This is a genomic window from Pseudonocardia parietis, assembly GCF_017876315.1.
Classification (GTDB): Bacteria; Actinomycetota; Actinomycetes; order Mycobacteriales; family Pseudonocardiaceae; genus Pseudonocardia; species Pseudonocardia parietis.
On the sequence record NZ_JAGINU010000001.1, the window covers coordinates 1,075,566 to 1,188,671 of the forward strand.

Annotated in this window: 107 protein-coding genes, 1 tRNA gene and 1 riboswitch (2 of these 109 running past the window's edge); of the genes, 53 read left to right on the top strand and 55 right to left on the bottom strand. The window is 73.2% G+C overall.

Annotation, left to right across the window (positions count from 1 at the left end):
* Positions 1-328 carry the end of a 23S rRNA (guanosine(2251)-2'-O)-methyltransferase RlmB gene (gene rlmB, locus JOF36_RS05215; protein WP_210025278.1) on the top strand. It extends 650 nt beyond the left edge of the window, so only the last 328 of its 978 coding nucleotides appear in the window; its start codon lies off the left edge, out of view; it ends in the stop codon at positions 326-328.
* 182 nt (positions 329-510) lie between these two features.
* On the opposite strand, the gene JOF36_RS05220 is transcribed toward rlmB, so the two are convergent.
* The 3 genes from JOF36_RS05220 to JOF36_RS05230 are packed head-to-tail and all read right to left on the bottom strand — an operon-like array spanning position 511 to position 3,240.
* Positions 511-1,356, bottom strand: a complete 846-nt coding sequence (locus JOF36_RS05220; protein ID WP_210025279.1) for a metal ABC transporter permease — start codon at positions 1,354-1,356, stop codon at positions 511-513.
* Positions 1,356-2,189 carry a metal ABC transporter ATP-binding protein gene (locus JOF36_RS05225; protein WP_210025280.1) on the bottom strand — a complete coding sequence of 278 codons (834 nt, stop codon included), beginning with the start codon at positions 2,187-2,189 and terminating at the stop codon, positions 1,356-1,358. Before JOF36_RS05225 ends, JOF36_RS05220 begins: the two co-directional genes overlap by 1 nt.
* Positions 2,190-2,217: 28 nt before the next feature.
* Entirely contained in the window at positions 2,218-3,240 is a 1,023-nt protein-coding gene (locus tag JOF36_RS05230) for a metal ABC transporter solute-binding protein, Zn/Mn family (protein ID WP_210025281.1), read from the bottom strand.
* A gap of 152 nt (positions 3,241-3,392) precedes the next feature.
* Between JOF36_RS05230 and JOF36_RS05235 the strand changes: the two genes are divergently transcribed.
* Positions 3,393-4,496 carry a LacI family DNA-binding transcriptional regulator gene (locus JOF36_RS05235; protein WP_210025282.1) on the top strand — a complete coding sequence of 368 codons (1,104 nt, stop codon included), beginning with the start codon at positions 3,393-3,395 and terminating at the stop codon, positions 4,494-4,496.
* Between the two features lie 13 nt (positions 4,497-4,509).
* Here the strand turns inward: JOF36_RS05235 and otsB are convergent, their stop codons facing one another.
* Genes otsB through JOF36_RS05250 form a run of 3 tightly spaced genes read right to left on the bottom strand, consistent with a single transcriptional unit; the run spans position 4,510 to position 8,230 of the window.
* On the bottom strand, positions 4,510-5,268 hold the full coding sequence (gene otsB, locus JOF36_RS05240; RefSeq protein ID WP_210025283.1) for a trehalose-phosphatase: 759 nt from the start codon (positions 5,266-5,268) through the stop codon (positions 4,510-4,512).
* The gene (locus JOF36_RS05245) at positions 5,265-6,683 is read right to left on the bottom strand and encodes an alpha,alpha-trehalose-phosphate synthase (UDP-forming) (protein ID WP_210025284.1); all 1,419 of its coding nucleotides are present in this window, start codon (positions 6,681-6,683) and stop codon (positions 5,265-5,267) included. Before JOF36_RS05245 ends, otsB begins: the two co-directional genes overlap by 4 nt.
* A 50-nt stretch (positions 6,684-6,733) precedes the next feature.
* Positions 6,734-8,230 (bottom strand): threonine/serine exporter family protein, encoded by a 1,497-nt coding sequence (locus JOF36_RS05250; RefSeq protein ID WP_210025285.1) that lies wholly within the window; start codon positions 8,228-8,230, stop codon positions 6,734-6,736.
* A 159-nt stretch (positions 8,231-8,389) separates the two neighbouring features.
* Here JOF36_RS05250 and JOF36_RS05255 point away from each other — a divergent pair.
* Positions 8,390-8,464 (top strand) — tRNA-Thr (locus JOF36_RS05255).
* Positions 8,465-8,534: 70 nt separating this feature from the next.
* Here the strand turns inward: JOF36_RS05255 and JOF36_RS05260 are convergent.
* Positions 8,535-9,647, bottom strand: coding sequence for a DNA cytosine methyltransferase (locus JOF36_RS05260; protein ID WP_307862221.1), 1,113 nt, complete (start codon positions 9,645-9,647; stop codon positions 8,535-8,537).
* 89 nt (positions 9,648-9,736) lie between these two features.
* Between JOF36_RS05260 and JOF36_RS05265 the strand changes: the two genes are divergently transcribed.
* Positions 9,737-10,156 (top strand): very short patch repair endonuclease, encoded by a 420-nt coding sequence (locus JOF36_RS05265; protein WP_307862222.1) that lies wholly within the window; start codon positions 9,737-9,739, stop codon positions 10,154-10,156.
* Here the strand turns inward: JOF36_RS05265 and JOF36_RS05270 are convergent.
* The 6 genes from JOF36_RS05270 to JOF36_RS05295 form a co-directional block, all read right to left on the bottom strand.
* Positions 10,150-10,920: a DUF6339 family protein gene (locus JOF36_RS05270; RefSeq protein WP_210025286.1), complete on the bottom strand. Its 771-nt coding sequence runs from the start codon at positions 10,918-10,920 to the stop codon at positions 10,150-10,152. The two genes, JOF36_RS05265 and JOF36_RS05270, sit on opposite strands and share 7 nt — an antisense overlap.
* Entirely contained in the window at positions 10,917-11,810 is an 894-nt protein-coding gene (locus JOF36_RS05275) for a hypothetical protein (RefSeq protein WP_210025287.1), read from the bottom strand. Before JOF36_RS05275 ends, JOF36_RS05270 begins: the two co-directional genes overlap by 4 nt.
* Complete coding sequence (locus JOF36_RS05280) at positions 11,807-13,687, bottom strand: hypothetical protein (RefSeq protein WP_210025288.1); 1,881 nt, start codon at positions 13,685-13,687, stop codon at positions 11,807-11,809. The genes JOF36_RS05275 and JOF36_RS05280 overlap by 4 nt, the downstream gene beginning before the upstream one ends.
* Positions 13,684-14,673 (bottom strand): PD-(D/E)XK motif protein, encoded by a 990-nt coding sequence (locus JOF36_RS05285; protein WP_210025289.1) that lies wholly within the window; start codon positions 14,671-14,673, stop codon positions 13,684-13,686. Before JOF36_RS05285 ends, JOF36_RS05280 begins: the two co-directional genes overlap by 4 nt.
* A complete protein-coding gene (locus JOF36_RS40715) occupies positions 14,670-17,261 on the bottom strand; it encodes a Z1 domain-containing protein (protein ID WP_210025290.1) in 2,592 nt (863 codons plus the stop codon). The genes JOF36_RS05285 and JOF36_RS40715 overlap by 4 nt, the downstream gene beginning before the upstream one ends.
* 469 nt (positions 17,262-17,730) lie before the next feature.
* Positions 17,731-18,474: an IclR family transcriptional regulator gene (locus tag JOF36_RS05295; protein ID WP_210025291.1), complete on the bottom strand. Its 744-nt coding sequence runs from the start codon at positions 18,472-18,474 to the stop codon at positions 17,731-17,733.
* A 78-nt stretch (positions 18,475-18,552) separates the two neighbouring features.
* On the opposite strand from JOF36_RS05295, the gene JOF36_RS05300 reads away from it, so the two are divergent.
* From JOF36_RS05300 to dmpG, 3 genes are read left to right on the top strand one after another with little or no spacing between them, the layout of a single operon-like run.
* Positions 18,553-19,359, top strand: a complete 807-nt coding sequence (locus JOF36_RS05300) for a 2-keto-4-pentenoate hydratase (RefSeq protein ID WP_210025292.1) — start codon at positions 18,553-18,555, stop codon at positions 19,357-19,359.
* Positions 19,356-20,315 carry an acetaldehyde dehydrogenase (acetylating) gene (locus JOF36_RS05305; protein ID WP_210025293.1) on the top strand — a complete coding sequence of 320 codons (960 nt, stop codon included), beginning with the start codon at positions 19,356-19,358 and terminating at the stop codon, positions 20,313-20,315. Before JOF36_RS05300 ends, JOF36_RS05305 begins: the two co-directional genes overlap by 4 nt.
* Positions 20,312-21,334: a 4-hydroxy-2-oxovalerate aldolase gene (gene dmpG, locus JOF36_RS05310; RefSeq protein WP_210025294.1), complete on the top strand. Its 1,023-nt coding sequence runs from the start codon at positions 20,312-20,314 to the stop codon at positions 21,332-21,334. The genes JOF36_RS05305 and dmpG overlap by 4 nt, the downstream gene beginning before the upstream one ends.
* A 19-nt stretch (positions 21,335-21,353) precedes the next feature.
* Here dmpG and JOF36_RS05315 read toward each other — a convergent pair whose 3' ends face one another.
* From JOF36_RS05315 to JOF36_RS05335, 5 genes are all read right to left on the bottom strand, one after another.
* Positions 21,354-22,088, bottom strand: a complete 735-nt coding sequence (locus JOF36_RS05315; protein ID WP_210025295.1) for a maleate cis-trans isomerase family protein — start codon at positions 22,086-22,088, stop codon at positions 21,354-21,356.
* Positions 22,085-22,909 (bottom strand): alpha/beta fold hydrolase, encoded by an 825-nt coding sequence (locus JOF36_RS05320; RefSeq protein WP_210025296.1) that lies wholly within the window; start codon positions 22,907-22,909, stop codon positions 22,085-22,087. Before JOF36_RS05320 ends, JOF36_RS05315 begins: the two co-directional genes overlap by 4 nt.
* Before the next feature lie 16 nt (positions 22,910-22,925).
* The gene (locus JOF36_RS05325) at positions 22,926-23,723 is read right to left on the bottom strand and encodes an alpha/beta fold hydrolase (protein WP_210025297.1); all 798 of its coding nucleotides are present in this window, start codon (positions 23,721-23,723) and stop codon (positions 22,926-22,928) included.
* A gap of 11 nt (positions 23,724-23,734) precedes the next feature.
* On the bottom strand, positions 23,735-25,048 hold the full coding sequence (locus tag JOF36_RS05330) for an MFS transporter (protein ID WP_210025298.1): 1,314 nt from the start codon (positions 25,046-25,048) through the stop codon (positions 23,735-23,737).
* 241 nt (positions 25,049-25,289) lie between these two features.
* Positions 25,290-25,991 carry a TetR/AcrR family transcriptional regulator gene (locus tag JOF36_RS05335; RefSeq protein WP_210025299.1) on the bottom strand — a complete coding sequence of 234 codons (702 nt, stop codon included), beginning with the start codon at positions 25,989-25,991 and terminating at the stop codon, positions 25,290-25,292.
* A 153-nt stretch (positions 25,992-26,144) separates the two neighbouring features.
* Between JOF36_RS05335 and JOF36_RS05340 the strand changes: the two genes are divergently transcribed.
* The 9 genes from JOF36_RS05340 (at position 26,145) to JOF36_RS05380 (ending at position 34,851) form a co-directional block, all read left to right on the top strand.
* Positions 26,145-27,089 (top strand): PDR/VanB family oxidoreductase, encoded by a 945-nt coding sequence (locus tag JOF36_RS05340; protein ID WP_210025300.1) that lies wholly within the window; start codon positions 26,145-26,147, stop codon positions 27,087-27,089.
* 72 nt (positions 27,090-27,161) lie between these two features.
* Positions 27,162-28,397 carry a Rieske 2Fe-2S domain-containing protein gene (locus JOF36_RS05345; RefSeq protein WP_210025301.1) on the top strand — a complete coding sequence of 412 codons (1,236 nt, stop codon included), beginning with the start codon at positions 27,162-27,164 and terminating at the stop codon, positions 28,395-28,397.
* Positions 28,384-29,265: an alpha/beta fold hydrolase gene (locus JOF36_RS05350; protein WP_210025302.1), complete on the top strand. Its 882-nt coding sequence runs from the start codon at positions 28,384-28,386 to the stop codon at positions 29,263-29,265. The genes JOF36_RS05345 and JOF36_RS05350 overlap by 14 nt, the downstream gene beginning before the upstream one ends.
* A 5-nt stretch (positions 29,266-29,270) precedes the next feature.
* Positions 29,271-29,411, top strand: coding sequence for a hypothetical protein (locus JOF36_RS05355; protein WP_210025303.1), 141 nt, complete (start codon positions 29,271-29,273; stop codon positions 29,409-29,411).
* Entirely contained in the window at positions 29,408-30,724 is a 1,317-nt protein-coding gene (locus tag JOF36_RS05360) for a zinc-binding metallopeptidase family protein (RefSeq protein WP_210025304.1), read from the top strand. The genes JOF36_RS05355 and JOF36_RS05360 overlap by 4 nt, the downstream gene beginning before the upstream one ends.
* Positions 30,721-31,683, top strand: a complete 963-nt coding sequence (locus JOF36_RS05365) for a DODA-type extradiol aromatic ring-opening family dioxygenase (protein WP_210025305.1) — start codon at positions 30,721-30,723, stop codon at positions 31,681-31,683. Before JOF36_RS05360 ends, JOF36_RS05365 begins: the two co-directional genes overlap by 4 nt.
* A complete protein-coding gene (locus JOF36_RS05370; RefSeq protein WP_210025306.1) occupies positions 31,680-32,519 on the top strand; it encodes an alpha/beta fold hydrolase in 840 nt (279 codons plus the stop codon). The genes JOF36_RS05365 and JOF36_RS05370 overlap by 4 nt, the downstream gene beginning before the upstream one ends.
* The gene (locus tag JOF36_RS05375; RefSeq protein ID WP_210025307.1) at positions 32,516-33,523 is read left to right on the top strand and encodes an LLM class flavin-dependent oxidoreductase; all 1,008 of its coding nucleotides are present in this window, start codon (positions 32,516-32,518) and stop codon (positions 33,521-33,523) included. Before JOF36_RS05370 ends, JOF36_RS05375 begins: the two co-directional genes overlap by 4 nt.
* Positions 33,520-34,851: an MmgE/PrpD family protein gene (locus tag JOF36_RS05380; RefSeq protein WP_210025308.1), complete on the top strand. Its 1,332-nt coding sequence runs from the start codon at positions 33,520-33,522 to the stop codon at positions 34,849-34,851. The genes JOF36_RS05375 and JOF36_RS05380 overlap by 4 nt, the downstream gene beginning before the upstream one ends.
* A gap of 27 nt (positions 34,852-34,878) precedes the next feature.
* On the opposite strand, the gene JOF36_RS05385 is transcribed toward JOF36_RS05380, so the two are convergent.
* Entirely contained in the window at positions 34,879-35,538 is a 660-nt protein-coding gene (locus JOF36_RS05385) for an HAD family hydrolase (protein ID WP_210025309.1), read from the bottom strand.
* A gap of 28 nt (positions 35,539-35,566) precedes the next feature.
* The gene (locus JOF36_RS05390; protein ID WP_210025310.1) at positions 35,567-36,715 is read right to left on the bottom strand and encodes a hypothetical protein; all 1,149 of its coding nucleotides are present in this window, start codon (positions 36,713-36,715) and stop codon (positions 35,567-35,569) included.
* A gap of 150 nt (positions 36,716-36,865) precedes the next feature.
* On the opposite strand from JOF36_RS05390, the gene JOF36_RS05395 reads away from it, so the two are divergent.
* Positions 36,866-38,137, top strand: coding sequence for a M20 family metallo-hydrolase (locus JOF36_RS05395; protein WP_210025311.1), 1,272 nt, complete (start codon positions 36,866-36,868; stop codon positions 38,135-38,137).
* On the opposite strand, the gene JOF36_RS05400 is transcribed toward JOF36_RS05395, so the two are convergent.
* Positions 38,088-38,651 carry a TetR/AcrR family transcriptional regulator gene (locus JOF36_RS05400; protein ID WP_210025312.1) on the bottom strand — a complete coding sequence of 188 codons (564 nt, stop codon included), beginning with the start codon at positions 38,649-38,651 and terminating at the stop codon, positions 38,088-38,090. The genes JOF36_RS05395 and JOF36_RS05400 overlap by 50 nt on opposite strands.
* A gap of 102 nt (positions 38,652-38,753) precedes the next feature.
* Between JOF36_RS05400 and JOF36_RS05405 the strand changes: the two genes are divergently transcribed.
* Both JOF36_RS05405 and JOF36_RS05410 read left to right on the top strand, forming a co-directional pair.
* Positions 38,754-39,935 carry an acyl-CoA dehydrogenase family protein gene (locus JOF36_RS05405; RefSeq protein WP_210025313.1) on the top strand — a complete coding sequence of 394 codons (1,182 nt, stop codon included), beginning with the start codon at positions 38,754-38,756 and terminating at the stop codon, positions 39,933-39,935.
* Positions 39,932-40,939 carry a phosphotransferase family protein gene (locus JOF36_RS05410; RefSeq protein WP_210025314.1) on the top strand — a complete coding sequence of 336 codons (1,008 nt, stop codon included), beginning with the start codon at positions 39,932-39,934 and terminating at the stop codon, positions 40,937-40,939. The genes JOF36_RS05405 and JOF36_RS05410 overlap by 4 nt, the downstream gene beginning before the upstream one ends.
* Positions 40,940-40,968: 29 nt before the next feature.
* Here the strand turns inward: JOF36_RS05410 and JOF36_RS05415 are convergent, their stop codons facing one another.
* From JOF36_RS05415 to JOF36_RS40720, 4 genes are all read right to left on the bottom strand, one after another.
* Positions 40,969-41,766 carry an aldo/keto reductase gene (locus JOF36_RS05415; protein WP_210035161.1) on the bottom strand — a complete coding sequence of 266 codons (798 nt, stop codon included), beginning with the start codon at positions 41,764-41,766 and terminating at the stop codon, positions 40,969-40,971.
* A gap of 203 nt (positions 41,767-41,969) precedes the next feature.
* Positions 41,970-42,788 (bottom strand): mycofactocin-coupled SDR family oxidoreductase, encoded by an 819-nt coding sequence (locus tag JOF36_RS05420; protein ID WP_210025315.1) that lies wholly within the window; start codon positions 42,786-42,788, stop codon positions 41,970-41,972.
* Positions 42,789-42,864: 76 nt separating this feature from the next.
* A complete protein-coding gene (locus tag JOF36_RS05425) occupies positions 42,865-43,287 on the bottom strand; it encodes a CBS domain-containing protein (protein ID WP_210025316.1) in 423 nt (140 codons plus the stop codon).
* A 115-nt stretch (positions 43,288-43,402) separates the two neighbouring features.
* Positions 43,403-44,050 carry a carboxymuconolactone decarboxylase family protein gene (locus JOF36_RS40720; protein ID WP_210025317.1) on the bottom strand — a complete coding sequence of 216 codons (648 nt, stop codon included), beginning with the start codon at positions 44,048-44,050 and terminating at the stop codon, positions 43,403-43,405.
* Positions 44,051-44,075: 25 nt separating this feature from the next.
* Between JOF36_RS40720 and JOF36_RS05435 the strand changes: the two genes are divergently transcribed.
* The 5 genes from JOF36_RS05435 (at position 44,076) to hppD (ending at position 49,639) form a co-directional block, all read left to right on the top strand.
* Positions 44,076-44,612 (top strand): MarR family winged helix-turn-helix transcriptional regulator, encoded by a 537-nt coding sequence (locus JOF36_RS05435; RefSeq protein ID WP_307862223.1) that lies wholly within the window; start codon positions 44,076-44,078, stop codon positions 44,610-44,612.
* An 85-nt stretch (positions 44,613-44,697) separates the two neighbouring features.
* Positions 44,698-45,660: an MBL fold metallo-hydrolase gene (locus JOF36_RS05440; protein ID WP_210025318.1), complete on the top strand. Its 963-nt coding sequence runs from the start codon at positions 44,698-44,700 to the stop codon at positions 45,658-45,660.
* 2 nt (positions 45,661-45,662) lie between these two features.
* Entirely contained in the window at positions 45,663-47,267 is a 1,605-nt protein-coding gene (locus JOF36_RS05445) for an FAD-dependent monooxygenase (RefSeq protein WP_210025319.1), read from the top strand.
* A gap of 126 nt (positions 47,268-47,393) precedes the next feature.
* Positions 47,394-48,446, top strand: a complete 1,053-nt coding sequence (locus JOF36_RS05450) for a Glu/Leu/Phe/Val family dehydrogenase (protein ID WP_210025320.1) — start codon at positions 47,394-47,396, stop codon at positions 48,444-48,446.
* Positions 48,443-49,639 carry a 4-hydroxyphenylpyruvate dioxygenase gene (gene hppD / locus JOF36_RS05455; protein WP_210025321.1) on the top strand — a complete coding sequence of 399 codons (1,197 nt, stop codon included), beginning with the start codon at positions 48,443-48,445 and terminating at the stop codon, positions 49,637-49,639. The genes JOF36_RS05450 and hppD overlap by 4 nt, the downstream gene beginning before the upstream one ends.
* Before the next feature lie 6 nt (positions 49,640-49,645).
* Here hppD and JOF36_RS05460 read toward each other — a convergent pair whose 3' ends face one another.
* Entirely contained in the window at positions 49,646-51,046 is a 1,401-nt protein-coding gene (locus JOF36_RS05460) for an amidase (protein WP_210025322.1), read from the bottom strand.
* Between the two features lie 144 nt (positions 51,047-51,190).
* Between JOF36_RS05460 and JOF36_RS05465 the strand changes: the two genes are divergently transcribed.
* Positions 51,191-53,323, top strand: a complete 2,133-nt coding sequence (locus JOF36_RS05465) for an HNH endonuclease signature motif containing protein (protein ID WP_210025323.1) — start codon at positions 51,191-51,193, stop codon at positions 53,321-53,323.
* Between the two features lie 16 nt (positions 53,324-53,339).
* Here JOF36_RS05465 and JOF36_RS40725 read toward each other — a convergent pair whose 3' ends face one another.
* Complete coding sequence (locus tag JOF36_RS40725; protein ID WP_210025324.1) at positions 53,340-54,203, bottom strand: LuxR C-terminal-related transcriptional regulator; 864 nt, start codon at positions 54,201-54,203, stop codon at positions 53,340-53,342.
* 229 nt (positions 54,204-54,432) lie between these two features.
* Here JOF36_RS40725 and JOF36_RS05475 point away from each other — a divergent pair, with 229 nt between their 5' ends.
* The 5 genes from JOF36_RS05475 (at position 54,433) to JOF36_RS05495 (ending at position 60,498) form a co-directional block, all read left to right on the top strand.
* On the top strand, positions 54,433-55,791 hold the full coding sequence (locus JOF36_RS05475) for an MFS transporter (RefSeq protein ID WP_210025325.1): 1,359 nt from the start codon (positions 54,433-54,435) through the stop codon (positions 55,789-55,791).
* Positions 55,788-57,485, top strand: coding sequence for an AMP-binding protein (locus JOF36_RS05480; RefSeq protein ID WP_210025326.1), 1,698 nt, complete (start codon positions 55,788-55,790; stop codon positions 57,483-57,485). The genes JOF36_RS05475 and JOF36_RS05480 overlap by 4 nt, the downstream gene beginning before the upstream one ends.
* A 59-nt stretch (positions 57,486-57,544) precedes the next feature.
* A complete protein-coding gene (locus tag JOF36_RS05485) occupies positions 57,545-58,477 on the top strand; it encodes an AAA family ATPase (RefSeq protein ID WP_210025327.1) in 933 nt (310 codons plus the stop codon).
* Between the two features lie 65 nt (positions 58,478-58,542).
* The gene (locus JOF36_RS05490) at positions 58,543-59,415 is read left to right on the top strand and encodes a VWA domain-containing protein (RefSeq protein ID WP_307862224.1); all 873 of its coding nucleotides are present in this window, start codon (positions 58,543-58,545) and stop codon (positions 59,413-59,415) included.
* 3 nt (positions 59,416-59,418) lie between these two features.
* Entirely contained in the window at positions 59,419-60,498 is a 1,080-nt protein-coding gene (locus tag JOF36_RS05495) for an alpha/beta hydrolase (protein WP_210025329.1), read from the top strand.
* Between the two features lie 27 nt (positions 60,499-60,525).
* Here JOF36_RS05495 and JOF36_RS05500 read toward each other — a convergent pair whose 3' ends face one another.
* Positions 60,526-61,146: a DedA family protein gene (locus tag JOF36_RS05500; RefSeq protein WP_210025330.1), complete on the bottom strand. Its 621-nt coding sequence runs from the start codon at positions 61,144-61,146 to the stop codon at positions 60,526-60,528.
* 159 nt (positions 61,147-61,305) lie between these two features.
* On the opposite strand from JOF36_RS05500, the gene JOF36_RS05505 reads away from it, so the two are divergent.
* Positions 61,306-61,446, top strand: a complete 141-nt coding sequence (locus JOF36_RS05505; protein ID WP_210025331.1) for a hypothetical protein — start codon at positions 61,306-61,308, stop codon at positions 61,444-61,446.
* 21 nt (positions 61,447-61,467) lie between these two features.
* On the opposite strand, the gene JOF36_RS05510 is transcribed toward JOF36_RS05505, so the two are convergent.
* Positions 61,468-61,920 (bottom strand): MarR family winged helix-turn-helix transcriptional regulator, encoded by a 453-nt coding sequence (locus tag JOF36_RS05510; RefSeq protein ID WP_210025332.1) that lies wholly within the window; start codon positions 61,918-61,920, stop codon positions 61,468-61,470.
* A gap of 100 nt (positions 61,921-62,020) precedes the next feature.
* Here JOF36_RS05510 and JOF36_RS05515 point away from each other — a divergent pair, with 100 nt between their 5' ends.
* From JOF36_RS05515 to JOF36_RS05525, 3 genes are read left to right on the top strand one after another with little or no spacing between them, the layout of a single operon-like run.
* On the top strand, positions 62,021-63,115 hold the full coding sequence (locus JOF36_RS05515) for an LLM class flavin-dependent oxidoreductase (protein WP_210025333.1): 1,095 nt from the start codon (positions 62,021-62,023) through the stop codon (positions 63,113-63,115).
* Positions 63,115-63,723 (top strand): CE1759 family FMN reductase, encoded by a 609-nt coding sequence (locus tag JOF36_RS05520; protein WP_210025334.1) that lies wholly within the window; start codon positions 63,115-63,117, stop codon positions 63,721-63,723. Before JOF36_RS05515 ends, JOF36_RS05520 begins: the two co-directional genes overlap by 1 nt.
* A gap of 6 nt (positions 63,724-63,729) precedes the next feature.
* Positions 63,730-64,236, top strand: a complete 507-nt coding sequence (locus JOF36_RS05525) for a VOC family protein (protein ID WP_210025335.1) — start codon at positions 63,730-63,732, stop codon at positions 64,234-64,236.
* A gap of 66 nt (positions 64,237-64,302) precedes the next feature.
* Here JOF36_RS05525 and JOF36_RS05530 read toward each other — a convergent pair whose 3' ends face one another.
* From JOF36_RS05530 to JOF36_RS05550, 5 genes are all read right to left on the bottom strand, one after another.
* Positions 64,303-64,896, bottom strand: coding sequence for a VldE C-terminal domain-containing protein (locus tag JOF36_RS05530; protein ID WP_210025336.1), 594 nt, complete (start codon positions 64,894-64,896; stop codon positions 64,303-64,305).
* Positions 64,897-64,977: 81 nt separating this feature from the next.
* On the bottom strand, positions 64,978-65,634 hold the full coding sequence (locus JOF36_RS05535; protein WP_210025337.1) for a maleylpyruvate isomerase family mycothiol-dependent enzyme: 657 nt from the start codon (positions 65,632-65,634) through the stop codon (positions 64,978-64,980).
* 53 nt (positions 65,635-65,687) lie between these two features.
* Positions 65,688-66,809: a hypothetical protein gene (locus JOF36_RS05540; RefSeq protein ID WP_210025338.1), complete on the bottom strand. Its 1,122-nt coding sequence runs from the start codon at positions 66,807-66,809 to the stop codon at positions 65,688-65,690.
* A gap of 135 nt (positions 66,810-66,944) precedes the next feature.
* Positions 66,945-67,937: an NAD-dependent epimerase/dehydratase family protein gene (locus tag JOF36_RS05545; RefSeq protein ID WP_307862225.1), complete on the bottom strand. Its 993-nt coding sequence runs from the start codon at positions 67,935-67,937 to the stop codon at positions 66,945-66,947.
* A gap of 30 nt (positions 67,938-67,967) precedes the next feature.
* On the bottom strand, positions 67,968-68,285 hold the full coding sequence (locus JOF36_RS05550) for a hypothetical protein (RefSeq protein WP_210025339.1): 318 nt from the start codon (positions 68,283-68,285) through the stop codon (positions 67,968-67,970).
* 326 nt (positions 68,286-68,611) lie between these two features.
* On the opposite strand from JOF36_RS05550, the gene ectA reads away from it, so the two are divergent.
* The 4 genes from ectA to thpD all read left to right on the top strand — a co-directional run bounded on the left by ectA (position 68,612) and on the right by thpD (position 71,967).
* Positions 68,612-69,259 carry a diaminobutyrate acetyltransferase gene (ectA, locus tag JOF36_RS05555; RefSeq protein ID WP_210025340.1) on the top strand — a complete coding sequence of 216 codons (648 nt, stop codon included), beginning with the start codon at positions 68,612-68,614 and terminating at the stop codon, positions 69,257-69,259.
* Positions 69,256-70,509 carry a diaminobutyrate--2-oxoglutarate transaminase gene (gene ectB, locus JOF36_RS05560; protein ID WP_210025341.1) on the top strand — a complete coding sequence of 418 codons (1,254 nt, stop codon included), beginning with the start codon at positions 69,256-69,258 and terminating at the stop codon, positions 70,507-70,509. Before ectA ends, ectB begins: the two co-directional genes overlap by 4 nt.
* Before the next feature lie 7 nt (positions 70,510-70,516).
* Entirely contained in the window at positions 70,517-70,912 is a 396-nt protein-coding gene (locus JOF36_RS05565; RefSeq protein ID WP_210025342.1) for an ectoine synthase, read from the top strand.
* Positions 70,913-71,040: 128 nt separating this feature from the next.
* Positions 71,041-71,967 (top strand): ectoine hydroxylase, encoded by a 927-nt coding sequence (gene thpD, locus JOF36_RS05570; RefSeq protein ID WP_210025343.1) that lies wholly within the window; start codon positions 71,041-71,043, stop codon positions 71,965-71,967.
* A 42-nt stretch (positions 71,968-72,009) separates the two neighbouring features.
* Here thpD and JOF36_RS05575 read toward each other — a convergent pair whose 3' ends face one another.
* Positions 72,010-72,915 carry an SGNH/GDSL hydrolase family protein gene (locus tag JOF36_RS05575; RefSeq protein WP_307862226.1) on the bottom strand — a complete coding sequence of 302 codons (906 nt, stop codon included), beginning with the start codon at positions 72,913-72,915 and terminating at the stop codon, positions 72,010-72,012.
* A 67-nt stretch (positions 72,916-72,982) separates the two neighbouring features.
* Between JOF36_RS05575 and JOF36_RS05580 the strand changes: the two genes are divergently transcribed.
* The gene (locus JOF36_RS05580; RefSeq protein WP_210025344.1) at positions 72,983-73,651 is read left to right on the top strand and encodes a DUF3159 domain-containing protein; all 669 of its coding nucleotides are present in this window, start codon (positions 72,983-72,985) and stop codon (positions 73,649-73,651) included.
* Positions 73,652-73,806: 155 nt separating this feature from the next.
* Positions 73,807-75,132 carry a hypothetical protein gene (locus JOF36_RS05585; RefSeq protein WP_210025345.1) on the top strand — a complete coding sequence of 442 codons (1,326 nt, stop codon included), beginning with the start codon at positions 73,807-73,809 and terminating at the stop codon, positions 75,130-75,132.
* Between the two features lie 71 nt (positions 75,133-75,203).
* On the opposite strand, the gene thiE is transcribed toward JOF36_RS05585, so the two are convergent.
* Complete coding sequence (thiE, locus tag JOF36_RS05590) at positions 75,204-75,899, bottom strand: thiamine phosphate synthase (protein WP_210025346.1); 696 nt, start codon at positions 75,897-75,899, stop codon at positions 75,204-75,206.
* A 24-nt stretch (positions 75,900-75,923) separates the two neighbouring features.
* Positions 75,924-76,034: riboswitch (TPP riboswitch) on the top strand.
* Between thiE and thiO the strand changes: the two genes are divergently transcribed.
* From thiO to JOF36_RS05605, 3 genes are all read left to right on the top strand, one after another.
* Complete coding sequence (thiO, locus tag JOF36_RS05595; protein WP_210025347.1) at positions 76,033-77,190, top strand: glycine oxidase ThiO; 1,158 nt, start codon at positions 76,033-76,035, stop codon at positions 77,188-77,190. Its footprint overlaps the riboswitch before it by 2 nt.
* Entirely contained in the window at positions 77,184-77,384 is a 201-nt protein-coding gene (gene thiS, locus JOF36_RS05600; protein ID WP_210025348.1) for a sulfur carrier protein ThiS, read from the top strand. The genes thiO and thiS overlap by 7 nt, the downstream gene beginning before the upstream one ends.
* 2 nt (positions 77,385-77,386) lie before the next feature.
* On the top strand, positions 77,387-78,145 hold the full coding sequence (locus JOF36_RS05605) for a thiazole synthase (RefSeq protein WP_210025349.1): 759 nt from the start codon (positions 77,387-77,389) through the stop codon (positions 78,143-78,145).
* Positions 78,146-78,159: 14 nt separating this feature from the next.
* Here the strand turns inward: JOF36_RS05605 and JOF36_RS05610 are convergent, their stop codons facing one another.
* Positions 78,160-78,684, bottom strand: coding sequence for a gamma carbonic anhydrase family protein (locus JOF36_RS05610; protein WP_210025350.1), 525 nt, complete (start codon positions 78,682-78,684; stop codon positions 78,160-78,162).
* A 42-nt stretch (positions 78,685-78,726) separates the two neighbouring features.
* Positions 78,727-79,329: a hypothetical protein gene (locus JOF36_RS05615; protein WP_210036439.1), complete on the bottom strand. Its 603-nt coding sequence runs from the start codon at positions 79,327-79,329 to the stop codon at positions 78,727-78,729.
* An 85-nt stretch (positions 79,330-79,414) separates the two neighbouring features.
* Between JOF36_RS05615 and JOF36_RS05620 the strand changes: the two genes are divergently transcribed.
* A complete protein-coding gene (locus tag JOF36_RS05620; protein ID WP_307862227.1) occupies positions 79,415-80,248 on the top strand; it encodes an alpha/beta fold hydrolase in 834 nt (277 codons plus the stop codon).
* A 141-nt stretch (positions 80,249-80,389) separates the two neighbouring features.
* On the opposite strand, the gene JOF36_RS05625 is transcribed toward JOF36_RS05620, so the two are convergent.
* From JOF36_RS05625 to JOF36_RS05655, 7 genes are all read right to left on the bottom strand, one after another.
* Entirely contained in the window at positions 80,390-82,138 is a 1,749-nt protein-coding gene (locus tag JOF36_RS05625) for an HNH endonuclease signature motif containing protein (RefSeq protein ID WP_210025352.1), read from the bottom strand.
* Between the two features lie 305 nt (positions 82,139-82,443).
* Positions 82,444-83,145, bottom strand: a complete 702-nt coding sequence (locus tag JOF36_RS05630) for a MadR family response regulator transcription factor (protein WP_210025353.1) — start codon at positions 83,143-83,145, stop codon at positions 82,444-82,446.
* 37 nt (positions 83,146-83,182) lie between these two features.
* Positions 83,183-84,565, bottom strand: a complete 1,383-nt coding sequence (locus tag JOF36_RS05635) for a MadS family sensor histidine kinase (RefSeq protein WP_307862228.1) — start codon at positions 84,563-84,565, stop codon at positions 83,183-83,185.
* A gap of 10 nt (positions 84,566-84,575) precedes the next feature.
* A complete protein-coding gene (locus tag JOF36_RS05640; RefSeq protein ID WP_372447364.1) occupies positions 84,576-85,859 on the bottom strand; it encodes an iron-containing alcohol dehydrogenase in 1,284 nt (427 codons plus the stop codon).
* A gap of 143 nt (positions 85,860-86,002) precedes the next feature.
* Positions 86,003-87,118, bottom strand: coding sequence for an XdhC family protein (locus tag JOF36_RS05645; RefSeq protein WP_210025355.1), 1,116 nt, complete (start codon positions 87,116-87,118; stop codon positions 86,003-86,005).
* Complete coding sequence (locus JOF36_RS05650) at positions 87,111-88,247, bottom strand: vWA domain-containing protein (protein WP_210025356.1); 1,137 nt, start codon at positions 88,245-88,247, stop codon at positions 87,111-87,113. Before JOF36_RS05650 ends, JOF36_RS05645 begins: the two co-directional genes overlap by 8 nt.
* A gap of 6 nt (positions 88,248-88,253) precedes the next feature.
* Positions 88,254-89,171, bottom strand: a complete 918-nt coding sequence (locus JOF36_RS05655; RefSeq protein WP_210025357.1) for an AAA family ATPase — start codon at positions 89,169-89,171, stop codon at positions 88,254-88,256.
* 528 nt (positions 89,172-89,699) lie between these two features.
* Here JOF36_RS05655 and JOF36_RS05660 point away from each other — a divergent pair.
* Complete coding sequence (locus JOF36_RS05660) at positions 89,700-90,263, top strand: LysM peptidoglycan-binding domain-containing protein (protein WP_210025358.1); 564 nt, start codon at positions 89,700-89,702, stop codon at positions 90,261-90,263.
* Positions 90,264-90,397: 134 nt separating this feature from the next.
* On the opposite strand, the gene JOF36_RS40730 is transcribed toward JOF36_RS05660, so the two are convergent.
* Genes JOF36_RS40730 through moaC form a run of 3 tightly spaced genes read right to left on the bottom strand, consistent with a single transcriptional unit; the run spans position 90,398 to position 91,811 of the window.
* A complete protein-coding gene (locus tag JOF36_RS40730) occupies positions 90,398-90,838 on the bottom strand; it encodes a molybdenum cofactor biosynthesis protein MoaE (RefSeq protein ID WP_210025359.1) in 441 nt (146 codons plus the stop codon).
* Entirely contained in the window at positions 90,835-91,317 is a 483-nt protein-coding gene (locus JOF36_RS40735) for a MogA/MoaB family molybdenum cofactor biosynthesis protein (RefSeq protein ID WP_210025360.1), read from the bottom strand. Before JOF36_RS40735 ends, JOF36_RS40730 begins: the two co-directional genes overlap by 4 nt.
* Entirely contained in the window at positions 91,314-91,811 is a 498-nt protein-coding gene (moaC, locus tag JOF36_RS05675) for a cyclic pyranopterin monophosphate synthase MoaC (RefSeq protein ID WP_210025361.1), read from the bottom strand. The genes JOF36_RS40735 and moaC overlap by 4 nt, the downstream gene beginning before the upstream one ends.
* A gap of 452 nt (positions 91,812-92,263) precedes the next feature.
* On the opposite strand from moaC, the gene JOF36_RS05680 reads away from it, so the two are divergent.
* Positions 92,264-92,869 (top strand): LysM peptidoglycan-binding domain-containing protein, encoded by a 606-nt coding sequence (locus JOF36_RS05680; protein ID WP_210025362.1) that lies wholly within the window; start codon positions 92,264-92,266, stop codon positions 92,867-92,869.
* Between the two features lie 92 nt (positions 92,870-92,961).
* Here the strand turns inward: JOF36_RS05680 and JOF36_RS05685 are convergent, their stop codons facing one another.
* Together JOF36_RS05685 and JOF36_RS05690 are read right to left on the bottom strand one after the other, a co-directional pair.
* The gene (locus JOF36_RS05685; protein ID WP_210025363.1) at positions 92,962-93,564 is read right to left on the bottom strand and encodes a nucleotidyltransferase family protein; all 603 of its coding nucleotides are present in this window, start codon (positions 93,562-93,564) and stop codon (positions 92,962-92,964) included.
* A 2-nt stretch (positions 93,565-93,566) separates the two neighbouring features.
* The gene (locus JOF36_RS05690; protein ID WP_210025364.1) at positions 93,567-93,749 is read right to left on the bottom strand and encodes a hypothetical protein; all 183 of its coding nucleotides are present in this window, start codon (positions 93,747-93,749) and stop codon (positions 93,567-93,569) included.
* A 124-nt stretch (positions 93,750-93,873) separates the two neighbouring features.
* Between JOF36_RS05690 and JOF36_RS05695 the strand changes: the two genes are divergently transcribed.
* Positions 93,874-96,159, top strand: a complete 2,286-nt coding sequence (locus JOF36_RS05695; RefSeq protein WP_210025365.1) for a helicase-associated domain-containing protein — start codon at positions 93,874-93,876, stop codon at positions 96,157-96,159.
* A 16-nt stretch (positions 96,160-96,175) separates the two neighbouring features.
* Here the strand turns inward: JOF36_RS05695 and JOF36_RS05700 are convergent, their stop codons facing one another.
* The 4 genes from JOF36_RS05700 to JOF36_RS39995 form a co-directional block, all read right to left on the bottom strand.
* Positions 96,176-96,727 (bottom strand): GTP-binding protein, encoded by a 552-nt coding sequence (locus JOF36_RS05700; protein ID WP_210025366.1) that lies wholly within the window; start codon positions 96,725-96,727, stop codon positions 96,176-96,178.
* A 46-nt stretch (positions 96,728-96,773) separates the two neighbouring features.
* Positions 96,774-97,439 (bottom strand): DUF742 domain-containing protein, encoded by a 666-nt coding sequence (locus tag JOF36_RS39990; protein WP_210025367.1) that lies wholly within the window; start codon positions 97,437-97,439, stop codon positions 96,774-96,776.
* A gap of 67 nt (positions 97,440-97,506) precedes the next feature.
* Positions 97,507-97,935 carry a roadblock/LC7 domain-containing protein gene (locus JOF36_RS05710; protein WP_210025368.1) on the bottom strand — a complete coding sequence of 143 codons (429 nt, stop codon included), beginning with the start codon at positions 97,933-97,935 and terminating at the stop codon, positions 97,507-97,509.
* Positions 97,932-102,887 carry a nitrate- and nitrite sensing domain-containing protein gene (locus JOF36_RS39995; protein ID WP_210025369.1) on the bottom strand — a complete coding sequence of 1,652 codons (4,956 nt, stop codon included), beginning with the start codon at positions 102,885-102,887 and terminating at the stop codon, positions 97,932-97,934. Before JOF36_RS39995 ends, JOF36_RS05710 begins: the two co-directional genes overlap by 4 nt.
* Before the next feature lie 444 nt (positions 102,888-103,331).
* Here JOF36_RS39995 and JOF36_RS05720 point away from each other — a divergent pair, with 444 nt between their 5' ends.
* Together JOF36_RS05720 and JOF36_RS05725 are read left to right on the top strand one after the other, a co-directional pair.
* Entirely contained in the window at positions 103,332-104,993 is a 1,662-nt protein-coding gene (locus tag JOF36_RS05720) for a DNA repair helicase XPB (RefSeq protein ID WP_210025370.1), read from the top strand.
* A gap of 116 nt (positions 104,994-105,109) precedes the next feature.
* On the top strand, positions 105,110-105,460 hold the full coding sequence (locus JOF36_RS05725; RefSeq protein ID WP_210025371.1) for a PspC domain-containing protein: 351 nt from the start codon (positions 105,110-105,112) through the stop codon (positions 105,458-105,460).
* 159 nt (positions 105,461-105,619) lie between these two features.
* Here the strand turns inward: JOF36_RS05725 and groL are convergent, their stop codons facing one another.
* On the bottom strand, positions 105,620-107,248 hold the full coding sequence (gene groL / locus JOF36_RS05730) for a chaperonin GroEL (RefSeq protein WP_210025372.1): 1,629 nt from the start codon (positions 107,246-107,248) through the stop codon (positions 105,620-105,622).
* A 227-nt stretch (positions 107,249-107,475) separates the two neighbouring features.
* On the opposite strand from groL, the gene moeA reads away from it, so the two are divergent.
* From moeA to JOF36_RS05750, 4 genes are all read left to right on the top strand, one after another.
* A complete protein-coding gene (moeA, locus tag JOF36_RS05735; RefSeq protein ID WP_210025373.1) occupies positions 107,476-108,714 on the top strand; it encodes a molybdopterin molybdotransferase MoeA in 1,239 nt (412 codons plus the stop codon).
* Positions 108,715-109,235: 521 nt separating this feature from the next.
* Entirely contained in the window at positions 109,236-109,964 is a 729-nt protein-coding gene (locus JOF36_RS05740; protein ID WP_210025374.1) for a phosphatidylserine decarboxylase, read from the top strand.
* 5 nt (positions 109,965-109,969) lie between these two features.
* Positions 109,970-110,977: a CDP-diacylglycerol--serine O-phosphatidyltransferase gene (gene pssA, locus JOF36_RS05745; RefSeq protein ID WP_210025375.1), complete on the top strand. Its 1,008-nt coding sequence runs from the start codon at positions 109,970-109,972 to the stop codon at positions 110,975-110,977.
* Positions 110,978-111,219: 242 nt separating this feature from the next.
* Positions 111,220-113,106 carry the 5' portion of an AAA family ATPase gene (locus JOF36_RS05750; protein WP_210025376.1) on the top strand. 348 nt of this gene lie beyond the right edge of the window, so 1,887 of the gene's 2,235 nt are visible here — the first part of the coding sequence; the start codon lies at positions 111,220-111,222; the stop codon falls past the right edge of the window.

Sequence of the window (113,106 nt, forward strand, 5' to 3'; positions counted from 1 at the left end):
GCGGACCTCCGCCGGCACCGCGGCGCGGGTCCCCGTCGCCCGGGCCACGAACCTGACCCGGACCCTGCGCGAGTACGCCTCGGCCGGGCTGATGGTCGCCGGCCTGGCCGCCGACGGTGACGTCACGCTCGACGAGCTCGACGTGGCCACCGGGCCGCTGGTCCTCGTCACCGGGTCGGAGGGCAAGGGCCTGTCCCGGCTGGTGCGCGAGACCTGCGACGTGACCGTCTCGATCCCGCTCGCCGGGGACATCGAGTCGCTGAACGCGTCCGTCGCGACCGGCGTCGTGCTGGCCGAGGTGGCGCGGCGGCGCCGGCTGGAGTTCTGACCCCGCCACACCCCTCATGTACATCCTCATGTGCAAATGGCGAGCTGACCGCGCTGGTTTGTACAGGAGGATGTACAGGACGTTCCTGCCCGGAACCTGATAGCTGAGGGCAGCGACTCGCCGAGCTCGAGGTGAAGCGTGCGGCAGGCGGATCCCTCGTCGGACAGCAGCCGGCGCGTCCCTCAAGCCCGCACCGGCACCCGCCCCCGCAGCCGCGCGACCAGCCGGCACAGCAGGTAGGCGACGAACCCGATCGTCGCCACGTAGGCCGACACGGGCAGGCCCGGTGCCAGCGACAGGATCGTCCCGCCGACCAGGGCGACCTCGGCGATCGCGATCGCGATCATCGTCGCGAGCACCGGGTTGGCGGTGACCCGGTTCGCGGCGGCGCCCGGCACGATCATCACCGCGAGCACCAGGATCGCGCCGACGATCGGCACTGCCAGCGCCGTGACCAGGCCGACCAGTACCGCGAACACCAGTGACAGCGCGCGTACCGGGACCCCGCGGGCGAGCGCGACGTCCGGGTCGGTGCTGGCGAACAGCAGCGGCCGGTACACGACCACCAGCGTCGCCAGCACCAGCACCGCGACACCGCCGAGCACCCAGAGGTTCGTGCCGTCGACGGACACGATCGACCCGGTGAGCAGGCCGAACCGGTTGGCGGAGCGGCCGTCGTACAGGGACAGGAACAGCACGCCCAGGCCGAGCCCGAACGCCATCACGACCCCGATCACCGAGTCCTGCTCGCCCCGGCGCAGCCCGAGGACTCCGAAGATCGTCGCCGCGACCACGGCGCCGAGCACCGAGCCGAGCCCGACCTCGAGGCCGACCAGGAGTGCGGCGGCGCCACCGGTGAACGCGAGCTCCGCGGTGCCGTGCACGGCGAACGCCATCCCCCGGCTGACGACCAGCGGGGCGAGCAGTCCGGCGACCACACCGAGCACCGCGCACGCGATCAACGCGTTCTGCACGAACGGTTCGCCGAGGAGCTCGAGGGTGCCCTCGAAGGAGATCAGCTGCTCCATCAGGCGCCACCTCCCACCGCGAGCACGTCCCGCGGCTCGTGGTGGTCGTGGTCCTCGGCGCCGACCACGACCAGCCGGTCACGCACCCGCAGCACGTCCACCTCGGTGCGGTAGAGCTCCGAGAGGACCTGCGAGGTCATGACCTCCTCGGTCGGGCCGATCCGGAACCGGCCGTCGACCAGGTAGAGCACCCGGTCCACCAGCGGGAGCACCGGGTTGATCTCGTGGGTCACGAACAGGACCGCGGTGCCGGCGGCGCGGCGGCGCTCGTCGATCAGGCGGGTCACGGTGCGCTGGTGGGCCAGGTCGAGCGACAGCAGCGGCTCGTCGCAGAGCAGCACACCCGGGTCCCCGACCAGCGCCTGCGCGATCCGCAACCGCTGCTGCTCCCCGCCGGAGAGCCGCCCGACGGGCGCATCGGCGTAGCCGGTGCCGCCGACCTGCTCGAGGGCCCGCTCGACACGCGCACGGCGCGCACGGCGCCCGCGCGGCAGGGTGGGGCCGAACCGGTGGCCGTCCGCCCCGAGCCCGACGAGGTCCCGGCCGCGCAGCGGCAGATCCGGGGCGAGCGGTTGCTGCTGGGGGACGTAGCCGATCTCCGGGCTGCCCCGCCGTGGCGCACGTCCGGAGACGACGACCTCACCCTCGGACAGCGGCAGCAGGCCGAGCAGCACGCGGATGAGCGTCGTCTTCCCGGAGCCGTTGGGGCCGAGCACGGCGACGAACTCGCCGGGCGCGACGTCGAGATCGAGGCCGGACCACAGGGTCCGGTCACCGAAGCTCAGGCCGGCCCCGCGCAACGAGAGTGCGGGGCGGGTGGTGGGGTCGCTCATGCGGGCGTCTCCTCCCTCCGTCGGCGGGTCAGCGGTTGAGGGCGCCGGCGAGCTGGTCGAGGTTGGCGTTCATCCACAGCATGTAGTCGTCCACCCCGTCGGGCATCGTCTCGGACATCTCGATCACCGGGACGCCGGCCTGCTCGGCGGCCGCCCGGATCTGGTCGGTGCTCGCGGAGCCGGTCTGGCTGTTGAGGACGAGCGCGTCGACCGGCGGCTGGGTGCGGAACAGGTCGAGCATCTGCGCGACGACGGCGGCCGGCGGGTCGGTGCCCTCCTCGACCGCGGACGAGAACGCGGGCGGTGTGACGTTCTGCACCCCCGCCGTCTCGAGCAGATGGTCCGGTACCGGCTCGGTGACGGCGACCCGGGCACCCGGGTGCGCGCGGCCGATGTCGGTGGCCTTGGAGGTGAGCTGCGCGAGCCCGCTGCCGACCGCCTGCGCGTTGGTCGTGTAGTACTCGGCGTGGGCCGGGTCGATCGTCGACAGCTGCTGCGCGACGGCGTCGGCGACCTGCTGCACGGCGGGCAGGCTGTACCAGACGTGCTCGTTGGCCGTGCCGTGGTCGTGGCCCGTGGCCTCCTCGCCCCCGTGCGCGGCGTGCTCGTCGGCGCCGTGGTCGTGCGCACCCCCGGCACCCTCGGCGCCCCCGGAACCCTCGGCGTCCGCCGTCCCCGAGACCTCGACGGCGTCGATCACCGGCGCCGGGTTCCCGGAGGCCTCGACCAGGCCGGTCATGAACGCGTCGTACCCACCGCCGTTCATGACGATCAGCTGTCCGTCACCGATCGTCGCCGCGTCCTGCGGGGTGGCCTCGTAGCCGTGCGGGTCCACGCCGGGCGAGTCGATGAGCGGTTCGACCTGGACGAAGTTGCCGCCCACGGCGCGCGTGACCGCACCCCAGGCGTCGGTCGAGGTGACCACGGAGACCTGCGGTGTGTCCGGGCTGGGCGGGCTGTCGATCTGGCCCGAGCCGCAGGCGGACAGGCCCAGGGTCAATGCGGCCAGCCCGGCCACGAATGCGGCCGGACGGCGCGGGGATGGGGACACGGAAGGAACTCCTATCAACGTATCGGCATGTCTTTATCAAAAATGGTTCTCAATTCACTCTACAGTCGGGTGCGTCCCTCGCCGATGTGATCCGTGTGGGTGGGCCCGGGGCGGACTTTCACCGGGGTGACCACGCGGCTACCGTTCGGAGAATGACCGGCCACCCGCACACGCGGCGTCCGGCGACGCTGGCGTCGCTGGCCGCCGAGCTCGGCGTGTCCCGGACGACCGTGTCGAACGCCTACAACCGGCCCGACCAGCTGTCGGCGCCGTTGCGCGAGCGCGTCCTCGAGGCGGCCCGCCGGCTCGGCTACCCCGGCCCGGACCCGGTCGCCCGGTCGCTGCGCACCCGCCGGGCCGGCGCGGTCGGGCTGCTGCTCACCGAGGCACTGAGCTACGCGTTCCGCGACCCGGGCGCGACCGGGTTCCTGGAGGGGCTCGCGCTGGCCTGCGAGAAGGCCGAGACCGGCCTGCTGCTGGTGCCCGCCAGCCCCGAGCACTCCGATGTGGACGCGGTGTACCGGGCCGGTGTCGACGGCTTCGTCGTCTACTCGGTCAGCGAGGACGACCCGCACTTCCGCGCCGTGCTGCAGCGGCCGGTGCCGACCGTGGTGTGCGACCAGCCCGCCGATGTCGAAGGCGTCGACCGGGTCGGGGTGGACGACCGTGCGGGCACCCTGACCCTGGGCAGGCACCTGGTGGAGCTCGGGCACCGGCGGATCGGCGTGCTCTGCATGCGGCTCGGCTCCCGGCGGCACGACGGTCCGGCCGATCTCGCCCGTCAGCAGCTCGGCTCCTACAGCGTACAGCGCGAGCGGCTCGCCGGGCTGCGCGAGGCGTTCACCGAGGCCGGTGTCGACTGGGCGTCGGTGCCGGTCATCGAGCGCTTCGAGCACACCCTGGGGGCCGGTGCCGACGGCGCGGCCGCGCTGCTCGAGGCGCACCCGCGGATCACCGCGCTGGTCTGCACCTCCGACATCCTCGCCCTCGGTGCGCTCGGCGAGGCGCGCGAGCGTGGGCTGCGGGTCCCCGAGGACCTGTCCGTCGCCGGGTTCGACGGCGTCCCCGAAGCGGAACGGGCCGGGCTGACCACCGTCCGCCAGCCGTTCGGGGAGAAAGGCCGGGAGGCCGGGCGGCTGCTGCTCGAACGCGGCGACCGGAACGCCTCCGAGCACGTGACCCTGCCCACCGAGCTGATCCTCGGTTCGACGACGCGGGCACTGCGGCGGTCCGGGGAGTTCTTCTCGGGGTGGTAGCCGCGACGGCCACTCACGAGCGCGCGAGCGCCACCCGGGTGAGCAGACCGGTCAGCTCCTGCGGGTCGGCCACCCGGTAAGCCGCGGCGGTGGCACCGTCGCCGACCTTGATCCCGACGTCGCCGTCGTGCAGGGACCGGAAGACGGTCTCGTCGGTGACGTCGTCACCCGCGAACAGCACGGCGTCCGCACCGAGCACCTCACGCAGTGCCGCCACCGCGGACCCCTTGGTCGTGCGCAGTACCGCCAGGTCCAGGACGTCCTTGCCCGCGACGGCGTCGACGCCGTCGCGCACCCACTCGGCCTCGACCCGTTCCAGCAGGGCCGCCCCGGCCGCCGGATCCATCCCGCGCACGTGCACCGCCGCGCCGGCGGGCTTGGTCTCCAGCCGGGCCCCCGGCGCTGCGTCGACCAGCTCCCGGAGGCCGGCCACGAGCGCGGTCCGGCGCTCGGCCTGGGCATCGGTCAGGAACCCCTCCTTGCCGAGCAGCGCGGCGAGCTCCGCGTCGAACTCGGCCCCGTGGCTGCCGACCAGCGCGACCGGCGGCCCGAATCCGGACACGGACGCCAGGTCGTCGCGACCGCGCCCGGAGACCATGACGACGGTCGTCGCGTCGTGCGCGGCGAGCCGGCGTACGGCGTCCGCCGACTCCGGCAGCGGACGGGACGTCGACGGGTCGTCCACCAGCGGCGCGAGCACCCCGTCGAAGTCGAGGGCCACCAGCAGCCGGTCCACCCGCGCGATCCGGTCGAGCGCGTCGCTCGGGTTCACGCGTCCACCGCGACGCCGAGGGCCCTGAGGAAGGAGCGTGCCCAGCGGTCGACGTTGTGGTCGAGGACCTGGCGGCGCAGCATCCGCATCCGCTTGCGCCCCTCATCCGGTTCCATGGTCAGCGCCGCGTGGAGCGCCTCCTTGACCCCGTCGGTGTCGTGCGGGTTCACCAGCAGGGCGCTGGTCAGCTCGATCGCCGCGCCGGTGAACTCGGAAAGGACCAGGACGCCGCCGTCGTCGTGCCGGCAGGCCACGTACTCCTTGGCGACCAGGTTCATCCCGTCGCGCAACGGCGTCACGAGCATGACGTCGGCGGCCAGGAAGAACGCGGTCAGCTCCTCGCGCGGCAGCGACCGGTGCAGGTAGTGCACGGCGGGATGGCCGACCCGGGCGTACTCGCCGTTGAGCCGCCCGACCGACAGCTCGATCTCGTCGCGCATCTGCTGGTAGTGCTCGACGCGTTCCCGGGACGGTGTGGCCAGCTGGATCATCACGGCGTCGTCGACGGTGATCCGGTCCTCCTCGAGCAGCTCGTGGAAGGCGCGCAGCCGGACGTCGATGCCCTTGGTGTAGTCCAGCCGGTCGACCCCGAGGATGATCTTCGTCGGGTTGCCGAGCTCCTCGCGGATCTGTGCGGCGCGCTCGACGACCTCCTCGGAGCGGGACAGCTCGTCGAGGTGCTGCGAGTCGATCGAGATCGGGAAGGCGCCGAGCCGGACGCGCCGGCCGCCGTACCAGAGGACCTCCGGATCGCGGTCCGGGGTGGCGCCGGCGAGCTCCTGGGCGAGCCAGTGGAAGTTGCGGACCCCGCCGTCGGTGTGGAATCCGACCAGGTCCGCGCCCAGCAGCCCCTCCATGATCCGCGTCCGCCACGGGAGCTGGCGGAACAGCTCGACCGGCGGGAACGGGATGTGCAGGAAGAAGCCGATCCGCAGGTCCGGGCGCAGCTCGCGCAGCCGGCCGGGCACGAGCTGGAGCTGGTAGTCCTGCACCCAGACCGTCGCGCCGTGCGCGGCGACCCGTGCGACCTCCTCGGCGAACCGCTGGTTGACGTCGGTGTAGGTGCGCCACCAGTGCCGGTGGAACTGCGGCTGCGCGACGACGTCGTGGTACAGCGGCCAGAGCGTGGCGTTGGAGAAGCCCTCGTAGTACTGCTCCACCTCGTGCGCGGACAGCCGCACCGGGTACAGCGACAGGCCGTCCTCGACCAGCGGGTCCACGTCGACGTCCGGCACGCCGGGCCAGCCGACCCAGGCGCCCTCCCGGGCCCGCAGCGTCGGTTCGAGCGCGGTGACCAGGCCCCCGGGGCTGCGCTTCCAACCGGTGCTGCCGTCCGGATGCCGTACATAGTCCACCGGCAGCCGGTTGGCCACCACCACCAGATCCGCCGCGGTCACCGGTTCGCCGCTGGTCACATACCCTCCTCGACGTGCGGACCGGGGCTACCCCCGGCCCGCCGTCGAGCCTACTTCGAGTCGGAGGTCGCGGCTGTGGTCTCGATCGCGTCGGTGGTCTGCGGGGCCTGCATGAACCCGGTGCTCGTCGACGACGACGAGGACGACGCGTCGTTCGACGTGTGCATCTCCTCCGGCTTGCGCTGCGGGCGGGTGATGAACTGGCCCAGCGCCACGCCGGCGGCCAGCGCGAGACCGATGCCCAGCGCGATCGTGACGGTCACCAGGCCTTCGGAGACGCCCTCGACGGCGAGCTGGTAGAAGCCGCGGTAGGCGGCCAGTCCGGGCAGCAACGGGGTGACGCCGGCCAGCGTGATGACCATCGGCGGGGTGTCCGTGCCGCGGCGCAGCAGCCCGGCGACCAGACCGACGACGAGTGCCGCGACGCCCGTCGACGGGATCGCCCCGACCCCGATCACCTGGGTCATCACCCCGTAGACGGCCCAGCTGCTCGCCCCGACGGCGCCCGCGATCGGCAGGGACTTCAGCGGTGCGTACCCGGCGAGCGCGTAGAACGCCGCCGCCGTCGCGCCGGACACCATCGACAACCCGAACTGCCCGACGCTGGTGGGCAGGTCGCCGGACACCTCGAGCGTCACGTCGAACTGGAACCCGAGTTGCAGGCCGAGGACGACGCCGGTCAGCAACCCGGCCGAGAGCAGCGCGATCTCCACGATCCGGGCCGCGGACGTCAGGTAGTAGCTGGTCAGGGCATCCTGCACGGTGCTGACCACGCTCAGCCCGGACAGCAGCACGGTGATGCCCGCCGCGACGATGAACGACGGTCGGGTCCCGGCCGGGAACAGACCCACCGCGATCAACAGGATCGTCGAGGCGGTGACCAGGAACCCGCCGAGCACCTGCTGGAAGAACGATGCGACGCCCAGCCGGGACAGCATCCGCCCGATCCGGTCGATGGCCGCCGTCGTGACGAACGCGGCGGTCGCCGTGATCGGCCCGCCGCCGAGCAGCAGTGCGATGGACGCGGCCAGGCCGGCCCAGCCGAACGTCGCGACCCAGCGCGGGTACGGGTGCGGGCTGCGCACGACCTCCGACACCCGGGACGACGCCGCGCGGACGTCCAGCTTCCCGGCCTCCAGGTCGCGGACGATCTGCTCGGTCTCCGCGAGCCGGGAGAGGTCGAGGGTGCGGTAGCGGACCAGGCGCATGGTGGTCACGGGCTGGGCCGCGTTACCGCGGTGGCAGCACATCGTGATCGAGGTGAACGTGATGTCGACGTCGACGGCAGGCAGACCGGCCGCGTTCGCCAGCCGCAGCATCGTCGCGGTCACCTCGTCGACCGACTCGCCGGAGGCCAGCTCGATCTCGCCGATCCGCATGCAGAGGTCGAGGACCTGCTGAACCTGGGCGTCGTCGGGAACCTGGGGGCCGAGCATGAGCATCGGCACCGTCGACGGGCCGGGGGTCAGCAGCCGCTTGGCATCGCGGCGCAGTGCGCCACGCAGCCGCCGCGCGAACCGGTCGGCGGTCGGCCTGTCCTCGGCCACGATTCCCGTCACCTCCGTCTGGATGTTCGTCGACTGCCCCCCACCAGGCTAGAGCCGGGCGACGGACCGGTGACGGGGGCACGGCCGGACGCACATCGTGTGACGGATGGGCAGGCCAGAGGGTTGCGACGGCGGCGGGGCGTTAGGCTGGGGCCGCCCGCCGGTGTAGCTCAGTGGTAGAGCAACTGTCTTGTAAACAGTAGGTCGTCGGTTCGATCCCGACCTCCGGCTCCACGTTCCCGCACGTAGATCGTCTGCGCAGCTCAGGGCGGACCATTCGTCCATAGCGTCGGGGGACGAGAGTTCAGCGATAGGCGTCGGCGAGGAGTGTCGCGAGCTCGGTGGCGAGGGCGACCGGGACCGCGTTGCCGATCTGACGCGTTATGGCCACTTTTGCGCCACACCATTGGTAGTCGAGCGGGAAGGTCTGCAGGAGTGCGCCTTCCGCTTGAGTGAGTGGGCGGTTCTCGGTGGGATGCAGGTAGCGGCCCTTCTCGGGCTTCACGAACTCCGTGCGGATCGTGACGGACGGCTTGTCCCAGCGGAGTCGGCCCATGACGTCCATCGTGCCGGTCCGGTGCTTCCGCCAGCCCGGGGTCTGGAGTTCCCACGGCAGGTTGGTTCGGTTCCCACCCTCGGGGATGGCAGCGAAACGATCGAGGGACAGCTGTTGGAAACTGCGGGTGACGTGGAGCTCGGCGGTTTTGAAAGCACCCGGGAGGTCGCCGTCGAAGTCGAATGTGCCGCTCGGAAGCTCGGTGTGGTCCGGGGCCACACGCGGGATGAGTCCGGCCAGGGCCCCCCGGACGGTGCGGAACAGGTCCGGCCTACCGGCGAATCTGCCTGCCGGCGTCGGGAGTGGCGGCAGGTCGCTCCGACGGCCCAGGACCACGGCGCGCTTTCGAACCTGTGGCACGCCGAACTCCGCTGCGTTGAGGGTGTGGGCCTGGAGCTCGTAGTTGTGGAGCGGGCCACCGTCGCTGGTGGCGATCTGCAGCAATGTCCACTGCGGCGACCGATAGAACGCCGCGACGTTCTCGATCACGAAATAGTCGGGCTGGATCTTCTCGACGGTGCGGGCGTACTGGCGCCACAGGCGGTTGCGGTAGTCGTCGGGATCGCGCTTACCCAGGTTCGAGAAGCCTTGACAGGGCGGCCCGCCCACGACGATGTCCGCCGGCGGGATGTCCTCGGTCCGCCAATCCTCGATCTTCCCGTGGAAGAGGTGGTCGCGGCCGTAGTTCGCAGCGTAGGTGGCGGCTGCTGCTCGATCCATCTCGACCGCCGCCACGACTTCGAACGTCGCCGGCGCGTCGGGCCTCCGGTTGGTGTCGAGGAATCCCCTGCTCAGCCCTCCGCACCCGGCGAAGAGATCGACAAGGCGGAGGACGGGCACAACGACAATGTAGCCGGCCACACCGACAAGCTGGGGCAAGTGGTCGTGCGTGTCGATGTCCTCCGTATGGTACCGAGGCGAACCGGCAGCAACGGTGCGTAGGAGGACGCGTGTCGGCCGATCGTCCCGTCCCGTCGAGTGCCGGGGTTTCCGCGCGGATGAGCCGCGCCCGCCGACGTGATACCGGGCCGGAGATGCTCATCCGCAAGGAGGCGCATCGACGGGGGCTCCGCTACCGGGTCGACAAAGCCATCCCGGGGATGCCCCGTCGGCGGGCGGACATGACCTTCACCGGCGCGAAGGTGGCAGTGTTCGTCGACGGCTGCTTCTGGCACTCCTGCCCCGAGCACACCAGTATCCCGCGGGCGAACCGGGAGTGGTGGGTCGCCAAGCTGGAGGTGAACCAGCGTCGCGATCGGGCCACCGACGCCCATCTGGAGGGGCTGGGCTGGACAGTGCTGCGCTTCTGGGAGCACGAGGACTCCCACACCGCGGTGGATGTCGTGGAGAAGGCGGTCCGCGGTCACTGAGCCCGCTGGTCCGCCTCGCGTATCGCGGCGACGGAGCCGGCCGCCTCGCGGCGGATCTCCTCGCAGAGATCGGCGTAGCCGAGGGCGTCGAACTCGATGACCGGGGCGGTCCGCAGAAGGCGTTTGAGCACGTCGCGAAGCACGCGACGATCGCTGAAGCCGCCTTTGTCGAGGCTCGGCCAGACGTCCGAGAGGGCCCGGATCAGGGCGCGGCTGCCGCCGAGCCCGGCTCGTCGGGCGAAGATCTGGTCGAAGTCGGACTCGTTGAAGGCGCCGATGAGGCGGTACGGGTCGGTCTCGTTCGGGACCGCGGTGAGATGAGCACGCCACCACAGCCGCCCCCAGACGTGGCGAGTGATGTCCGTGGCGAGGAAGCGGTCGCCGGTGGGCTCGCGGTAGCGCCAGAACGACACGTCGGGCAGCACGACGAGGGCGAGGAACGCCCAGATCGGCCGGACGGACGCCTCGGCTGCGACGAGGCCCATCCGCTCGTGGAGCAGGCGGGCGATGTCGAGGTCGAATTCGTTGTGCGCACGGCGTCGTCCGCCACCGGGGAAGCCGGCCTCCTCGGCGGCCTTCAGGACCCGTTCGCGGAGGTCCTCGAGGTGCTCGCGGGGGACGCGGTGGCCGCCGGTCGCGGCGAAGACCGCGGACGGATGGGCGAAGGCGTGCTTCGTGCTCAGCTCGTCGACCGTGAGCCGCTGGTAGCGCTCGTAGAGGTCGGTGGCGGCGGAGTCGAGCAGCCGCGGGTAAAGAATGCTCATGTAGCCGCCAGCAGGCCGGTGGCGTTCTGGAGCCGGGTCGTGAACAGGATGGGTTCGTGCTTCCGCTCACGCCGGAGGGCGTCGAGGTCCCGGTCGGGGAAGGTCGCGCGCAGCACGGAGGTGAGCAGCGCGCCGACGGTGCCGACGGTGTAGTCGTTCTCGAGGTCGAACTCGTCGTCGACGACGGCGCGTTCCACCAGGGACCGGATGACCTCGCTCTGCACGGTGGAAAGCACCAGCCGGTCCGCGTCCGTCGGGTCGGCGGCGTTCTCCAGCGCGGAGGTGACGACGGGGCGGCGCTTGTTCGCGAGCAGCAGGATCGACCCCAGGGCCTGGGAGTCGAGGTCCTCGCTGAGTTCGAGGTGCCACGCCGCGCCGGAGGGGTAGCGCACCTGTTCGAAGTCGACGATCGCCAGCGGGAACAGGACGGCGTCGCCCTGGAGCATCACCGAGTGCACCTCCCGCCAGAGGACGCTGCCGGGTCGGCTGGGTGCGGTCGCGGGCGATCCGGAGCCGGCCACCCGCAGGATCAAGCTGGTCTCCAGGTCGAGCCTGCCGCCGAGCTCGTCGCCGGGCAGCTCGAAGTCGATCTCCAGCTCGGCGCCGTCGACCGCCGGCACGGGACCTTGCCAGGCCTGGCCACGTAGTGACGAGTTCGCTGCGGCCCACACGACGGTGAGGGTGACGGCGGAGTCGGGAACGAGTCCGCAGGCCTCGCGGGCGCGGAGCCCGTCGACGCGCATGGGCCGTTTCAGGTGCAGGACCGTCCCGTAGTCCCAGTCGGGCAGGTCGAGCGGGAGCTCGTCGAGCGAGTCCCCGTTGACGCGCAGCCACGGACCGATCGTCACGACGTCGCCGGGCGGCCGTCGGTAGGGGTAGGCGCGGCTCACGAGGTGGCCACCTCCTCGGCGCGAGTGCCGGTGACGGCGATGTCGGTGATGGTGTCCGACACCGGCAGGACGACGAGTTCGACCTCGGAAGGGCTGTCGACCACACAGGTCTCGGTCTCGGTCCTGCGGAGCCCCGTGGCGCTCGTCCAGAAGAGGACTTCGGGGCGTGCCGCGCCGACCGGGGCGTCGTCTTCCCGTCCGCGCTCGCCGAGCCCGACGGACAGCCGGGCCCGGAGGAGAACGGGGCCGGGGCCGGTCACCGAGAACCGTTGGGTGAGAACGATCCGGTCCTCGCGTTCGTCGACGGTCGGTTCGGTCAGCTCGGTGACGCGCACCTTGTCACGGGGGGTCGGGGACGGTCGCCCGCTGCCGCTGCCGCTGCCTCCGCCGCTCTCAGCCCCGCGTCCGCCGCCGCCCCCGGGAAAGGTGGCGTCGGGACGGGCGAAGGCTGCGGCGACGATGCCGCCGAGGAAGTTGCTCGCGGCGCCGAGTGCGACTCCGCTCTCGGGGCGTACCGCGGCGGCGACCGACGTGCGGTAGCTCGCGAGCTGCTCCTTGATCCGTCGGAAGGTGACTCGGACGAACGTCTTGTCGTGCCCGGTCAGCTGCTCGTGTACCCAGTGGTCGTGGGTCGGCGGCTCGCTGGCGGCGAATATTTCGTCGAGGTCGTCGGCCGCACGGAAGACACCGGCGTAGGCGCGGTTCACCGACCCGGTCTCCGTCTGCTCGAGGTAGCGGACGACGAGCTCGGGGGAGCGCATCAGGCATATGTGGTGCGGGTCGCCCGGGACTCCTGCGCACTCGGCGGCGAGGCTTGCCGAGCCGGGGGCCATGGGCACCACGAAGTCGTCCTTCACGGCGAAGGAACCGAGCTTCCGCTTGGGGCTCTTGCACTCCAGCACCTCGCCCGCGCCGTCGCGCTGTGCGCGATAGGCCTCGACGAACAGCTCGAGCGGGTAGGTGTCGGCCGGGTCCGGCACCGGGAACGTGACGCCGGACGCGCGGACCTCGGGAACGAGCCGATTGTCGCCCCGCTCCGGGAGCATGATCGGCCAGAGCTGCCAGGCGATGGTGGTGGCGAGGTGCTGGGCGGCCTCCTCGACGGTCTCGAAGTCGTCGAGATCCGGGTCGAGGACGGTCAGCGTGGTGCCGGACTCGTCGTCGGCGAAGGGCTGTAGTCCGAGGCTACGCGCCACCGTGTCGGCCTCCGGCCCGCGGAGCGGTTCGACGTGGTCCGGTTCCTGCCGGACATCACCCCACCAGTGTCGACCGGTGAACGGGCGAGCCTCGTCGGAAGCGGTCTCGCGGCCGTGGAACGACTCCCGGAGGGCGATGCCGATCAGCCGCGACTCGAGCCCCGCGCCCGGTTCGAGAGTGCGCGTGTAGACGAGGACGGTGCCGACCTTGGACAGTCGGTAGAGCACGGCCTTGCCGTAGCCGTAGGTGCCGCCGCCCTGGTGGGTGTCGCGCTTCTCTCCGACGTTGAGTACGAACGACACCCAGTCGCGACGGTCGTCGGCGAGCTCGTCCGCCCGGGTCGGACCGCCGAGGCCCTTGGTTCCGCGGTCCACCACGGACAGCAGCCGCAGGTTCGGGGTCCTGACCAACTTGCCGATCCCGAGGTCTGGCTCCCGGTTCGCGGGCGGGCTGAGCAGCCGCTCCCAGTTCGGCCGGTGCGTGGGGGCGACCGTGGTCAGTTCGAGCCGGAAGGACGTGGGTCGATCGCCGAGACGGGCGTCCCACGAGTTCTGTGCCGTCTCCCGCACGAACACCGTCAGTGGGTCGACGGGTGGGCGGCCGAGTTGGTTGCGGATGCCCTCCGAGGCGATCGCACCCGTCGGCGGGAAGGGCTGGGACCACCAGCGAGGTGTGATCACGTCTGCTCCAGGAAGGTCTCGACGGGATCGGCGTCGGTGCGCGCCGCGGCCGCGGGCGCGCTGTCGAGGTCCACGTCGTAGTCGACGTGGTCGAGTCCGGCCAGCGTCGCGTCCCCGGTGAGCCCGGCGGGGACCATGCGCGGGAAACCCGGCCCGACTTCGTAGGTGCGCTGCTCGACGACCTCGAAGACCCGCCGCGAATAGACCTCGCGCTCCATCTGGACGTAGCCGGCCTGGAGCAGGGTGCCGAGGAAGGCGGCCTCGTCGTCGATGATGTCCAGGATCTCGTCGACGAGCTCGGGAACGGATCGCCCGCGATCCGTGCGCAAGCGGAACCAGATCAACAGGAGCCGGCCGTCACCGCCGTCGAGCTGGCCGAGTCCGTGGATCCGGGCGGTTCGTGACTCGGTCGAGGTGGTGCTCTTGACCTCCAAGGCGGTCGAGCCGCGGTGGAAATCCTGCTTGCTCCTCAGCGGTCCTGTCCAGAAGGCCACTGCCCCGGGGTCGCGGTCGATCATCGCCCGCAGCACGGCGAGCTCGCCGAACAGACCTGCGAGCTCGCCGGGCCCCAGCGTGTGTCGGGAGCCGGACAGCAGGGCCCGCCAGTCGGCCAGCGTCCGACGCAGCGCGGCGACGGCTTTGGTCGGAGTGGCGACGATTCGTTCGACGATCTCGGCGCAGAGCGCGGTGAACAGGTCCCGCAGCCGGTCGTCCGCCAGAGCCAGCGAGGCGTAGACGCGGTAGCTGGACTCGTCCTCCAGCACCTGCCGGCGGAGCGTGACCGCCCGACCGTCGACGTCCTCCTGAAGGGTGTGCTTCCCGTCGATCGGAACGAGCAGGTGCCGCGTACCGCTGTCACGGACACCGATCAGCACGGGGCCGTGCGGGGTGTCGATGCCGGAGTCCGCCGTACGGAAGAGGCTGACCGCGGGTTTCGCCGCGGCCGTCGACCAGAGCTCCTCCAGCCGGCTGCCGTCGGGGTTCACTCGTCGTCCTGGTCGAGGATCGAGAGGTCCTCCTCCTCGACGACGATTTGGGAGAGGTCCGCGCTCATGTACTCGACGTCGGAGTCCTTGTCCTTCGGTTCCGGGAACACCAGGGCAACGCCCATCACGACGTCGTCGGTGGGGGCGTCGAGCGCAACACGCCGCTTGGCCTTCGGGGTGGACCGCGGCTCGATGGGATAGAGCAGGAGAAGCCCTTCGGTGGGGCGCTTGGCCTTCCGTAGGTCCAGGAGCTCGTTGCGGCTCAGGCCGCTGGCGGTCGCCACATCGAGATCGAGGGCCTCGTCCCGGCGGCTGGAGAGGGTCTTGATGTCCGCGACGCCGTCGAACTCGCCGTCCCCTTCGTGGGGCATGCGCGAGCGACGGACCATGCGCACCTCGACCTCGTCGCCGAGCTTGCAGGTCTTGGTGTCGGCGGCGGCCTGCGAGTTGCCGATCACCCCGACGCTCCACCGTCCGAGTGCACCCGCGCGGACCCGTCGCCGGATGTACTCGGAGATCCGCGCGGTGTCGGCGTCGGACGAACGCTCGTGGAAGGAGTAGGAGCTCAGGAACTCCAGCACGTTCTCGTGGGGAACTTCGGTGAAGAGGGCGGTCTCCCCCCGCGACTTCGTGGGGATCCCGTGCTTCGCCGCCCGGGTGACCAGCTCACGGGCCGCCTCCGCGTTGCGCTCCAGCGAGGGCGCGCCGTCCTCCGAGACGTCGAAGAAATGGGACTCCACGAGCAAGCCGCCGTAGGCCGCGGTTGCCGGGACGGCGCTCGTCATCTTCGCCTTGGCGGTGATGCTCAGCTTCGGGTGCGTGCGCAGCCGCACGGCGAAGTTGAGCGGTGTCACGCCCGGGTTCATGTAGCGGTTGATGTCCTGGCGCATCTCGGCCTCGACGGTCGCCAGGTGACTGAACCAGTCCTTGAGCTCGTCGGTCATCCAGATACGGGGTAGATCCGCGTAGTGGTTGCGGTAGCCGAACCAGCGGCCCATCTGCAGCAATGTGTCGTAGGCGGAGACGGCGCGGACGAAGAGGCTGGACACGAGACCCTCGAGCGTGAGGCCGCGGGAGAGGGTGTTGCCGCCGACGGCGATCGCGGTCACCGGACCGGACTCGTAGTCGAGCCGGTCGGTGCTCCGGTAGTTGTCGATCACGACCTTCGTGGAGTGCACGACCTCGGGCAGCTTCCCCAGTAGTTTCTCGAACGACACCGGCGTCTCGCCCAGCTCCTCGGCCGGCACGTGAGTCGTCTCCCGGGCCCAGGTGTCCTGCAGCCGATCGAGCAGATCGGGGTCCCTGGTGTCCAGCCCGCGCAGCATCCGCGCACGTAGGTCCAGCAGCGGGTCCTTGAACCGCTCGTGGACGGTCGTGTCGGTCGTGGTGTGGATGAGCATCGTCGAGTGCGGATTGCCCCCGCCCCGGACCTTGCGGGCGGCAGTGGCCAGCCAGAACCACTCGACAGCACGACGCAGTGAGTGGGTCATGCCCGGGTGGAAGTCGGCGGCCTCCTTCTTCGTCCGCGGCTTGAGGTCGTCGACCTCGTCGTCGGGGACCGTACGGATCATGTCGAAGCCCCCCTCGAGGTCCTCCGGGTCCTCACCCGGGAGGAGCTCGCGGCCGAAGAGGACCTCGGTGCCGTGGTAGCCGGTGGGCTGCGGCAGGTTGACGACGAAGTCGCGCGGGTAGAAGTCCTTCTCGTCGCCCGGGTTGATCAGCAGGTTCGCGAAGGGTGTGGCGGTGTAGCCGATGTAGCCGACCTTCGGGAACTTGCTCATCACCTCGTGGAGCAGCGGATTGATCTTCGCGGTCGCGACGGTCGACTGGTCGGCCTCGTCGTCGATGATCAGGGTCGGGATCTTCGTCAGGTACTCGTCCGCGGAATCGAGCCAGTCCCGGAGCTTGCGCAGCACGGCGGCGTTCTTCTTGACGACCAACAGCATCGTCTGACCCCTGGATGCGAAGTAGGCCTTCGCGTTCCCGCCGGGTGGTGTGAAGTCCTTCTGTGGGGTGGTGATCTCGTACCACTGGGCCTGGTTCGGCACGATGAGGTCGCCGCCGAGGCGGAGCTGGGTCTGCCGGCGGAGGGTGTTGTGGATGCCCGACAGCACGATGAAGAGCTTGTAGCCGCGGTCGGCGGCCTTGGCCATGACGGCGGTGAAGTTCGTGGTCTTGCCGGACTGCACGAAGCCGACGACGAGCCCGAGGGTGCGGAACTCGTTCTGCTTCGGATGGTCGAGCAGCGAGAGGATCTTCGTCGACGCCTCGTCCACCGAGGCGATGTTGGCGTCGCCGAAGTTCTTCTGCTGCATCGACCTCACGATGGCCGGCCAGTTCCGGTCGGTGTCCTTCGGGCCCGTGTACCAGGTGTCGCGCCCGTCCCGCCAGACCGACGGGGGTTGCTCGAGGTTGCGGATCCGGATGGTCTCCGCCTCGTGCTTCTCGCGGACCGCTGCGACCACGACGGGGTCCATGCCCATGGCCTCGAGGTCGTCCGCGGCCTCCTTGGGTGAGCTGACGTCCGCGTACTTCAGGAAGACCTTGTAGGCCTTCGCCACCTGTCCGTTCGAAACCTCAGCAGCCACCCGAGAACCCTCCGTGCCCGTTCGATCATCTGGAAGGCTAATCAGCGGAAGAGAGCGGTGCGTTACGGAGGCACTCGTTCGAGTGACCTCGGAACGGATGGGATCACCTCCCTGAGTACGCCGGAGGTGATCCTCGGCTACCGCGTCGCCGATGGAGTCCAGCTGCTGGGCGTCGGGGGCGAATCGGCCCGTAGTTCGCCCGGTTCGGGCGGCACCATCGGGTGCGTGATCCGACCCTGATGGCCGAGCCAGGACTCGGAGTGGGCGCCGAGTTCGGCGATGCCGGGGCGGCCGAAAGACTCCGGCGTCGCACGTTCCTTCGTGGCCTCCTCCGCGGCGGCCTTCGCGCCGTTCTCGCAGAGCTCGGCTACCGCGCGGTGCGCCAGGGCCGGAGCCGGCGACGACACAGCGGACGTACACATCGGCCTGACGCCCATCACCCCCGCAGTGCCCGGTGCGCCGTTTCGATCTACGAGGTCCCGGGGCCGACGCGAGACCCTCCGATCGCCCGGCACAGCCCGAGCGCGGCCGTGCGCACGGCGGGTAGCACCCGCGCCGTGTTCAGCCGGTTGCTCCAACCGGTGATCGAGATCGCGGCCACCGCCACCCCGTCCGGGCCCAGGACCGGTGCCGCGGCGCAGGTGACGCCGGGCGCTGACTCCTCGTGCTCCTCGGCGTAGCCGCGCGTGCGGATGTCGGCCAGCTGGGCGCGCAGCAGGCCGGGACTGGAGACGGAGCGGGGCGCGCTGCGGGTCAGGCCACGGTCGAGGACGGCGGTGAGGAGCTCCGCGGGCCCGAAGGCGAGCAGGACCTTGCCGACGCCGGTGCAGTGCGCCGGCATCCGTCCGCCGAGGCGTGACGGGATCCGCGGACCGCCCAGGGTGGTGAGTTTGTGCAGGTAGACGACGTCGGCACCGTCCGCGACGGCGAGATGGACCGTCTCGTGGGTGGCCTCGTGCAGGTCGGCGAGGAACGGCGTCGCGGTCTCCAGCAGGTCCCGCTGGCGCGGGACGACCTGGCCGAGCTCGAACAGCCGCAACCCCAGCCGGTATCCGCCGGGCGTCCGCTCCACCAGCGACCGGTCCGCGAGCTCGCCGAGCAGGCGGTGCGCCGTCGGCTTGGCGACACCGCTGCGCCGGGACAGCTCGGCCAGTGAGACCTCGGGCTCGCCCGGTCGGAACTGGTCGAGCAACGACAACGCCCGCCCGAGCATCGACCTCGGCGTGGAATCGTTTCGTACAGTGGAACGCACGATGCCATCGTCGCGCGCCGGATGGGTCATCGTCGAGCCATGACACTCACGACCGATGCCGCCCGCGTCGCGGCGCAGCGGCTCCAGGAGGCCTCCCGGACGCGGACACCGTGCGAGCCGGTGCGCGGGCTGCTGCCCGACGCCGCGGTGGCCACGGGCTACGCCGTCCAGTCCGTGCTCACCCGGGACGCGATCGACGCCGGGCGCGTCGTCACCGGGCGCAAGATCGGGCTGACGTCGCCCGCGGTACAGGCCCAGCTCGGCGTCGACCAGCCGGACTTCGGCGTCCTGTTCGAGGACATGGCCTGCCCCCAGGACACCCCGATCGACATCGAGCGCCTGCTCCAGCCGCGGATCGAGGCCGAGATCGCCTTCGTGCTCGGCGCCGATCTCGACCGCTCGGACGTCGACGTCGACATCGCACGGGCCGCCGTCGCCGCCGTCATCCCCTCGCTGGAGATCGTCGACAGCCGCATCGCCGGCTGGGACATCACCTTCGTCGACACGGTCGCGGACAACGCCTCCAGCGGCCTCTACGTGCTCGGCGACGAACGCCACGAGCTCGGCGACACCGATCTGCGCGAGGTCGAGATGACGCTCACCGGATCCGACGGCGAGGTGCTCAGCTCCGGCACCGGAGCCGCCTGCCTCGGTGACCCGGTGGCCGCACTGGTGTGGCTGGCCCGCACCGCCCACGAGTTCGGCGACCCGCTGCGCGCCGGTCAGGTCGTCCTCTCCGGCGCGCTGGGCCCGATGGTCCCGGTGACGCCGGGCGGCCGGTACACCGCCACGCTCTCCGGCCTCGGCGAGGTCCGCGCGAGCTTCACCACGGGAGGCCCGGCATGAGCGGGCGCACGAAGGTCGCGATCATCGGCTCGGGCAACATCGGCTCGGACCTGATGATGAAGGTCATCCGGCTCTCGGAGACGCTCGAGATGGGCGCGATGGTCGGTATCGACCCGGGGTCCGACGGCCTGGCCCGGGCTCAGCGCCTGAGCATCCCGACCACCGCCGAGGGCGTCGACGGGCTGATCGCGCTGCCGAACTTCGACGAGATCGGCGTGGTCTTCGACGCCACGTCGGCCCGCGCGCACGTCGCGAACGCGGCGAAGCTCGAGCCGCACGGCAAGGTCCTGGTCGACCTGACGCCGGCCGCGATCGGCCCGTTCGTCGTCCCCGCGGTGAACCTCGACCAGCACGCCGGGGCACGCAACGTCAACATGGTGACCTGCGGCGGGCAGGCCACGATCCCCATGGTCGCGGCCGTCGCCCGGGTCGCGCCGGTGCGCTACGCGGAGATCGTCGCCTCGATCGCGTCGAAGTCCGCCGGTCCGGGCACCCGGGCCAACATCGACGAGTTCACCGAGACCACGTCGAAGGCGATCGAGGTCGTCGGTGGCGCGACCCGCGGCAAGGCGATCATCGTGCTCAATCCGGCCGAGCCGCCGATGATCATGCGCGACACCGTGCTGTGCCTGGCCGACGACGGCGACCCCGAGGCGATCAGGGCGAGCGTGACCGCGATGGCCGAGCAGGTCGCCCGCTACGTGCCCGGATACCGGCTCAAGCAGCAGGTCCAGGTCACCCCGATCGCCGACGACGAGCCGCTCGACACCCTGATCGGCGCCGGTGCCCCGCGACCGCGATGGAAGGTGTCGGTGTTCCTCGAGGTCGAGGGTGCCGCCCACTACCTGCCCGCTTACGCCGGGAACCTCGACATCATGACCTCGGCAGCACTGCGCACCGCCGAGCTCCTCGCCGCACACACCGGCGCCACCCAGCCCGCGGAGGCCCTCCGATGACCGGTCCCGACACCGCGCTCTACATCCAGGACGTGACCCTGCGGGACGGCATGCACGCCATCCGGCACCGCCTGGACCCCGCCGACCTGCGGCGGATCGCCGCAGCCCTGGACGCGGCCGGGGTGGACGCGATCGAGGTCTCGCACGGTGACGGGCTGGCCGGCGCGAGCCTGACCTACGGGCCCGGCAGCAACACCGACTGGGAGTGGATCTCCGCCGCGGCCGAGGTCGTCCAGGACGCGGTGCTCACCACGCTGTTGCTGCCCGGCATCGGCACCCTGGAGGACCTGCAGAAGGCCTACGACCTCGGCGTGCGCTCGGTGCGGGTGGCGACCCACTCCACCGAGGCCGACATCGCCATCCAGCACATCGGCCGGGCACGCGAGCTCGGCATGGACGTCTCCGGCTTCCTGATGATGTCGCACATGGCCCCGGCCGCGACCCTGGCCGGGCAGGCGAAGATCATGCAGGACGCCGGCGCGCACTGCGTCTACGTCACCGACTCCGGCGGCCGGCTCACCATGGGCGACGTCCGCGACCGGATGCGCGCCTACCGGGACGTCCTCGACCCGGGCACCCAGATCGGGATCCACGCCCACGAGAACCTCTCGCTGTCGGTGGCCAACTCCGTGGTCGCGGTCGAGGAGGGGGTCACCCGGGTCGACGCCTCCCTCGCCGGCCAGGGCGCCGGGGCCGGGAACTGCCCCATCGAGGCGTTCGTCGCGGTGGCGGACCTGCAGGGCTGGAAGCACGGCTGCGACCTGTTCGCCCTGCAGGACGCCGCGGAGGACCTCGTGCGCCCGCTGCAGGACCGGCCGGTCCGGGTGGACCGCGAGACCCTCACCCTGGGCTTCGCCGGGGTGTACTCGAGCTTCCTGCGCCACGCCGAGCACGCCGCCGCCGAGCACGGCCTGGACACCCGCGAGATCCTGGTCGAGGTCGGACGCCGCCGGCTCGTCGGCGGCCAGGAGGACATGATCGTCGACATCGCGCTCGACATGAAGGCCGCCGCCGGCTGACCCCTCGGCGCGGCGGCTCCTACCCGGTGGGAGCCGCCGCGTCGAACCGGCCCGCGAGCAACTCCCCGTAGCCGACCGGCCGGTCCGGCAGCTCCAGCGCCCGCAACACGTGCCACAGCAGCGCCTGGTTGCTGGCGACGACCGGCACACCGAGCGACTGCTCGATCCGGTCCAGCTCCGGTGCGATCCGGATCCCGGCGCAGCTGAGCAGCACCCCGTCGATCGTCGCCGGATCCAGCCCGGCGGCCAGGTCCCGCCAGTGCGCGGGTTCGACGAGGGCCTGCTCGACCGGGGTCGCGCACGGCGGGCCCCGGTGCGTGGCGACCTCGACGCCGTGGTCGCGCAGGTAGGTGACCTCCGCGGCGACGACCTCGGCGGGGTACGGGGTCAGCAGCGCGGGGCGGGTGATCCCGGCGGCGACGAGCGCGGCGAGGACCGCCTCGATGGTGGTGACGGCGGCGATACCGGTCGCCTGCTCCACCCGTTCGCGCACGCGCGCGGGGCCGGCGAGCATCGTCGCCGCGGTGCAGTTGACGGCGACGAGCCCGACCCCGGCGTCGGCCAGCAGCTCGGCGTGCCCCTCGAGGTCCTCGACCAGGCGCAGGTCGTCGGCGATGCCGGTGCGGCGGAACGGGAGTCGCGTGGTGATGAACTGGAGCCCGTCCGGGGCCATCTGCTGCAGCTCGTAGTCGCACAGGCCGCCGGAGGGATAGAGGTGTCCGACCCGCGCGAGGTGGCCGAAGCCGAGGCTCACCGTGCTCCCGCGGGGGCCCGGTCACCGAGGTGGGCCGCGACGAGCTCGGCGAACTCGGCCGGGTGGTCGACCATCGGCGAGTGGCCCGCGCCGGGCATCTCGACCGAACGGGCGTCGGGGATGCCGGACGCGAGCACGGCCGAGTGCTCCGCACCGCGCGCTTGGTCCTCGGTACCCCGCACGACCAGCGTGGGCGCCGTGATGTCGGCCAGCCGCGGCACGAGATCCAGCTCGCGGGCCGCGCCGAGGACGGCGGCCAGGTAGGCCGGGTCGGTCCGCAGCACGGCCTGGACGTAGGTCTCCCAGGTCGCGGCGTCGGGGCGGCCGGTGAACAGCAGGCCGACGGTGTCCTCCACCGCGGCGCGGGACGCGGTGTCGCCGTTCTGCACGGCCGCGATCCAGCGGTCGACGGCCGCGGCGAAGCCGGGCAGCGCGCCCCGGGTGTTCGCCCCGGTGCCGACCAGGACGAGCCGGCGCACGCGGTCGGGAACCGACGAGGCGAGCACCTGCGAGACGATCCCGCCGACCGAGTTGCCCACGACGTCGACCCGCTCGAGCCCCTCGGCGTCCAGCATCGCCCGGACGGCGCCGGCCAGGCCGGTCGGTCCGGCGACCGCGGTCCAGTCGCCGCCGGCGGGGGAGTAGAGGTCGACGGCGTAGCAGGGCCGGTCGGCGAGGTGCTCCATGGTGGAGGTCCAGAACTGCCGGCACCCGAACCACGGGTGGAGCAGCACCACCGGCGTGCCCGGCGCCGAGGGCCGGGACACGTGGTAGGACAGCGACGTCCCCGGGAGTGCGAGCGTGCGGTCGTCGATCTCCACGACGGTGCCTTTCGGGTCAGGCCGCGCAGGGCGCGGTGTGCAGGAAGCCGGCAACGGCCGCGGCGAACTGCTCCGGCCGGTGGTCGACCGCGGGGACTCCGGTGCCGGGCAGGGTCACCTGCTGCGCCCCGGGCACCGCGGCCACGATCCTGGGCACGTCCGGCAGCGAGAAGGTGTCCAGCTCCCCGCACAGCACGAGGGTCGGCGCGCGGACCAGCCCGAGCCGTTCCTCCATGCGGTAGCGGTTCACCGCGAGGTGCCCCTCCTCCACCCGGTCCAGGACGACCAGGGCGTCGCGGACCAGGCGGTCCAGCAGGTCCGGCCGGTCGGCCGGGTAGAAGCCCGCGCGGTTGCTCCACAGCCGGGCCAGGTGCGAGCCGTCGGCGGCCGGTTCCACGTGGTCGATGGGCGCCCGGCGGGCGACGCGGTCGCGCCGTTCGGCGTCGACGTAGGGCATGCCCGAGAGGGCCAGCGCGCGGACCCGCTCCGGCGCGGCGGCCGCCGCCTCGACGGCGACCACCGCACCGGTGTGGTGCCCGACCAGGGCGACCCGGTCGAGGCCGAGGTCGTCGCACAGGTCGAGCACGCCGGCGGCGAACATCTCGACGCTCCACGGTTCCGCCGGTCTCGCCGACGCCCCGAAGCCCAGGGTGTCCATCGCGATCGCTCGGAAACCGGCGCCCAGCAGCGGCAGGACGTCGCGGTACTCGTCCCAGGACCGCGGGGTCTGGTGCAACAGGAGCACCGGGTCGCCCGCTCCGTGCTCGACGTAGTGGACCTGGCCGTAGCGGGTGTCGGCGAAACCGTGACGCATGTCCACCGTGCTCAGGCCGCCGCGACGGTCTGCGGGTCCTCGGACGGCTTCTTGTCGTCCTCGGGCAGCTTCAGGAAGATCCCGGCGATCAGCGAGACCAGGGCCGTGGCCGACATGTAGAACGCGATGGCGGTCCAGCCGCCCGTCGCACTCAGCAGGTAGGCCGAGATCGACGGCGCGAAGGCGTTGGCGCCGATGAGGCCCACGGTGAACCCGATCGCCATGCCGCTGAAGCGCACCGCGGGCGGGAACACCTGGGAGAAGTAGGCGGGGACCACGGCGTAGTTCGCCGAGTAGCCGATGAACAGCAGCATGAACCCGAGCAGCATCAGGCCGTAGTGGCGGGTGTCGAGCAGTGCGAACCACGCGAACGGCAGCACCATGAGCGACGCCGAGCTGGCCAGGAACACCGGACGGACGCCGACCTTGTCGGACAGCTGCCCGAACAGCGGGATGCAGATGATGATCACCACTGTCGCCGGGAGGAGCACCGCGAGCATGTCCTGGTTGTCCAGGCCGAGGCCGGTCGGGCCGTAGGTCAGCGAGTAGACCGAGCCCATGGTGAACGACACGCCCGCGGCGAAGATGCCGAAGGCGACCAGCACGATGGTGCGGCCGGAGGTACGCAGCGCGTCCAGGACCGGCAGCTTGTGCACGGCGCCGCGCTCCTTGACGTCGGCGAAGTCCGGGCTCTCGTCGACCGAGCGGCGGATGAAGTAGCCGACCACCACGAGGACGGCGCTGAGCAGGAACGGGATGCGCCATGCCCAGTCGAGCATCTGCTCCCTCGGCAGCGCGAAGATCGGCAGGAACACCAGGTTGGCCAGCAGGAGCCCGGCGGTCGCGCCGGTGTTGACCAGGGACCCGAAGAACCCGCGACGGTTGCCCTCGCTGTGTTCCACGGTCATCAGCACGGCACCGCTGTACTCGCCGCCGACGCTGACGCCCTGCAGGATCCGGCAGAGGATCAGCAGGACCGGCGCCACGATGCCGATCTGTTCGTAGGTGGGCAGCACGCCGATCGCGAAGGTCGCGACCCCCATCATGATCATCGTGACCATCAGGCAGGTCTTGCGCCCGATGCGGTCCCCGAAGTGGCCGAAGATCACCGCGCCGACCGGCCGCGCGATGAAGCCGACGGCGAAGCTGGCCAGCGACAGCAGCGTTCCGACCAGGGGATCCGAGGACGGGAAGAACAGCGGGGCGAAGATCAGCGACGCGGCGACCCCGTAGGCGGCGTTGTCGTAGTACTCGATGGTCGTCCCGATCCAGCTGGCGAAGACGGCCTTGGTTCTCTGGTTCGTGGACGTGCTGGTGGCGGTCATGGGCGTCCTTCGTTGGTGCCGTGCCGTGGTGGTGCCAGACGGGGCGCGAGCAGGGCTGACCGTGGGACGACGGCCGGCGGGCGCGAGGTTCGGGCCCGTGCCGGGGGTCGCCCGTGCGGGAGAGCGGACGGCGATCGCCGCCTTCTGTGCGCCGCCGAGGGTCTGGCGGGTGGCCGTACTTTGTACGGTTCGCTGCACGGGTGTCAAGAGCCTTCGCTGAGCGGGAAGGCCCGGTGGGGGTTCAGGCGTCGGTCGGGGTGTGTCCCAGCGTGCGTAGCGTGCTCGCGATGTAGGCCTCGAGACCGGCTTCGAACTGATCGTCGGCGGGAAGCGTGGCCACGTCGTCGGCGAGGCGCACGACCTGCGGGAACTGCTCGATCGGGAGCGCGGCGTAGAAGTGGCTGCGCCTGCGGCGCTCCTCGTCGCCCGCCGGGCTGGCGTCCCGCCCCCACTGGCGCGGGGTCTGGTAGCTGACGAACCCGATGGCGTAGGTGATGAGGAAGCCGTAGCTCTGCACGGCGAGCGGTCCCGGGATTCCCGCGTCGACCAGTCGCTGCAGCACGGTCTCCATTGCCCCGCGCAGTGCCGTGGGGCTGTCGGTGACCCGGGTGGAGAACAGCCGCACGACCGTCGGGTGCTCGCGCATCATCGCCAGGAACGCGTGCCCGACCGTGCGCAGTGCCTCGGCGGGGCCCGCGTCCGGCTCGGCGGGCAGGCACATCCGGCCGAGCACGTGGTCGGCCATCCCGTCGAAGATCTCTTCCTTGCTGCGGAAGTAGCTGTAGAGCGTCATCGTGCCGACGCCCAGCTCGGTCGCGAGCCGGCGCACGGTGAGCCGGTCCAGGTCGGCCTCGGCGTCGGAGATGCGCAGCGCGGTCTCCACGATCCGTTCGGGCGTGAGCGAGGTGTCCCGCCGCCCCGACCGCTCCTGCTGGCGCGCCATCGACCCTCCGCTCGCTCCGCGACTCCACGCGGGTGCTCGTGGAGTGACTCACCGTATCGGACAGCGTCCGGTACGCCGTTCCCCGTGGTCGGAGGGGGCTTCCGCTTCCGATTCGTATGTCGTACCGTACTAAGTACGAACGAGGAGGTGACCATGACCGACCACGAGGACGGGGTTCTCGAGCTCGAGGTGATCGGGCTGCGTCGGGAGTCGGACTGCGTGCTGTCCGTCGAGCTCGCCGATCCCGAGGGGCGAGCGCTGCCCGCGTGGGAGCCCGGCGCCCACATCGACCTGGAGCTGCCGGAGCACGTCCGGCAGTACTCCCTGATCGGTGATCCCGCCGACCGGTACCGCTACCGGATCGCCGTGCTCCGCGAGCCCGCCTCGACCGGCGGCTCGGAGTACGTGCACGAGGTCCTGCGCCCGGGTCAGCCGGTCGAGGTCGGCGGGCCGCGCAACCACTTCTCGCTCGTCGAGGCCGACCGGTACGTGCTGATCGCGGGCGGGATCGGCGTCACCCCGCTGCTGCCGATGATCGAGAGCCTGTGCGCGCGGGGCCGGGACTGGCGGCTGGTCTACGGCGGCCGGACCCGCCGGTCGATGGCGTTCCTGTCGGAGCTGGCCGGCTACGGCGACCGGGTCCAGGTCCGGCCGTTCGACGAGTTCGGGCATCTCGACCTGGACGAGCTGCTCGGGGCGCCCGAGGAGCGGGTCGCCGTCTACTGCTGTGGCCCGGAAGGCCTCATCGACGCGGTCGAGCAGCGGTGCGCGGCATGGCCCGCCGGAACGCTGCACGTGGAGCGGTTCGCGGCACCGGTCCGCGACGACGAGGACGACCTGCGCGCCTTCGAGCTGGTGCTGGGCCGGTCCGGCCGCCGGTTCCCGGTGCCCGCCGACTCCTCGCCGCTGGATGTCCTGGAGGCGGCCGGCATCTCGCTGCCCAACGCCTGCCGCGACGGCATCTGCGGCAGCTGCGAGACCCGGGTGCTGTCCGGGCTCCCCCTGCACCGGGACTCGCTGACCGAGCCGGGCCGGACCGACGTGCTGTTGCCGTGCGTCTCCCGGGCCCAGGGCACCGAGCTCGTCCTCGACCTGTGAACCACGCCACGATGCGGCGGTCGAACCGCCGTACGGTACAACGTACGAGACACCGTTCTTCCTGGAGGAAGCATGAGCGCACCCGTTCGTGACGCCCCCGACAGTGCTCCGCGCAGGCCCCGCCGCCCGCGCGGTGCCGCGGCGGCTCCCGCGAAGTCCCACGAGCCCGGACCGCCCGTGCAGGAGGGCGCCGACTGGAAGAACTGGCCCCGGTACGACTCGGCCGAGCTGGGATTCCGCGGCTACTGGTACCCGACGATCTGGGCGCACCAGGTGGGCGACAAGCCGGAGCCGATCACGCTGTGCGGGGAGCGGATCGTGCTGGTCCGCGACGGTGACGTCGTGCGTGGCCTGCACGACCGCTGCCCGCACCGCGGGGTGCCGCTGTCGCTGGGCCGCAGGCAGTTCGAGGGGACGCTCAGCTGCGTCTACCACGGCTGGACGTTCGATCTCGAGACCGGAACGCTCAAGGCCGTCCTCACCGACGGGCCCGACAGCCCGATCTGCGGCAAGGTCGGCGTCGCGACCTACCCGGTCGAGGAGCGCCTCGGCATGCTGTGGGTCTACATCGGCGAGGTCGCACCGGGCGAGGAGCCGCCGCCGGTCGAGCGGGACATCCCGGCCGAGCTGGTCGACAACGAGCTCGTGCTCGGCGGGCGGAACGAGGTCCGTACCGGCAACTGGCGCTTCGGCGCCGAGAACGGTTTCGACGAGGGCCACGCCAAGTACCTGCACAACACCGCGCTCTGGCGGCTGTTCAAGGTCATGCCGGCCTGGAACGAGACCCGCATCGTGGAGAAGGACGGCTGGCTGGTCCGGGTGCAGGACGAGGTGCACTGGGACGCCGAGTTCCCCGGTCTGGGCACCTGGACCAACAAGCGGTGGTGGAAGCGGATCCCGCTGCCCGACCGCCCGGGGAAGAACGGCGACGCCAACCCGGTGATCGAGTCCCTGGACATCCCCGGGTTCGTCTCGATCCGGATGCCGGGTCTGCTGCGCGTGGCCTACCCGAAGTTCATCCACTACGAGTGGTACGTCCCGGTCGACGCTGACCACGTGCGGTACGTGCAGATGATGGTCCGCTTCGAGAAGGGCTTCACCGCGCGGGCGTTCAAGCTGAAGTACCTGGCTGCCTTCCGCTGGTTGTTCCACGGCCAGTTCACCCGCCAGGACGCCTGGATGGTCAACGTCACCGACGCGCCGCCGGAGCGGCTCTACCGCCCCGACCTGTCGATCACCGCGTGGCGCCGGCACGTCGAGCAGGTCGCGCCGGTGGTCCAGCCGACGGAACCCCGTGTCGGGCACTGAGGCGGAGCTCGCGGAGCCGACCATCGGTACTGAGGTAGGTATCGCCCACGACTGGGCCGGCTCGGCGGCCGGCCCGGTCACCGTCGTCCTGCACGGCGGCGGACCGGGCTGCCACGCCGCCTCCGACTTCGCCGCGGTCGTGGCGCGCCGGCCCGGACGCCGCTGGCTCCGGGTGGACCTGCCCGGCTACGGCGGGTCGCCGGTCACCGCGGACCCGGGCCTGCCCCGGATCGCCGCGGCGGCGCACGCGCTCGCCGGGCTGCTCGAGGAGCTCGGGCCGGGTCCTGTCGACATGCTGGCCCAGTCGCTGGGCGGCACGGTGGCGCTGCGGCTGGCCGCGGAGCGCCCCGAGCTCGTCGGCCGGATCGTGCTCGTCGGCAGCCAGCCCACACCGGCGCCCGGCGGGCGGACGGATCTGCGCACCGATCCCGCGCTGGGTGCGCGGGCCCGTGCGGAGTACTACGGCGGAGACGGCCCCGACCCGGCCAAGATGCGCGCGCTGCTGTCCGGACTGGAGTGGTTCGACCCGAGCCTGCTCCCGAAGGCGACGGTGCAGGCCCGGTACCGCGCCAGCACCACGGCGACCGCACTCGCGGCCGCCACCACCCCGGCGCCGGCCGAGGACCTCGCCCCGGTCCTCGGTGCCGTCGCCGCCCCCGCCCTGGTCGTGTGGGGCCGCCACGACCCGTTCGCCGGCCCCGACTACGCGGCCGCGCTCGCCGACACCCTGCCGCGCGGCGACCTCGCGGTCGTCGGCCGGACCGCCCACCACCCTCAGGCAGAGCGCCCGGAGATCGTCGCGGCGCTCGCCGACGCGTTCCTCGCCGACGCGTCCCTCGCCGAAGCGTTCCGCACAGACAGGAGCTGACAGTCATGTCCTCTCGCCCGACCCTCCCGGTCGCGCTCGCTGCCGTCGTCGCCGTCGTGGCGACCCTCGCCGTGCAGCGCACGAACCTGCTCGTCCGGCTCGGGCGCGGGACGACCGTCCGGACGGTCCGTCCGGGGGCACGATGAACGCGCCGGACCCACAGCTGCGGGACCGGATCGAGGCCGCCTGGAAGCTCGTCGAGCCGGACCGGCTGACCGAGCTCGTCGTCGGGATGGTCGACATCCCGAGCCCGACGGGGGAGGAGGCCGAGCTCGCCGGCTGGGCCACCGCGACCATGGCCGGCGCCGGGCTGGAGGCCCACTACCAGCCGATCGACGACCGTCAGGCCAACGCGGTCGGCCGGTTGCGCGGCGCCGGCACCGGCGAGGACCTGCTGCTCTACGCCCCGATCGACACCCTGACCGTGGGCGACGAGACCGAGGACGTGCCCTGGGTCGGGCCCGAGCTGCGGGCCGACATGCGCCCGCGCGCCGAGGTGCACGGGCAGCACGTGCTCGGCCTGGGCGCCAGCAACCCCAAGGGCCACGCCGCGGCCGTGATCGCCGCGGCCGAGGTCATCGCCCGCGCGGGGATCCCGCTGCGCGGTGACCTGCTGGTCGGTCTCGGAGCGGGTGGGATGCCCACCAACGGCCGGCTCACCCGTGGGCTCACCCGCCGCAACGCGGGCCAGGGCGCCGGCTGCTCGTTCCTGCTGGAACAGGGCTTCTGGGCCGACCACGCGCTGATCGCCAAGCCCGGCTGGGCGGTCGCGTGGGAGGAGGTCGGCCTGTGCTGGTTCGAGGTGCGGGTGCGCGGCACCTACACCTACGTCGGCAGCAGGCACCGTATGCCGTACCGCAACGCGAACGCCCACGCGGCGACGGTGATCGACGCGCTGGAACGCTGGTTCCCCGAGTACGCCGCCCGGCACACCGACGGCCTCGTCGCGCCGCAGGGCATCGTCGCCGCCGTCGAGGGCGGCTGGCCGCGGATGGCGGCCGTGGCACCGGCGGTCTGCCGGCTCACGATCGACCTGCGGACGAGCCCGCGCTCGACGCCGGCCGACGTGCGCCGCGAGTTCGGCGCCGCCGTCGACGCGATCCGGGTCGCGCACCCGGAGCTCGACCTCGACTGGGACATGGTGCTCGCCATCCCCGGCACGCACACCCCGCAGGACGCGCCCGTCGTCGCCGCGGCCACGGCCGCGTGGGAGGAGTTCGAGGGCCGCCCGCACGAGCCGATCGTGGCCAACAGCGGCGCCACCGACGCCAACATCCTGCGCTCGCGCGGGCTGCCGACCGCACGGATCGGGATGGACCGCATCGGCCCGGACGCGCCGCTGCCGCTGGACTTCCCCGCGGGGATGAACGTCGTCGACATCCGGGAGGCCGTCCGGCTGACCCGCGCCATCGTGCACACCGCGGTCACGCTGTGCACCCGGGAGAGGGGAACCTCGTGAGCGAGCTCGTACTCGGTGTGGGTGCCTCGCACAGCACCCTGATGAACACCCACTGGGCCGAGGTGGACCACCTGCCCGGGGCGCACCGGTTCCGCGACGGGCTGGGCGAGGCGCGCGACGCGCTGGCCGCCGCCCGTCCCGACGCGGTGGTGGTGATCGGGTCCAACCACTTCCGCGGCATGTTCCTCGACCTGATGCCTGCCTTCACCGTCGGCGTCGGCGAGGTGCTCGGCGCGGGTGAGGCGGAGACGCCCTCCGGGCCGCTGCCGGTCGACGCCGCACTGGCCCGCGGGCTCGTCGACGGCCTCGTCGAGGACGGGTTCGACCCGGCGTTCTCGCTGCGCCTGACCGTGGACCACGGCATCACGCACTCGCTGCAGCACCTGCTGCCCGCCCTCGACGTGCCGATCGTGCCGGTCGTGGTCAACATGTTCGCGCCGCCGCTGCCGTCGCTGCGGCGCTGTGCGGACCTCGGGCGCGCGATCGGTGCCGCCGTCCGTGGTGACGGCGAGGCCAAGCGGGTCGCCGTCATCGCCTCCGGCGGGCTGTCGCACCGGCTGCCCTGGCCCAAGTGGTTCGCCGCGCTGTCCGACGACGACCGGTTCCTCGTCGAGGCCTGGCTCAACGGGCGTACCTCCTGGAGCGAGTACGAGGTGCGCCGCCGGCAGATCATCCGGGCCGCCGAGCCCGATATCAACGAGGACTTCGACCGCTGGTTCCTGCAGCTGCTGGAGACCGGCGACGTGTCGGCGCTGCTCGACCGGACCGACGAGCAGATCGAGAAGGAGGCCGGCAACGGCGCCCACGAGCTGCGCGCCTGGGTCGCGATGACCACCGCGCTCACCACCACCGCCGGGCCGCCGAGCGGCCGCACCCTCGCCTACGCCGCCGTCCCCGACTGGCTGACCGGAATGGGCGTCAGCCTGCTCACCCCGACCTCCGAGGAGACATCCGCATGACCATCTGGACCGACCTGGCCGGCACCGCGTTCGAGGTGTCCTACGCGCCCGTGAACGGCGCCCGTACCCGCGTGCTGCGCGCCGGATCCGGCGAGCCCGTCGTGATGCTGCACGGCACCAGCGGCCACCTCGAGGCGTTCGTGCGCAACGTGCCCGCGTTCGCCGAGCACTTCGAGGTGCACGCGCTGGACATGCTGGGCCACGGCTACACCGACAACCCCGGCGGCGATCTCCGCATCCCCCGGTACGTGCAGCACGTGCTCGACTACCTCGACAGCCGCGGCATCGAGAAGGCGCACTTCGTCGGCGAGTCCCTCGGCGGCTGGGTGGCCGGACGGCTGGCGGCCGACCGGCCCGAGCGGGTCGGGCGTCTGGTGCTCGTGGCCCCCGGCGGCACCGTCGCCAACCCCGAGGTGATGGACCGCATCCGCACCAGCACGAAGGCCGCGGTGACCAGCGACGACCGCGCCCTCACCCGGCAGCGTCTCGAGCTGCTCATGCACGACACGGCCAACGTCTCCGACGAGCTGGTCGACGTCCGGCACGCGATCTACCACCGGCCGGAGTTCGTCGCCGGCATTGACGAGCTGCTGTGCCTGCAGAAGATGGAGAACCGCGTCGAGGACCTGCTCACGCCCGAGCAGATGGGGCGCATCACCGCGCCCACCCAGATCGTCTGGGGCGCGCAGAACCCGTTCGGCGACGTGCCGGAGGCGCACCGGATGCAGGAGTCGATCCCCGGCTCGGCGCTGGAGATCTTCCCGGGCTGCGGGCACTGGCCGCAGCACGAGCACGCGGACCGGTTCAACGACCTGGCGCTGAAGTTCCTGGCATGAGGGTCGGGCTGCGGATCCCGCCGTGCGCGCCGGTGGACCGGATCGCGGACCTCGCGGCCGACGCCGAGCGCGCCGGCTTCGACGAGGTGTGGTTCCCGGACTCGCAGCTGCTGTGGCGTGACGTGTTCGCGGTGGCCGCCGCGGCGGCCACCGCCACGTCGCGGATCACCCTCGGCACGGCGGTGACCAACGTCGTGACCCGGCATCCCGCCGTCGTCGCCTCGGCCGCGCGCACCGTCGCCGAGCTCGCCCCGGACCGCTTCCTGCTCGGGGTCGGGGTGGGTGACAGCGCCGTCGGCCCGGTCGGGCTGCGGCCCTCGACGGGGGCCGAGCTGCGCGCCCGGCTCGCCGTCGTGCGCGACCTGCTGGCCGGGCGCACGGTCGACTTCGACGGCGTCACGTCACGGCTGCGCGATCCCGTTCCGGTGCCGATCCACCTCGCCGCGAGCGGCCCGCGCAACCTGCGCCTGGCCGGCGAGCTCGCCGACGGCGCGATCCTGCTCTCCGGGGTGTCGCCCGCCCCGCTCGCCGCCGCCGTCGGGAAGGTGCGCGCGGGCGCGGCAGGCCGGACCGGGGTGCGGGTGACCGTGTCCGCGTTCTGCCGGGTCACCGACGACGTGCCGGGCACCGCCCGCGAGCTCAAGCCGATCTGCGCCCGGATCGCGCAGAACGGCGGGGCGGAGTTCCTGGCCCTGGCCGGGGTGCACGTCGACGTGCCGGCGCACCTGCCCGGCGTCTACCCGGACCTGGTGCACGCCGAGGACTGGGACGCGGCGGTCCGGGCGTGCGACCCGTACGTGAGCGACGAGGCGGTGACGGCCTTCGCGCGGGAGTTCTGCCTCTACGGCACGGCCGCGGAGCTCGTCGAGCGGCTCGCCGGGGTGCGCGACGCCGGGGCCGACGCGGTGTTCCTCCAGCACGTCGGGTCCTACGACCTGCCGCACACCCTGCTGGCCGACGTCGCGGGCCAGGTGTTCCCGATGCTGCGGGCCGGGGCACGATGACCGTCCTCGCGCAGCTCGCCGCGCGTTCCCGCTCGGTCGCCACCGCCGCGGGAGCGGCGACCCTCGACAGCGCCGGGCGGCACGTGCTCGACACCACGGCCTGCGTCGTCTCCGGTGCAGGCCACCCGCTGACCGGGCGCTGGCTGCCGTTGCTGACCCCGGGCCCGCCGGACGGTGCCGCGGCGGCGGGCGTGCCGGGCCGGTGGGACCTCGCGACAGCGGTGGAGATCGAGTCGACGCTCGCGCACCTCGACGAGTTCGACCCGCTGCACGGCCCGGCCGGGGTCGCGCCGGGCGCCGTCGTGGTCCCCGCGGCGCTGCACGTCGGCGCGGTCCGGAACGCCTCCGGCGAGCAGGTCGCCCGTGCCGTCGTCGCCGGGTACGAGGCCGTCGTCGAGGCGGCGCTGCGCTTCGGCGGGCCCGGTCTCTACGCGGCGGGGTGGTGGCCGACGGCCCTGTTCGGTGCGCTCGGCTCCGCGGCCGCCACCGCGTACCTGCTCGACCTGGACGAGCCCACGACGACGACCGCGCTCGCCCTGGCCGCCGCGCCCCTGGGCGGGATGCTGAGCGCCGACGACCTCGGCGACGCCCACTACCTGCTCTGCGGTCGCGCCGCTGCGCACGGCGTCCGGTCGGCCCACGCCGCCCGGGCCGGGCTCACCGGCAGCGCGTCCCTGCTCGACGGCCCCGCCACCGCGGCGCTCGGCCGCGCGCCGACGGCCCCCACCCCGGCGGGGACACCCCACCTCGACGGCACCGCGCTGAAGCGGTGGCCGTGCGCGCGGCCGCTGCACGCCGCCCTGGCCGCGCTCGACGAGCTCGCCGCCGACGGTGCTCCCCTCACCGGGGGCGCGGTCGTCGAGATCGGACTGCCGGCGCCGGCCCTGCGGTTCGTCACCGACCGGCGGCGGCCGTCCGGTCCGGTCGAGGCGGCGGCGAGTGCGGCCGTGGCCGTGGCCGGGGTGCTCGCCGGACGCGCGACCGATCCCGGCTGGTACCGCGAGGTCGCCGGAGAACTCGCCTTAGAACGCCGTCCGCTGCCGGACGTCTCCGTGCGGCTGCATGCCGATGCGGAGCTGGACGCGCTCTTCCCCGCCCGGTGGGGCGCCGACGTCGTGCTGCGGGCCGGCGGCACGACCCGTCGTCGTCGGGTCCTGGTCGCTCCCGGCGACCCCGCGCGCCCGCTCGGCGACGACGCGCTGCTCGCCAAGGCGACCGCGCTGCTCGCGGTGCCCGGTCCGGCCACAGTGGCCCGCCGCCTGCGGCAGCTCGCCGCCGAGCCGGATGTCGTGACGCTGCGCGCCGCACTCGCGCCCGCAACCGCATAGGGCCCACGGCACTCGACGACGCGCCGTTCAGCCGCGCAGGATCCGCGGGATCGCCGGGCGCAGGTCGGCGGGGGAGTCGAACAACTCCAGGGCGCCGGCCTCGCGCAGCTCGTCGTCGCCGTACCCACCGGTGCGCACGGCGTAGGCCGGGTGCCCGGCCGCGGCGGCGGCGCGGACGTCCCACACCGAGTCGCCGACCACGAACGCCGCCGATCCCGCGGCCCGGCGCAGCGCGACCCGGATCAGCTCGGGATCGGGCTTGGTCCGCTTGACGTCGTCGCGGGTCAGGCAGTGTTCGGCCAGCTCACGGCCGCCGAACAGGTCCAGGTAGGCGTCGACGTGTTCGGGCGCACCCGAGCTGGCCAGCACGACCTTCAGGCCGAAACCCTCGGTGAGGTCGGTGAGGAACTCCCGCACCCCGGGCAGCGGCCGGATCTCGGGCAGCAGCGCGTCGAACTCCTCCTTCCACGCCGCGCGGGCCGCGTCGCCGTGGTCGGCCTCGAACGCGTCCCCGGCGACGGCCGGGACCAGCTGGTCCCCGCCCATGCCCACGGCACGGTGCAGCCGGTGGATCGGGATCGTGCGGTCGAACCGGTGCAACGCGCGGGACCAGGCGACGGCGTGGTGGTAGTTGGTGTCGACGAGCGTTCCGTCGACGTCGATCACCGCGGTGTCCGGTGTGGTCACCGGGACGGGGTACCCGCAACGGGCCGGATCAATCCTGGTCGGCGCTGCGTTCGTCCTCGCGGTCCAGCCGGGCGCGGCGTTCCCGCTCGCGGCGGCTGTAGGCGGCCTGGCGGACCGCGCTCTCGTCGGCGAACCCGGAGCCGAGCGCCCCGGCGACCGTGCCCATCGACGTCGACAGCCAGGCGATCATCACGTAGTCGTCGAACCCGGCCTCGCGCATCAGCTGGGAGCCGAGGTAGTGGGGCGGGATCACCAGTGCGGCGGCGACCAGCGTGAGCGCGAACAGCAACGCGAACATGATCAGGACACCGCACGCGACGGTGAGCACCGTCGACAGGTTCGACAGCACCATCTCCTCGCGCAGCGAGCGGCTGCGGCGCGACTCCCACAGGCCGTTGTTCCCGATCAGCCAGGCGGTCATGGCGACCAGGGCGAGCAGCATGACCGTCACCTGCCTCCCGGTGCCCAGCGCGGTCGCGAGCTGCCAGATGTTGGAGTAGAAGATGCCGAACGCGGCGCCGGCCGCGGCCGCGGCGAGTGCGGGCGACAGGCTCGGCACCAGCCGCCACGGCCGGTTCGCCCGCACGATCCCGCCCAGCAGCCGCAGCCGCCCGCGCACGCCGGTGAGCGCGAGCCGGACGTCGACCTCGTCCTCGACCCCGGCGGTGCCGGAGTCGTCGTCGGAGTCGTCGTCGGTCCCGTTCGCCGGTTCGAGGCGGGTCAGCGAACCCGCCCGCCCGGCGTCCGCGCTCTCGCCCACCGACGAGCGGTCCTCGGCGGGGAACAGGTGCCGGGTGACCAGGCGGACGATCGTGTCCCGGCACCGCCGGTACTGGTCTATCCCCCCGAGGGCGGGCAGCGACACCAGGCCCACCCGGGCGGCCGACCCGCCGTCGGCCACGATCGGGAGGGAGCCCGCCCGCCGGGGCAGGTCGGTGATCAGGACGACGGCGTCGGTGCCGTCCCGCTCGCGGGCCCGGCGGCCGATCTCGAGCATCGGCAGCGCACCCTGCTGGTCGAGCGCGATGTGCTCGTCGGAGAGCTGCACCTCCCAGCGCCCGTCACCGTTGCGTTCCAGCGCCTCCGGCAGGTCCCGTACGAGCCGCAGAGCCAGCTCACGGGAGAGTCCGGGATCGGCGACCAGGCCGAGGACGGTGGCGCGGGACGAATCGGTCACGGCGCGCGACGCTAGGGTCGCGGGCCGGGGACCGCATCCCGGGGCACGCATCCGGTGCGCAGGCCCTCTGTGCAGATGCCCAGTACCGGTCCCGCGGGCCGTGGCGTCATGCCGATGACCGGCTGCGCCGGGACGTGTTGCCATGGGCAGATGGGCACCGGCGACTTCCTGGACGACTTCGCGACCCTGTCCACCTTCGGTGCGACCGAGCGGGGCGGTGTGCACCGCGAGGCCGCGTCGGACGCGGACGAGGCACAGCGCGCCTGGTTCGAGCGGTGGCTGACCGACCGCGGGTTCACCGTCCGCTACGACGGGATCGGGAACCAGTTCGGGCTGCTGGAGACCGCCCCGGGCGCGCCGTACGTGCTGGTCGGGTCGCATCTCGACAGTCAGCCGTACGGCGGCCGGTACGACGGTGCCTACGGTGTACTCGCCGCCGCGCACGCCGTGCACCGCCTCGCCGGCGCGGGTGGGCTCGTGCACAACCTCGCCGTCGTCAACTGGTTCAACGAGGAGGGGTCCCGCTTCACACCGAGCATGTTCGGCAGCGCGGTGTTCACCGGCCTGCTCGACCTCGACGCGGCCCTCGACACCCGTGACCCGGCGGGCGTGCGGGTCGGCGACCGGCTGGCGGCGATGGGGCACACCGGCACCGGCGCCCCGGTGCTCGCCGACCTCGCCGGCTACGCCGAGATACACATCGAGCAGGGCAGGCTCCTGGAGGAGACTCCCGCGACGATCGGGCTGGTCGCCGACACCTGGGCGGCCCGCAAGTACGACCTGCGGGTACTCGGGGACCAGTCGCACACCGGATCGACCCCGATGGCCGACCGGCAGGACGCGTTGCTCGGCGCCGCGCACCTCGTCGTCGCGGCCCGGGGGCTCTCCGACGAGCTGTCCACACCGGACGTGCCGCTGCACACGTCGGCGTCCCGGATGGCCGTCGAGCCGAACAGCCCGGTGACCGTCGCCCGCGAGGTCACGCTGAACCTCGACCTGCGCAGCCCGGACGAGGACCTGCTCGCCCGCGCCGACGCGGCGCTGCACGAGCGGATCCCGGTGATCGAACGGGCCGCCCGGGTCTCCGTCGAGGTCGCCGGGTCGCAGCGCTGGGGCGTCCGTCCGTTCCCGGCCGCGGGCGTCGAGCTGGCCCGGCGGTCCGCCGAGGAGCTGGGACTGACCCACCGGGAGATCTCCACGGTCGCCGGCCACGACTCGGTCAACCTCAACGGGCACGTCCCGACCGTGATGCTGTTCGTCCCCAGCGTGGCCGGGATCAGTCACAACGAGGGCGAGCTGACCCACGACGACGACGCCCTGGCCGGCGTCGACCTGCTGGCCGCCGTCGTCCGGCGGCTCGCGGCCGGGGAGATCACCGGGCCCCCACCAGGCGCAGCGCGAACTCGACCTGCTGACGGGTGACCTGGTTCTCGTCCGGCCCGGAGTCCTCCCGGAACCACACCGCGACGCCCATGCCCAGGTCGAGGATCGCGAACGACGCCAGCTGCGGGTCCGCCACCCGGAACGCGCCGGTCTCGACGCCCTCGGTGACCAGCGTGCGAAACCGCTGCTCGTAGCCGGCCCGCAGGCTCAGGACCTCCGAGCGCCGCGGCTCGACGAGGCTGCGCAGCTCCCGGGTCCCGACGAACGCCTCGCGGCGGTGCCGGGCGTGGAACCGGACGTGCGCGTCGACGGCCCGGCGCAGCCGCTCGGTCGGATCGTCCACACCGGACACCGCGGCGTCGTGCTCGCGCAGCAGCGCCCGCATCGTCCGTTCGATCACCGACGCCAGCAGGTCCTGCTTGGAGCTGACGTGCTTGTAGAGGCTGGGCCCGCGCATGCCGACGGCCGCGCCGATGTCGGCCATCGTCGTCGCCTCGTAGCCGCGCCGGGCGAACTGCTCCAGCGCGGCCGCCCGGATCTCCGCCTCCCGCACGGCGAGCAGTCTATAGCCGGCGATGTGATCCCGGCGGCTCGCACTTGCACAGAGCTGCGTCGATGGTGGCTAATGAGTATTAGCCAACTGCGAGGAGGAGACATGGCCGTCGACCTGACACCCGCCCCCGAGGTGGCCGAGCTCGTGGAACGCACGGCCCGGTTCGTCCGCGAGACGGTCATCCCGGTCGAGGAGGCGAACGACGGGGTGGTGCCGTCCGAGGACGTGCGCCGCGAGCTGCAGGAGGGTGCCCGCGCGGCCGGGGTGTTCGCCCCGCACGCGGCGCCCGAGTTCGGCGGGCACGGCCTCGACATGTGCGGCCGGGCCCCGGTGTTCGAGGAGGCCGGGTACTCGCTGCTCGGGCCGCTGGCGCTGAACATCGCCGCCCCGGACGAGGGCAACATCCACATGCTCGAGCAGATCGCGAGCGAGGACCAGAAGATCCGCTACCTGGCGCCGCTCGCGGCCGGTGACATCCGGTCCTGCTTCGCGATGACCGAGCCCGCACCGGGTGCCGGCTCGGACCCGGACGCGCTGACCACCACGGCGACCCGGGTGGACGGCGGCTGGCGGATCGACGGCCGCAAGTGGTTCATCACCGGTGCCGACGGCGCGGCGTTCTCCATCGTCATGGCCCGCACCGCGGGCGAGCCCGGTGACCGCGGCGGCGCCACCATGTTCCTGGTCGACGCCACCAACCCGGGCATGACGGTCGGCCGGCACATCCCGACGCTGGACGAGTCGCTCTACGGCGGCCACCTCGAGGTCGAGTTCGCCGACTGCCGGGTCGGCGACGACGCGGTGCTCGGCGAGGTCGACCAGGGCTACCGCTACGCCCAGGTCCGACTCGGCCCGGCCCGGATGACGCACTGCATGCGCTGGCTGGGCATCGCCCGCCGCGCGCAGGACATCGCCGTCGCCCGGGCCGCGCAGCGCCAGGTGTTCGGGTCGCGGCTGGCCGATCTCGGCATGGCGCAGGCGATGGTCGCCGACAACGAGATCGACATCCACGCCTCGCGCGGGCTGATCCTGCGGGCGTGCTGGGAACTCGACCAGGGCCGCTCCGCCGGGATGGAGGTGTCGATCGCGAAGACCTTCACCGCCGAGGCCGTCTGGCGGGTGGTGGACCGGTCGCTGCAGCTGTGCGGCTCGCTCGGGGTCTCCGGGGACGTGCTGCTGGGCCGGTTCCTGCGCGAGGTGCGCCCGTTCCGGATCTACGACGGGCCGTCGGAGACGCACCGCTGGTCGATCGCCCGCCGCGTTGTGGGGCGGGCTACCCGATGAGCCCGGACGGCCTCGATCTCGGCGCGCTCGACACGTTCCTGCGCGAGCACGTCGAGGGCTACCGCGGTGGCGTCTCCGCCGAGCTGCTCGCCGGTGGGCGCTCCAACCTGACCTACCGGGTCACCGACGGCGAGTCGGTCTGGGTCCTTCGCCGCCCGCCGCTCGGCACGTTGACCCCGAGCGCGCACGACATGGGGCGCGAGTTCCGGTTCGTCAGCGCCCTGGCCGGCTCCGGTGTCCCGGTCGCGCCGGCCGTCGCACTGGCCGACCCCTCGGTGATCGGGGTGCCGTTCGCGCTCACCGGCTTCGTCGACGGTGTGGTGCTGCGCAGCGAGGACGACCTCGCGGCGTACTCCGGCGAGCAGATCCGGGCGACCGCGTTCGCGCTGGTCGACACCCTGGCCGCGCTGCACGCCGTCGACGTCACCACCGGCGCCGTCGCCGGGCTCGGCAAGCCTGCCGGTTACCTGCGCCGCCAGGTCGACCGCTGGTACTCGCAGTGGCAGCGGGTACGCACGCGCGAGCTCGCCGACATCGAGACGCTGCACGCCCGGCTCGACGCGAGCTGTCCGGTCGAGAGCGACGCGTCGGTCGTGCACGGCGACTTCCGGATCGACAACGCCATCCTCGATCCGGCCGACCCGACCCGGATCCGGGCGCTCGTCGACTGGGAGATGGCCACCCTCGGTGACCCGCTCGCCGATCTCGCACTGCACACCGCCTACGGCGACCCGGCCTTCGCGCCCGTCCTGGCCGGGTCGGCGGCGTCCACGAGTGCCCGGCTGCCCGGCGCCGACGAGCTCGTCGAGCGTTACGTCGCGACGTCCGGGCGCGAGACCCGCGACTGGGCCTTCCACCGCGGGCTGGCCTACTTCAAGATCGCGGTGATCGCCGAGGGCATCCACGAGCGGCACGTGCGCGGCGACACCCGCGGCGACGGTTTCGCGACCGTCGGCGAGGCGACGGCCCCGCTGGCCGCGGCGGGGTTGCACGCCGCGCGCTGACCGTGCCCTGACCCTGCCCGGAGCGGTCCTCAGGCCGCGATGCGGTCCACGCGGTCCGGGACCGGGCCGATCCGGCCCGCTCCGTCGGGGACGTCCAGCGCGGCGATCGCGCGCAGCTCGTCGCCGGTCAGGGCGAAGCCGGCCAGGTCGCGGTTCGCGGCGATCCGCTCGGGGCTGTCCGACTTCGGCACCGCGACCGTGCCCTGCGCCAGGTGCCAGCGCAGCACGACCTGTGCCGGGGTGACACCGTGCCGCTCCGCGATCCCACGCAGCACCGGCTCGTCGAGGACGGCGCCGCGGCCGAGCGGGCTCCACGCCCCGGTGACGATGCCGAGCGCGGCGTGCACCTGCTGAAGCTCGCGCTGCTGGTGGTGCGGGTGCAGCTCGACCTGGTTGACGGCCGGGGCCGTGCCGCCGAGCCCGCGCAGCCGTCGCAGGTGCGACGGCCGGAAGTTCGACACCCCGACCGCGCGGGTCAGGCCGTCGGCGAGCAGCTGCTCCATCGCCTCCCAGGTCCGCAGGCAGGGCTCGAGGTCGTCGTTCGGCCAGTGCACGAGCAGCAGGTCGACGTGGTCGAGACCGAGCCGGTCCAGGCTCTCCCGTGCGGACCGGAGCGCGCCGCCGCGGCCCCGGCCGACGTTCCAGATCTTGGTCGTGACGAACAGGTCCGCACGCGGCAGGCCCGAGCCGGCGAGCGCGGCGCCGACGGCGGTCTCGTTGTCGTAGACGGCCGCGGTGTCGATGCTGCGGTACCCCTGGGCGAGGGCCTCGCTGACGGCGGCGCGGGTGTCCCGCGAGCCGGAGACCCCGAAGCCGAGGCGGGGCATGGTGACGCCGTTGTTCAGGGTGATCGGGTCGAGGTGCACCGGCCGGGTCCTTCCGTCGTCGTCCGTGCGGTCCGGCGACGGCGGCGTCGCGCTCTCTGCCAGGGGTCAGCGACGGCGGCGGGCCCGGGAATTCCGCGGCGTGGGTGCCTTCACGCCGCTGGCACCGCGGTCGTCGGGCCGGCGCGGCGTGGAGGAGCGCGCTGTCAGAACAGACCGTTCGACAGCGTGAGGCACTCGCCGGACCGGCAACGCCCCTGGTCGGAGACCAGGTAGAGCACGGCGTCGGCGACGTCCTCGGGTTCCAGCAGCCCGGGGCGCGGCCGCCCCTGCGCGAACACCTCCTCGACGTCGTCGCGGCCGGGGTTCTCCAGGTCCGGCCGGATCATCCGGTACGTCCCCGGATTGTGGATCATGGTCGTGTTAACGCCGGAGGGCAGCACGGCGTTGACGGTGATGCCGTGTTCGGCGACCTCGTGCGCGACCGACCTCACGAGCGCGACGACGCCTGCCTTGGCCGCCGCGTAGTGGGCGGAGTGGGCGGCTCCGGTCTCGGCGACGCTCGACGACGTCGCCACCAGCCGTCCCGCGCCTCGGTCGATCATGTGGGGGAGCACGGCGCGGAAGGTGGCGAACACCCCGGTGAGATTGATGTCGATCATGGTCTGCCAGCGCTGCTCGGACATCGTCGCGACCGGCCCGCTGCTCGCGATCCCGGCGTTGGCGACCACGATGTCGATCCGGCCGTACTCCTCGATCGCCCGGTCCACCGTGTCCTGCATCGCCGCGACCTGCCGGACGTCGGTCGTGAACGACAGGCAGCGCCGATCGAGCGCCTCGACCTCCCGGATCGTGTGCTCGAGGTCGGCCGGTGTGGCAGCCGGGTAGTCCACTCCCTCGACCGGCGCGGCGATGTCACACAGGACGATGTCCGCTCCCTCGCGGGCCAGCGTCACGGCGTGCGCCCGCCCCTGCCCCCGCGCGCCTCCGGTGATCAACGCCGTCTTCCCTGCGAGTGCCGCCATGACAGGGCTGACCGCGCGCGGCGACGGGACTCATCGCCCGCGCCGTCGTCCCCGCGCCGTCGTCGCGGCGCGGCCGTCACCGCTCGTCCGCGGTCCGTTCGTCGATCCGGGCCTGGATACCGGAGTCGGAGCAGAACCCGCGCCCGGTGCGCTTGAGGCAGAGCAGCCCGACGAGACGGCCGGCGTCGTCGGCGACGGCGACCCGCCGCCGGCCGGCGAGGGCCATCGCGTCCCAGGTCGCGTGCAGGTCGGCGGCCGGGGCGACGACCCGGTCACCGAGCCGTCCGGCGGGGGCGGCGGGCGCCCGGTCGGCCCGGTCGTCCAGATCGGCCCGCTCGACCACCGCGAGGAGCACGCCGCCGCCGTCGACCACCAGCAGGGCGTGCACCTTGGGGTTGCCGAAGAACTCCAGGGCGTCGCCGACGGTCGTCGCCGGACCGCAGGTCTTCGGGAAGGTGTGCATCGCGTCCGCGACGGAGGTGCCCACGACGGAGGTCATCGAACTCCTTCCTGCCCAGGGGCAGACTGCCACGCTCCTCCAGCATCCGACAGGGACCACCGGCGGGCAACGCGACGTCGGCCTCCTTTGCCCGGACGGCGGGCGAGCGCGGTGTTCAGGCCGGCCGGAACACCGCGAGCGCGTTCGCGAGCATCGCGTAGTAGCCGGTGAGCCAGACCAGCGCGGCGAGGGTGTCCCGGCCGAGCGTGTCCAGCGCCGTCGCGTAGTGCTCGTCGTCGAGATCGTGGCTGTTCAGCAGGGCCCGCACGACCTGCAGGCCGGTCTGCTCGATCTCGTCGAGCCCGTCCGGCACGCGTCCGTCGAGCAATGCCTGCAGGTGGCCGGCGGACAGCCCGGTCTCCCGGCCCAGACCCTCGTGCGCGGCCCACTCGAAGGCGCTGCCGTGGTGCACCGCGACCGCGAGGACGGCGATCTCCCGCAGCCGGGGCGGGAGGTCGTCGTCGAACCGCAGGGCCGCCCCGACCTGCTGGACGGCGTCGCCGATCCGCGGCGAGAACAGCATCACGCCGAACGGGCCGAGGAGCCGGTCGCCCTCGTCGACCAGCGGGACCCGGGCCTGGGTCTTCCGCGGACCGGTGGCGATACGGGCGTGCAGGGCGGCGCGCTCGTCGTCGAGACCTGCGGGATCGAGCGGGGCGGTCCGCGGGGGTCCGGACGGCTGCGGCCGGCCACGCAGGGCGTCACCGGTCCGCAGGTCGTCGGCGTTCTGCCGGTCGTCGGCGGTCGCGTCGTCGGTCGTCACACCGGCGGAGCCTACGATCGGCGTCGTGCCCACGAGCCCCGATCCCGTGCCGGAGGGGTTCCTGTCGTTCGCCGAGGTCGCGATCGACCGGGTCGGGAAGCGGCTGCCGGGCACCGACCGGTCGGCGATGGCGATGGTGCTGCTGCTGCACCGGGTCTCGTCCGCGGTCGTCTACGACCTGGAGTCCACCGTGCACCGCCCGGCCGGCTGGAGCTGGTCGGCGTTCCGGCTGCTCTTCACGCTGTGGATCTGCGGGCCGCAGGAGGCGGGCCGGTGCGCGGAGCTGGCCGGGATGAGCCGGGCCGCGGTGTCCAGCCTGGCCAAGACCCTCGAGGCGGCCGGGCTGATGGAACGCACCGACGCCCCGCGGGACCGGCGCACCGTGGTGCTCGGGTTGACCGCGGCGGGTGAGGCCCGGCTGGAGGAGACGTTCGGCGCGCACAACCGCCGCGAGGCGGACTGGGCGGGCCTGCTCAGCGCCGAGGAGGTCGCCACGCTCACCGGGCTGCTGGCCAAGCTGGCCGCGGCCGCCCAGGAGCAGGACTGGGTCCGCCGCCGCTGACCCTGGCGTTCATCGGAGCGGCGTCGTACCGTTCCGGACGGTAAAAGGTTTGATCGTCTCCGCACAGCGTCGTCCGGGAGTTCCCATGGCCAAGCCGTTCGCCTCGTCCGCCGACACCGCGACGAAGGAACAGACCCTGGAGGTGCTCGCCGACGGCGTCTACGCGCTCACTGCGGAGGGCGACCCGAACATCGGCGCGATCGAGGGCGAGGACTTCCTGGTCTGCTTCGAGGCGCTCGCCACCCCGGTCGCGGCGGCGAGGTGGTTGGAGCGGCTGCGCGAGTACACCGACAAGCCGGTCCGCTACCTGGTGCTCTCGCACTACCACGCCGTCCGGGTGCTGGGTGCGAGCGCGTTCGATGCCCAGACGATCGTCGCGCACGAGTCCACCGCGGCGCTGATCGCCGAGCGCGGCGACCAGGACTGGGCCTCGGAGTTCGCCCGGATGCCGCGCCTCGCCGAGTCGGCCGACTCCGTGCCGGGCCTGACCTGGCCGACCCTGACGTTCGCCGACCGGCTCACCATCGACCTCGGCGGCGACCGGGGCGAGCTCGTCCTGGCCCACCACGGCCGCGGGCACACCGAGGGCGATCTCACCGCGTGGCTGCCCCGGCACCGGATCCTCTTCGCCGGTGACCTGGTCGAGGCCCAGGCCGCGCTCTACACCGGCGACGCGTTCCACCGCGAGTGGGCGGGCGCCACACTGGACTCGGTGCGGGAGCTGCGCGCCGAGCAGCTGGTCGGCGGGCGCGGCGCGGTCAGCCGCGGCCGGGCCGAGGTCGACGCGGCGATCACCCAGACCCGGCACTTCCTGCAGGTGATGCTGGCCGAGGTGGGGGCCGTGCAGCAGCGCGGCGGGACGCTCGCCGAGGCGTTCGAGGCCACCCACGCCGCCCTGGTCGACGGCTACGGCCACTGGCCGATCTTCGAGCACTGCCTGCCGTTCGACGTCTCCCGGCTCTGGGACGAGCTCTCCGGGATCGAGCGCCCGGTGATCTGGACGGCCGAGCGCGACCGGGAGGTCTGGGCGCAGCTGCAGGGAGCCTGACCGTGTGGCGCCACGATCCCGTCGTGGTGATCGGTGCCGGCCCGGTCGGTCAGACGACAGCGCTGCTGCTGGCCCGCTGGGGCGTGCCGTCGGTGGTGCTCGACCGGCGCCCGGAACGCGACGCCGTCGGGTCGAAGGCGATCTGCCAGCACCGCGACGTCCTCGACGTCTGGGAGACGGTCGGCGCCGGACGCCGGATCGCCGACGAGGGCGTCACCTGGACGACCGCGCGGACCTACCACCGCGGGGTGGAGCTGTTCGCCCACACCATCGCCGACCCGGGCCGCTCGGCGTTCCCACCGTTCGTCAACATCTCGCAGTGCCGGACCGAGCAGCTGCTCGACGAGTGCATCGCCGCGCAGCCGCTGATCGAGGTGCGGTGGGGCTGCGAGGTCACCGCGATCTCCCAGGACGACGGCGGGGTGACGGTCCGGGCGGGCGACGAGCTGCGCGGCTCCTACGCCGTGGTCTGCGCCGGCGCCCGCAGCGACGAGCTGCGCGGACGGCTCGGGGTCTCCTTCGACGGCCACAGCTTCGACGACCGCTTCCTGATCTGCGACATCCGGGCCGAGCTGCCGGGGTGGGCGACCGAGCGGCGGTTCCACTTCGACCCGGAGTGGAACCCGGGCCGCCAGGTGCTCGTCCACCCCTGCCCGGACTCGACGTTCCGGATCGACTGGCAGGTCCCCGCCGACTACGACCTCGACGCCGAGACCGCGTCGGGCGCGCTCGACGACCGGATCCGGCGCATCGTCGGTGACGTGGGGTACGAGGTCGTGTGGTCCTCGGTCTACCGCTTCCACTCGCGGGTGGCCGACCGGATGCGGTGCGGCCGGGTGCTGCTCGCCGGCGACGCCGCGCACCTGGTGTCCCCGTTCGGGGCGCGCGGCCTGAACTCCGGTGTTGCCGACGCCGAGAACGCCGCCTGGAAGATCGCCTGGGTCGGCTACGGCCGGGCCCCCGAGGCGTTGCTGGAGAGCTACCACGACGAGCGGCACGCGGCCGCGCGCGAGAACGTCGAGGTCACGACGGCGACGATGAACTTCCTGGTCCCGCCGGACGCCGAGCGGGCCCGGCACCGCGCGGACGTCCTCGAACGGGCCGCGACCGACCCCGGCGCCCGGGCGCTCGTCGACTCGGGACGGCTGACCGAGCCGTTCTGGTACGCCGACTCACCGCTGACCACCCCGGACCCCGCTCGGCCGTTCGGCGGGCGCCCGTCGCGCGGGCAGGTGCCGCCCGCCGCGCCGGGGATCCTGGTCCCGGACACGCCGGTGCGGCTCGACGACGGCACGGCGACCCGGCTGCGCGCGCTGGCCCGGGACGGGTTCCTGCTGCTCACCACGTCCGGCCCGGACACGGGTGCGGTCGCCGCAGCCGCGTCGGCGGCACCCGGGCCGGTCCGGGTGCTGCCGATGACGGGCCACGCGTCGGTGCTGGTGGAAGTGCTCGGGGCCCGGCCCGGCGAGGTGTGGGTCGTGCGCCCCGACGCGCACGTCGCCGCCGTCCTGCACCGGCCGTCGAGGGCCGATCTCGCGGCCGCACTGGCCCGCGCCACCGCAGCAATGCTCCCGGTCGAGGTGACCCAGACCTCCTGGACAACCTGACCAGCTCCCGGTCGTGGGATCCGCTCCGATCTGGGTCGATCGGCCAGCTCCGGGTGGACCAGTTGCGCAGGCAGAGCTTCCAGGAGTGTCCTCGTTGCACATCAGCGACGAGCGAGGGGATGCGGCATGGGCCTGCCGGAGTGGGACGGCGAACTGACCTCGGTGCGACACGATCCGGAGACCGGGGCGTGGTTCGTGATCGGTGTGCACTCGACGCGGCTCGGGCCGGCGTCCGGCGGCACCCGGGCGATGGTCTACCCGGGCGTCGAGGACGCCGTCGCCGACGCCCGCCGCCTCGCCGGCGCGATGACGCTGAAGATGGCCGCGGCCGGCCTCCCGATGGGCGGCGGCAAGTCGGTCATCGCGCTGCCCGCCCCGCGTGCCGAGATCGACGACGCCACCTGGCGCCAGATCTTGGAGATCCACGCGGCGAACCTGAACCTGCTCGGCGGGAACTACACGACCGGCCCCGACATCGGCACGAACTCCGCCGACATGGACGCCCTGCGGACGCTGACCCCGCACGTCTTCGGCCGCACCACCGCGGCCGGCGGACCGGGCTCCAGCGCCCCGATGACCGCGCTCGGTGTGTTCGCCGCGATCGAGGCGGGCGTCGCCGAGGCCGGGCTCGACGGCGTGGAGGGCCTGCGCGTGCTGGTCCAGGGACTGGGGGCGGTCGGCGCGGACGTCGCCCGGCTCGCCGCCGGGGCCGGCGCGAAACTGATCGTCGCCGACGTCGACCCGGTCCGCCGGTCCGTCGTCGCGGACGCCCACGGCGCCGAGGTGATCGGCACCGGCGAGGTGCTCACCCGCGAGTGCGACGTGCTCGTCCCGTGCGCGACCGGCGGGCTGCTCACCCCGGCCGCGGCCGGCACCGTGCCCTGCACGGTGATCGCCGGAGCGGCCAACAACCTGCTCACCGACGACGCCGCCGCCGAGGTGCTGCGCCGCCGCGGGATCGTCTACGCCCCCGACTTCGTCGCGAACGCCGGCGGCGCGATCCACCTGGTCGGCCGCGAGGTCATCGGCTGGAGCGCCGAGCACGTCGCCGACCGCACCCGGGCCGTCGGCGACACCCTCACCGAGGTCTTCGCCGACGCCCGCACACACGGCATCAGCACCGTCGAGGCGGCCGAGCGGGTCGCCGCCCGCACCCTTTCCGGAGGTCCACTGCGATGAACATCCTCACCGACGCCGAGAAGCTGGCCGAGCTCGACTCCGACCAGCTCCACCGCCTGGTCGGCCTGGTCGAGCACGACGACGCCGCCGACCCGTTCCCGGTGACCGGCTGGGACGCCGTGGTGTGGGCGGTCGGCAACGCCACCCAGGCCGCGCAGCTGTTCCAGGCGGTCTACGGGATGGAGCTGGTCGCCTACTCCGGTCCGGTGACCGGCAACCGTGACCACCACGCCTACGTGCTGCGTTCCGGCGCGGTCCGGTTCGAGCTGCGCGGTGCGGTCGACCCGGCCAGCCCGATCGCCGACCACCACCGTGCGCACGGCGACGGGATCGTCGACATCGCCCTCGAGGTGCCCGACGTCGACCGCTGCGTCGCCCACGCCCGTGCCCAGGGTGCGACCGTCCTGGTGGAGCCGTCCGACGAGTCCGACGAGCACGGCACCGTGCGGACCGCGGCGATCGCGACCTACGGCGAGACCCGGCACACCCTGGTCGACCGGTCCCGCTACACCGGCCCCTACCGGCCCGGTTACGTCGTCCGCAGCTCGACACCGGTGCGGCCCGACGGTGCGCCGAAGCGGCTGTTCCAGGCCCTCGACCACGTCGTCGGCAACGTCGAGCTCGGCCGGATGGACGAGTGGGTCGACTTCTACCACCGGATCATGGGTTTCACGAACATGGCCGAGTTCGTCGGCGACGACATCGCCACCGAGTACTCGGCGCTGATGAGCAAGGTCGTGGCCTCGGGGAACCACCGGGTGAAGTTCCCGCTCAACGAGCCCAGCCAGGGCCGGCGCAAGTCGCAGATCGACGAGTACCTGGAGTTCTACCGGGGCCCCGGCGCCCAGCACCTCGCGCTGGCGACCAACGACATCCTGAGGACGGTCGACGTGCTGCGTGCCCGCGGTGTGGAGTTCCTCGACACCCCGGCCGCCTACTACGAGGACCCCGAGCTGCGTGCGCGGATCGGGGAGGTCCGGGTGCCGATCTCGGAGCTGCAGTCGCGCGGGATCCTGGTCGACCGCGACGAGGACGGCTACCTGCTGCAGATCTTCACCAAGCCGGTGGGGGACCGTCCGACGGTGTTCTTCGAGTTCATCGAGCGGCACGGGTCGCTCGGGTTCGGCAAGGGCAACTTCAAGGCCCTGTTCGAGGCGATCGAGCGTGAGCAGGAGAAGCGCGGCAACGTCTAGCTCTGATCAGTCGGTGATTCGCCGCCACGGCCGGTCGGCCTCCAGTGCGAACGCCAGCTCCAGCAGCGTCCGCTCGTCCCCGAGGGTCGTGGACAGGTGCACCCCGACCGGCAGCCCGTTGCCGGCGGCTCCGGCGGGAAGGGCGATCGCGGGGGTGCCTGCGACGTTGCACATCGGGGTGAAGGCGACGTAGTCGACCAGCCGGGTCTTCAGCTCGTCGAACGGCACGAGCGGGCTCAGCCACCCGAGCTCCGGCGGAGTGTGTGCCAGCACCGGTGAGAGCAGCACGTCGTGCCGGGTGAACAGCTCGGCGTAGGTGTGCGCGAGCCGGCGCAACCGGTGCAGGAAGACCGGGGTGCGGGCCATCGCCGTGCGGTAGTGGTCGGCGAGGCCGTGGGTGAGCGCGTCGAGCCGGCCCGGGTCGAACGTGCGGCCGTGCAGCCACCGCCCACCGGTGACGACGGAGAACGCGAGCAGGCCCCAGTAGTCGAGGAAGTCGTCGACGAAGCGGGTGTCCACGCCGGTGGTCGCCTCGGTGATCTCGTGGCCCTGCTTGCCCAGCAGCTCCGCGACGTCGATGACGCACGTGCGGGTGTCGGCGTCGACGGTCGCGCCGGTCGGGGAGTCGAGGACCAGGCCGATCCGCAGCCGTCGCCGGGCGGGCCCCTCGACCAGCCCGACCGGCGGCAGCGCGGGGTTGCGGCGGTGCCGGTCGGCGGCGGCCAGGAACGTCGCGGTGTCGCGCACCGAGCGGGAGACGACGCCGTCGGTGACCAGGTCGATCGGCATCCGGGCGCCGTTGGCGTTCTGGGCGAGCCTGCCCCGGGAGGGCTTCAGTCCGACCAGCCCGCAGGCCGCCGCCGGGATGCGGATCGACCCGCCGCCGTCGTTGGCGTGCGCGATCGGCACCATCCCGGCCGCGACCAGCGCCGCCGCCCCGCCGGACGACGCGCCGGCGGAGAACCGCGGGTCCCACGGGTTGCGGGTCGGCTCGGCCGCGGCGAACTCGGTGGAGGCGTTCAGTCCGTACTCGGGCATCCGGGTCGTCCCGACCGCGTCGAGCCCGGTGGCCAGCAGCTGGCGGGTCACCTCGGCGTGCGCCCGCGCCGGTGCCGGGGTGTAGGCGGTGGTGCCGTTGGTGATCGGCCAGCCTGCGACCTCGGTGTTGTCCTTGACCAGGGTGGGAACGCCGGCGAACGGCCCGGCGGGGTCGCCGCCGACCGGGTCGGCGATCCGGTCCAGGGCGAGCCCGCGCAGCTGCGGATCCAGTCGCGCCGCCCGCGCGGCGACCGCGTCCCGGACCTCGCCGGCGGACACCTCGCCGCGGCGCAGCCGTTCGGCCAGCCCGACGGCGTCGTCGTCGTCACCCAGGGCGTCGTCCGAGAACGCGTGTACCCGTCGGCTCATACCCCGATCATGGCCGCCCGGTGACCGCTCGGCCGGTCCGGCCCCGGCGCACGGGTGGCAGCCGGTGAACCTGCTCGGTCGCCTACTTCTGCGCATCGGCGGCGGTGGCCCGAAACTGTCGGGGGTCGAATGTACGTTCTAGTTGTGGAGATCGGGCAGGTGGTTCCGGAGGGTCTGGCAGCGATGCTGCCCGGCCCCGACCTGGCTGTCATGCTCGCCGGCCTGGACCTGACCCTGGTGCCCAACGACGACATCGGCGACGTGCTGGTCGCGCAGTCGCGGCAGCTTGCTCACGAACAGGCGCGACTGTTCGCCACGATGACCGAGGTGGTGTACCGGCGTCCGTTCGCCGGCCCCCTGGAGGTGCGCCGCGGTGAGGTCCCCGAGCTCTACGGCGCCGACGAGATCCGGGCGGCGCTGGCCTGGACCCGCCGCGCCGCCGAATCCGAGTCCGATCTCGCGATCGTGCTGGTCGAGCAGCTGCCACAGGTACAGACGGCGTTGTGGCAGGGCCGCATCGACCGCGCCAAGGCCCGGGTCTTCGCCCAACACCTCGCCGAGCTACCGGTCGACCAGAGCGACGCGGTGTGCGCGGCGGTGCTGCCGCACGCGCCCCGGCTGACCACCGGCCAGATCGCCGAACGGATCAAACGCCTGATCCTGGAACTGGACCCGGCCTACCACGAACACCGCTACCGCAAAGCCATCCGCGACCGGCAGGTCGTGGCCTACCTGTCCGCCGACGGCACCGCAGTGATCACCGCCGGCGGGCTGCCCGCCGACGAGGCCGCCGCCGCGTGGGAGCGCCTCGACGCCCTGGCCCGCGCCGCCCGCCACGACGGTCACCCCGGCACCCTGGACCAGGTCCGGGCCGACCTGGTGCTGGGCCTGCTCGACGGCTCCCTGCACGGGCTGGACCGTGCCGGGATCTTGCAGGCCCTGCTGGAACGCTTCGCCGCACACGCCGACCCCGACACCACCGGCACCAGCGGGACCGGCACCACCGGCACCGGCACCACCGGCCCCGGCACCACCGGGACCGGCGCCGAGCCTGGCACCACAGAGACCGGCACCACCGGGACCGACATCGATCGCCCCGCACCCCACGAGCCGGATCCCGAACCCGGCGGACCGCATCCCGAACCCGGCGGGTCCGATCCCGAACCCGGCGGGCGTGATCCCGAACCCGGCGGGCGTGATCCCGAACCCGGCGGGCGTGATCCCGAACCCGGCGGGCCGGACCCGGGTGGCCCGCCCTCCGGTGGCCGCCATGCCGACGACCGAGACACCCGCGAAACGGAAGCCGATAGCGGCACCGCGCTCGCCCGCGCCGCCGCGACAGCCGACCCCGCCGGCACCCCCGAGCCTCCCACCACCACACCACCGAACCGAGGCGATAGCGCCGGTGTCGGCGTGGAGGTCCGGGTCCCGCTGAGTACCTTGCTCGGCCTCGACGACCGCGCCGGCGAACTCCCCGGCTGGGGCCCGGTCCCCGCTCCCACCGCCCGGCGCATCGTGGCCCGGCAAGCACGCGCCCAATGGCGCTGGGTCGTCGTCGACGACCACGGGCACCTGCTCGCCGAAGGCATCACCCGCCACCGGCCCATGCCCCGCGACCCCGGCGGACCGTCCGGCGGCGTCGTCGAACTCCAGATCCCCGAAACGCTGCTGGCCACCCTCGCCGCCACTGCAACCCGGCACGGCCGATGGGCCGCGGTGATCACCGACATCGCCGACCGCTACCGGCAACACCGCCAGCAGACCGAGCCCGGGGCCGATCTCGACGCCGACCCCACCGCCCGGTTCCCGTCCGCACCGCTGCGCCGCCACACCGAGGTCCGCGACCGCACCTGTGTCGGCACCGGCTGCCGTACCTCAGCACGACGCTGTGACCAGGACCACACGGTGGACCACAGTTGCGGCGGTACCTCCACGCGCGACGGTCTGGGCCCGTTGTGTCGTCACGACCACATGCTCAAGACGGTGGGCGGATGGCAGCTCGACCAGCCGGAACCCGGCCACTTCATCTGGACCAGCCCGCTCGGCAGGGTCTACCCGCGCCATCCCGAGCCGATCCTGCCGCCGCCGATCTCACGAGTGCACCGAGATCCCGACCCCTGGTTCGACGATCCACCACCCGACACCGACGACATCGACCCCGACCTGCGCCGACGCGGCCGTGCCCCACCACAGGAGCACCTCGCGCCCTCCCAGGACGCAGCGCCCACCGACATCGCGCCTGATGGCGACCCGCGTGACGATCCACCTCCGTTCTGATCCGGAGGGGGCGACGTCAGAGCAGGCCCGCCGCCCGTGCCGCGAGGACCGCCTTCGTGCGGTTGTGCACGCCGAGCTTGCGCATGGCGCTGCGCAGGTACGTCTTCACCGTGTCCAGGGCCAGCCCCATGTCGGCGGCGATCTCGGCGTTGCTCGCACCGAGGGCGACCAGGTGCAACGCCTCCGTCTCGCGCGGTGCCAGCAACGTCCCGGACGGGACGAGCTGCGTCGTGCGGGGGCCGGCCAGCGCGCGATGGATCTGATCGAGCTTCTCGCGCAGCGCCGCGTCACCCGTGGACCGGGCGAGCGCCGCGAGCTCGTCGAGCGCACCCTGCCGGCCCTCCCCGGGCGACGGCAGCTGAGCGGGCGGTTCGATCAGCGCGCCGACCTCCCGGGCGACCTGCTTCACCACCGCGCCGGTCCGGCGGACCGCGACGTCACCGATCGGCCGATCCTCGCGGACGGCGCCGTAGACCATCCCGCGGACGGAGCCACTCACCATGATCGGGTAGGCGAGGATCGAGGTCAGCCGCTCCTGCTCGACGACCGGGTGGTCGTAGTCGTGCGTGATGCCCAGGGTGGAGGCGTAGTCGTTGACCCGGCAGGGCCGCTTGCGGACCATCGCCGCACCGCCCAGCCCGCGCCCGGAGATGACGTCGAGCTCCCGCAACGAGTCGCCGAGCGTCCCGATCAGCCGGCTGATCCGCAGCTTCCGGCCGAGTGCGGTGTCCCGGGTCGCGCCGCCGAAGACCACCGGCAGGCCGGTGGTGCGGTGCAGGTCTACGAGCCGGCGGGACAGCACGGTGTCGAGGGCGCGTCCCACGCCGTCGTCCGGCGCGGTGCCTGTGGTGCCGTGCCACGCCGTGTCGTCGTCGACCACGCGCGTCCTCCCTCGGTGCGCACGGGTGTGCATCCACCCGCGTCTGGGGATGGGTTGTCGCATGTGTCCGGGTCGGCGTCAAGCCGGCGGCGGCGGGTTACCCCCCGAAGTGGGTAGGGCCCTCTTCGGTGGGTAGCGGTGGGGCCCGCGGCTCGGCGACTCTCCCGGCCACTGCGCCAGAACCGGCTCATCACTGCGCCAGAACCAGCTCGACGAGGAGCACCTGACGATGTCCACATCACCGCCGACCGGGCAGAAGCCCCCGGCATCGCTGCGCCGGGTCGCCGTCGCCAGCTGCGCCGGAACCACCATCGAGTTCTACGACTTCTTCATCTACGGCACCGCGGCCGCCCTGGTGTTCCCGACGGTGTTCTTCCCGGCCCTCGGGGCGACCGCCGGCACCGTGGCCTCGTTCGCGACGTTCGCGGTGGCGTTCATCGCCCGTCCGGTCGGCGCGGTCGTCTTCGGCCACTACGGCGACCGGATCGGCCGCAAGCGCACGCTCATCTCCACGCTGCTGCTGATGGGCATCGCGACGGTCCTGATCGGCCTGCTGCCCGGGGCCGACACGATCGGTGTCGCGGCCCCGCTGATCCTGGTGCTCCTGCGGTTCTGCCAGGGCTTCGCGGTCGGTGGCGAGTGGGCAGGCGCCACGCTGCTCACCGCCGAGTACGCGCCCAAGGAGAAGCGCGGCCTCTACGGCGTCTTCCCGCAGCTCGGCCCGGCCATCGCCTTCGCGCTGTCGTCGGCCACCTTCCTGATCACCGGCCTGATCATGGGCGACACCGACGAGGCGTTCCTGAACTACGGATGGCGGATCCCGTTCATCCTGTCGATCCTGCTGATCGGGGTCGGGCTCTGGGTGCGTCTGTCGATCGAGGAGACCCCCGCCTTCAAGGACGCCCAGGTCCGGGCCCGGGCCGAGGTCGCCACTTCCGAGCGGTCGAAGCGGCTTCCCTTCCTGGAGGTCATGCGCGCCCAGCCGCGCGAGGTGCTGCTCTCCGCCGGCGCGCTTACCATGCTGTTCGCGTTCTTCTACATGGGCACCGCGTACCTGACCTCGTACGGCACCGACCCGGACGGCGCCGCGCTGGAGCGCCCCGTCGTGCTGGGCCTCGGGATCATGGCCGCGGTCATCTTCGGCGCCGCCATCGTGATCTCCGGGATCCTGTCCGACCGGTACGGCCGCCGCAGCGTGATCCGGGTGTCGTGCATCGCCGGGATCCTGTGGGCACTGGTGCTGTTCCCGCTGCTCGACACCGGCAGCCCGCTCGCGTTCGGGATCGGCCTCACGGTCACCATGGTGATCTTCGCGGTCTCCTACGGCCCCGCCGGGTCGTACCTGCCGGAGCTGTTCACGGCCCGGCACCGCTACACGGGGGCCGGGCTGGGCTACAACCTCGCCGGCGTGCTCGGCGGCGCGATCCCGCCGCTGCTCGCGCCGGGTCTGGCCGCCGCGTACGGCTCCATCGCGATCGGCGTGATGCTCGCGCTCACCGGCGTCCTCTCGCTGGTGTGCGTGTCGATGCTGCGCGAGACCCGCAACCAGGCACTGGAGCACGAGACCACCGAGGAGGTTCCTGCATGAGCTCGCACCACGAGACCCTCCGCGACGCCCGGGACCGGCTCGTCGCGCTGCACGGCGAGCACGAGAAGGCCGTCACCGACTTCGAGTGGCCGGTCCTGGACGGCGCGTTCCAGTGGGCGCACGACTGGTTCGACGTGCTCGCCGACGGCGAGACGCGGACCGCGCTGCACATCGTCGAGGAGGACGGCAGCGAGGGCTCCTGGACCTTCGACGAGCTGCGCCGCCGGTCCAACCGGGTCGCCCGCTGGCTGGCCTCGTACGGGGTGCGGCGCGGGGACAGCGTGCTGGTCATGCTGGGCAACCGGGTCGAGCTGTGGGAGTCCATGCTCGCCGTGATGAAGCTCGGCGCGGTCATCATGCCGACGACGACGGCGCTGGGTGCCGTCGACCTGCCCGACCGCCTCGAGCGCGGCGCGGCCCGGTTCGTGATCGCCGACGTCTCCTGTGCGGAGAAGTTCGACGGCCTGCTCGACGGGCTCACCGCGATCTCGGTCGGCGGCACCTACGAGGGCTGGCTGGACTGGCACGACGCCGACGCCACCGACGACGCCCCGGTCGGGCACCCGGGCACCACCGCCGGGGACCGGCTGCTGCTGTACTTCACCTCCGGCACCACGAGCCGGCCCAAGCTGGTGGAGCACACCCAGGCGTCCTACCCGGTCGGGCACCTGTCCACCATGTACTGGCTGGGCCTCACCCCCGGCGACGTGCACCTCAACATCAGCTCGCCGGGCTGGGCCAAGCACGCCTGGAGCTGCTTCTTCGCCCCGTGGATCGCCGGTGCGACGATCTTCGTCTACAACTACGCCCGGTTCGACGCCGCCGCGCTGCTCGGACAGATCCGGGGCAAGGACGTCACCACGTTCTGCGCGCCCCCGACGGTGTGGCGGATGCTGATCAAGGCCGACCTGTCCGGCGGCCCCGGTTCGCTGCGTGAGGTGATCGCCGCGGGCGAGCCGCTGAACCCGGAGATCATCGAGCAGGTGCAGCGCCGGTGGGGGCTGACCCTGCGCGACGGTTTCGGCCAGACCGAGACGACCGCGCAGGTCGGTAACACCCCCGGCTCGCTCGTGAAGCCCGGCTCGATGGGCCGTCCGCTCCCGGGCGTCCCCGTGGTGCTGGTCGACGAGGCCACCGGCGAGGTGTCCGAGACCGAGGGCGAGATCTGCATCGATCTGTCCCGGCGGCCGGTCAGCCTGATGACCGGCTACCTGGACATGCCGGAGAAGACCGCCGCGGCGATGGCCGGCGGCTTCTACCACACCGGGGACACCGCGACCCGCGACGCCGACGGCTACCTGTTCTACGTCGGCCGCACCGACGACGTGTTCAAGGCGTCGGACTACAAGGTCTCGCCGTTCGAGCTGGAGAGCGTGCTCGTGGAGCACCCGGCGGTGCTCGAGGCGGCGGTCGTCCCGCAGCCGGATCCGGTGCGGCTCGCCGTGCCCAAGGCCTACGTCGCGCTCGCGCCCGGGTACGAGCCGGGCCGGGAGACCGCGCTGGCGATCTTCCGGCACGCCCGCGAGAACCTCGCGCCCTACCTGCGGGTGCGGCGCCTCGAGTTCGCGGAGCTGCCGAAGACGATCTCCGGGAAGATCCGCCGGGTGGAGCTGCGGGCCCGGGAGCGCGACGACGCGGGCGCCGTCGCCGCGGTGGAGTGGCGCGACGACGCGTTTCCCGAGTTGCGGGCGTGATCCGGGGTACCGTCGCGGGAGCTGCGGAAGATCAGCCGCAGAGATCACGGAGGTGATTGATGGGTGTCGACGTCGCCACCCCCGCCGCCCTCTCGACGGTTCCCGTCGTCGGCCGTGCCCGGGAGGTCGAGCTGCTGGTCGCGGCGCTCGACGCCGGGGCGCACGTCGTCCTGGAGGGGCCCCCGGGGACGGGTAAGACGACGCTGCTGCGCGCCGTCGCCGACGAGGCGGAGCTGCCGTTCGTCTTCGTCGAGGGCAACGCGGAGCTGACCCCGTCCCGGCTGGTCGGGCACTTCGACCCGGCGCAGGTCCTCGAGCGCGGCTACACGCCCGACACGTTCGTCGACGGTGCGCTGGCCGAGGCGCTGCGCACCGGTGCCCTGCTCTACGTCGAGGAGATCAACCGGATCCCGGAGGAGACCCTCAACGTGCTCATCACGGTGATGAGCGAGGGTGAGCTGCACGTGCCCCGGCTGGGCCGGATCGTGGCCGCCGACGGGTTCCGGCTGGTGGCGGCGATGAACCCGTTCGACGCCGTCGGCACCGCCCGGATCTCCTCGGCCGTCTACGACCGGGTCTGCCGGATCGCCATGGGCTACCAGAGCGCCGCCGACGAGACCGCGGTCGTCACGCTGCGCGGGCCCGGCGTCGACGAGCAGTGGCGGGCCAAGGTCGTCTCGCTGGTCCGCCGCACCCGCGAACACCCGGACGTGCACGTCGGCTCCTCGGTGCGCGGCGCGATCGACATGGTCCGGATCACCGCGGCGCTGACCCGGCGGCGCGGCCGCGACGTCACCGACTGGCGCAGCGGGCTCGACGCCGCCCTGGTCGCGCTGTCCGGGCGGATCCGGCTCGTCGAGTCCGGGTCCCGCACCGCCGAGGACATGGTCCGCGAGCTGTACCGGGCCGAGTTCGGGGAGGAACCCCGCTCCGACGACGAGGACGCCGCCGACCCGGAACAGCAGGGTGGTGGTGCGCCGGGGGGAGCCTGAGCCCGCCACCGGCGGGCGGTTCGCGGCCGCGGGGCCGGCCCAGGATGCGGCCCGAGGACCGCACGGTGTCGCGCAGCTCCCTGGCGGGACACCAGGGGTTCGCGGAGATCTCGCCGGAGCTCGGTGTGCTCGACGTCGACGCGTTCGACGCCGCGCTCGCCGAGCGGTCCGACGAGACCCTGGAGCTGCTGGTCGAGATGAGCCGGGCCACCGACGAGAAGCTGCGCACCGCGGCGCGGCGGCTCGCCGGGCGGGTCGTGCTGGACATCGGCCGCAGCGGCCGGGTCACCCGGCGCGGCATCGGGCGGCTGCACTCCGTTCCCGCCGACCGCGGCGGCGACCTCGATCTCGACTCCTCGCTCGGCGCGGTCGCCGAGGCCCGCGCGGCCCGGCGTCCGGTCGGCCTCGACGAGCTGACCGCCCGCACCTGGGCCCGGCCCGCGCTGGCCCTGTGCCTGGTCGTGGACGCGTCCGGGTCGATGGGCGGGGACCGGCTCGCGACGGCGGCGCTGACCGCGGCGGCCTGCGCGTTCCGGGCACCGGGCGACCACGCGGTGCTGTCGTTCGCGGCGCAGCCGCAGGTCCTGCGGGACATGAGCTCCGCCCAGCCGGCGGCGGCCGTCGTCGACCGGGTCCTGGGTCTGCGCGGGCACGGGGTCACCGCGCTGGCCGCCGCGCTGCGCACGGCCGCGGCCCAGCTGGAGCGGACCCGGGCCGAGCGGCGCATCGTCGTCCTGCTCTCGGACTGCCGGGCCACCGACGACCAGGACCCGGTCCCGGTGGCCCGCCGGATCCCCGAGCTGATCGTGCTCGCCCCGGCGGCAGACCACGAGCAGGCCGCCGAGCTGGCGACCCGCAGCGGCGCGCGGTGGGCGCCGATCGAGGGCCCGTCCGACGCACCGGCCGTGCTGCTGTCGCTGCTCGGGGCGGGCCCCTGAGCGATGTCAGTCCCCACCCGTACACCGTCCGGCCCGGGTCGCCTGGGTGATCCCGCGACGACGCTCGAGACCGACCCGCGGGCCGACCCGCGGATGCTCGCCGTCCTGCGGGGGCTCGGTCTCACCGGTCACCCGGAGCCCGCACCGCTGGGTCCGGACGCGGACCGGGCGGCGTTGCTCGGTTTCGTCGACGCGGTCGAGGAGGGCTTCGAGGGCCTGTTCGCCGGCCTCGCCGCGTCCTGGACGCCGGTACCCGGCGTCACCCGCGAGCTGCTGACCCTGGAGGGCGACGGCGGCCCGATCACCCTGCACGTGCACCGCCCGGACGGTGTGGACGGTCCGCTCCCGTGTCTGTACCAGGTGCACGGCGGCGGGATGGTGATGCTCGCGGCCGAGGGGCCGCTCTACGGGCACTGGCGCGACGAGCTGGCGGCGGCGGGCGCCGTCGTCGTCGGGGTGGAGTACCGCAACGGCGGCGGGCGGCTCGGCGCGCACCCGTTCCCGGCCGGGCTGGACGACTGCGTCACCGGCCTGCGATGGGTCGCCGACCACCGCGACGAGCTCGGGGCGACGCACGTCGTGGTGACCGGTGACTCCGGCGGGGCCAACCTCGCCCTCGCGCTGGCGCTGCGTGCCCGCCGCGACGGCTGGGCCGACGCCGTCGCGGGCGTCTACGCGCAGTGCCCGTACATCCTCGGTGACTGGGCCGAGCCGCCCGCCGAGCTCGGATCGTTGGTCGAGTGCGACGGCTACTGGCTCGACCGGGCGCTGTTCCCGCTGCTCGCGGCGGTCTACGACCCGCAGGGCCGGCACGCGGGCGAGCCGACCTGCTGGCCGTTCCGGGCCGGGCCGGACGACCTGGCGGGCCTGCCGCCGCACGTCATCTCGTGCAACGAGCTGGACCCGCTCCGCGACGAGGGCCTCGCGTACCACCGGATGCTGCTGGCCGCGGGCGTCCCCTCGGTCGGGCGGATCAACCCCGGCCTGTGCCACGTCGGCGAGCTGATGTTCCGGGAGGCGATGCCGGACGTGTACGCGGCCGCGGTCCGCGACGTCGTCGGGTTCGCCCGGTCGGTGGGGTAGCGGTCGCGGGTGGGGTCGCGCCGGTGGTCAGCGGACGTGGGCCCGGCGCTTCGAGTCGGTCGCCCGGACGATGGCCAGGCGCCCGACGACCAGCGCGACCCCGACCGCGACACCACCGACGAGCAGCAGCCACGGCCGCGACTCCAGGTCGGTGGCGAGCCGGTCGCCCGCCGCGTACCCGATCCCGACCAGGACGGCCGCGCGCACGGCGGTCGCCGGGATGATCCAGGTGAGGAAACGCCGGTACCCGACGTTCGCCAGCCCCGCGGCGAGGTAGGCGGGGATCGCCCCGATGTCGACGAGCTTCGCACCGATGACGATCCGCGGCAGGTGGGTGTGCACCTCGCGGGTGAGGGTCTCGCGGCGGGCGTCGGTCAGTCCGAGCCGGGCCAGCACCCGGGCGACGGCCGGGCGGTCACCGTGCCGGCCGAGCGCGTAGAGCAGGGTGTCCCCGACGGCGTCGGCGACCAGCGCGGCCAGCCACACCCCCCACCACGGCAGCTGACCCGCCCCGGCCAGAGCGGCCGCGGCGACCGTGACGATCGGGCCCTCCAGGAACGCCCCGAATCCGATCACCAGGAGCGACCGGATCGGCGCAGCCGGGATCGCGGCCAGCAGTGCTGCCACGGTGTCCGACAGTCCGATCACTCGCATCTCCGATCAGGTGCTTCCCTGAAATGGTGCCCTGTGCGTCGGTGCCTCGGGACGGCACCCCCGTCCGAAGTGTCCTGCTACGGCAACGATGTCGCCGTCACCTCCTGTGACGTTTCACGGCGCCGGGCCCGGTGATCCGGGCATGCTGGAGGCGTGATCTGGCTCCAGCTGCTCGTCGCGGCACTCGTCCTCGCCGGTGGCGTCGCCCTGCTGGCCGTCGGCGCGCTCGTCACCGGAGGGCTCGTCGCCCTGCTCGGCGGGGTGTGGGTCGGGGCGTGCGTGCGGCGGCTGTGACGACCTCGGTGTGACGCCCGGTCAAGGGCGGTCGATCCGGGAGAGGACGGCGCCGGAGATCCGCGCGAGCGCGCTGACGTCCTCGTCGGACAGGGCGTCGAAGACCAGCTCCCGCACGGTATCGACGTGCCCCGGGGCGGCGGCCTCGATGGCGGCCCGGCCCTGTCCGGTGAGGACGACGACGTTGCCGCGGCCGTCGTCGTCGCACTCCTCGCGGGTGATCAGCCCGCGCTTCTGCATGCGGGACAGGTGGTGCGACAGACGGCTCTTCTCCCACTCCAGCCACGTCGCCAGCTCCAGCACCCGGCAGCGCTCGTCCGGCCGGTCGGTCAGCGCGACGAGCACGTCGAAGTCGGCGATCGAGAGCCCCGACTCGGCCTGCAGCCGCCGGTGCAACTCCGCCTGAAGCCGGGCCTGCATCCGTAGATAGCTCCGCCAGGCCGTCTGTTCCCGTTCGTTCAGCCACTGTGTCACGGGCCCCAGCGTACCGGAATAGTTGACGCATCACCTATGTTGGGACAGAATGTAGATGACGCATCAACAAGTAGATGGGTCACGGCGAGCGGAGGTAGTCATGCAGTTCGGAGTCTTCTCGGTCAGCGACATCACGCCCGACCCGACGACCGGCCGCACGCCCAGCGAGGCGCAGCGGATCTCCGACGTCGTCACGATCGCCAGGCACGCGGAGTCGGTGGGCCTCGATGTCTTCGCCCTCGGCGAGCACCACAACCCGCCGTTCTTCTCGTCCTCCCCGACGACGACGCTCGGCTACATCGCCGGCCGCACCGACACCCTGCAGCTCTCCACCGCGACCACGTTGATCACGACCAACGACCCGGTCAAGATCGCCGAGGACTACGCGATGCTGCAGCACCTCGCCGACGGCCGCGTCGACCTGATGCTCGGCCGCGGTAACACCGGCCCGGTCTACCCGTGGTTCGGCAAGGACATCCGCGACGGGCTGAACCTCGCAGTCGAGAACTACGCGCTGCTGCGCACGCTGTGGGACACCGAGGTCGTCGACTGGGAGGGGAAGTTCCGTACCCCGCTGCAGGGCTTCACCTCGACCCCGCGCCCGCTCGACGGCGTCGCGCCGTTCGTCTGGCACGGGTCGATCCGCAGCCCGGAGATCGCCGAGCAGGCCGCCTACTACGGCGACGGCTTCTTCCACAACCACATCTTCTGGCCGGCGACGCACACCAAGCGGATGGTCGAGTTCTACCGCAAGCGCTGGGAGCACCACGGCCACGGACCGGCCGAGCGGGCGATCGTCGGCCTCGGCGGGCAGGTGTTCATGCGGCGTAACTCGCAGGACGCGGTGAACGAGTTCCGGCCGTACTTCGACAACGCCCCGGTCTACGGGCACGGGCCCTCGCTGGAGGACTTCACCCGGGAGACGCCGCTGACCGTCGGCAGCCCGCAGCAGGTCATCGAGCGGACCCTCGGGTTCCGTGAGTACGTCGGTGACTACCAGCGGCAGCTGTTCCTGGTCGACCACGCGGGCCTGCCGCTGAAGACGGTGCTGGAGCAGCTGGACATCCTCGGCGAGGAGGTCGTGCCGGTGTTGCGCAAGGAGTTCGCCGCGCTGCGCCCGGCCGGTGTGCCGGACGCCCCGACCCACGCCTCGCTCGTCGCGGCCCGTACCGACAAGGAGAGGACGGCTGCCTGATGCCCCGCAGGATCGTCGTGATCAGCGCAGGTCTGTCGACGCCGTCGTCGACCCGGCTGCTCGCCGACCGGCTGGCGACCGCCACCACCGACGCCCTGGTGCGCCAGGGTGAGCAGAGCACAGTGGAGGTGGTGGAATTGCGTGAGCACGCCCGCGACCTCGCCGACCACCTGGTCGCCGGCTTCCCGAACGCCGCGCTGCGGCCGGTGCTGGAGTCGGTGGAGCAGGCCGACGCGGTGATCGCCGTGACGCCGATCTTCTCGGCGTCCTACAGCGGGCTGTTCAAGACGTTCGCCGACGTCCTGGACCGCGAGGCGGTGACCGGCACCCCGGTGCTGGTCGCCGCCACCGGCGGCACGGCGCGGCACTCGCTGGCGCTGGAGCACGCGATGCGCCCGCTGTTCGCCTACCTGCGCGCCGCCGTCGTCCCGACGGCGGTGTTCGCCGCCCCGGAGGACTGGGGAGCCTCCGACACGACCACCTCGCTGGAGGACCGGGTCGAGCGCGCGGCCGGCGAGCTGGCCGCCGCGGTCGCCGCGCGCCCGCTCCGGGCCCGCACCGACGAGTTCGACGACGTACCCGATTTCACCGCACTGCTGAAGGGATGATGGACGATGACCGACACCACCGCACCTGACACCACCGCACTCGACACCGAGCGCGACCGCATCCGCGAGACGCACCTCAAGCCGATGGGCGAGCGGTCCGCGTCGACCGCCCGCGGCCTGCACCACACGGCGCTCGTGGCGAGCGATGTCGAGCGGACCGTGCGCTTCTACCAGGACGTCCTCGGCTTCCCGCTCACCGAGCTGATCGAGAACCGGGACTACCCGGGGTCGTCGCACTTCTTCTTCGACATCGGGAACGGGAACCTGCTCGCCTTCTTCGACTTCCCGGGCCTCGACGTGGGCCCGTACGCCGAGGTGCTCGGCGGGCTGCACCACATGGCGATCAGCGTCGAGCAGACGAAGTGGGACGAGCTCGTGGCCCGGCTGACCGAGGCCGGCGTCGAGCACGAGGTGCACTCGGGCGTCTCGGTGTACTTCCGCGACCCGGACGGCGCGCGGATCGAGCTGATCGCCGACCCGCTGGGGGAGATGTACGGCAGCAAGGTCCTGTGACCCGCGTCGGTCCCGCAGGCTTCGGTCCCGCAGGCTTCAGTCCCGGAGGCGTCGGTCCCGGAGGCGTCAGTCCCGCAGGCTGACGTGCACGTGGTCGTAGTGCCCACCGGTCGCGTCCTCGGGGTCGTAGACACCGCCGCCGTTGTAGGGCCGCCCCCAGCCCTCGCGGCCCTCGCCGGAGTCGCCGGTGCCGCGGTACCAGATTCGGCCCTGCCAGATCACGTACCGCACCCGGAGCTCGGCGGCGTTGTCCCGGGCCCAGTTCGCGACCGCCCAGCCGTCGTCCAGGTCCTGGTCGGCCGGGAACTCGCCGTATCCGGCCGGGAAGAAGTCGCAGGCCCGGCCGGTCGGGTGGTCGCTCGACGGGTTCCAGGCGTGCTCGGACCAGCAGGTGACCGCGCGGATCGCGCCGTCCGGGCCGGGGTCACCGAACCGGGCCGTCGCCCCGTCGAGCAGACGCGCCGCCGACGGGGTGAGGCAGCCCTCCGGCGCGGCCGTGGTCGGGTCCGGCTCCTCGCACAGCTCGGGCGGCGGCGGATCGACGATCTCCCACAGGTCCTCGGAGGTGAAGCCGCGGCTGCCGGCGAACCACACCAACGCACCGCCCAGCAGCGCGAGCACGAGCAACACGCCCAGCAGCGGGGCGATACGGGTCTTCACCGGTAGGGACGTCCTGTTCGTCGGGAGACCTCCAGGTTACGGAGATCGGCCCGCGCCGCGCTCAGCCCGCCCGCGCCGCGCTCAGCCCGCCAGTGCCGCGACGGCCGCGTCCCGGCCCGTCCCGGTGAGCCCGGTCAGACCGGCCGGCCTACCGGTCACGGCGAGCAGCAGGTCCGCGGCCGGGCCACGCAGCTCCAGCGGACCGTCACCGGCCGTCCAGTCCAGGTCGGTCGCGACGAACCGGACCGTCCGCAGGCGCCGTCGCACGCCGTAGAGGGGGCTGCGCCAGGCGAAGGTCAGCGCCGGGGCGAGCAGCCGGATCGGGACCGGATGGGTGCGACCGAGCGGCCGCAGCGCGTCCTGTCCGTGGACGAGCAGATCGACGTAGGGGTCCCAGCGGCCGCTCAGCGGCAGCCGGTAGGTCGAGGTCGCGCTCTCGCGCAGCTGCTCGACCAGCTCGGACGGGGTGTAGCGGGCGGCCCGGGCCCGGGTACGGACGTCCTCACCGCCGTCCGGCCCGCCGTGCCGGATCGCCGAGGCGATCCAGGCCCAGGTGTGCGGGAACCCGGACTGCGACACGTGCGCGACGACCTCGTGCACGGTCCAGCCCGCGCACAGTGACGAGGTGCGCCACTCGGCGCCGGTCAGGTGCGTCAGGTCGTCGGCGAGGGCGATCCGCTCCTCGGCGATCGCCGACCGCAGCTCGTCGTGGGGGACGGCGTAAGGATCGATGCTCATGTCGCTGTCGACCGCCGGCGCGCCGGGAACTCATCTGTGCGGGCGCCCTGCGCTCAGCCGCCGAACACGGGCCCGCCACCGAACAGCGGTGAGGTGCCCAGCGCCTCGCGCAGCTCCAGCCACGCGACGACCCCGTAGACCACCCCCGCCAGGAAGACCAGGCAGGACAGCGACACCAGCACGTAGGTGATCACCCGCAGGACGGTGACCGCGGTCGGGTCCTTCGCCACGGTCGCCACAGGAGCGGCGGTCGCCACCCGAGCGGCGGCGTACCGCTGCCTGTCGTCGCCCGGAACCGGCGCCGGGTGAGTCGCCGCGCTCTCGGCGGTACCACCGCCCGCCCCGGACGGCGTCGGTGCCCGGTCGCCGAACCGGGCCGCAGCGGCCTCGGCGACCGTCGCGGGGCGTCGGCTCTCCTCCGCGGCGCCGCGCGGTGCCGGCACGGCGGCCGACGCCGGGGGTGTCGCGACCTCGCTGGGGCCCTCCTGTCCGGACTGTTCGGACTGTTCGGACACGGCCGTCGTGCTGCGCGACTCCCGCACGGTCGCGGTCCCGCGGTCCGGGGTGTCCGTGCCGGACCGGGCCGGCGGAGCCGCTGGGGGCTCAGGAGCTGCCGGAGCTGCCGGGGACGCCAGGGGCGCCGGGGGCGCAGGGGATGCGGGGGACGCGGGGTAGGCCGGCCCGCCGTCGATCGCGGTGCCACCGCGGGAACCCGGGTCGCCGTACTCGCCGTAGGCCGGCCGGGCCGGGGCGCCGGTACCAGTGCCGCTGTAGGCGCCGGTACCGGTGCCGGTGCCGGTGCCTCTGCCGGTGCCGGAGCCGCTGTCAGTGCCGGTGCCGGTGCCGGAGCCGCTACCAGTGCCGGTGTCAGTGCCGGTGCCGGAATCAGCGCCGGTGTCGGTGCCGGACCCGCCGTAGCCGCCCGGGGCGTCGATCACCGGCTGCGGGCCGGTGCCGCTGTAGAGGTCCTCGTACCCGCCCCGGGACGACGGCACCGGGCGCTCCACCGGCCGCGAGGACCGCAGGTCCGGGTAGTCGCCGCTGCCCTGGTAGGAGTTCTCCGGGAAGGCGTCGTCCGCCCGGCCGTGCCGCGGCCGCGGGGACGGGTGCGCCCCGGCGGAGCCGTCGCCACCGCGCGGTGCGGGGCTGGGCCGGGACTGTTGCGGGCCGGTCATGTGCGGACCTCCGGGCTCGGTGCTGCGGTGTCGCGGGGTGCGCTGACATCCACGGTGCTGTGTCACCCATACCGCCGCCCGTACCTGCAGCGTTAGCCCCTCGGCCCCAGAGTCACCTGGTCCGGTGAGGTGAACTCACCGGGTGTACACGCCGGTCGGCGCTGCGTGATATCCCTTCGCCCCGACGGCGTCCGCGAGCGGGCTGCGCGGCGCGGACCCGGCGCGGACCCGTGCGGCGACGGCCTCGGCGTCCCACACCGGGGTCCAGCCCAGCTCCGCGACGGCGCGTGCCGACGAGTACACGCGGTCCACCGCCGGTACCGCCCAGCCGCGTTCACGCAGCAGCGCCGCCACCCCCGGAGCCCGCCGGGCGAGCACGCCCGCCACGTCCCGCCCGAGGCCGGGAAGGTCGTCGCGGGTGAACGGGGACGGCGCGCTGAGGACGTACCGGGCGAAGCCCAGCTCCGGGGCGCGCCGTGCCGCCGCGAGGTGTGCGGTCACCACGTCGGCGACGTCGACCCGGCGGTGGCAGAACTCGACGAGCTTGAGGGCCGTGTCGTCGAACTCCGCCCGCACCTCGTCGCGGTCGTCGGCCTCGGGGAAGAACCGGGAGACGCGCAGCACCACCACGGGCAGCCCCGGGTCGAGCGACGCCAGCTCGCACAGGTCCTCGGCCGCGGTCTTGGTGGCGCCGTAGACGTTGCGCACCCGTGGGACGACGGTCTCGTCGATCCAGGTCGCAGGGCCCCCGGGGACCGGGGTGAGTGCCCGTCCGAACGCGCTCGTCGACGAGGTGAAGACGACCGCGCGCACGCCCGCGGTGGCGGACTCCTCGAGCACGGCGAGAGTCCCCGAGACGTTGGTGCCGACGAAGTCCTGCCGGGTGTGCGAGCCGACGTGCGGTTTGTGCAGCGTCGCCGTGTGCAGGACGTGCGTGACCCCCGCCAGCGCATCGGCGAGCGCGTCGCGGTCGGTCAGCGACGCGATGACGTCGGTCCAGGGGGACGGCACCAGGTCGAGCCCGGTGACGGCGGCACCGCTGTCGCGCAGGGTGCGTACCAGCGCCTCACCGAGGTGCCCGGAACTGCCGGTGACGAGAAATCGCTCCACGTCCACGGACCCCAGCACGCCGCGGGGGTGCGATCAACCGGGTTGCGGTCAGGAGGCGGAGCGTGCGGAGCGGCTCAGCCCGCCCCAGGTCCGGCGGCGCGCCGAACGGCGGGCCACGCCGGAGGTCTCCGCGCAGAGCAGGCAACCGTCCCCGGGCGGTGAGGCCAGCGAGGCCGGCAGCACGGTGTGGCCGCAGACGGCGGTGCACTGCCCGCTCCCGGTGGCGAGCGAGTCGGCGAGCACCGCATGCTGGACGACGTGGCTGCGCCCGTCACGGGCGCAGGTGACGGTGACACCCGGCTCGGCGTGCCCGGCGGGCAGGGTCGAGGACGACACCTGGCGCGTGCTGACGGGCGGTACCGACACGGTGACTCCTCCGGGCATGGTTCGGCGGAAGCCCCATCGTCGCCCGTAAGTCCGTGCAGATGCAAGTGCATCCGCACGAACGGCCGAATATGAAGGGTGCTCGTAGCGGAGCGTGGCGAGCGCCACGCAAAGGTGTCAGAAGCCCTCCGGGTAGCCCGTTCGTGCCGGTCGCGGCGGTCGCCGAAATGACGCCGCTCCCTGGGCGGACGCCCGATTCGTCCGGGCGCGGAGCGTAGTGGTCCTGGTCACATCGACGCAGGTGGGCGGGCGGGTGCCCGGGCGTCAGCGGCTGCATCCGACGGCCGAGCCGGTTAATCTCGATGGCCATGACCGCTCCCGAGCAGGCACAGCCTCGGGCGTCCGCATCGTCTCCGGGGGCCGACGCCCCCGGTGCAGCGACCACTGACGCCGACGGCGACCATTCGTACGAGATCGTGTCGCCGGTCCCGGCCGACGGGGTGGACATGTGGCGACTCGCCGTCGAGTCGCAGACGCTGGACGCGAACTCCCGCTACGCCTACGTGCTGTGGTGCCGCGACTTCGCCGACACCTCGGTGATCGCCCGCCGCAGCGACGGCCTGGCCGTCGGGTACGTCACCGGCTACCTGCGCCCGCAGGCCGGGAACACCCTGCTGATCTGGCAGGTGTGCGTGGACCCGGTCGCGCGTGGAGCGGGCCTGGCCGGCCGGCTGCTGGACGCGGTCTGGGACCAGGCGGTGGCCACCGCGGGCGCGGACCGGATGGAAACGACCGTCACCCCGGACAACGAGTCGTCCATCCGGCTGTTCACATCCTTCGCCAGACGACACCACACGTCGATCGAGCGGGAGGACCTCTTCGGTCCGGACCTGCTCGGCGACGCCCACGAGCCGGAGCATCTGTACCGCATCGGCCCGATCGCACGCTCCGCCGGAGTGCAGGACGCCGAAGCGCGGACCGCCGGAGTGCACAACACAGAGGGTGGAAAGAAATGACCGTTTTCGAGGATCTCGAATCCCAGGTCCGCAGCTACTGCCGCAACTGGCCGGTCGTCTTCGACACGGCCAAGGGGAGCCGCCTGACCGACGTCGACGGGAACTCCTACCTCGACTTCTTCGGCGGCGCGGGCGCGCTCAACTACGGGCACAACCCCGAGGTGCTGAAGAAGCCCCTGATCGAGTACCTGACCGGGGACGGCATCACCCACGGTCTGGACATGTACACCCGCGCCAAGGGCGAGTTCCTGGACACCTTCCAGGAGACGATCCTCAACCCGCGCGGCCTGGACTACAAGGTCCAGTTCCCCGGTCCGACGGGCGCCAACGCCGTCGAGTCCGCGCTCAAGCTGGCGCGGAAGATCACCGGCAAGGAAGCGCTGATCAACTTCACCAACGCGTTCCACGGCATGACGCTGGGCGCGCTGTCGGTGACCGGTAACTCGATGAAGCGCGGTGGCGCCGGCATCCCGCTGGTCCACTCGACGCCGATGCCGTTCGACAACTACTTCGACGGCAAGATGCCCGACTTCCTCTGGTTCGAGAAGGTCCTCGACGACACCGGGTCCAGCCTGAACGAGCCGGCCGCCGTCATCGTCGAGACCGTGCAGGGCGAGGGCGGGCTCAACCCGGCCCGCATCGAGTGGCTGCAGGGCCTCGAGGACCTGTGCCGCCGCAAGGGCCTCCTGCTCATCGTCGACGACGTCCAGATGGGCTGCGGGCGCACCGGGCCGTTCTTCTCGTTCGAGGTCGCCGGCATCAAGCCGGACATCGTCACCATCTCCAAGTCGATCTCCGGGTACGGCATGCCGATGGCACTGGTGCTGATGAAGCCGGAGCACGACCAGTGGGGCCCCGGCGAGCACAACGGGACCTTCCGCGGCAACAACCCGGCCTTCGTCACGGCGACCCACGCCCTGCGGAACTGGTGGACCGACGACACCCTCGAGAAGGACACCGTCCGCAAGGGCGAGAAGATCGAAGAGGGCTTCAACAAGATCGTCGCGGACAACCGTGGCACCGAGATGTTCGCCAAGGGCCGCGGCCTGGCGCGGGGCATCCAGTTCGAGGGGGAGGGCCTGGCCGAGAAGATCGCCGGCAAGGCCTTCGAGCACCGGCTGCTGCTGGAGACCGCCGGGCCGAACGACGAGGTCCTGAAGCTCCTGCCGCCGCTGACCACCTCCGATGACGAGATCGACGAGGGTCTTGGGATCATCGCCGAGTCCGTCCGAACCGTCACTGGGAGCTGATACACACATGATCGTCCGTACTCTCGACGACATCACCGGTACCGAGCGCGACGTCGAGCCCGAGAACAAGCAGTGGCGCAGCAAGCGCATCGTGCTGGGCGACGACAGGGTCGGGTTCTCGGTTCACGAGACCGTGCTCCAGCCGGGCACGATCAACGACTTCTGGTACGCCAACCACATCGAGGCCGTCTTCATCACCGAGGGCGAGGGCGAGCTCTACGACAAGGACAACGACGTCACGTACCAGCTCAAGCCGGGCTCGATCTACGTGCTGAACGGCAACGAGAAGCACCAGCTGCGCCCCGCGACGCTGATGAAGACCGTCTGCGTGTTCAACCCGCCGGTCACCGGCCGGGAGGTGCACGACGAGAACGGCGTGTACCCGCTGGTCACCGTGGACTGATGTCCCGGGCGTAGCCCAGCTCACCGCGAGGGGCGTTTCCGCTGTGTCGAAGCGGGAACGTCCCTCGTGGTCTGTTCGAGACCACCACCCGTGTGAAGGGAACGGAAACACCGCAAGGAGGAATGTCCATGACTGCCGTGGCCGGCAGCGACCACCTCACCGGACTCGCATCCGCCGAGGACCGCTACTACACGCGGATCTCGCCCGAGCCCGCCTTCGTCGAGCGTGCGGAGCCCACCGTCTGGGGCGACCGCTCGAGCGCCGGGATGTTCGGGGCCCAGGAGCTGATCGCGCACGAGCGCGACGGCTTCGTGCAGGTCCCGGGACTGCTCACCGGGGACGAGGTCGCCTTCTACCAAGCAGAGCTGGATCGTCTCGCGAACGATCCGGCGGTCCGCGCCGACGAGCGCTGCATCATCGAGAAGTCGTCCGACGAGGTGCGGTCGATCTTCGAGGTGCACCGCATCTCACCGGCCATGGCCCGCCTGGTCCGCGACGAGCGGGTGCTCTCCCGCGCGCGGCAGATCCTGGGCTCGGACGTCTACGTCCACCAGAGCCGGATCAACTACAAGCCCGGTTTCGGCGGCGGCGGCTTCTACTGGCACTCCGACTTCGAGACCTGGCACGCCGAGGACGGCATGCCGTCCCCGCGGGCGGTGAGCTGCTCCATCTCGCTGACCGACAACCACCCGTTCAACGGCTGTCTGATGATCATGCCGGGCTCGCACCGGACGTTCGTCTCCTGCGTCGGTGAGACGCCCGAGGACAACCATCTGTCCTCGCTCACCGAGCAGGAGATCGGGACGCCCGACCCGGACTCGATCGCGACCCTCGCCGAACGGCACGGCATCGAGATGATGACCGGCGAGGCCGGCTCGGCCACCTGGTTCGACTCGAACTGCATGCACGGTTCCGGTGACAACATCACCCCGTTCTCGCGCTCGAACATCTTCCTGGTGTTCAACAGCGTCGAGAACGCCTGTGTGGAGCCGTTCTACGCCCCGAAGCCGCGCCCCGAGTACATCGGTGCGCGGGACTTCACCCCTGTCCGGTAGGAGCACCGCGACCGACCGAACGCGTTAACCACCACAAGCTCATCAGTTGACGGCGGCGCCCGTCCCGGTTCTCCGGGCGGGCGTCGCCGCCGTCGCGGCCCCGTACGGCGGGGACAGCGTGGGGCGCTTCGGCCGGTGCTCCTCGCCGGTGCGTGCGCCGCGCAGCCGCCTGCGGACGTAGGGCATCACGTGGTGGGTGACCCAGCGGAGATCCTCGAGCTGCCGCGCCCGCCACGGAGCGGGCCCGTCGTCGGGCTCCGGCCACGGCGCCCGCCAGTCCCCCGACGGCTCGCCGAGCGCCTCCAGGACCCGCCAGGCCACCCGCTCGTGCGCGTGCGGCACCAGGTGCAGCCGGTCCGGGCCCCAGGCCCGCGGGTCGGCCAGCGCGTTCATCGCCCAGAGATCGACCACCCGGCAGCCGTGCCGCTCGGCCGAGGCCCGCATCAGCTCGTTGTAGCAGGCGATCCGGCCGCGCAGGCGGCGGATGAGCGGGTGCATCCGGCGCAGGTCGAACCCGGTGAGGATGAGGACCTCGGCCCCGGTCGCGACCAGCCGGGCCAGCGCGGCGTCGAAGCGCGCGGCCAGGTCGTCGGTGTCGCAGACCCAGCCGATGATGTCGTTGCCGCCCGCGCAGAACGTGATCAGGTCCGGCCGCATCGCCTCCGCGACCGGGACCTGGTCGGCGACGATCTGGTCGAGGACCTTGCCGCGGACGGCGAGGTTGGCGTACCCGAAGCCCGGGTACCGGTCGGCGAGCGTCTCGGCGACCCGGTCGGCCCAGCCGCGGGGGCGGCCGTCGCCGGCGAAGTCGTCGAGACCCTCGGTGAAACTGTCGCCGAGCGCGACGTAGCTCCGGTGCTGCACGTGCACCACCCCCTCCGGTTCGGCCGGTCGGCTCTCCCACCCGTTGGTCACCCCGCAGACGTCCTGCGTTACGTCGATGCTCACGTATTCCGCCGGTGCGCGCCAACCCGATTCGTCGACCGCGCCGCCGGGGTAGGGCACCCTTAATCGGGTGACCCCCGATCCCGCCCCCCGCGCCACGTCCCGCTCGGACCCCGGGCTCGGCGAGCTGCTCGGCGGGCGCGCCGGCGCCGTCGACGCGTCGGTGCCGGTCGTCGCCTTCGTGCTGGCCTGGGTCCTCGCGGGACACCTCGGCTCGGCGTACCCGATCAACTGGGGAGCCGGGGCGGCGATCGTGGCCGGAGCCGGTGTCGCGGTCTGGCGGCTCGCCCGCGGGCGCAGGCCGCGTGCGGTGCTGTTCGGCCTGGCCGGGGTGGTGGCCGCCGCGGCGGTAGCGCTGATCACCGGCCGGGCGTCGGACTTCTTCCTGGTCCAGATCGTGTCGAACGCCGGCAGCGCGCTGGCCTGGGCGATCTCGATCGTGGTCCGGTGGCCACTGCTGGGTGTGGTCGTCGGCGGGCTGCTGGGCCAGCGGACCCGGTGGCGCCGGGACCCGGACCTGCTCCGCGGCTACCAGCGGGCGTCCTGGGCGTGGGTGTGCCAGTACGTGATCCGGCTGTCGGTCTTCCTGCCGCTGTGGGCGGCGGACCAGGTGGTGTTGCTCGGGCTGGCCCGGACCGTGGTGAGCCCGGTGCTGGTGGGCCTGAGCGTGCTCGTGTCGTGGCCGTTGCTGCGTACGGCGCTGCCCGGCGATCACCCGGGAATTCGTCACCCCCGGTGACGGTTCCTGACGCGTTGCAGCTAGGATCGTAACCCTAACGTGATCTTCCCGTGTCCACGTGAGGGTCGCCACATCGGGTGATCATCCGGTGCGTCCTGCGGCGCCCGGACGTTCTCACGAGTGGATCGCCTTCCCGATGATCACTGCAAGGAGCCATGCCACAGCAGCGCCCCCCGGAGCCCGGCCGCGGTGATGTCGACCGAGGCGCTCCCGGACCGTCCCGCCCCGCACCCCCGTACCCCGCCGGGCGTCCCGTCGCCGCCCCGGACTCCCCGCACGTCCCGCGACAGCGCGGTGCCGCGCCCTCCCGGCCGCCGCACGCCGGGCCCGGTGTCCCGCCGACCCAGGCCCGGCCCCAGGCCCGGCCGGGCGGGCAGCGGCCGACCCGTGTCGTCCCCGGCCCCGGCGCGCCGCCCGGGCCGTCGCACGGAACGCCGCCGGGGACGCCGCCCGGTGGGTGGCCGCAGACCCGTCAGATGCCGGGTGGCTCCGCCGACCTGCGCCCGGCCTCCGGGCCGGGTGGCCCGAACGGCCCGGTCGGTGGTGGCCCGGACGGCTCCGGTGGCAGCAGCGGCTCCGCGAAGGACGACGGCTCCGCGAAGGACAAGGGCTCCGCGAAGGAGACGACCTCGCTGAAGGAGAGCCTCAAGCCGACGGACATCGCGGCCGGGGCCGGCGCGTCGGTCGTCAGCGCGATCCTCGGTTCGTTCCTGGGCGCCGTCGGCACGGTGCTCGGCGCGGCGCTGGGGTCGATCATCTACACCCTGGTCAGCGCGTTCCTGACCCGCGGGATCGAGCACAGCAAGGACAAGGCGCTCGCGCTCAAGGAGAAGGCGGCCGCCAAGAAGGGCAAGGGCGTCGCCGAGGGGACGGCCGCTGCGGCCGAGGCGTTCTCCGGTCGCGGGTCCGGCCGCCCGACCGGCGAGGAGACCGTGGTGCTCGACCCGTCGCGGGCCGGCCGGACGGCGGCGGGTTCCGGGCCGGCGGCATCGGGGCGTGGCGGCCCGCGCCGGCTCCGGTTCACCCGCAGGACGGTCATCGTGTCCGCGGTGCTCGGGCTCGTCACCTTCGGGGTGTCGATGTTCCTGATCACGGGCATCGAGGTCGTCAAGGGTTCCTCGCTGGCGGGCAACGGCTCCGGCACCTCGATCGGGAGCGTCGTCCGCGGCGGACCGCCCGCGGAGCCCACCGACCAGGGCGAGGAGAACAGCGGCACCGACTCCTCGTCGACGTCGGAGAGCGCGACCTCCACCTCGGAGTCGCAGACCGGCACCTCGGAGTCGCCCACGAGCACGGAGTCCGGGGACTCCGGGCCGTCGGAGCAGCCCGGATCCGGCTCCGAGTCCGGCTCGGACTCGGGCTCGGGCTCGGACGGTCCGCTGGGAGACAGCCTGAACCGCGTGCTGCCGACGCAGGAACCCGGTTCCGGGCAGCAGCAGTCCGGGCCGGACACCGGCGGGGAGTCCGGTTCGACCAACTGATCCGGTGACGCGAACGGCGCCGGTGGGCACTCGCCCACCGGCGCCGTCGTGTGTGGCCGGTGGGTGTGCTGTCAGTGGGGGAGCCGGGCCTTCAGCCGGGCGGCGGCGGCCTGCGGGTCGTCGGCCTGCGTGATCGCCCGGACGACGACGATCCGGCTCGCCCCGGCTTCGAGCACGTCGTCGAGGCGGTCCTCGTCGATACCGCCGATCGCGAACCAGGGCCGCTCCGGTGCCCGGCCGGCGACCGTGCGCACCAGGTCCAGCCCCGGCGCGAGACGGCCCGGCTTGGTCGGCGTCGGCCAGCACGGCCCGGCGCAGAAGTAGTCGACACCGGCCTCGGTCGCCGCCGCGAGGGTCTCCTCGGTGCTGTGCGAGGACCGGCCGATGACCACGTCGTCGCCCACGACGCGGCGCGCCCACCCCACGGGCAGGTCGTCCTGGCCGAGGTGGAGCACGTCGGCGCCGGCGGCCAGCGCGACGTCGGCCCGGTCGTTCACGGCGAGCAGGGCACCGTGCCGGCGGCAGGCGTCGCCGAGCACCTCCAGCGCGGCCAGCTCGGCCCGGGCCTCCAGCGGCCCGTCCGGACCGCCCTTGTCCCGCAGCTGGACGATGTCGACCCCGCCGGCGAGGGCGGCGTCGGCGAAGGCTGCCAGGTCGCCCTGTTCGGTGCGGGCGTCGGTGCAGAGGTACAGCCGGGCCCCGGCGAGCCGGGCGAGGCGTTCGGTGCTCGTGGCGGTGCGGGTATCGGTGTCGGACACGGTTCGCACGCTACGGCGTAGCCTGGGGGTCGCGTGAGAACCACGGGAGCCCGGCGAGCGGGCTGAGAGGGGACCCGGCTGCGGTCCCGACCGTCGAACCTGATCCGGGTCATGCCGGCGCAGGGAGTGAGGTGAGGGATCCATGATCGGACATCTGGTCGTCGCCGGAGCGGGCGCGATCGGGCTGTGCGCGGCCCGCGAGGCCGCACGGGCCGGGCGGCGGGTCACCGTGTTCGACCCGGCACCCGGCAGCGGCGCCTCGTGGGTGGCGGGCGGAATGCTGGCGCCGGTCACCGAGGCGTGGCCCGGCGAGGAGGACCTGCTCGCCCTCGGGCTGGACTCGGTGGCGCGGTGGCCGGAGTTCGCGGCCGCGCTGTCCGCCGACGCCGGTGTCGACGCCGGGCTGCACCCCGAGGGCACGGTGGTCGCGGCGACCGGGTCCGGGGACCGCGACGAGCTGGCCGCTCTCGCGGGTCACCTGGAGGCGCTGGACCGTCCGGTGCAGCAGCTGACCGGGCGCGAGCTGCGCCGGCTCGAACCGGCCCTCGGCCCGGACGTGCGCGGTGGGCTGTCCGTGCCCGGCGACCCGTCGGTGGACAACCGCCGGTTGCTGGAGGCACTGCGGGCCGCGTGCGCCCGTGCCGGGGTGACGGTCGACCGACGTGCGGTCGCGTCCGTCCGCGACGACGGGGACCGGGTCCGCGGTGTCCGGCTGGCCGACGGCACGGAGATCGACGCCGACGTCGTGCTGGTCGCGGCGGGGGCGCACTCCTCGGCGCTGCACCCGGCGCTCGACGGACTCGTCCGGCCGGTGAAGGGCGAGATCCTGCGCCTCACCCGCAGGCCCGGGGCGCTGCCCCCGCCGACCCGCACGGTGCGGGCGCTGGTCGACGGGCGTTCGGTGTACGCCGTCCCGCGCGTGGTGCCCGGGCACGGCGACCTCGTGATCGGGGCGACGACCTCGGAGAACGGGTTCGACACGGGCGTCACCGTCGGCGGGGTGCGCGACCTGCTCCGGGATGCCGAACGGGTCCTGCCGGGGATCGCCGAGTACGCGTTGACCGAGTCGGCGGCCGGGCTGCGCCCGGGAAGCCGGGACAACGTCCCACTGATCGGGCGTATCGGTCCGGAGGGACTGATCGCCGCGACCGGGCACGGCCGCAACGGCATGTTGCTCGTCCCGGTGACCGCGGCCGCGGTGGCCGCGTTGCTGCAGGGCGCGGACGTTCCCGCCGCCGCCCGCATTGCCGACCCGCGCCGCTTCGCACCGGTCGCGGCCGAGAGGAGCTCACAGTGCTGATCCTGCTGAACGGCGAGAGCCGCGAGACCGAGAGCGGGGCCGATCTGGCCCGGGTGCTGGCCGAGGCCGGGATGCCGGAGCGGGGCATCGCCGTCGCCGTGGACGGTGAGGTGGTGCCCCGGGCGTCGTGGCCGCAGCACACGCTGGCCGACGGCGCGCGGGTCGAGGTACTGACCGCGGTGCAGGGAGGATGACGATGGACAAGCTGACGTTCGGGGACCACCTGTTCGGCTCCCGGCTGGTCATGGGGACCGGCGGTGCCGCCAACCTGGAGATCCTGGAGCGGGCGCTGGTCGCCTCCGGGACCGAGCTGACCACGGTCGCGCTGCGACGCGTCGATGTCGAGGGTGGGACCGGGCTGCTGGAGCTGCTGCGCCGGCTCGGGATCCGGGTGCTGCCGAACACCGCCGGCTGCCGGACCGCCGCCGAGGCCGTGCTCACCGCGCGGATGGCCCGCGAGGCGATGGAGACCGACCTGGTCAAGCTGGAGGTCGTCGCCGACGAGCGCACCCTGCTGCCGGATCCGGTCGAGCTGCTCGACGCGGCCGAGCAGCTCGTCGACGACGGCTTCACCGTGCTGCCCTACACCAACGACGACCCGGTGCTCGCCCGCAAGCTGGAGCAGGCAGGCTGCGCCGCCGTCATGCCGCTCGGCTCACCGATCGGCACCGGGCTGGGCATCCGGAACCCGCACAACATCGAGATGATCGTCGCCGCGGCCGGCGTCCCGGTCGTCCTCGACGCCGGGATCGGTACCGCGTCCGAGGCGGCACAGGCGATGGAGCTCGGCTGCGACGCCGTCCTGCTCGCCACCGCCGTCACCCGTGCCGCGGACCCGGAGCGGATGGCCCGGGCGATGCGCCGCGGCGTCGAGGCCGGGTGGGACGCCCGGCACGCCGGCCGGATCCCGCGCCGGTACTGGGCGCACGCGAGCTCTCCCGACCGGGAGGAGTGACCGGGGCCGGCCCGTCAGGAGGTCTCGACGACGCCCTCGGCGTGCCGGCGGGCGAGCTGCCGGTAGAAGCCCGGGTTGTTCCGCACCCACCACCGGGCCTGCTCGGTCAGCTCGCCGCGTTCCCGGGCGGCGGCGCCGAGCATCAGCCGGTCGCCGGCCAGCTCGGTGCCCGGGGTGACGGTGGACCCGGCCGCCACCATCGCGCCCTCGCCGATCCGGGCGCCGTCCTGCACGGTGCTGCCGTTGCCGATCACCGCCCGCGGGCCGATGACGGCGCCGTGCACCACGCACAGGTGACCGATCGTGGCGCCCTCGCCGATCTCGGTGACCGGGTCGTCGCCGCCGTGCAGGACCGACCCGTCCTGGACGTTCGCGCCGGCCCGCACGACGATCGGCCCGCAGTCGGCGCGGAGCACGGCGTTGTACCAGATCGAGGCGCCCTCCTCGACGTGCACGTCGCCGACGAGTGTCGCGGTCGGTGCGACGAAAGCATCCGGGTGAACGGTCGGGGAGCAGCCCTCCAGGGCGAACAGCGGCATGGGGGCAGTTTCACAGCCTCCGTGGTTCACAGCCCCGGTGGTTCACAGCCCCGGTGGCCGCAGGCCGAGGTCGGTGAGCTCGAGGGCCGCGAGCCGCCGGACGACCGCGGGATCGCCGGCGCGCCACGCCGCGGCCGGATCGGGGGCGATCCGGGTCAGCCGGCCCACCGGGACCCGGGTGAGCGCCCGTACGGCGAGCAGGTCCGGGGCGCCGGCGCGGGCGGCCACCGCCGACCCGGCGCGCCGGGCGTAGCGCAGCCGCAACGGCAGCCAGCCCAGCAGCACCGGCAGCAGCAGGACCAGCGGGATCAGGATGAGCGCGCCGTCCGCGAGCATCCCGACGGTCTCGCCGTACCGGCGCCCGGCCGCGGCCAGGTCCGCCCCGGCACCCGTCGCCGGATCCAGCGCCCGCGCGAGGTCGGCTCCCACGAAGGGGATCGACGAGACCGCGCCGGAGACACCCGTGAACGCGTCCGAGACCTGCCCACCCGCCGCGACCAACGACTCGCCCGGCCCGCGCAGCGCCTGGAGGCCGTCGTGCACCGCGATGCCGGCGACCACCGCGAGCACCGCCCACAGCAGCGCGACGACGTCGGCCACGATCTGCCGGGCCAGGCGTTCGGGGCGTTCCGCGTACCAGCGCATCGACACTGTGTACACCCGGACCACCGACGACGGTCGGTCGGGAAACCCGCTCGCCGGACGGGTCCGCGCGTGCTGGGGTGGACACGTGAGCATCTACACCAGCGAGGACGGTGCCCGCCTCGTGCGGGAGCGGTACGAGCAGCAGCTGGCCGCCTGGCCGGTCCCGTCGCGGCGCCATGAGATCGAGACCTCGCACGGCCGGACGTTCGCCCTGACCTGCGGGGACGACGACGCACCTCCGGTGGTGCTGCTGCACGGCTCGGGTACGAACAGCACGATGTGGCTGGACGGGATCGAGCTGCTGGCGGCGGACCACCGGGTCGTCCTGGTCGACCTGCTGGGCGAGCCCGGTCTCAGCGACCCGGTCCGGCTTGACCTGGCCACCGGGGACACCGCGGACTGGCTGGCGGAGTGCCTCGACGCGCTCGGCATCGACCGGACCGCGCTCGTGGGGCTCTCGCTCGGTGGCTGGACCGCTGCCGACTTCGCGGCCCGCCGGCCGGAGCGGGTGGGCCGGCTCGCCCTGCTGTGCCCGGCCGGGGTCGGGCGGCAGACGATCGGGAAGGTCGCGCCGGCCTTCCTGCTGAGCCTGCTGGGTGCCCGCGGCCGGCGGCGTTCGGCGGAGATCGTCACCGGGCTCGACGCCCGGGAGCACCCCGAGGTGTTCGAGGAGCTCAGCCGGATGTTCGGGCACTTCCGCCCGCGTACCGAGCGGTTCCCGATGTTCGACGACGACACGCTCCGCCGGCTCACGATGCCCGTGCTCGCCGTGCTGGGCGAGCGGGACCGGGTGTTCGACCCGGTACACACGCGGGAGCGGCTCACGGCGCTGCTGCAGGATGTGCGGGTGGACGTCGTGGCCGGTTCCGGGCACGCGCTGCTCGGGCAGGCGCCACGGATCGCGGAGTTCGTGCGTTGATGTCCTGCTTGGATGTCGTGCGGTGATGTCGTGATGTCGTGGTGTCGACGCATTCCGCGGAACGCGGAGCGCACCCTGTCGGAGCCTTGCCGTTGGGAGCCTTGCCCGGGTGTGTGTCCTGGCCGGGGTGGCGGTGCGCGCTCAGGCGGCCATCGGGGTGGGTAGCGAGGGCAGCAGGGCGTCGAGGATCGGTGTCGGATCGAGGCGGTCGCCGTACCAGACCGGGGTGAGGGTGCTGCGGTCGATCCGGAGCCGTGCCCGGGTGTTGATCTCGATCAGCGCCTCTGCGGTGCCACTCAGCGGTTCCCTGGTGGGCGTGACGAACGTTCCGTCCGGACGCTGCACGTCCCAGCCCCCTCCGGGGCGGCGCCGGATCCGGTAGTCGTGGTCGTGGAGCAGCCGGTGATGGAACCCGCAGAGCAGGACCAGATTGTCCACGTCCGTGACGCCCCCGTGCAGCCAGTGCCGGACGTGATGGGCGTGCAGGTGACGGGTGTGGTCACAGCCGGGGAAGCGGCAGCCACCGCCGTCCGCACTGTCGCGGGCGGTGAGCGCGGCGATCTGCGCCGGGCTGGCCAACCGGCGGGAACGGCCGAGGTAGAGCCGGTTCGTGGCGCGGCCCTCCAGAAGGACCTGAGCGCGGGCATCGCAGGCGAGACGTTCTGTGGTCGACGCCGCGAGCTCGGGGCCGCCCGCCACCCGGGCGGTGCCGGTGGTGGCATCGAGGTGCACGACGACCTGAGCGGTGCCGCGGCTGACCACCGGGCCGGATGTGTCGTCCTGCCGGCGGGCCAGGGCCAGCAGCGCATCGGCGCGCCGGGCCGCGATCCGGTCCGTGACCGGGCCCGGTTCCTGCTCCAGGGCGCACTGGTCGAGATCCTGCGGTAGGGCGGCGACCGGATGCTTGGTCGGTGCGGGCGGTGGTACGAGTGCCTCGATGGCGGCGATCAGGGCGGCACCGTCCTCAGGAGTGAAACGACCGCGGAGGACCAGCGAGCCATCGGCGTCGTGATACCAGCTCAGAGAGCGGCCGGCGGCGGCGTCGGTGGGCCGCGTCCGGCGCCGGCGGACGGCCCGTACGACGGTCTCGACGTGACTCGCGGTCCCGGACAGAGCCAGATCCAGCAACACCTGCTCGGCGCTCTGCGGGTCGGCGGGAGCCTCGGCGGAGGCAGAGGCAGAGGCAGAGGCGGAGGCGGAGGCCCCGGGGCCTGCGCTGTCCCCGACCACGGCGTCGGAAGCGGCCTCGGCCTCGACGGTCGCGCCGCCCGCGTCGGGACCTCCGGCGCCCGTCTCGGAGCCTGCGGCGCCGGTGACGCCTGCGGTGCTCGCCTCGGAGATGGCTCGGTCGGCGCTACTTCGGCCGGCGCTACTTCGGTCGATGCTGCTTCGGGCGGTGCTGCCTTGCGGGGTAACGGGGGTGGTGTCGACGCCGTCCGTATCGTTGGTTCCGGCATCGTCGACCGTGTCGTGGCCTGCCGTCCCGGAGGTGTCGGTGTCGGTTCCGGTGTCGGTTGCGAGGCGGTCCAGGACGGCGGTGTCCGAGCCCGCCACCCGGGTGATCGCACGGACCTTCGAGTAGGAGATCCGGCCTGCGGCGAACGCGGCCGTGATGCGGGGGAGCCCGGTGAGAGCGCGGGCGACGCGTAGGTGCTCGGTCGCGGTCCGCAGGCTCATCCCCGCCCGCCACGACAACCAGTGCGCACACGAGCGGACGCCGACGCCCGCCCACCCACCGCGCTGGTCGAACTCGGCCAGCAGCCGAAGGAACCGGCATTCGGCGGCGGCGATGTGGCCGGCCAGGCCGAGCAGCTCCGACTCCAGGTCGGCGAGACTCGTATCGGGCGACGGAGTGGGTGGATCGGCGGGATCTGTGGTGATGGCGGGCATCGCGGCACCTCCGGCAGGATTCGAACTTGTGTTCGGGCGGAGTGTGGCAGGCGGGTACGACATTCTCGGTCGGACAGGAGCCGGACTCGGGTCGGACAGGAGGCGGAGCTGGAATGTACGAGGGGCGCGGGCTGCTGCTCGACCGGACCGGAATGCCCCGGCGAGCCGGTCCGGATCGCGTTCCGCGGAACGCGGTTGCGTCCAGCGGAGCAGGTGTCGGAGGCAGCCCCCGGTCCGGCGACGCGACCATGGGGCCGGTCGGCCGGGGCGCCCCGGCCGGGAGTGGCGGTCGGGGACCGTGACCGCTACAGGAGGCCCAGCTTCGTCGCGGCGTAGACGGCCTCGGCTCTCCGGGAGACCATGAGTTTGCGCATCAGGTTCCCCACGTGGAACTTGACCGTCGTCTCCGAGATGAACAGCTCGGAGCCGATCGCCCGGTTGGACAGCCCGCGGGCCAGCAGCTGCAGCACGTCGAGCTCGCGGTCGGTCAGTCGTTCCCGGTCCGGCATCCCGCCGGACAGGGAACGGACCATCGCGGAGGCGGAACGGGCGTCGAACGCGCTCTCGCCGCGGGAGACCGCCCGGATCGCCCGGACCAGCTCGGTGGTGTCGACGTCCTTCACCACGTAGCCGCGGGCGCCGGCCTGCACCGACTCCACCACCAGGCGGTCCTCGGCGAACGTGGTCAGCACCAGCACACCGATGCCGGGGTGGTCGGCGCACAGCTTCCGGCACACCTCGAGGCCGTCGGTCTGCGGTCCGGAGGCCAGCTTGAGATCGAGCAGCACGACCTGCGGCCGGCCGGCCGCCACGGCCGCGATCGCCTCGGCCGCGCTGCCCGCCTCGCCGACGACGCGCAGGTCGTCCTCGCGCTCGAGGACCGCCCGCAGGCCCTGCCGCATGATCGAGTGGTCGTCGACCAGGACGATCCGGACGGGCCGGATGCCGGAGTGCTCGGGCCGGGCGGGCACGTTGCCGTTGCCGGGTGCGGGCCGCACGGCGTTCATGCCGTCCCCGTCGGAACACCCACGTCGGACGGACCGCTCACGAGGCCTCCTCACCCGGCGTCCCCAGCGGGACGTCCACCTGTACCTGCAGCCCGCCGATCCGGGACCGGCGGAACCGCAGCGTCCCGCCCATCTCCCGGGCGCGGGCGTCCATGTTGACCAGACCGCGGTGCTCGCCGGAGGGGCCGCGGACCGAGGTCGCGCGCAGCGTGCGGCGGATCTGGTCGGGCGAGGCACCGCCGTCGTCGGACACCGACAGGCGGATCCGGCCGGGCTGGTACGCCAGCCGGACCACCGCCCGCGACGCCGACGCGTGCATCGCCGTGTTGAACAGCGCCTCACCGGCGATCCGGAACAGCGACTGCTCGTGCTCGTGTGCCAACGGGATCGGGGTGCCGCCGATGGAGACCTCGACCCGCAGCTCGTCGGGCATGTGGACGGTGGAGAGCCTGCGCAGCATCGACGGCAGGTCCTTGTCGCCGTGGTCGTCGTCGTTGAGGGCGTAGATCGCCGAGCGCAGCTGCTCCACCGCCCGCCGGGTCAGGCCCTTCGCGGTGTCCAGGTGCTCGATCACATTGCTGCTGCCCGCCCACCCGGCGACCTCGGACCGGCACAGCTCGATGTGCATGCCGGCCGAGAGTGCGTACTGGGTGACGCTGTCGTGCAGCTCGCGGGCGATGCGGTGCCGCTCGTTGTCCAGCACCTCACGCTGCCGCGCCGCACCGAGCTCCTGCTGCGTGGCCATCAGCTCGTCGTTGCGGGCGCGCAGGTCCTCGGCCTGTGCGGCGGTGCGGGCATGCAGTCGCTCGGCGCGGTCGAGCAGCGCGCAGTTCTGCAGCGCCGATGCCGTCTGGCCGGCCAGGATCCGCAGCACCGAGTGGTCGGTGTCGTCGATCTCGCGGTCCGGCGGGGTCCAGGCCACGAAGCCGCCGACCGTACGGCCGTCCAGCCGGATCGGGACGTGCAGGTGCGAGCGGTCCTCCTCCGGGGTGTGCCCGCCGGTGCTGCCGCCGGCCTGCAGCGCGGTGACGTGCCTGCGCACCTTCTCCGGGACCAGGCACAGGTCGGGCCACTCGACGCCGTCCGGACCGAGTACGACGTGCCGCGGCGCCGCGTCGGGCAGCTCGCCCTCGACCAGGCCGAGGATCATCCAGTCCGCGGACAGGTGGTCGGCAGCGGCGTCGGCGACCGCCCGGACCAGTGCCTCGGAGCCCTCCATCGTGCGGACCAGGGCGGCGGAGATGCGGTCCAGGGCGAGGATGACGCGCTTGAGCCGCTCGGCGTTGACCCGGTACTCGGGGTAGAACGACGGCTTGCCCGACCGCAGGCCGGTGAGTTGGTCGAGGTCGGGGCGCGTCCGGAGCCCGGAGGGCGGCGGGACGGGCGTGCGTCGGTTCGGGAACCGGGCGGCGGCCGTCACCGTGAGCGCCTCACAGCGCTTCCCGGAACAGGTCCTCGATCTGCTCCACGGTGGCGGTGCGCGGGTTGGTGGTCAGGCAGGCGTCGCCCAGGGTGAGCCGGGCCAGGCGCGGCACGTCCGGCTCGCGGACCCCGATCGCCCCGAGCCCGGTGGGCACCCCGACCTCGTCGGCCAGCTTGCGCACCTCGGTCGCGACCATGTCGACGGCCTCGTCACCCGGCATGCCGGGCCGGGCGGGCAGCCCCATCGCCTGGGCGATCGGCACGAACCGGGTCGGGTCGTCGGCACCGTTGAACCGGATCACGTGCGGCAGCAGCACCCCGTTGATCAACCCGTGCGGCAGGTCCAACATGCCGCCGACCTGGTGGCTCATGGCGTGGGTGGCGCCGAGGATCGCGTTGGTGAAGGCCAGCCCGGCCTCCAGGGCGGCCTGCGCCATCGCCGTGCGCGGGCCGTCGTCGGTGCGGCGGATCATGGTGGTCGGCAGGTTGGTGTGGACGAGCGCGACCGCGTGCAACGCGTGCGTGTCGGTCAGCGGGCCGTGCGCGAGCGACACGAACGCCTCGATGCCGTGGGTCAGCGCGTCCAGGCCGGTGGCGGCGTTGAGCCAGTCCGGCATGGTGACCAGCAGTCGCGGATCGATCACCGAGACGTCCGGGACCAGCGCCCGTCCCATGATCGTGATCTTGGTGAGCCGCTCGGTGTCGGTGATGATGCAGAACTGCGAGACGTCGGCGCCGGTGCCGGAGGTCGACGGCACCATCACCATCGGCGGGATCGGATGGGAGATCCGGTCGATGCCCTCGTAGTCCCCGATCGCGCCGCCGTTCGCGGCCAGCAGTGCGACGCCCTTCGCGGCGTCGATCACCGACCCGCCGCCGATGCCGATCACCACGTCGCAGCCGGAGCTCCCGTAGCGCTCGAACCCGGCCTGGATCTCGTGGTCCTTCGGGTTCGGAGTGATCTCGTTCCACAGCTGCGGGCGCAGTCCCGCCGCGCGCAGGTGGCGCAGGAGCTCGGCCGGCCAGCCGGCCTCGGTCACCCCCGGGTCGGTGACGACGAAGGGCCGCTCGGCGCCCAGCCGGAGCGCGGCGTGGGCGGTCTCGGGCAGCGAGTCCGGACCGAAGACGATCTCCGGGGCGTGGAACTTGGACAGCCGGGGCCGCTGCTCCCGCGGGCACTCCGGCGCGCGCACGGTGTAGCCGCTCCCGGTGCCGCCGGGAGGCGCCGTGGCGCCGTCGAGGACCAGGACGGTGTCCCGGTGAACGGAATCGGACGGTCCGGTGCGGACCACGCTGCCCACCTCCCGCTCCGTGGTGGTCGGTACCCGCCCGAGGTCGGATCCGGCTCGATCACGAGCGTGCCGACCACGATACAGTGCGACACCCTGTCGCAGACTACCTGTGCGCGACGGAACGGCCTCCCCGAAGGGACGGGTCACGACGCGTGGATGGGCCCCTCCCGGTCCGCGAGCGGGAGCCCGGCGCCGCCCCAGTGCTGCGCGATCATCTCCGCGGCGATCGAGACGGCGGTCTCCTCGGGCGTGCGGGCACCGAGATCGAGCCCGATCGGGGAGGACATCCGGGTGATCTCGGCGTCGGTGACCCCCTTCTCCTTCAGCCGCTCGATCCGGTCGTCGTGCGTGCGCCGCGAGCCCATGGCCCCGATGTAGCCGACCTCCGGGAGCCTGAGCGCCACCTCCAGCAGCGGCACGTCGAACTTCGGGTCGTGGGTGAGCACGCACAGCGCGGTCCGCTGGTCGAGCCGGCCGGCGTCGGCCTCGGCCTTCAGGTAGCGGTGCGGCCACTCGACGACGACCTCGTTCGCACCCGGGAACCGGCTCGCCGTGGCGAACACCGGGCGGGCGTCGCACACCGTCACCCGGAAGCCCAGGAACGACCCCATCCGGGCCACCGCGGCGGCGAAGTCGATCGCACCGAACACGATCATCCGGGGCGGCGGGGCGAACGACTCGACGAACACCTGCAGGCCCTCACCGCGGCGTTCGCCGTGCACCCCGTAGGTGAGGGTGGCGTTGCGGCCGGAGTCGAGCAGCCCGCGCACGTCGTCGCGCACGGCGTCGTCGATCCGGTCCGATCCGGTGCCGCCCTCGACCCGGTCCGGCCAGACCACGAGGCGTTTCCCGAGCAGCTCGGACGGCCCGGCGACGACGGTCGCCACGGCGACCGGGTCCTCGTTGCGGATCGCCTCGGCGATCCGGCCGAGCTGCTCGTAGACCTCCGGCGTCACCTTCTCCACGAAGACGTCGAGGATCCCGCCGCAGGTCAGCCCGACGGCGAACGCGTCGTCGTCGGAAACGCCGTAGCGCTGCAGCACCGGGCGGTCGTCGGCCAGCACCTGCTGTCCGAGCTCGTAGACCGCGCCCTCGACGCAGCCGCCGGAGACCGAGCCGACGGCCTCGCCTCCCGGGCCGACCAGCATCGAGGCCCCCGGCTGCCGGGGGGCGGAACGGAAGGTTCCGACCACCGTCGCCAGCGCTGCCGGCTCGCCGTTCTTCCACCAGCCTTCCAGCTGATCGATGACGTCACGCATTTCTGACCACCTCGAGAAGTCTCTCCAGCGTGTCCAGGCTGTGCCCGGCCAGTAGATCGTCCAAGTGCGGAAGTGCCGCGACTATTCCCCCCTGGACCGGGGCGTAGCCGTCCTTGCCCGCGTGCGGGTTCACCCAGACCAACCGGTGGGCGAGCCGCGACAGCTGCTCCACCTGGGTGCCGAGCAGTTCGGTTCCCCCTCGCTCCCAGCCGTCGGAGAAGACCACGACGACCGCCCGGCGGGCCGCTCCGCGCCGGCCCCACCGGTCGACGAACGCCTGCAGCACCTCGCCGAGCCGGGTCCCGCCCGACCAGTCGGGGATCGCCTTCCCGGCCGTGGAGAGGGCCCGTTCCGGGTCACGCTGGCGCAGCTCGCGGGTGATCCGGGTCAGCCGGGTGCCGAGGGTGAACGCCTCCACCGAACGCGGTGCGCGGCGTACGAACACGTGCGCGAACCGCATCAGCGCATCGGCGTAGGGCTCCATCGACCCGGACACGTCGATCAGCAGGACGACCTTGCGCGGCCGCCGGGAGGCGTTCCGACGCTTGATCGAGAAGATCTCGCCCTGGTTGCGCAGCGCGGCGCGCAGGGTGCGTTCCGGATCGGCCTCGCCGTGCCGGTTGCGGCGCCTGCGACGCGAGACCCGGGTCGGGGGCTGCGGCTTCAGCAGTGTCATCAGCCGGCGCAGGTGCTCGCGCTCGGCGGGGCTCAGCTCACCGAGGTCGCGGCTGCGCAGGATCTCGGAGCCGGTGGCCGCGGCCTTGATCTGGGGACCGTCGTCGTCGTTGTCGTCCTCGCCCGCGCCCTCGCGTCCGGGGACCAGCGCGGCGAGCTTCGGCGGGGCGGGCGGCCGGTCGTCGCGGTTGGTGGCGCGCCTGCCCTCCGAGGGTTCGAACCAGGCGGGGAAGGCGAGGTCGTAGCGGGCGATGTCGTCCGGGTCCGCGCACAGCGTCAGCCGCCCCGCCCAGTACACCTGGTGCCGGTCGGTGACGTCGAGGGTGTCGACCGCCTCCACGAACGCGGCGACCCGGTCGGCCGTCACCGGGGCTCCCGCGGCGCGCAGCACCTCGGTGAACCCGACGAGCCCGGTGAGGAAGGTGTCGGGCTCGAGCTGCTCGGTACCGGTCACGGTGATCTAGGACGCCAGCAGCGCGTCGAGCTGGGAGTGCACGCGGTCGGCGTCCTCCCGGTACTTGAGCACGGCGCCGAGGGTGCGCGCGGCGGACTCGGTGTCCAGGTGACGAGCACCGACGAGCATGAGGGCACGCGCCCAGTCCAGGGTCTCCGCGACGCCCGGCGGCTTGATCAGGTCGGCGTTCCGCAGCTTCTGGACCGCCCGGGCGACGGCGGCGGCGAGCCGCTCCGGGACCTCGGGCAGCCTGCTGTGCAGGATCTCGATCTCCCGCTCGATCGAGGGGTGCTCGAGCCACAGGTAGAGGCACCGGCGCTTCAGCGCGTCGTGCACCTCACGCGTCCGGTTGGAGGTGAGTACGACGACCGGCGGCGTCGTCGCCCGGATCTCACCGATCTCGGGGATGGTGACGGCGTGCTCGGTGAGCACCTCGAGGAGGAAGGCCTCGAACTCGTCGTCGGCGCGGTCGATCTCGTCGATCAGCAGCACCGACGGGCTGGTGCGCAACGCCCGCAGGATCGGTCGCGCGAGCAGGAAGCGCTCGTCGTAGAGGGAGGCCTCGACCATGTCGGCGTCCAGGCCGGAGCCCTTGACGCCCGCGGCGGCCTCGAGCGCCCGCAGGTGCAGCAGCTGGCGGGGGAAGTCCCAGTCGTAGAGCGCCTGGCCCGCGTCGATGCCGTCGTGGCACTGCAGCCGGATCAGCGGGGCGCCGAGGGTCTCGGCGAGTGCCTGGGCCAGCGCCGTCTTCCCGGTGCCCGGCTCACCCTCGCAGAACAGCGGGCGGTTCATCTGCATCGCCAGGAAGGTCGCGGTCGCGAGGCCGTCGTCGGCGAGGTAGCCGGTCGAGCGCAGCGCCTCGGCGAGTTCGGCCGGGCTCCCGGGCCCGGCCCCCGAGGCACCGGTGGGTGCGGAGTGGTTCACCGACCCAGCATGCCGGACGAGCGGCGTTGCGGGCCACCTCAGCCGCCCCCTCCGGGGAGGTCGATCGGGCGCCGCCGACGCCGCCGGCGGGCCCGGGAGAGCCGGTGTCCTTCCGATTCAAAAATGTTCATGTCCGCGTGATGCGTCCGTGATGTGACGCCGTTGACCAGCACCTTTAAGTAGCAACTGATAATTACAAGCATGTAACAGTGATTCCGCTCACCCAATCCGTGTTTGACGAATTCTTTTCCTGCATTCACATTTTTCGTCGGCCGGTCCGAACCGGAGCGGCCAGCTGATCGAGCCAACATCCGGGCCCGCCGCGCCGAACGACCCCCGTCCTGCGGCAGCCCGGTCCGTCGAGGAAATCGGAACGGGACGGGGACGAGAGAGAACACTCCGCGGGCGTCACGGACGTCGCTCCCCGGTCCCGGTCGACGCTTCGCGGCGAACGGCGGGCACACCTGTGCCCGGGGGACCACTGCGCGGACGTGTGACCGATCGGGCCGGCGCGGTGGGAGCGAAGCAATGACTCAGGGACGCAAGGGCCGAAGTCTGCTGCGCGTGGCTGCGGCGGGCATCGTCGCGGTCGGTGCGACGGCCGCGCTCACCGGTACCGCCAGTGCCGCCCCGGACGGTGTCTGGGACAAGCTCGCGCAGTGCGAGAGCGGCGGCGACTGGTCGATCAACACGGGCAACGGCTACCAGGGTGGCCTGCAGTTCTCGCCGTCGACCTGGAAGGCCTTCGGCGGCAGCGGTTCGGCGAGCAACGCCAGCCGCTCCGAGCAGATCGCGGTCGCCGAGAACGTCCTCGCGGCCCAGGGCTGGAACGCCTGGCCGTCCTGCTCCAAGAAGCTGGGGATCACCGGCCACTCGGCCGACACGGGCAAGCGGGTCAAGGCGTCGGCTCCGGCCGCCTCGCAGCAGGCCGCTCCGAAGAAGGCCGCCGGCGGTCAGTACACCGTCCGCTCCGGCGACAGCCTGTCGAAGATCGCCTCGGCGAACGGCACGTCGGTGTCGAAGCTGGCCTCGCTGAACGGCCTGGCGAACCCGGACGCGCTCAGCGTGGGTCAGTCCCTGACGCTGCGCTGACGTGCTCCTCCCGCTCGCCCGGACCGCCATCCGGGTGAGCGGGTGCGGGGCGTGCGGTGTCCCCAGCACCCGCCCCGGCGGACGACGGCCCGGGATCTTCCCCAGCAGGGGGAGGTCCCGGGCCGTTCCGTCTCTCAGGTCGAGTTCACCCACTCGTCGGTGCCGTCGGCGAAGCGCTGGTGCTTCCACACCGGGAGCAGTCGCTTCACCTCGTCGACCAGCTCGGCGCAGGCGGTGAACGCCTCCTGCCGGTGCTCGGCCGCGACCGCGCAGGCCAGGGCGACCTCGCCGATGTCGAGCGGCCCGACCCGGTGGCTCACCGCGAGCGCGCGGACCCCGGGCGAGTTCGCGGCGACCTGCTCGGCCACCTCGGCGACGATCCGGCCGGCCGTCGGGTGCGCGCTGTACTCCAGGCCGTGCACCGCCTTGCCGCCGTCGTGGTCCCGGACCACGCCGGCGAACGTGACGACGGCGCCGGCGGCGGCGTGATCGACGAGACGGGCGTGCTCGTCGACGTCGAGGGCGTCCTCGCCGACCGCCGCCCGCAGGACGAGGGCCTTCGCAGCAGCGGTCATGTGTGGTCGCCTCCACGGAGCTGGTCGACGGCGTGGCCGAGTACGCGATCGAGGACGCCGAGCCCGTCGGAGACCCCGCCCGGCGATCCGGGCAGGTTCACGACCAGGGTCCGGCCGGCCACCCCGGCGACCCCGCGGGACAGGACCGCGGTCGGGACCGCGTCCTCCCCGGCCCGCCGGATCGCGTCGGCCAGTCCCGGCACCTCGTGGTCCAGGACCGCGCGGGTCACCTCGGGGGTGGCGTCGGTGGGGGAGATCCCGGTTCCGCCGGTGGTGACGACGACGTCGACGCCGTCGGCGACAGCGGCCCGCAGCGCCTCGCCGACCGGGTCGCCGTCCGGGACGACGACGGGGTCGGGCGTGCGGTAGCCACGGTCGCGCAGCCACCCGGTGATGATCGGCCCGCCCCGGTCGGCGTAGACACCGGCGGCGGCCCGGTTGGACGCGGTGATCACCCGGGCGCTGCGGTCGGTGCTCACGACCGGTCCTCGGGGCGCGTCCAGCGCCCGGTCTTTCCGCCGTCCTTGCTCTCCACCCGCACGGCGTCGAGCACGGCGGCCGGGTCGACGGCCTTGATCATGTCGTGCAGGGTGAGGCCGGCGACGGCGACCGAGGTCAGCGCCTCCATCTCGACGCCCGTGCGGTCGGTGGTCCGCACCTCGGCCCGGATGGTGATCCGGCCGGTGTCCCCGTCGGCGGCCGGCTCGAGATCGACGGTGACCCCGCTGATCGCGATCGGGTGGCAGAGCGGAACCAGGTCGGGCGTGCGCTTGGCGCCCATGATCCCGGCGATCCGGGCGGTCGCCAGCGCGTCGCCCTTGGGCAGGCCGTCGGACTGCAGCAACCGCACCACCTCGGCGGTGGTGTGCAGGACGCCGGTCGCCACCGCGGCCCGGGGGCCGGGCTGCTTCTCCGAGACGTCCACCATGCGGGCGGCCCCGGCCTCGTCGACGTGGCTGAGCTCGGTACTCACACCGACGACCCTATACGGCCGGTGCGCGTGCACCGGGTGGTGCTCCGGCGGGTGCTCCGGCACCTCCGAGTGAGAGCAAGAGTGTGATCTGTATCACGTTTATGCAATGAAACACAGTGTTTCGGCGTCCGTATTCGCTTCGTTATCGTCGGCAATGACCAGCGGAAACAGTTTATTCGATCTTGATGTGCACAGAAGTCGCCGCGCCGCGCCGTGTCGTCGCCCACTTTCCCGTCGTCGAGACGTGTTCTACCTTCGTCTGCAGCCCGGCCGACTCCCCCAATGCGGACGGGCTCCGGTGCCGCAGCGCTCCCTGTCCGGCGGCCACCGGCCCCCGAGGTACTACGTGGGACAGGACCGGCCGAAAGGCTGATCGGTGGCCACTCCCCGGCCACCGGACGCGCGCTCTCTCCCCGAGCGCAGCCGGGACGCGCCACGCGGGAGACCCAGCCATGGCTCGATACCGCGGGAAGCACCGCAAACCCAGCACCGCCGGCCGCACGATCGCCCGGACCGCCGTCGCCGGCGCCGTCCTCGGCGCCCCGATGATCGCGATCGTCCCGGCCGCCAACGCCGCCAGCGACTCCACCTGGGACAGTCTCGCGCAGTGCGAGAGCACCGGGAACTGGGCGGCCGACACCGGCAACGGCTACGAGGGTGGGCTGCAGTTCAGCCCGAGCACCTGGAAGGCCTTCGGCGGTGGCGAGTACGCCTCCTCCGCGAGCCAGGCGACCCGCGCCGAGCAGATCGCCGTCGCGGAGAAGGTGCTGGCCAAGCAGGGCTGGAACGCCTGGCCGTCCTGCTCCAAGAAGACCGGCGCGTCCGGTTCCTCCACGCCGCGCACCGTCGAGCGCGACGCCGGCAGCCAGGCTCCCGAGCGCGTGAAGCTGAGCGCCCCGGCGGCCTCGTCCGGCTCGACCTACACGGTCAAGTCCGGCGACACCCTCGGCAAGATCGCCGCCGCGAACGGTGCCGGTCACTGGAAGAACCTGCTCGCCAAGAACCCGGGCCTCGGCGCCGGGCAGATGATCCACCCGGGTCAGGTCATCAACGTCTGACCCGATCGTGATCGGGCTCCCGCACGCGTGTGCCCCGGCCCCCTGGTGAAGGGAGCCGGGGCACATGCGTGCGTCCGGGCAGGAACCGGGTGTCAGGCCCCTGCGAGGCGCCGGAGCTGGGCGGGGGTGTCGACGTCGTCGGGATCGGCGACGTCACCGCATTCGACGAGCTCGACGTCCGACCGGCCGGCGAGGTAGCCGCGGGCCCCGGCGTCGCCGGTGGAGATGCCCACCACGCCGGACCAGTGGTCCCGGCCGATCAGCACCGGGTGTCCGGGTACGCCGTCGTAGGCGGCCCGCCGCAACGACGAGTGCAGCGCGCCCTCGGTGACCCGGGCGATGGCCTCCGGGCCCACGCCCGGCAGGTCCACGAGATGCACCAGCGCCGCCCCGGTCCCGGGCAGGTGGGCCAACGCCCCCAGGCCGCGGCGCAGCGACGCGCCCATGCCCTCGTCCCAGTCCTCGGCGACGACCACGCCGACATCACTGCCGGTGGTTCCCAGACCCGCACTGCGCAGGACGTCGGTGACGTCGTCGGCGCGGGCGCCGAGCACCACGGTGACGGGGCCGCAGCCACCCGCCTGCAGTGCCTTCACCGCCCGCACGGCCAGTGGCTCGCCGTGCAGCCGTACCAGCGCCTTCGGGGTGCCCATGCGGCGCCCGGCGCCTCCGGCGAGGAGCAGACCCGCGACCACGGTCAGCGGTTGATCTCGGTGACCGGGTGCTCGTACGGCACGCTGGCCACCGGGAAGTCGACGTCGCCGAACGGCGACATGTTCCCCTGCACGTTCCCCAGGAGCTCGGTGACCGGGTGCTCGCCGTCCGGCAGCTGCGAGTAGTGCGGGTCGATCCGGTCGGTGTTGGCGGGCTTGGACGCCATCGGGTTCCTCCAGCATCGTCGTCCGGCTGCGCAGCGCCGGGGGCGGTGTCCACCCCAGTATCCCGGACGGCCGTGGGCCTGTCCGGCCCGGTGCGTCACGGACCACCCGACTACCCTGGTCGCGGTGCATACGTCCCTGGTCGAGTGGCTGCGCGAGCAGGACGACGGGTTCCTCGCCGCGCTGCTCCGTGCGCGTCCGGACCTCGCCGTCCCCCCGCCCGCCGATCTCACGGTGCTGGCCACCCGGGCCTCCATCCGGGCGTCGGTGCAGCGCGCGTGCGAGGAGCTCAGCACCGTGTCGCTGACCGTGCTGGAGGCCCTGGTGCTGTCCGGGGCGGACCGGGGGCCGGTGGACGGTTCGACGGCCGCGTGCGGCCCCCGCTGGTGGCTCGGCCCGGATGTGGACGAGGCGACCTTCACCCAGGGGCTGCGCGCGCTGCGCGCCCGGGCGCTGGCCTGGGGCCCGGACGAGGCCCTGGCCGTCGTCCCGGCGGCCACCGAGGTGGTCGGGCCCATGCCGGCCGGTCTGGGCCGGGAGGCCACCGGTGCCGCCGCGACCTCCGAGCTCGGCACCCTGCTCGCCGGCGTCACCGACGAGGAGCGCAAGGTGCTCGACGTGCTCGCCCCGGGCCCGCCGATCGGGCGCTCGCGCGGCGCCGCCGACGGCTCCGGCCCGGTGGGCGCGCTCGTGGCGAAGGGCCTGCTCCTGCCCCGCGACCAGGAGACCGTCGAGCTGCCCCGGCAGGTGGCGGTCGCACTGCGCGGGGACCGGCCGATGGGCCGGCTCGACGTGGCCCGCCCGGACGTCCTGATGCGTGAGCGCGAGCCGGCCCGGGTGGACGGCACCGGGGCCGGTGCGGCGCTGGAGTTCCTGCGCCGGGTGGACCTGGTACTGGAGTTCCTGGAGACCGACGCGCCTGCGGTGCTCCGCTCCGGCGGCTTCGGGGTCCGGGAGCTGCGCCGCGCCGCGAAGGAGGCGGACACCGACGAGGCCACCGCCGCGCTGGTCCTGGAGGTCCTGTCCGCCGCCGACCTGATCGGTGAGACCGACTCGGGCACGCCGCAGTGGCTGCCCACCCCGAACGCCGACGTGTGGGCGGCGGGGCCCGAGGAGTCGCGCTGGGCGGTACTGGCGCGGACCTGGCTGGAGCTGCCGCGGCTGTCCGGTCTCGTCGGCGGCCGCGACGACACGGACAAGCCGATCACCGCGCTGTCCGACGGCCCGCGCCGCCCGACCGCCCCGCGGGACCGGCGCCGGATCCTGCAGACCCTCGCCGACCTCCCCGACGGCACCGCGATCGGTTCGGCCGAGGACCTGGCGCGGGTGCTGGCCTGGGCGGCCCCGCGACGGGGCGGACGGCTGCGCGACGAGATGGTGGGCTGGACCGTTGCCGAGGCGACCACGATCGGCGTCGTCGCCCTCGACGCGCTCACCACGGCCGGCCGGCTGTTGCTCGACCCCGCGACCCGCGACGCCCGGAACCCGACCGAGGTCGCCGCCGCGCTGCATGCGGCGCTGCCCGCCCCGGTCGAGGAGATCCTGCTGCAGGCCGACCTCACCGCCGTCGCACCCGGCCGGCTGTCGGCCGATCTCGCGCACGAGCTGTCGGTCCTGGCCGACGTGGAGTCCGCGGGCGGGGCGACGGTCTACCGGTTCACCGAGCGGAGCCTGCGCCGGGCGCTGGACACCGGCCGCACCGCCGAGGGCGTCCGCGAGTTCCTCGAGGCGCGCTCCCGCACCCCGGTCCCGCAGACACTGACCTACCTGGTCGACGACGTCGCCCGTCGGCACGGCCGGCTGCGTGGCGGTGCCGTGTCCTGTTTCCTGCGGTCCGACGACGAGGTGCTGCTCTCCGAGGTGCTCGTCCACCACGTGGCCACGGAGCTGGGGCTCCGCCGGATCGCGCCCACGGTGATGGTGAGCGCGCTCCCGCTGGCCGAGGTGCTCGACGGGTTGCGCTCCGCCGGGTTCAGCCCGGCGGCCGAGGACGCCGGTGGTGCGGTGCTCGACCTGAACGCCAAGGGCAGGCGGGCCGAGCCGCGCCGGCGTGGGGCGAGCGTCCGCACCACGTCCGCCGGACCCGCCGGACCCGCCGACCGGACCGACGAGCTGGTGGAGCGGCTGCGGGCCGGGGACGCCCTGGCCGGGGTACGGCGCAGCGTCGCAGGCCGGCGCGAGTCGCCGGGGTCCACCGGCAACCTGGCGTCGCTGCAGGCGGCGGTCCGTGAGGGCCGCACGATCTGGATCGGTTATGTCGACGCGCACGGCGTGGCCGGGGACCGGGTACTGGAGCCCACCTCGGTCGGCGCCGGCGTCGTCGAGGGCCGGGACGCGCTCGACGGCGAGCTCCGCCGGATCCAGCTGCACCGGATCACCTCGATCGCGCCGGTGGAGGACCGCTCCGGCTGAGCCACCGGGCCCGCGGTCAGCGGGCGCCGGCAGCCATCCGCTGGTGCATGGCGTGCTGCACCAGTGCGATCAGCGTCTCCTTCGTCGACTGCCGGTGCCGGGCGTCGCACACCACCATCGGGACCGCCGGGTCGATCGACATCGCCTCGCGCACGTCCTCCAGGCCGTGCTGCAGGTGCCCGTCGAACGCGTTCACGCCCACCACGTAGGGCAGGTTGCGGTCCTCGAAGAAGTCGATCGCCGCGAACGAGTCCGCGAGCCGGCGGGTGTCGACCAGGATGACGGCGCCGATCGCGCCGCGGACCAGGTCGTCCCACATGAACCAGAAGCGCTGCTGGCCGGGGGTACCGAACAGGTAGAGCACCAGGTCGGAGTCCAGCGAGACGCGACCGAAGTCCATCGCGACCGTCGTCGACCGCTTGTTGGGGGTGGCCGAGAGGTCGTCGTGCGACGAGCTCGCCTCGGTCATCACGGCCTCGGTGGTCAGCGGCATGATCTCCGAGACCGACCCGACGAACGTGGTCTTACCGACCCCGAACCCGCCGGCCACCACGATCTTGGCCGACATCGTGGCCGTCCGGGCCGGAGCGGCAGCGGTTTGGGGCGGCTGTGGCCTAGAGCCGACGGAGTCCACTCAACACCCTTTCCATCAGCGCGAGGTCCGGCACGCTGCCGGGAGTGCTCGCGGTCTGGTGAACGGTCACCGTGCCGGTCGAGGCCATGTCCCCGAGCAGCACCCGGGCCACGCCCAGGGGGAGCGACAGCAACGCCGCGACCTCGGCGACCGAGCGGGTCTGCTCGAGCAGGAGATCGGCGACGGAGCGGTGCTCCATCGGCAGCCGTTCCAGCTGGCTGCGGGCCCGGTTGCTGACCGAGACCAGGGTCTCGACGGCCAGCTCGTAGCCCGACTTGGTCCGGCCGCGGGTCCATGCATAGGGCCGCACGGAGGCGGCCCCGCCCGCGGCCGGAGGGTGCGGCGCCGCTGCCGCAGGGGGTCCACCGGGGCCGGGCGGCGGCTGCACTGCCTCGCGCTCGGACGGTGTGGGCGGCAGCCCGTAGGCCGCCGACCCGCTGATCGGGCCGGTCATCTCGACCGGAGCGGGTGGCGCGGGTGGCGGAGCCGCCCGGCCCGCCGGCGGCGGCCCGGCCGGGTCCGCGTCGGCGTCCTGGTTGCGCCCCCACCGCCGCTTCTTGGGCTTGCGCCTCGAGTCCAGGCTGAACCCGTTCATGACGTCGGCGAAGGTCGGCTCGGGGCCCGAGTCGCCCGGGTCCTGGGTCATCGGATCTCACCCGCTCTGGTCGATCCTCGGATGGGGTGCATGAGGCTACCGGCTCCGGCCACCGGGCTCAGGGCCCGAAGGAACCCTGCAGCTCGGCGCGCAGCTCCGGGGTCAGCAGCTGGCCCACCCGGTCGACCAGCAGCGTCATCTCGTAGCCGACGAGGCCGATGTCGCAGCTCGGCGACGAGAGCACCGCCAGGCAGGAGCCGTCGCTGATGGACATCAGCAGCACGATCCCACGGTCCATCTCCACGACGGTCTGCACCACACCGCCCGCGTCGAAACAGCGGGCAGCGCCCTGGGTCAGGCTGATGAGGCCCGATGCGACCGCTGCCAGCTGATCGGCGCGGTCGCGGGGGAGCCGGTCCGACGCGGTCAGCAGTAGCCCGTCGGCCGACACCACGATCGCGTGCGCGACGCCTGGGACGCGCTCGGCGAAGTTGGTGACCAGCCAGCCGAAACGGCTCTGGCTCGGCTGTGCCTGCGGTGCCCTCACTGGTTCTCCTCAGGGTGGGACGAGTTCGGTCGGTCGGACGGCTCGGGGGTGCCGTCCATGGTGGTACGGGAGGTGCGCTGCCGTCCGGCGGCGCTCTCCCGGCCCTGGCGGACGCCTTGCTGGTAGCTGGCGAGCCGGCCGCGCACGGTCTCGGCGTCGCGCGGCTCCCCGGTCGGCGGTGGACTGAGCACGGTGGATCCTGCCGCACTGCCCGGGAGCAGTCGCGCCCGCGGGCGTCGCTTGGGCAGACCGGCCTGGGTCGTCTCGTCCGGACGGACGCTTCCGGCGTCGTCGCCGGCGGCCTCGCGGGCCTGGCGCCACACCTCGTCGGCGGGTGAGGCGAAGCCCTGGTCCCGAGCACCGTCCTCGGTCGTGCTCACCGAGGACGCGGACGCCTCCGATGCCCCCTGTTCGGGAGCAGCGGGGCCGGCGGCCTGCGCGGGACGACCGTCCTGCCAGCGGACCGGGACCGAGCGGTTCGACCGGAACCACGCCGACGCGATGTCGTCGAAGATCGGCGTGGTCTGGCCCATGTCGAAGTCGTCCTGCGCGCGGGCCGACTCCAGCCCGCCGGGGCGGCGGAGCTGGCCGCGGTCGCCCTCGACGGGGACCTTCGGCGCGAACAGCTCCTCCTGCGACTGACCGGGAGCAGCGGCCTGCGCCGGCCGACCGGCGGCGCCCCGGACCGGTACCTGCCGCTTGGGCAGGGGAGCCGGGCTGCCGTTCGGGGCCGGGGTCCCGTTCGGAGCCGGAGCGCCGTTCGGGCCGGGCGACGGCGGCTGCCCGAGGGCACCGCCCGGGGCCCGCTGGGGCAGGCCGGGCTCCTGCGAGCCGGTGCCCGGGCGACGGGTCGGCAGCGGAGCCGGTCCGCGTGATGGGCCCTGGCCGCCCGGCATCACCGGGCGTGGGGCGGGCCCGGGCCTGGTGCCGTTCGCACGGGGCGGTCCACCCATCGGCTCCCGGCCGGAGGGCCGGATCGACGGGAAGGCGGCGGTCGTGGTGTCGGTGCTCTCCGTGCCGGCGTCCGCGGTGTCGGTGGTGCTGCCGCCGGGGGCCGGGGAGTCGCTCGCGTCGTCCGTGCCGGGGTCCGGAGCGGAGTCCGTCTCCGCGCCGATCCTGGTGATCTCACCGGTCTCCCCGTTGACCTCGGGGACCCCGGTCTCCCCGGCCTCGTCGGAACCGGTCCGGTCCGATCCGGTCCGGGCGGTGTCGGCCCAGGGGGTATCGGTCCGGGCAGCGTCGGTCCGTGCGGTGCCGGTTCCGACGGCGCCGGTCCTGACGACGCCGAATCCGGTGGCGCCGGTCCCGGTGGTGCCGGTCCCGTTGATGCCGGTCCGGCCGGGCTCGGCGGCGGCGGCGGCGTCCGTGTCGTCCGGGGCCGCGTCGGTCTCGTCGGATCCGGTGCGGTCGGCGGTGCTGCCGGCTGCGGTGGCCCCGGCGAGGGCGGCGGTGCCTGCGGCAGCGGCCGCCGCGGCTGCGGTGGCGGTCGTGCCGGCCTTGTCGGCTGCCTTGTCCTCGTGCTTGTCGTCGGCGGCGGCAGTGTCGGTGCCGCTGGTGCCGGCGGCGGTGTCGGCCGCTGCCGGGGCGACAGCCCCCATCCGGCCGGCGGGGCCGGTGGAGTCGGCGGATGCTGTCCGGTCGGTCTGCGGCGCGGCGTCCGTGGCGGTCGTGTCCGGCCGGTCGGCCGGACCACCCTCGCCGGGCCGCCGGTCGGCTGGTCCTGCGGTGGTGGCGCCGTCCGTGCTGGCCGTGCCGTCCGTGCCGTCCGTGCTGTCGGGGCCGGTCGTGCTGTCGGTGCGAGCGGTGCCGTCGGTGCGAGCAGTGTCGTCGGTGCGGGCCGTGCGGTCCGTGCCGTCGGCGGCCTGGGTGTCCTCGCCGGCTCGGGGGCTCTCGCCGGTCCGGGTGCCTGTCGCGGCCTGCGCGTCGGCCGGGGTCCGTGAACTCCCGGCGGTCCGTGCCTCGTCAGTCGTGCGGGCACCGTCGGCGGTCCGGGCGCTGTCGGGGTCCTGCGCGGTCCCGGGGGACAGGGCGTCCTCGGGCGACCGCGGGTCGGCGCCCGCGTCCGTACCGGTGGTCAGGTCCGCCCGTGCCGGCTCGTCGCCGGTCGACGGGTCGTCGTCGACCGCGGCGCCCATGACGACGGTGTCGTCCATCTCGCGGTCGGCGGACGATCCCTGCCGGTCGGTGCCGGAGCGCGCGAGCCCGAGCGCGGCGGCGATCCCGCCGATGGCTCCCGTCGTGGCGGGGGCGGGTCCGTCGGAGTCCTCCGGAGCATCGGGGCCGGCCTCACCGGTCTCCTCGGCCTCGCCGGTGTGGTCGCTCTCGCCGGTGTGGTCGGGCTCGCCGGTGTCGTCGCCGCCGGGGCCGGATGTGTCGGGGCCGGATGTGCCGGGCCTGGCCCGGAAGGCGTCCGGTCCCTGCGCGGATCCGCCGGTACCTCGAGCGTCACCGCCGGTCCCGGGCCCGTCGGCGCCGGTCCCGGTCGAACCGGTGTCGTCCGCCGGGGTGAAGACGTCGGCCGGGGTGCGGTCGTCCGGGTCGGCGCCGTCGCGGGACGGCGCGAACGCCTGCAGGCCTCCCGGGGCGACTCCGTTCGCCGAGGCTTCCTGTCCGTTCGGCGCATCGCCGGGTGCGTTTCGGCGCAGTGCTGATCCGGGCGTGCGGGTGGGCAGCGCGGCCGCCGAACCGTTCCGCGCACCGCCGGTGCCGGTGGCGGTGGTGCCGGTCTCGAACGTGGGGGTCGCCGGCCCGTCGGAGCCGGCCACCAGCGATGGCAGCGAGCCGCTCCGTTCGGTGCCGTTGACCGCGGCGCTGCGCGAGGGCGCGTCGCCCTCCGGGCCGGTCGGCCCCTCCGGGGTGAACAGCGCCGGTGCGGCCTGCGACCGCTGCGGAAGCGCCGGGCCACCCTGCGCCGGAGCACCCTGGGCGGGACCGCCCTGCGCCGGACCACGCTGTGCCGGACCGCCCTGCATCGGGGCGCCCGCGCCACCGTCGCGCCGCTGCTCGGGCAGCTGCGCGGACGGGACCAGGTGCGGCGGCACCGTCACCGACGCGCTCAGGCCACCCGTACCGCCGCCGACCGCCGCCGAGGCCAGCCGCACGCCGACCCGGTGCCGGGTCGACAGCCGGCCGACCACGAACAGGCCCATCCGCCGCGACGCGGACACGTCGACCTCGGCCGGGCCGGAGAGGCGCTGGTTGGCGTCCACCAGCTCGATGTCGGTCATCCCGACACCGCGGTCGGAGATCTCGATCAGCAGCGACTCGTCGGCCGTACGGGTCGTCGACATGACGACCTGCGAGTCCGGCGGCGAGAAGTTGGTCGCGTTGTCCAGCAGCTCGGCCAGCAGGTGGACGAGGTCGTTCGCGGCCCGGCCGGCGATCGTCGCGGACGGCGGGGTCTGCACGATCACCCGCTGGTACTGCTCGACCTCGGACACGGCGGCGCGGAGCACGTCCACGACCTGCACCGGCGCCACGTTCCGCTTGGCGAGGTCGGTGCCGGCGAGGACCAGCAGGTTCTCGCTGTTACGCCGCATACGGGTGGCGAGGTGGTCCAGCTGGAACAGGTTGGACAGCTGGTCCGGGTCCTGCTCGTTGCTCTCCAGCTCCTCGATCAGCTGCAGCTGCCGCTCGACCAGGGCCTGGGAGCGCCGGGAGAGGTTGACGAACATGCTGTTGACGTTCTGCTGCAGCGCGGCCTGGTCGGCCGCCAAGCGGATCGCCTGACCGTGCACGGCGTCGAACGCCCGGGCCACCTCACCGATCTCGTCCCGGCTGTCCAGCGGCACCGGCTCGACGAGCGCGTTGGGGGCCTGACCGGAGCGCATGGACTGCACGGCCGCCGGCAGCTTGCGCTCCGCGACCTCCAGCGCCGAGCTGCGCAGCAGGCGCAGCGAACGGACCATCTGCCGGCCCAGCAGCAGGATGATCCCACCGGTGAGCAGCAGCGTCAGCATCAGCAGCACCGAGTTCAGGCCCGCGGTGTTGCCCGCCTCCTCGGCGGCGGCCGCCCGGCCGTCCGTGAACGCCTGCTCGGCGGCCCGGGTCGACGAGCCGACCGCCTGCGTCGAGCGGTCCACGGCGCCGTTCCAGGCCACCGGGTCGATCGACAGGGCCGCGCCGACGGGTGCGGCCAGGGCCTGGTCACGCAGGCTGTTGCGCTCCGCGTTCACCGGCCCGGCGGCGAAGTCGCCGAAGGCCTCGGCCTGCTCCGGGAGCAGCGACGACCGGAAGTCGTCCGCGGCGGCCTGGAACGAGGCCTCGGCGCCGGTCACCTGCGCCCGCTGGGCTTCGTCCCACCGGCCGGCGGCGATCGCGCCGTTGATCACCGTGCGTTCGAGCTCGAGTGCCTCGCGGGCGTTCGCCCCGGCGCCGAGAGCGGTGGTCAGACCGGCCGTGTCGGCGGTCTGCAGCCGGCCGACCAGTGCCCGGTCCAGGCCGAGCGCCCGCTCGACGACCGTGGTGTAGCGGCCGGTCACGTCCGTCGCGGGGGCAGGCCCCGCCACCACCTGCGACCGGATCTCGGGCAGCTGCCCCAGCGTCGCCTCCGCCTGCTGGCGGGCCGTGGCGAGCTGCGGTTCCTGCTCCTGGGCGGTGTCCAGCTGCGCGGTCGTGTCGCGCACCGCGGTGTCGGTCGCCGCCTGCGCCTGATCGACGGAAGCGCGGTCGCCCTGCCGGTTCCCGGCCACGAAGGTGACGGCGGCGTCCCGCTCGGCCTGCAGTGCCCCGGTCAGCGTGTCGATCTGACGGTGGACGTCCACCAGGCCGCTGCCGCGACCCAGCTCCTCGGCCACGTTGGCCTGCTCGACGACTCTGATCGCACCGATGCTCAGGGCGAGCACCGTCGGCACCAGCCCGACGACCGCCAGTTTGGCGACCAGGCTCCAGTTCCGCGGGTCGAGTCGCTCCGAGAGGGTGCTCGGGCGTTCCGTGCTGGTCACGGTGGTCACGGCGAGGTCTCCCTGTCGGTCTCCGGTCCGGACACGGGCAGCGCGATCGGCACGGCCGGTGCACCCGGAGCCGTCGGCACGGTCGCTCCGGGGTGTTCCCGGCGGGCGGCGGGCGGTCGGCCCGGCCGTGTGGTGTCGACGAGGGGGAGCATCAGCTGTCCGGTGCGCCTTTCGGGGTCACGACGGACCCGTTCGACCACTCCGCGCCGACACGGGGCGACGGTTGCCGCGTCCCGGGGGAGTCGGGCGGATATGATCGGGCAAGGTCTCGTCTGTGCGTGACGGACGGCTCAGGAGTCTAGCCCCCGGAACGGGCCTGTCCCGAGTGGCGTAGCGGCCCTCACGTCGCAGTCACGTGATGTGACACACGTCGACCGCTCGTCTCGGCTCGTCGTCCGGCGGGCCCGTCCGGCACAGCTCACCGGCGTCGAAGGGATTCGTTCCGTGACCGACGGTCCACTGATCGTGCAATCCGACAAGACCCTCCTGCTGGAGGTCGAACATCCCGAAGCGGGACAGGCGCGCGCGGCGATCGCCCCGTTCGCCGAACTCGAACGGGCACCGGAGCACGTCCACACCTACCGGGTGACGCCGCTGGCGCTGTGGAACGCACGCGCCGCGGGGCACGACGCCGAGCAGGTCGTCGACGCGCTCGTCCGCTGGTCCCGGTACCCGGTGCCGCAGCCCCTGCTCGTCGACGTCGTCGACACCATGGGCCGCTACGGCAGGCTGCAGCTGTCCCACGACCCCGCACACGGTCTCGTGCTGACCGCGCTGGACCGCGCGGTCCTGGAGGAGATCCTCCGCCAGAAGAAGATCACTCCCATGCTCGGGGCGCGGATCGACGACGACACCGTCGTCGTCCACCCGTCCGAGCGCGGGCGGCTCAAGCAGTCGCTGCTCAAGGTCGGCTGGCCCGCGGAGGACCTCGCAGGCTACGTCGACGGCGAGGCGCACTCGATCGAGCTGGAGCAGGACAGCTGGCAGCTGCGGGACTACCAGCGCCAGGCCGTCGACGGGTTCTGGGAGGGCGGTTCCGGCGTCGTCGTGCTGCCGTGCGGCGCGGGGAAGACCCTGGTCGGTGCGGCGGCGATGGCCAGGGCCGGTGCCACCACGCTGATCCTGGTGACCAACACCGTCTCGGGGCGGCAGTGGAAGCGCGAGCTGATCGCGCGGACGTCGCTGACCGAGGAGGAGATCGGCGAGTACTCGGGCGAGAAGAAGGAGATCCGCCCGGTCACCATCGCCACCTACCAGGTCGTCACCCGCAGGACGAAGGGTGAGTACAAGCACCTGGAGCTGTTCGACTCGCGGGACTGGGGCCTGGTCATCTACGACGAGGTCCACCTGCTGCCCGCCCCCGTGTTCCGGATGACGGCGGACCTGCAGTCCCGGCGGCGGCTCGGCCTGACCGCGACCCTGGTCCGGGAGGACGGCCGCGAGGGCGACGTGTTCTCGCTGATCGGCCCGAAGCGCTACGACGCCCCGTGGCGCGACATCGAGGCCCAGGGCTGGATCGCGCCTGCGGAGTGCATCGAGGTGCGCGTGACGCTGACCGACGCGGAGCGGATGGCCTACGCCACCGTCGAGTCCGAGGAGCGCTACCGCGCCGCGGCGACGGCCCACACCAAGCTGAACGTGGTGCAGGCGATCCTGGACCGGCACAAGGGTGAGCAGACCCTGGTGATCGGTGCCTACCTGGAGCAGCTGGAGGCGCTCGGCGAGAAGCTCGACGCGCCGATCGTGCAGGGTTCCACCCGCAACAAGGAGCGGGAGAAGCTGTTCGAGGCCTTCCGCAACGGCGAGATCGACCGGCTCGTCGTGTCGAAGGTGGCCAACTTCTCCATCGACCTGCCGGAGGCGACGGTCGCGGTGCAGGTCAGCGGCACGTTCGGGTCCCGGCAGGAGGAGGCGCAGCGGCTGGGGCGGCTGTTGCGGCCCAAGTCCGACGGGCGGCAGGCACACTTCTACTCGGTCGTCTCGCGGGACACGGTCGACACCGACTACGCCGCGCACCGGCAGCGGTTTCTGGCCGAGCAGGGCTACGCCTACCGGATCGTCGACGCCGACGACCTCCTCGGACCGGCACTGCCCGACGCGGGCTGATGACGGAGCACCAGGGCTGAGCGAGGGCCGGCCCCTGACCCGGGCCCCAGCGGTTCGGGGTCGGTCTCCGGGGCGATCCCGAGGTCCCGGGGCCCGCCGCGGGACAGCCTTGGTACATGGACATCGCAGCGCAGAACGCCACCTCCGCCACCTCGGCCCCCGCTCCGGGCGCCGACGAGGCGACCACCCAGGTCCCGGGCGCCGACCCCGTGTCGCCGGGCCCGGCCACGCAGGGGCCTCCCTCGCAGGGACCGGCCTCGCCCGGGATCGCGGACCGGCTCTCGTCCTACCGGCTGCGGCGCAGCACCACCGACAAGATGCTCGGCGGGGTCTGCGGCGGGCTGGCCGTCGACCTGGGGATCGACGTCGCCCTGCTCCGGATCGCCGTGCTGGCGCTGACCCTGGTCACCGGTGGTGCCGCCGCCCTGGTCTACCTGGCCGCCTGGGTGATCGCCCCGGCCGGCTGAGATTCGTCGGGTCGCCGGGGCGCCGGCGTGGTTCGTCTCGAGGGGTGACGGGCCGCGCCGCGGGACGGGCCCGTGACGCGCCGCAGGGGCGGCACCGGCGAACCGGTACCGCCCCCGCGGGTGGTGCTGGGTGGCTGGGAGCCGACCCTGATCAGGAGATCAGAAGTCCATGCCGCCCATGCCGCCGGTCGGGTCGGCGGGGGCGCCGCCGCCCTTCTCCGGCTTGTCGGCGATGACCGCCTCGGTGGTGAGGAACAGGGCCGCGATCGAGGCCGCGTTCTGCAGCGCCGAGCGGGTCACCTTGGCCGGGTCGATGATGCCGGCCTTGATCAGGTCCTTGTACTCGCCGGTGGCGGCGTCGAGGCCCTCACCGGTCGGCAGGTTGCGGACCTTCTCCGCCACGACGCCGCCCTCGAGGCCGGCGTTGATGGCGATCTGCTTGAGCGGGGCCTCGAGCGCGACCTTGACGATGTTCGCGCCGGTGGCCTCGTCACCGTCCAGGCCGAGGCCCTCGAACAGGCCCGCACCGGCCTGGATCAGGGCGACGCCGCCGCCGGCGACGATGCCCTCCTCGACGGCCGCCTTCGCGTTGCGAACGGCGTCCTCGATGCGGTGCTTGCGCTCCTTGAGCTCGACCTCGGTGGCCGCGCCGGCCTTGATGACGGCGACGCCGCCGGCCAGCTTGGCGAGGCGCTCCTGGAGCTTCTCGCGGTCGTAGTCGGAGTCGGTGCGCTCGATCTCGGCGCGGATCTGGTTGACCCGACCGGCGATCTGGTCGGCGTCACCGGCGCCGTCGACGATGGTGGTCTCGTCCTTGGTCACGACGACCTTGCGGGCGGTGCCCAGCAGCGACAGGTCGGCGGTGTCCAGCTTGAGGCCGACCTTCTCCGAGATGACCTCGCCGCCGGTGAGGATGGCCATGTCGGCCAGCATCGCCTCGCGGCGGTCACCGAAGCCCGGGGCCTTGACGGCGACGGACTTGAAGGTGCCACGGATCTTGTTGACGACCAGGGTGGCCAGGGCCTCGCCCTCGACGTCCTCGGAGATGATCGCCAGCGGCTTGCCCGACTGCATGACCTTCTCCAGCAGCGGGAGCAGGTCCTTGACGGTCGAGATCTTCGAGGAGACGAGCAGGATGTACGGGTCCTCGAGCTCGACCTCCATCCGCTCGGCGTCGGTCACGAAGTAGGGCGAGATGTAGCCCTTGTCGAAGCGCATGCCCTCGGTGAGCTCGAGTTCGAGCCCGAAGGTCTGCGACTCCTCGACCGTGATGACGCCTTCCTTGCCGACCTTGTCCATCGACTCGGCGATGAGCTCGCCGATCTGCTTGTCGGCGGCGGAGATCGACGCGGTGGCGGCGATCTGCTCCTTGGTCTCGACCTCCTTGGCGCTCTTCAGCAGCGCCTGGGAGACGGCCTCGGTGGCCTTCTCGATGCCCCGCTTGAGGGACATCGGGTTCGCGCCGGCGGCCACGTTGCGCAGGCCCTCGCGGACCAGCGCCTGGGCCAGCACGGTGGCGGTGGTGGTGCCGTCACCGGCGATGTCGTCGGTCTTCTTGGCGACCTCCTTCACCAGCTCGGCGCCGATCTTCTCCCAGGAGTCCTCGAGCTCGATCTCCTTGGCGATCGACACGCCGTCGTTGGTGATGGTCGGCGCGCCCCACTTCTTCTCCAGGACGACGTTGCGGCCCTTCGGGCCCAGCGTCACCTTGACGGCGTCGGCGAGGGTGTTCATGCCCCGCTCGAGGCCCCGGCGGGCCTCCTCGTCGAACGCGATCTGCTTCGCCATGGGGGTGTTGCCCTCCGATAGAGGTGAGTCGTGAGATCGGATGCGGTGCCCGCGACGGACGACCGGCTACCCTGCGCCGGCCTCACCGACCCGATCTGGCACTCCACGGACACGAGTGCCAGTGGATGCTCAGCCCGTTTCTAGCACTCGCCCGTGCCGAGTGCAAGCGAGCGGGGCGGGGTGCGGGTGCCGCGCGGGCCGGCGCGGCGCGCGGGCAGGATGGTGGCATGAGTACCTGGTCGGAGGCCGGTCCGCGCACCGTCGAGCAGCACGCCGCGGCGGTGGCCGCCCTGCTGCCCCCGACCGGCATCGAGACGGTGCCCCTCGCCGAGGCGAGCGGGCGGGTGCTGGCCGAGGACCTGACCGCGGGTGTCGCGCTGCCCCCGTTCGACAACTCCGCGATGGACGGCTACGCGGTCCGCGCCGCCGAGCTCGCCGGTGCGTCCGAGGACGCGCCGCGCGAGTTCCCGGTCGCCGCCGACGTGCCTGCCGGCCGCACCGACGTCCCGGCACTGGAGCCGGGCACCGTCGCGCGGATCATGACCGGCGCGCCGGTCCCCGAGGGTGCCGACGCGATCGTCCCGGTCGAACGGACCGACGCCGGCACCGAACGGGTCCGGATCGGCGCGGCCCCGGAGCCGGGCGCGTTCGTGCGGCGCGCCGGCGAGGACACGACGGCCGGCGCGGTGCTGCTGACCGCGGGGACGGTGCTGGGCGCCCCGCAGATCGGCCTGGCGTCCGCGGTGGGACGGCCGGTGCTCCCGGTCCGCCGCCGCCCGCACGTCCTGGTGCTCTCGACCGGCTCCGAGCTGGTCGCCCCCGGTGACCCGCTGGAGCCCGGTCAGATCTACGAGTCGAACGGGACGATGCTGGCCGTCGCGGTCCGGGAGGCCGGCGCGACCGCGGAGCAGCTCTCCTTCGTGCCGGACGACGTCGAGCGCTTCCGCGCGGTACTGGCGGACAGGGTGTCGGACGGTGTCGATCTCGTCATCACCTCCGGCGGGGTCAGCGCCGGCGCCTACGAGGTCGTCAAGGACGCGATGACCGGGCACGGCGTCGAGTTCGGCAAGGTCGCCATGCAGCCGGGCGGGCCGCAGGGCTGCGGGCGCCTCGAGCTGGGCGGCGCGACGGTGGCGGTGGCGACGCTCCCGGGCAACCCGGTCAGCGCGCTGGTGTCGTTCGAGGTGTTCGTCCGGCCCGCCCTGCGTGCCGCAATGGGGCATCCCGCGCCGGGGCGCCCGGTGGTCACCGCCCGGCTGGCGGGCGAGCTGGCGTCGCCCGCCGGGAAACGCCAGTTCCGCCGCGGCGTGCTGGACGCGGCCACGGGCACGGTCGGCGAGATCGGGTCGACCGGATCGCACCTGATCGCGGCCCTGGCGCGGGCGGACTGCCTGATCGACCTGTCCGCGGAGACCACGTCGGTGGCGGACGGGCAGCCGGTCGCCGTCTGGCTCCTGGAGGCCTGAGAAGCTCTGGCCGAGCCCGTGCCGCGGTGAGCGGTAGCATCGGCGTCCGCGAGCGGAAGCACTGTGCGACAAGGCCATCACCCGCATGGCGCCGCGGCTGGGCTGAAGGTGTGACCTGTTTCACAGGCAAAGGGGGCAACAGGTTCACCCCGCGCAACGTCTACCTGGGTGCCCGTTCGGCCGAAAGAGGTAGATCAGGGTCGACATCGGCTGTGATCTGGACTGCCGGTCGTCGGGGAGGAATACTTTTGTTCGCGAGGGGGTAAAACCCTTTAGCAGCACAGACCCACCGCCCGTCGCTGGGGAGCGGACGAGCGGTTCCAAGGCCGGGGTCGTCGTCTCGGGGGACGACGGCCCCGGCCCTTTTTCTGCCTGAGCCGTGATCGTGCCAGCCGCCCGGCGCCGGATGCGGGAACGGAACGCCCTGCGGCGTGTCCCGGTCGTCCCGCCGGTCGTGCTCATCCGGTGCCCGCGTAGCGTGGCGATCCCTTAACCGGAGCATCAGGAGCCGACGACCCGTTATGGCCGAAGGAACCGGGACCTCGCCTACCCACATCGTCCGACTGGTCCGGGACGCGATACCGCCGATGCACCCGGGAGGGCGGCCGATCGTCGCGGGGGTCGCGCTCGCCGCCGCCGGTGTCCGGGCCCTCAGTGGCCGCGGCACGCTGCCCGGCCTGCTGGCCACCGCGGCCACCGCCCTGTTCTTCCGGGACCCCGCACGGACGCCGCCACTGCGCACCGACGCGGTCCTGGCCCCGGCCGACGGCGTCGTCGCGAGCGTCACCGACGTCGTCCCCCCGGCCGACCTGGATCTGGAGCGCCGGCCGCACACCAGGATCTCGGTGTTCCTGACGGTGCTGGACGTGCACGTCCAGTGGGTGCCGGTGCACGGTCGGGTCGCCGCCGTGCGGTACCTGCCCGGGACGTTCCTCTCCGCCGACCTCGACAAGGCCAGCGAGGACAACGAGCGCAACGCGCTGACCTTCGTGCGCCCGGACGGTGTGCGGATCGGTGTCGTGCAGATCGCCGGGCTGCTGGCCCGCCGGATCGTCTGCCCGCTGGCCGACGGCGACGAGGTCGCGGCAGGCGAGCGGTTCGGGCTGATCCGCTTCGGGTCCCGTGTCGACACCTACCTGCCCCCCGGGACGGAGCCGCTGGTCCGGCCCGGGCAGCGCACGGTCGGTGCGGAGACGGTGCTCGGCATCGCACCGGAACAGCTGCGAGCCCCGCGCTCGGTGGAGGGCTGACCGGGATGGGGATCGGTCGTCCGGCGAACGGGTATCCCGCAAGCGTGCGGCTGCTGCCCAACGCGGTCACCGTCCTCAACCTGTGCGCCGGGCTCTCGGCCGTCTACTTCGCCCTGCAGAACCGCTTCGACCTCGCGATCGGCGCCGTCCTCGCGGCGGCACTGTGCGACGCGCTGGACGGTGGGCTGGCCCGCCTGCTGGACGCGTCCAGCCGGATCGGGGCCGAGCTGGACTCGCTGGCCGACCTGGTCTCGTTCGGTGTCGCCCCCGCGCTGGTGATCTACATCTGGGCGTTCGAGGACACCCGGTCCGGCTGGGTCGTGGCGCTCGTCTTCGCGGTGTGCATGGCGCTGCGCCTGGCCCGGTTCAACACCCTGATCGACGACGACAGCGCCCCACCGTTCGCCCGGGAGTTCTTCATCGGCGTCCCGGCTCCCGCGGCCGCGATGACCGCCGGGATCCCGCTCTACCTGTGGCTGCACTTCGGCGCGGGCTGGTGGTCGGCCGAGCCGCTGGTCGCAGCCTGGGCGCTGGTCACCGCCGGGCTGATGGTGAGCCGGATCCCGACGGTGTCGCTCAAGACGGTCCGGGTGCCGCAGCGTGCCATCGCCCCGCTGCTGGTGGGGGTGGCCGTGATCGTCGCCGTGCTGTTCACCGTGCCGTTCCTCGGCATCACGATCGCCGGTGCCGGTTACCTGCTGCTGCTGCCCTACACCGCCTATCGCTACCGCTGGCTGGCCCGCCATCCCGAGGCGTGGGACGTGCCGGTGCGCCAGCGCCGCGCCGTCGCCCGCGCCGCCCGTTCGGCGAGGCAGCTGGGCCTGCGCCCGCCGCTGCGCCGCCGGGTCGCGGGCCGGGCGGGCGCGATGGCCCGGGGCGTGCGCCGCAGGCTGGACCCGGAGGGTGCCGCGCGCCGGGAGAACGACGCGAACCGGCGCGCCGCCGCCCGCGGCCCGGGCGTGGCCCCCGCCCCCCGCGGATCCGGACGCCGCCTCGGCCTGCGCCGCCGCTGAGCCCGCGCCTGCGCTGGGCCCCCCGCTGGGCCCGCCCCCGCGCTGGGCCCGCCCCGCGCTGGGCCGGCCCCCGCTGAGCCCACCCTCCGCTGAGCCCGCCCCCGGCGCCGCCGCTGAGCCCGCCCCGGGGCGCGAGGGGTACCTCAGTGTCTCCGGAGCTTGATCGATCAGCTCTGGTGTGCCCCTCGCCGACCCGAGGTCCGCGCGTGAGGGCCCGCGGTGGCTCCGGATAACGTGGCGCCGTGGGAGATCCCTCGCTGACACTGGTCGCCCGTCTGGCCCCTGCGGCCTCCGACGCCCGTCGCGGGGTGATCCGGCTGCATCCCGAGGTGCTCGCCGGGCTCGGCCTGCGCTCCTGGGACGCGGTGACGCTCACCGGATCCCGGGTGACGGCGGCGCTCGCTCTCGCCGGTGACGCCGCGATCCCGCACGGCCAGGCCCGGCTCGACGACGTGACCCTGTCCAACGCGGGCCTCACCGACGGGGCGGCGGTCGTCGTCGCGCCGGCGGCGGTCTCCGGGGCCCGTGAGGTGCGGCTGCTCGGCTCCCGGCTGGCGACCGCCGCGATCAGTGCGTCGACGCTGCGGCAGGCACTGATGGGGAAGGTTCTGGTGCGCGGGGACGCCGTGTCGCTGCTGCCCCAGGACATCGCGCCGCCCCCCGGTGCGGACGTCGGCGCGGTGCGGCGCACGCTGGCCGCGGCGGTCGGCGGGGCGTGGACCTCCGAGCTGCTGACCGTGGCCGTCGCGGACCCGGACGGCGGGCCGGTCGTCGTGCTCCCGTCGACGGTCGTCGGCTGGGAGGGCGGGGCCGACACCGGGACCGTGCTCACCTCGCCGGCTGTCGAGGGACAGCGTCCGCCTGCCGGCCCCGGTGCGCCCGGTAGTACCCCGGAGACCGAGCCCCCGCCCGCCGTCGACGACCTGGTCGCCAACGAGGCGGTCGCGCGCAAGCTCGTCGACTGGCTGGAGCTGATGTTCCGCCGTCCGGAGCTGCTGACCCGGCTCGGCGGGAGCGCCCGGCTCGGCGTGCTGGTCACCGGTCCCGAGGGGGCGGGCAAGGCGACGCTGGTGCGCAGCGCCGCCGCGGCCGTCGGGGCGCGGTGCGTGGAGCTCGTGGGCCCGGCCGTCGCCGCCGTCGAACCCGCGGCCGCCGCCGAACGGGTCCGGGCCGCGATCGCCGACGCCCGCTGCACCCCGGACGACCCGGCCGTCCTGCTGGTACACGACGCGGACGCCCTGCTGCCGGCGTCGACCCCGCCGCCGCTGGCGACCCTGGTGCTCGAGGAGCTGCGCGGCGCCACCGCGCCGGGCGGGCCCGCGCTGGTCGTCACCAGCGCCGAGCCGGAGGCGCTCGACCCGCGGCTGCGCGCCCCCGACCTCGTGGACCGGGAGCTGACGGTCCCGCTGCCCGACACCGCGACCCGCCGTGCCCTGCTCGAACGCCTGCTGTCCGGCGTCCCGCGGGCCGACGACGTCGACCTCGGGGTGATCGCGTCCAAGGCTCCCGGGTTCGTCGTGGCCGACCTGGCCGCCGTCCGGCGGGAGGCGGCGATCACGGCGGCGCTGCGCGGCGGGTCCGGCACCGAGGAGGTCCGGCAGCAGGACCTGCTCGACGCCGTCGGTTCGGTCCGCCCGATCTCGCTCTCCGGTGGCGGGACGTTGAGCCACGGTGGCCTCACCCTGGACGAGGTCGGTGATATGGCCGAGGTCAAGCGGGCACTCACCGAGGCCGTGCTGTGGCCGTTGCGGCACCCGGACTCGTTCGCCCGGCTCGGCGTCGAGGCGCCGCGCGGCGTGCTGCTCTACGGCCCGCCGGGCGGCGGCAAGACCTTCCTCCTGCGCGCACTGGCCGGGTCCGGCGACCTCAACGTGTTCGCGGTGAAGGGTGCCGAGCTGCTCGACAAGTACGTCGGTGAGTCCGAGCGCGCGGTCCGCGAGCTGTTCCGGCGGGCGGCCGAGGCCGCACCCGCGCTGATCTTCCTGGACGAGGTGGACGCGCTCGCCCCGCGCCGCGGCGGCTCGACCGACGCCGGCGTCGCCGACCGGGTGGTCGCCGCTCTGCTCACCGAGCTGGACGGCGCGACGCCGCTGCGCGAGGTCGTCGTGGTCGGCGCCACCAACCGGCCG

Coding starts and splice junctions, on each gene's coding strand:
- JOF36_RS40730 (WP_210025359.1), bottom strand. CDS start 90,838: ATGACCGCTGCTGCGAAGGCCCTCGTCCTGCGGGCGGCGGTCGGCGAG.
- JOF36_RS05330 (WP_210025298.1), bottom strand. CDS start 25,048: ATGACCGCCACCAGCACGTCCACGAACCAGAGAACCAAGGCCGTCTTC.
- JOF36_RS39990 (WP_210025367.1), bottom strand. CDS start 97,439: ATGACCCAGGACCCGGGCGACTCGGGCCCCGAGCCGACCTTCGCCGAC.
- JOF36_RS05380 (WP_210025308.1), top strand. CDS start 33,520: ATGACCGTCCTCGCGCAGCTCGCCGCGCGTTCCCGCTCGGTCGCCACC.
- JOF36_RS05700 (WP_210025366.1), bottom strand. CDS start 96,727: ATGTCGGCCAAGATCGTGGTGGCCGGCGGGTTCGGGGTCGGTAAGACC.
- JOF36_RS05680 (WP_210025362.1), top strand. CDS start 92,264: ATGGCTCGATACCGCGGGAAGCACCGCAAACCCAGCACCGCCGGCCGC.
- pssA (WP_210025375.1), top strand. CDS start 109,970: ATGGGGATCGGTCGTCCGGCGAACGGGTATCCCGCAAGCGTGCGGCTG.
- JOF36_RS05360 (WP_210025304.1), top strand. CDS start 29,408: ATGAACGCGCCGGACCCACAGCTGCGGGACCGGATCGAGGCCGCCTGG.
- JOF36_RS05405 (WP_210025313.1), top strand. CDS start 38,754: ATGGCCGTCGACCTGACACCCGCCCCCGAGGTGGCCGAGCTCGTGGAA.
- ectA (WP_210025340.1), top strand. CDS start 68,612: ATGACCGCTCCCGAGCAGGCACAGCCTCGGGCGTCCGCATCGTCTCCG.
- JOF36_RS05220 (WP_210025279.1), bottom strand. CDS start 1,356: ATGGAGCAGCTGATCTCCTTCGAGGGCACCCTCGAGCTCCTCGGCGAA.
- JOF36_RS05325 (WP_210025297.1), bottom strand. CDS start 23,723: ATGCGTCACGGTTTCGCCGACACCCGCTACGGCCAGGTCCACTACGTC.
- JOF36_RS05645 (WP_210025355.1), bottom strand. CDS start 87,118: ATGCGTGACGTCATCGATCAGCTGGAAGGCTGGTGGAAGAACGGCGAG.
- JOF36_RS05440 (WP_210025318.1), top strand. CDS start 44,698: ATGGCCAAGCCGTTCGCCTCGTCCGCCGACACCGCGACGAAGGAACAG.
- JOF36_RS05475 (WP_210025325.1), top strand. CDS start 54,433: ATGTCCACATCACCGCCGACCGGGCAGAAGCCCCCGGCATCGCTGCGC.
- JOF36_RS05520 (WP_210025334.1), top strand. CDS start 63,115: ATGCCCCGCAGGATCGTCGTGATCAGCGCAGGTCTGTCGACGCCGTCG.
- JOF36_RS05420 (WP_210025315.1), bottom strand. CDS start 42,788: ATGGCGGCACTCGCAGGGAAGACGGCGTTGATCACCGGAGGCGCGCGG.
- JOF36_RS05515 (WP_210025333.1), top strand. CDS start 62,021: ATGCAGTTCGGAGTCTTCTCGGTCAGCGACATCACGCCCGACCCGACG.
- JOF36_RS05270 (WP_210025286.1), bottom strand. CDS start 10,920: ATGAGCATTCTTTACCCGCGGCTGCTCGACTCCGCCGCCACCGACCTC.
- JOF36_RS05295 (WP_210025291.1), bottom strand. CDS start 18,474: ATGCTCGGGCGGGCGTTGTCGTTGCTCGACCAGTTCCGACCGGGCGAG.
- JOF36_RS05225 (WP_210025280.1), bottom strand. CDS start 2,189: ATGAGCGACCCCACCACCCGCCCCGCACTCTCGTTGCGCGGGGCCGGC.
- JOF36_RS05495 (WP_210025329.1), top strand. CDS start 59,419: ATGTCAGTCCCCACCCGTACACCGTCCGGCCCGGGTCGCCTGGGTGAT.
- JOF36_RS05740 (WP_210025374.1), top strand. CDS start 109,236: ATGGCCGAAGGAACCGGGACCTCGCCTACCCACATCGTCCGACTGGTC.
- JOF36_RS05460 (WP_210025322.1), bottom strand. CDS start 51,046: ATGAGCCGACGGGTACACGCGTTCTCGGACGACGCCCTGGGTGACGAC.
- dmpG (WP_210025294.1), top strand. CDS start 20,312: ATGACCGGTCCCGACACCGCGCTCTACATCCAGGACGTGACCCTGCGG.
- ectB (WP_210025341.1), top strand. CDS start 69,256: ATGACCGTTTTCGAGGATCTCGAATCCCAGGTCCGCAGCTACTGCCGC.
- JOF36_RS05375 (WP_210025307.1), top strand. CDS start 32,516: ATGAGGGTCGGGCTGCGGATCCCGCCGTGCGCGCCGGTGGACCGGATC.
- JOF36_RS05625 (WP_210025352.1), bottom strand. CDS start 82,138: ATGCCCGCCATCACCACAGATCCCGCCGATCCACCCACTCCGTCGCCC.
- JOF36_RS05605 (WP_210025349.1), top strand. CDS start 77,387: ATGGACAAGCTGACGTTCGGGGACCACCTGTTCGGCTCCCGGCTGGTC.
- JOF36_RS05410 (WP_210025314.1), top strand. CDS start 39,932: ATGAGCCCGGACGGCCTCGATCTCGGCGCGCTCGACACGTTCCTGCGC.
- JOF36_RS05540 (WP_210025338.1), bottom strand. CDS start 66,809: ATGACCGGCCCGCAACAGTCCCGGCCCAGCCCCGCACCGCGCGGTGGC.
- JOF36_RS05630 (WP_210025353.1), bottom strand. CDS start 83,145: ATGAACGCCGTGCGGCCCGCACCCGGCAACGGCAACGTGCCCGCCCGG.
- hppD (WP_210025321.1), top strand. CDS start 48,443: ATGAACATCCTCACCGACGCCGAGAAGCTGGCCGAGCTCGACTCCGAC.
- JOF36_RS05300 (WP_210025292.1), top strand. CDS start 18,553: ATGACACTCACGACCGATGCCGCCCGCGTCGCGGCGCAGCGGCTCCAG.
- JOF36_RS05610 (WP_210025350.1), bottom strand. CDS start 78,684: ATGCCGCTGTTCGCCCTGGAGGGCTGCTCCCCGACCGTTCACCCGGAT.
- JOF36_RS05660 (WP_210025358.1), top strand. CDS start 89,700: ATGACTCAGGGACGCAAGGGCCGAAGTCTGCTGCGCGTGGCTGCGGCG.
- JOF36_RS05340 (WP_210025300.1), top strand. CDS start 26,145: ATGACCGACCACGAGGACGGGGTTCTCGAGCTCGAGGTGATCGGGCTG.
- JOF36_RS05345 (WP_210025301.1), top strand. CDS start 27,162: ATGAGCGCACCCGTTCGTGACGCCCCCGACAGTGCTCCGCGCAGGCCC.
- JOF36_RS05335 (WP_210025299.1), bottom strand. CDS start 25,991: ATGGCGCGCCAGCAGGAGCGGTCGGGGCGGCGGGACACCTCGCTCACG.
- JOF36_RS05235 (WP_210025282.1), top strand. CDS start 3,393: ATGACCGGCCACCCGCACACGCGGCGTCCGGCGACGCTGGCGTCGCTG.
- groL (WP_210025372.1), bottom strand. CDS start 107,248: ATGGCGAAGCAGATCGCGTTCGACGAGGAGGCCCGCCGGGGCCTCGAG.
- JOF36_RS05395 (WP_210025311.1), top strand. CDS start 36,866: ATGGGCACCGGCGACTTCCTGGACGACTTCGCGACCCTGTCCACCTTC.
- JOF36_RS05485 (WP_210025327.1), top strand. CDS start 57,545: ATGGGTGTCGACGTCGCCACCCCCGCCGCCCTCTCGACGGTTCCCGTC.
- JOF36_RS05565 (WP_210025342.1), top strand. CDS start 70,517: ATGATCGTCCGTACTCTCGACGACATCACCGGTACCGAGCGCGACGTC.
- thpD (WP_210025343.1), top strand. CDS start 71,041: ATGACTGCCGTGGCCGGCAGCGACCACCTCACCGGACTCGCATCCGCC.
- JOF36_RS05425 (WP_210025316.1), bottom strand. CDS start 43,287: ATGACCTCCGTCGTGGGCACCTCCGTCGCGGACGCGATGCACACCTTC.
- JOF36_RS05615 (WP_210036439.1), bottom strand. CDS start 79,329: ATGCGCTGGTACGCGGAACGCCCCGAACGCCTGGCCCGGCAGATCGTG.
- JOF36_RS05355 (WP_210025303.1), top strand. CDS start 29,271: ATGTCCTCTCGCCCGACCCTCCCGGTCGCGCTCGCTGCCGTCGTCGCC.
- JOF36_RS05690 (WP_210025364.1), bottom strand. CDS start 93,749: ATGGCGTCCAAGCCCGCCAACACCGACCGGATCGACCCGCACTACTCG.
- JOF36_RS05585 (WP_210025345.1), top strand. CDS start 73,807: ATGCCACAGCAGCGCCCCCCGGAGCCCGGCCGCGGTGATGTCGACCGA.
- JOF36_RS05535 (WP_210025337.1), bottom strand. CDS start 65,634: ATGAGCATCGATCCTTACGCCGTCCCCCACGACGAGCTGCGGTCGGCG.
- JOF36_RS05725 (WP_210025371.1), top strand. CDS start 105,110: ATGGACATCGCAGCGCAGAACGCCACCTCCGCCACCTCGGCCCCCGCT.
- JOF36_RS05450 (WP_210025320.1), top strand. CDS start 47,394: ATGGGCCTGCCGGAGTGGGACGGCGAACTGACCTCGGTGCGACACGAT.
- JOF36_RS05305 (WP_210025293.1), top strand. CDS start 19,356: ATGAGCGGGCGCACGAAGGTCGCGATCATCGGCTCGGGCAACATCGGC.
- thiO (WP_210025347.1), top strand. CDS start 76,033: ATGATCGGACATCTGGTCGTCGCCGGAGCGGGCGCGATCGGGCTGTGC.
- moeA (WP_210025373.1), top strand. CDS start 107,476: ATGAGTACCTGGTCGGAGGCCGGTCCGCGCACCGTCGAGCAGCACGCC.
- JOF36_RS05525 (WP_210025335.1), top strand. CDS start 63,730: ATGACCGACACCACCGCACCTGACACCACCGCACTCGACACCGAGCGC.
- JOF36_RS05480 (WP_210025326.1), top strand. CDS start 55,788: ATGAGCTCGCACCACGAGACCCTCCGCGACGCCCGGGACCGGCTCGTC.
- JOF36_RS05415 (WP_210035161.1), bottom strand. CDS start 41,766: ATGCCCCGCCTCGGCTTCGGGGTCTCCGGCTCGCGGGACACCCGCGCC.
- JOF36_RS05370 (WP_210025306.1), top strand. CDS start 31,680: ATGACCATCTGGACCGACCTGGCCGGCACCGCGTTCGAGGTGTCCTAC.